The organism is Streptomyces sp. NPDC043996, assembly GCF_056435225.1.
The window spans coordinates 113,106-223,407 of record NZ_JBWKEY010000013.1; the positions used below are offsets into that span (position 1 = coordinate 113,106).

At 72.6% G+C, this 110,302-nt stretch carries 111 protein-coding genes, 1 other RNA gene, 2 pseudogenes and 1 riboswitch (2 of these 115 only partly in view); of the genes and pseudogenes, 57 read left to right on the top strand and 57 right to left on the bottom strand.

What is annotated here, in order from left to right; all coding sequences use genetic code 11:
- Positions 1–227, top strand: partial view of a glycerophosphodiester phosphodiesterase gene (locus tag AC07A4_RS30210; protein WP_478604590.1) — the 3' end only. It extends 646 nt beyond the left edge of the window; only the last 227 of its 873 coding nucleotides appear in the window; its start codon lies beyond the left edge, outside the window; its stop codon occupies positions 225–227.
- Between the two features lie 18 nt (positions 228–245).
- On the opposite strand, the gene AC07A4_RS30215 is transcribed toward AC07A4_RS30210, so the two are convergent.
- The gene (locus tag AC07A4_RS30215) at positions 246–878 is read right to left on the bottom strand and encodes a TetR/AcrR family transcriptional regulator (RefSeq protein ID WP_478604592.1); all 633 of its coding nucleotides are present in this window, start codon (positions 876–878) and stop codon (positions 246–248) included.
- Between the two features lie 178 nt (positions 879–1,056).
- On the opposite strand from AC07A4_RS30215, the gene AC07A4_RS30220 reads away from it, so the two are divergent.
- Positions 1,057–1,236 carry a DUF6243 family protein gene (locus AC07A4_RS30220; RefSeq protein WP_478604594.1) on the top strand — a complete coding sequence of 60 codons (180 nt, stop codon included), beginning with the start codon at positions 1,057–1,059 and terminating at the stop codon, positions 1,234–1,236.
- A gap of 130 nt (positions 1,237–1,366) precedes the next feature.
- Complete coding sequence (gene ddaH, locus AC07A4_RS30225) at positions 1,367–2,194, top strand: dimethylargininase (RefSeq protein ID WP_478604596.1); 828 nt, start codon at positions 1,367–1,369, stop codon at positions 2,192–2,194.
- A gap of 50 nt (positions 2,195–2,244) precedes the next feature.
- On the opposite strand, the gene AC07A4_RS30230 is transcribed toward ddaH, so the two are convergent.
- The 5 genes from AC07A4_RS30230 to AC07A4_RS30250 all read right to left on the bottom strand — a co-directional run bounded on the left by AC07A4_RS30230 (position 2,245) and on the right by AC07A4_RS30250 (position 9,683).
- Entirely contained in the window at positions 2,245–4,233 is a 1,989-nt protein-coding gene (locus tag AC07A4_RS30230) for a glycoside hydrolase (RefSeq protein ID WP_478604599.1), read from the bottom strand.
- Positions 4,234–4,358: 125 nt separating this feature from the next.
- Complete coding sequence (locus tag AC07A4_RS30235) at positions 4,359–5,348, bottom strand: small ribosomal subunit Rsm22 family protein (protein WP_478604602.1); 990 nt, start codon at positions 5,346–5,348, stop codon at positions 4,359–4,361.
- 89 nt (positions 5,349–5,437) lie between these two features.
- Positions 5,438–6,613 (bottom strand): serine hydrolase domain-containing protein, encoded by a 1,176-nt coding sequence (locus AC07A4_RS30240; RefSeq protein ID WP_478604604.1) that lies wholly within the window; start codon positions 6,611–6,613, stop codon positions 5,438–5,440.
- Complete coding sequence (locus AC07A4_RS30245) at positions 6,559–7,860, bottom strand: multidrug effflux MFS transporter (protein WP_478604606.1); 1,302 nt, start codon at positions 7,858–7,860, stop codon at positions 6,559–6,561. The genes AC07A4_RS30240 and AC07A4_RS30245 overlap by 55 nt, the downstream gene beginning before the upstream one ends.
- Positions 7,861–8,051: 191 nt before the next feature.
- Positions 8,052–9,683: an alkaline phosphatase D family protein gene (locus AC07A4_RS30250; RefSeq protein ID WP_478604609.1), complete on the bottom strand. Its 1,632-nt coding sequence runs from the start codon at positions 9,681–9,683 to the stop codon at positions 8,052–8,054.
- Between the two features lie 133 nt (positions 9,684–9,816).
- Here AC07A4_RS30250 and AC07A4_RS30255 point away from each other — a divergent pair, with 133 nt between their 5' ends.
- From AC07A4_RS30255 to AC07A4_RS30265, 3 genes are all read left to right on the top strand, one after another.
- On the top strand, positions 9,817–10,608 hold the full coding sequence (locus tag AC07A4_RS30255; protein WP_478604611.1) for an SDR family oxidoreductase: 792 nt from the start codon (positions 9,817–9,819) through the stop codon (positions 10,606–10,608).
- Positions 10,609–10,852: 244 nt separating this feature from the next.
- Positions 10,853–11,317: a lamin tail domain-containing protein gene (locus tag AC07A4_RS30260; RefSeq protein WP_478605040.1), complete on the top strand. Its 465-nt coding sequence runs from the start codon at positions 10,853–10,855 to the stop codon at positions 11,315–11,317.
- A 79-nt stretch (positions 11,318–11,396) separates the two neighbouring features.
- Positions 11,397–12,272 carry a PhzF family phenazine biosynthesis protein gene (locus AC07A4_RS30265; protein ID WP_478604613.1) on the top strand — a complete coding sequence of 292 codons (876 nt, stop codon included), beginning with the start codon at positions 11,397–11,399 and terminating at the stop codon, positions 12,270–12,272.
- Positions 12,273–12,303: 31 nt separating this feature from the next.
- On the opposite strand, the gene AC07A4_RS30270 is transcribed toward AC07A4_RS30265, so the two are convergent.
- The 3 genes from AC07A4_RS30270 to AC07A4_RS30280 all read right to left on the bottom strand — a co-directional run bounded on the left by AC07A4_RS30270 (position 12,304) and on the right by AC07A4_RS30280 (position 14,454).
- A complete protein-coding gene (locus tag AC07A4_RS30270; protein WP_478604616.1) occupies positions 12,304–12,627 on the bottom strand; it encodes a nuclear transport factor 2-like protein in 324 nt (107 codons plus the stop codon).
- A gap of 268 nt (positions 12,628–12,895) precedes the next feature.
- Positions 12,896–13,882, bottom strand: a complete 987-nt coding sequence (locus AC07A4_RS30275; RefSeq protein WP_478604618.1) for a phosphotransferase family protein — start codon at positions 13,880–13,882, stop codon at positions 12,896–12,898.
- A gap of 104 nt (positions 13,883–13,986) precedes the next feature.
- Positions 13,987–14,454 carry a hypothetical protein gene (locus tag AC07A4_RS30280; RefSeq protein ID WP_478604620.1) on the bottom strand — a complete coding sequence of 156 codons (468 nt, stop codon included), beginning with the start codon at positions 14,452–14,454 and terminating at the stop codon, positions 13,987–13,989.
- Positions 14,455–14,792: 338 nt separating this feature from the next.
- On the opposite strand from AC07A4_RS30280, the gene AC07A4_RS30285 reads away from it, so the two are divergent.
- Positions 14,793–15,677: a glycosyltransferase family 2 protein gene (locus AC07A4_RS30285; RefSeq protein ID WP_478604623.1), complete on the top strand. Its 885-nt coding sequence runs from the start codon at positions 14,793–14,795 to the stop codon at positions 15,675–15,677.
- A 57-nt stretch (positions 15,678–15,734) separates the two neighbouring features.
- Here the strand turns inward: AC07A4_RS30285 and AC07A4_RS30290 are convergent, their stop codons facing one another.
- A complete protein-coding gene (locus tag AC07A4_RS30290) occupies positions 15,735–16,244 on the bottom strand; it encodes a hypothetical protein (protein WP_478604624.1) in 510 nt (169 codons plus the stop codon).
- Positions 16,245–16,627: 383 nt separating this feature from the next.
- Here AC07A4_RS30290 and AC07A4_RS30295 point away from each other — a divergent pair, with 383 nt between their 5' ends.
- The 5 genes from AC07A4_RS30295 to AC07A4_RS30315 all read left to right on the top strand — a co-directional run bounded on the left by AC07A4_RS30295 (position 16,628) and on the right by AC07A4_RS30315 (position 20,405).
- The gene (locus AC07A4_RS30295) at positions 16,628–17,155 is read left to right on the top strand and encodes a hypothetical protein (RefSeq protein WP_478604626.1); all 528 of its coding nucleotides are present in this window, start codon (positions 16,628–16,630) and stop codon (positions 17,153–17,155) included.
- A gap of 169 nt (positions 17,156–17,324) precedes the next feature.
- Positions 17,325–17,639 (top strand): hypothetical protein, encoded by a 315-nt coding sequence (locus AC07A4_RS30300; RefSeq protein ID WP_478604627.1) that lies wholly within the window; start codon positions 17,325–17,327, stop codon positions 17,637–17,639.
- 99 nt (positions 17,640–17,738) lie between these two features.
- Positions 17,739–18,503, top strand: a complete 765-nt coding sequence (locus AC07A4_RS30305; protein WP_478604628.1) for an ATP-binding cassette domain-containing protein — start codon at positions 17,739–17,741, stop codon at positions 18,501–18,503.
- Between the two features lie 4 nt (positions 18,504–18,507).
- Positions 18,508–19,788 carry an ABC transporter permease gene (locus AC07A4_RS30310; RefSeq protein ID WP_478604631.1) on the top strand — a complete coding sequence of 427 codons (1,281 nt, stop codon included), beginning with the start codon at positions 18,508–18,510 and terminating at the stop codon, positions 19,786–19,788.
- The gene (locus AC07A4_RS30315; protein ID WP_478604634.1) at positions 19,776–20,405 is read left to right on the top strand and encodes a hypothetical protein; all 630 of its coding nucleotides are present in this window, start codon (positions 19,776–19,778) and stop codon (positions 20,403–20,405) included. Before AC07A4_RS30310 ends, AC07A4_RS30315 begins: the two co-directional genes overlap by 13 nt.
- Positions 20,406–20,439: 34 nt before the next feature.
- Here AC07A4_RS30315 and AC07A4_RS30320 read toward each other — a convergent pair whose 3' ends face one another.
- Together AC07A4_RS30320 and AC07A4_RS30325 are read right to left on the bottom strand one after the other, a co-directional pair.
- The gene (locus AC07A4_RS30320) at positions 20,440–20,913 is read right to left on the bottom strand and encodes an NUDIX domain-containing protein (protein WP_478604636.1); all 474 of its coding nucleotides are present in this window, start codon (positions 20,911–20,913) and stop codon (positions 20,440–20,442) included.
- A gap of 230 nt (positions 20,914–21,143) precedes the next feature.
- Positions 21,144–21,350, bottom strand: a complete 207-nt coding sequence (locus AC07A4_RS30325; RefSeq protein ID WP_478604638.1) for a hypothetical protein — start codon at positions 21,348–21,350, stop codon at positions 21,144–21,146.
- Positions 21,351–21,648: 298 nt separating this feature from the next.
- On the opposite strand from AC07A4_RS30325, the gene AC07A4_RS30330 reads away from it, so the two are divergent.
- The gene (locus tag AC07A4_RS30330) at positions 21,649–22,704 is read left to right on the top strand and encodes a transcriptional regulator (protein ID WP_478604640.1); all 1,056 of its coding nucleotides are present in this window, start codon (positions 21,649–21,651) and stop codon (positions 22,702–22,704) included.
- Between the two features lie 385 nt (positions 22,705–23,089).
- Here the strand turns inward: AC07A4_RS30330 and AC07A4_RS30335 are convergent, their stop codons facing one another.
- Positions 23,090–24,460, bottom strand: a complete 1,371-nt coding sequence (locus AC07A4_RS30335) for a hypothetical protein (protein ID WP_478604643.1) — start codon at positions 24,458–24,460, stop codon at positions 23,090–23,092.
- An 866-nt stretch (positions 24,461–25,326) separates the two neighbouring features.
- Between AC07A4_RS30335 and AC07A4_RS30340 the strand changes: the two genes are divergently transcribed.
- The 6 genes from AC07A4_RS30340 (at position 25,327) to AC07A4_RS30365 (ending at position 29,452) form a co-directional block, all read left to right on the top strand.
- Positions 25,327–25,557: a hypothetical protein gene (locus AC07A4_RS30340; protein ID WP_478604646.1), complete on the top strand. Its 231-nt coding sequence runs from the start codon at positions 25,327–25,329 to the stop codon at positions 25,555–25,557.
- A gap of 215 nt (positions 25,558–25,772) precedes the next feature.
- Entirely contained in the window at positions 25,773–26,750 is a 978-nt protein-coding gene (locus AC07A4_RS30345) for a hypothetical protein (RefSeq protein ID WP_478604649.1), read from the top strand.
- Between the two features lie 143 nt (positions 26,751–26,893).
- Positions 26,894–27,346: a hypothetical protein gene (locus AC07A4_RS30350; protein ID WP_478604651.1), complete on the top strand. Its 453-nt coding sequence runs from the start codon at positions 26,894–26,896 to the stop codon at positions 27,344–27,346.
- A gap of 65 nt (positions 27,347–27,411) precedes the next feature.
- Positions 27,412–28,149, top strand: a complete 738-nt coding sequence (locus tag AC07A4_RS30355) for a terminase large subunit domain-containing protein (protein ID WP_478604654.1) — start codon at positions 27,412–27,414, stop codon at positions 28,147–28,149.
- On the top strand, positions 28,146–28,796 hold the full coding sequence (locus tag AC07A4_RS30360) for a hypothetical protein (RefSeq protein WP_478604657.1): 651 nt from the start codon (positions 28,146–28,148) through the stop codon (positions 28,794–28,796). Before AC07A4_RS30355 ends, AC07A4_RS30360 begins: the two co-directional genes overlap by 4 nt.
- Positions 28,793–29,452 carry a hypothetical protein gene (locus tag AC07A4_RS30365; RefSeq protein WP_478604659.1) on the top strand — a complete coding sequence of 220 codons (660 nt, stop codon included), beginning with the start codon at positions 28,793–28,795 and terminating at the stop codon, positions 29,450–29,452. Before AC07A4_RS30360 ends, AC07A4_RS30365 begins: the two co-directional genes overlap by 4 nt.
- A gap of 429 nt (positions 29,453–29,881) precedes the next feature.
- Here the strand turns inward: AC07A4_RS30365 and AC07A4_RS30370 are convergent, their stop codons facing one another.
- The 4 genes from AC07A4_RS30370 to AC07A4_RS30385 are packed head-to-tail and all read right to left on the bottom strand — an operon-like array spanning position 29,882 to position 31,624.
- Positions 29,882–30,121: a hypothetical protein gene (locus AC07A4_RS30370; RefSeq protein ID WP_478604661.1), complete on the bottom strand. Its 240-nt coding sequence runs from the start codon at positions 30,119–30,121 to the stop codon at positions 29,882–29,884.
- A gap of 59 nt (positions 30,122–30,180) precedes the next feature.
- Positions 30,181–30,975, bottom strand: coding sequence for a hypothetical protein (locus AC07A4_RS30375; RefSeq protein WP_478604663.1), 795 nt, complete (start codon positions 30,973–30,975; stop codon positions 30,181–30,183).
- On the bottom strand, positions 30,972–31,154 hold the full coding sequence (locus AC07A4_RS30380) for a hypothetical protein (protein WP_478604665.1): 183 nt from the start codon (positions 31,152–31,154) through the stop codon (positions 30,972–30,974). Before AC07A4_RS30380 ends, AC07A4_RS30375 begins: the two co-directional genes overlap by 4 nt.
- Complete coding sequence (locus AC07A4_RS30385; protein WP_478604667.1) at positions 31,151–31,624, bottom strand: hypothetical protein; 474 nt, start codon at positions 31,622–31,624, stop codon at positions 31,151–31,153. The genes AC07A4_RS30380 and AC07A4_RS30385 overlap by 4 nt, the downstream gene beginning before the upstream one ends.
- Before the next feature lie 335 nt (positions 31,625–31,959).
- Between AC07A4_RS30385 and AC07A4_RS30390 the strand changes: the two genes are divergently transcribed.
- Positions 31,960–32,757: an HNH endonuclease gene (locus AC07A4_RS30390; RefSeq protein ID WP_478604669.1), complete on the top strand. Its 798-nt coding sequence runs from the start codon at positions 31,960–31,962 to the stop codon at positions 32,755–32,757.
- Positions 32,758–32,852: 95 nt separating this feature from the next.
- Here the strand turns inward: AC07A4_RS30390 and AC07A4_RS30395 are convergent, their stop codons facing one another.
- Positions 32,853–33,413 carry a hypothetical protein gene (locus tag AC07A4_RS30395; RefSeq protein WP_478604671.1) on the bottom strand — a complete coding sequence of 187 codons (561 nt, stop codon included), beginning with the start codon at positions 33,411–33,413 and terminating at the stop codon, positions 32,853–32,855.
- On the bottom strand, positions 33,410–33,814 hold the full coding sequence (locus tag AC07A4_RS30400) for a hypothetical protein (RefSeq protein ID WP_478604674.1): 405 nt from the start codon (positions 33,812–33,814) through the stop codon (positions 33,410–33,412). Before AC07A4_RS30400 ends, AC07A4_RS30395 begins: the two co-directional genes overlap by 4 nt.
- Before the next feature lie 657 nt (positions 33,815–34,471).
- Here AC07A4_RS30400 and AC07A4_RS30405 point away from each other — a divergent pair.
- The 4 genes from AC07A4_RS30405 to AC07A4_RS30420 all read left to right on the top strand — a co-directional run bounded on the left by AC07A4_RS30405 (position 34,472) and on the right by AC07A4_RS30420 (position 37,341).
- On the top strand, positions 34,472–35,086 hold the full coding sequence (locus AC07A4_RS30405) for a hypothetical protein (protein WP_478604677.1): 615 nt from the start codon (positions 34,472–34,474) through the stop codon (positions 35,084–35,086).
- A 178-nt stretch (positions 35,087–35,264) separates the two neighbouring features.
- On the top strand, positions 35,265–36,173 hold the full coding sequence (locus AC07A4_RS30410) for a recombinase family protein (protein WP_478604679.1): 909 nt from the start codon (positions 35,265–35,267) through the stop codon (positions 36,171–36,173).
- 104 nt (positions 36,174–36,277) lie between these two features.
- The gene (locus AC07A4_RS30415; RefSeq protein WP_478604681.1) at positions 36,278–36,613 is read left to right on the top strand and encodes an ArsR/SmtB family transcription factor; all 336 of its coding nucleotides are present in this window, start codon (positions 36,278–36,280) and stop codon (positions 36,611–36,613) included.
- Between the two features lie 2 nt (positions 36,614–36,615).
- Entirely contained in the window at positions 36,616–37,341 is a 726-nt protein-coding gene (locus AC07A4_RS30420) for a cation efflux transmembrane domain-containing protein (RefSeq protein ID WP_478604684.1), read from the top strand.
- A 1,127-nt stretch (positions 37,342–38,468) separates the two neighbouring features.
- Here the strand turns inward: AC07A4_RS30420 and AC07A4_RS30425 are convergent.
- The 5 genes from AC07A4_RS30425 to AC07A4_RS30445 form a co-directional block, all read right to left on the bottom strand.
- Positions 38,469–38,885, bottom strand: coding sequence for a GNAT family N-acetyltransferase (locus tag AC07A4_RS30425; protein ID WP_478604687.1), 417 nt, complete (start codon positions 38,883–38,885; stop codon positions 38,469–38,471).
- 81 nt (positions 38,886–38,966) lie between these two features.
- Positions 38,967–39,905, bottom strand: coding sequence for a phosphotransferase enzyme family protein (locus tag AC07A4_RS30430; RefSeq protein WP_478604688.1), 939 nt, complete (start codon positions 39,903–39,905; stop codon positions 38,967–38,969).
- Positions 39,902–41,179 (bottom strand): XRE family transcriptional regulator, encoded by a 1,278-nt coding sequence (locus tag AC07A4_RS30435; protein ID WP_478604691.1) that lies wholly within the window; start codon positions 41,177–41,179, stop codon positions 39,902–39,904. Before AC07A4_RS30435 ends, AC07A4_RS30430 begins: the two co-directional genes overlap by 4 nt.
- Positions 41,180–41,462: 283 nt before the next feature.
- Positions 41,463–42,626, bottom strand: a complete 1,164-nt coding sequence (locus tag AC07A4_RS30440; protein WP_478604694.1) for a helix-turn-helix domain-containing protein — start codon at positions 42,624–42,626, stop codon at positions 41,463–41,465.
- Positions 42,627–42,632: 6 nt separating this feature from the next.
- Entirely contained in the window at positions 42,633–43,055 is a 423-nt protein-coding gene (locus AC07A4_RS30445; RefSeq protein ID WP_478604696.1) for an NUDIX hydrolase, read from the bottom strand.
- Positions 43,056–43,224: 169 nt separating this feature from the next.
- Between AC07A4_RS30445 and AC07A4_RS30450 the strand changes: the two genes are divergently transcribed.
- The 10 genes from AC07A4_RS30450 to AC07A4_RS30495 all read left to right on the top strand — a co-directional run bounded on the left by AC07A4_RS30450 (position 43,225) and on the right by AC07A4_RS30495 (position 53,219).
- Positions 43,225–44,022 carry a TauD/TfdA family dioxygenase gene (locus AC07A4_RS30450; protein ID WP_478604699.1) on the top strand — a complete coding sequence of 266 codons (798 nt, stop codon included), beginning with the start codon at positions 43,225–43,227 and terminating at the stop codon, positions 44,020–44,022.
- Positions 44,023–44,024: 2 nt separating this feature from the next.
- Positions 44,025–44,432 (top strand): hypothetical protein, encoded by a 408-nt coding sequence (locus AC07A4_RS30455; protein WP_478604702.1) that lies wholly within the window; start codon positions 44,025–44,027, stop codon positions 44,430–44,432.
- Between the two features lie 65 nt (positions 44,433–44,497).
- Positions 44,498–44,638: a hypothetical protein gene (locus tag AC07A4_RS30460; protein ID WP_478604704.1), complete on the top strand. Its 141-nt coding sequence runs from the start codon at positions 44,498–44,500 to the stop codon at positions 44,636–44,638.
- Positions 44,639–44,796: 158 nt separating this feature from the next.
- A complete protein-coding gene (fxlM, locus tag AC07A4_RS30465; RefSeq protein WP_478604706.1) occupies positions 44,797–46,080 on the top strand; it encodes a methyltransferase, FxLD system in 1,284 nt (427 codons plus the stop codon).
- Between the two features lie 7 nt (positions 46,081–46,087).
- The gene (locus AC07A4_RS30470) at positions 46,088–46,291 is read left to right on the top strand and encodes an FxLD family lanthipeptide (protein WP_478604709.1); all 204 of its coding nucleotides are present in this window, start codon (positions 46,088–46,090) and stop codon (positions 46,289–46,291) included.
- Positions 46,292–46,384: 93 nt separating this feature from the next.
- Positions 46,385–49,423: a lantibiotic dehydratase gene (locus tag AC07A4_RS30475; protein ID WP_478604711.1), complete on the top strand. Its 3,039-nt coding sequence runs from the start codon at positions 46,385–46,387 to the stop codon at positions 49,421–49,423.
- Entirely contained in the window at positions 49,420–50,658 is a 1,239-nt protein-coding gene (locus AC07A4_RS30480; protein ID WP_478604714.1) for a lanthionine synthetase C family protein, read from the top strand. Before AC07A4_RS30475 ends, AC07A4_RS30480 begins: the two co-directional genes overlap by 4 nt.
- A gap of 83 nt (positions 50,659–50,741) precedes the next feature.
- On the top strand, positions 50,742–51,707 hold the full coding sequence (locus AC07A4_RS30485) for a thiopeptide-type bacteriocin biosynthesis protein (protein ID WP_478604717.1): 966 nt from the start codon (positions 50,742–50,744) through the stop codon (positions 51,705–51,707).
- A 4-nt stretch (positions 51,708–51,711) separates the two neighbouring features.
- Positions 51,712–52,212 (top strand): hypothetical protein, encoded by a 501-nt coding sequence (locus tag AC07A4_RS30490; RefSeq protein ID WP_478604720.1) that lies wholly within the window; start codon positions 51,712–51,714, stop codon positions 52,210–52,212.
- 113 nt (positions 52,213–52,325) lie between these two features.
- Entirely contained in the window at positions 52,326–53,219 is an 894-nt protein-coding gene (locus AC07A4_RS30495) for an NUDIX domain-containing protein (protein WP_478604722.1), read from the top strand.
- Positions 53,220–53,293: 74 nt separating this feature from the next.
- Here the strand turns inward: AC07A4_RS30495 and AC07A4_RS30500 are convergent, their stop codons facing one another.
- From AC07A4_RS30500 to AC07A4_RS30555, 12 genes and pseudogenes are all read right to left on the bottom strand, one after another.
- Complete coding sequence (locus AC07A4_RS30500) at positions 53,294–53,689, bottom strand: hypothetical protein (RefSeq protein ID WP_478604724.1); 396 nt, start codon at positions 53,687–53,689, stop codon at positions 53,294–53,296.
- Between the two features lie 68 nt (positions 53,690–53,757).
- Positions 53,758–54,111 (bottom strand): hypothetical protein, encoded by a 354-nt coding sequence (locus AC07A4_RS30505; RefSeq protein WP_478604727.1) that lies wholly within the window; start codon positions 54,109–54,111, stop codon positions 53,758–53,760.
- Positions 54,112–54,337: 226 nt separating this feature from the next.
- On the bottom strand, positions 54,338–54,700 hold the full coding sequence (locus tag AC07A4_RS30510; protein WP_478604730.1) for a hypothetical protein: 363 nt from the start codon (positions 54,698–54,700) through the stop codon (positions 54,338–54,340).
- Positions 54,693–55,058: a hypothetical protein gene (locus tag AC07A4_RS30515; protein WP_478604732.1), complete on the bottom strand. Its 366-nt coding sequence runs from the start codon at positions 55,056–55,058 to the stop codon at positions 54,693–54,695. The genes AC07A4_RS30510 and AC07A4_RS30515 overlap by 8 nt, the downstream gene beginning before the upstream one ends.
- Positions 55,055–55,405, bottom strand: coding sequence for a zinc finger domain-containing protein (locus AC07A4_RS30520; protein ID WP_478604734.1), 351 nt, complete (start codon positions 55,403–55,405; stop codon positions 55,055–55,057). The genes AC07A4_RS30515 and AC07A4_RS30520 overlap by 4 nt, the downstream gene beginning before the upstream one ends.
- On the bottom strand, positions 55,402–56,712 hold the full coding sequence (locus AC07A4_RS30525; protein ID WP_478604736.1) for a DUF2637 domain-containing protein: 1,311 nt from the start codon (positions 56,710–56,712) through the stop codon (positions 55,402–55,404). The genes AC07A4_RS30520 and AC07A4_RS30525 overlap by 4 nt, the downstream gene beginning before the upstream one ends.
- An 89-nt stretch (positions 56,713–56,801) precedes the next feature.
- A complete protein-coding gene (locus AC07A4_RS30530) occupies positions 56,802–57,644 on the bottom strand; it encodes a hypothetical protein (protein ID WP_478604738.1) in 843 nt (280 codons plus the stop codon).
- Positions 57,641–57,997, bottom strand: coding sequence for a WhiB family transcriptional regulator (locus AC07A4_RS30535; RefSeq protein WP_478604740.1), 357 nt, complete (start codon positions 57,995–57,997; stop codon positions 57,641–57,643). Before AC07A4_RS30535 ends, AC07A4_RS30530 begins: the two co-directional genes overlap by 4 nt.
- Positions 57,994–59,634, bottom strand: a complete 1,641-nt coding sequence (locus AC07A4_RS30540) for a hypothetical protein (RefSeq protein ID WP_478604742.1) — start codon at positions 59,632–59,634, stop codon at positions 57,994–57,996. The genes AC07A4_RS30535 and AC07A4_RS30540 overlap by 4 nt, the downstream gene beginning before the upstream one ends.
- A 376-nt stretch (positions 59,635–60,010) precedes the next feature.
- An RNA gene (rnpB, locus tag AC07A4_RS30545) (RNase P RNA component class A) lies at positions 60,011–60,413 on the bottom strand.
- 118 nt (positions 60,414–60,531) lie between these two features.
- Positions 60,532–61,314, bottom strand: a pseudogene (locus tag AC07A4_RS30550) (DMT family transporter); the annotation flags it as partial.
- Between the two features lie 73 nt (positions 61,315–61,387).
- Positions 61,388–62,263: a helix-turn-helix domain-containing protein gene (locus tag AC07A4_RS30555; RefSeq protein ID WP_478604744.1), complete on the bottom strand. Its 876-nt coding sequence runs from the start codon at positions 62,261–62,263 to the stop codon at positions 61,388–61,390.
- A 317-nt stretch (positions 62,264–62,580) separates the two neighbouring features.
- On the opposite strand from AC07A4_RS30555, the gene AC07A4_RS30560 reads away from it, so the two are divergent.
- Together AC07A4_RS30560 and AC07A4_RS30565 are read left to right on the top strand one after the other, a co-directional pair.
- Positions 62,581–63,366: a MerR family transcriptional regulator gene (locus tag AC07A4_RS30560; RefSeq protein WP_478604746.1), complete on the top strand. Its 786-nt coding sequence runs from the start codon at positions 62,581–62,583 to the stop codon at positions 63,364–63,366.
- Positions 63,363–64,022: a hypothetical protein gene (locus AC07A4_RS30565; RefSeq protein ID WP_478604748.1), complete on the top strand. Its 660-nt coding sequence runs from the start codon at positions 63,363–63,365 to the stop codon at positions 64,020–64,022. Before AC07A4_RS30560 ends, AC07A4_RS30565 begins: the two co-directional genes overlap by 4 nt.
- On the opposite strand, the gene AC07A4_RS30570 is transcribed toward AC07A4_RS30565, so the two are convergent.
- On the bottom strand, positions 64,009–65,466 hold the full coding sequence (locus tag AC07A4_RS30570) for an RNB domain-containing ribonuclease (RefSeq protein WP_478604750.1): 1,458 nt from the start codon (positions 65,464–65,466) through the stop codon (positions 64,009–64,011). The genes AC07A4_RS30565 and AC07A4_RS30570 overlap by 14 nt on opposite strands.
- 269 nt (positions 65,467–65,735) lie before the next feature.
- On the opposite strand from AC07A4_RS30570, the gene yaaA reads away from it, so the two are divergent.
- Both yaaA and eda read left to right on the top strand, forming a co-directional pair.
- Positions 65,736–66,536 carry a peroxide stress protein YaaA gene (gene yaaA / locus AC07A4_RS30575; RefSeq protein ID WP_478604751.1) on the top strand — a complete coding sequence of 267 codons (801 nt, stop codon included), beginning with the start codon at positions 65,736–65,738 and terminating at the stop codon, positions 66,534–66,536.
- A 75-nt stretch (positions 66,537–66,611) separates the two neighbouring features.
- Entirely contained in the window at positions 66,612–67,244 is a 633-nt protein-coding gene (eda, locus tag AC07A4_RS30580) for a bifunctional 4-hydroxy-2-oxoglutarate aldolase/2-dehydro-3-deoxy-phosphogluconate aldolase (protein ID WP_478604753.1), read from the top strand.
- Positions 67,245–67,265: 21 nt separating this feature from the next.
- On the opposite strand, the gene AC07A4_RS30585 is transcribed toward eda, so the two are convergent.
- The 4 genes from AC07A4_RS30585 to AC07A4_RS30600 form a co-directional block, all read right to left on the bottom strand.
- Positions 67,266–68,819, bottom strand: coding sequence for a bifunctional RNase H/acid phosphatase (locus tag AC07A4_RS30585; protein ID WP_478604756.1), 1,554 nt, complete (start codon positions 68,817–68,819; stop codon positions 67,266–67,268).
- An 11-nt stretch (positions 68,820–68,830) separates the two neighbouring features.
- Positions 68,831–69,574, bottom strand: coding sequence for a zinc ribbon domain-containing protein (locus AC07A4_RS30590; RefSeq protein WP_478605043.1), 744 nt, complete (start codon positions 69,572–69,574; stop codon positions 68,831–68,833).
- Complete coding sequence (locus AC07A4_RS30595; protein ID WP_478604758.1) at positions 69,571–70,431, bottom strand: Nif3-like dinuclear metal center hexameric protein; 861 nt, start codon at positions 70,429–70,431, stop codon at positions 69,571–69,573. The genes AC07A4_RS30590 and AC07A4_RS30595 overlap by 4 nt, the downstream gene beginning before the upstream one ends.
- A gap of 109 nt (positions 70,432–70,540) precedes the next feature.
- Positions 70,541–71,620: an ABC transporter substrate-binding protein gene (locus tag AC07A4_RS30600; RefSeq protein ID WP_478604760.1), complete on the bottom strand. Its 1,080-nt coding sequence runs from the start codon at positions 71,618–71,620 to the stop codon at positions 70,541–70,543.
- Between the two features lie 228 nt (positions 71,621–71,848).
- Here AC07A4_RS30600 and AC07A4_RS30605 point away from each other — a divergent pair, with 228 nt between their 5' ends.
- Together AC07A4_RS30605 and AC07A4_RS30610 are read left to right on the top strand one after the other, a co-directional pair.
- Entirely contained in the window at positions 71,849–73,396 is a 1,548-nt protein-coding gene (locus AC07A4_RS30605) for a hypothetical protein (protein WP_478604762.1), read from the top strand.
- A gap of 44 nt (positions 73,397–73,440) precedes the next feature.
- Positions 73,441–73,650: a hypothetical protein gene (locus AC07A4_RS30610; protein WP_478604764.1), complete on the top strand. Its 210-nt coding sequence runs from the start codon at positions 73,441–73,443 to the stop codon at positions 73,648–73,650.
- A 53-nt stretch (positions 73,651–73,703) separates the two neighbouring features.
- On the opposite strand, the gene AC07A4_RS30615 is transcribed toward AC07A4_RS30610, so the two are convergent.
- The 3 genes from AC07A4_RS30615 to AC07A4_RS30625 form a co-directional block, all read right to left on the bottom strand.
- A complete protein-coding gene (locus tag AC07A4_RS30615; protein WP_478604767.1) occupies positions 73,704–74,651 on the bottom strand; it encodes a 3-oxoacyl-ACP reductase in 948 nt (315 codons plus the stop codon).
- A 35-nt stretch (positions 74,652–74,686) separates the two neighbouring features.
- On the bottom strand, positions 74,687–75,763 hold the full coding sequence (locus AC07A4_RS30620) for a Zn-dependent alcohol dehydrogenase (protein ID WP_478604769.1): 1,077 nt from the start codon (positions 75,761–75,763) through the stop codon (positions 74,687–74,689).
- Positions 75,764–75,827: 64 nt separating this feature from the next.
- Positions 75,828–76,682, bottom strand: coding sequence for a MaoC/PaaZ C-terminal domain-containing protein (locus tag AC07A4_RS30625; RefSeq protein WP_478604772.1), 855 nt, complete (start codon positions 76,680–76,682; stop codon positions 75,828–75,830).
- Between the two features lie 370 nt (positions 76,683–77,052).
- On the opposite strand from AC07A4_RS30625, the gene AC07A4_RS30630 reads away from it, so the two are divergent.
- A complete protein-coding gene (locus tag AC07A4_RS30630) occupies positions 77,053–78,270 on the top strand; it encodes a sensor histidine kinase (protein WP_478604773.1) in 1,218 nt (405 codons plus the stop codon).
- Complete coding sequence (locus AC07A4_RS30635; RefSeq protein ID WP_478604775.1) at positions 78,267–78,872, top strand: response regulator transcription factor; 606 nt, start codon at positions 78,267–78,269, stop codon at positions 78,870–78,872. Before AC07A4_RS30630 ends, AC07A4_RS30635 begins: the two co-directional genes overlap by 4 nt.
- Positions 78,873–79,153: 281 nt before the next feature.
- Here AC07A4_RS30635 and AC07A4_RS30640 read toward each other — a convergent pair whose 3' ends face one another.
- Together AC07A4_RS30640 and AC07A4_RS30645 are read right to left on the bottom strand one after the other, a co-directional pair.
- Positions 79,154–80,596: an MFS transporter gene (locus AC07A4_RS30640; RefSeq protein ID WP_478604777.1), complete on the bottom strand. Its 1,443-nt coding sequence runs from the start codon at positions 80,594–80,596 to the stop codon at positions 79,154–79,156.
- A 120-nt stretch (positions 80,597–80,716) separates the two neighbouring features.
- Entirely contained in the window at positions 80,717–81,904 is a 1,188-nt protein-coding gene (locus AC07A4_RS30645; protein ID WP_478604779.1) for a lipid-transfer protein, read from the bottom strand.
- Between the two features lie 269 nt (positions 81,905–82,173).
- On the opposite strand from AC07A4_RS30645, the gene AC07A4_RS30650 reads away from it, so the two are divergent.
- The 5 genes from AC07A4_RS30650 to AC07A4_RS30670 all read left to right on the top strand — a co-directional run bounded on the left by AC07A4_RS30650 (position 82,174) and on the right by AC07A4_RS30670 (position 87,945).
- Positions 82,174–83,928, top strand: coding sequence for an MFS transporter (locus AC07A4_RS30650; protein ID WP_478604781.1), 1,755 nt, complete (start codon positions 82,174–82,176; stop codon positions 83,926–83,928).
- Between the two features lie 70 nt (positions 83,929–83,998).
- On the top strand, positions 83,999–84,676 hold the full coding sequence (locus AC07A4_RS30655; protein ID WP_478604783.1) for a class I SAM-dependent methyltransferase: 678 nt from the start codon (positions 83,999–84,001) through the stop codon (positions 84,674–84,676).
- Positions 84,677–84,685: 9 nt separating this feature from the next.
- Positions 84,686–85,711, top strand: a complete 1,026-nt coding sequence (locus AC07A4_RS30660) for an N-acetylmuramoyl-L-alanine amidase (RefSeq protein ID WP_478604785.1) — start codon at positions 84,686–84,688, stop codon at positions 85,709–85,711.
- A 239-nt stretch (positions 85,712–85,950) separates the two neighbouring features.
- Positions 85,951–86,826: a hypothetical protein gene (locus AC07A4_RS30665; RefSeq protein WP_478604787.1), complete on the top strand. Its 876-nt coding sequence runs from the start codon at positions 85,951–85,953 to the stop codon at positions 86,824–86,826.
- 108 nt (positions 86,827–86,934) lie between these two features.
- Positions 86,935–87,945, top strand: a complete 1,011-nt coding sequence (locus tag AC07A4_RS30670) for an LLM class F420-dependent oxidoreductase (protein WP_478604790.1) — start codon at positions 86,935–86,937, stop codon at positions 87,943–87,945.
- A gap of 34 nt (positions 87,946–87,979) precedes the next feature.
- Here AC07A4_RS30670 and AC07A4_RS30675 read toward each other — a convergent pair whose 3' ends face one another.
- The 4 genes and pseudogenes from AC07A4_RS30675 to AC07A4_RS30690 all read right to left on the bottom strand — a co-directional run.
- On the bottom strand, positions 87,980–88,759 hold the full coding sequence (locus tag AC07A4_RS30675; RefSeq protein ID WP_478604793.1) for a hypothetical protein: 780 nt from the start codon (positions 88,757–88,759) through the stop codon (positions 87,980–87,982).
- Positions 88,746–90,296, bottom strand: coding sequence for a vWA domain-containing protein (locus AC07A4_RS30680; protein WP_478604796.1), 1,551 nt, complete (start codon positions 90,294–90,296; stop codon positions 88,746–88,748). Before AC07A4_RS30680 ends, AC07A4_RS30675 begins: the two co-directional genes overlap by 14 nt.
- On the bottom strand, positions 90,293–91,558 hold the full coding sequence (locus AC07A4_RS30685) for a hypothetical protein (RefSeq protein ID WP_478604798.1): 1,266 nt from the start codon (positions 91,556–91,558) through the stop codon (positions 90,293–90,295). The genes AC07A4_RS30680 and AC07A4_RS30685 overlap by 4 nt, the downstream gene beginning before the upstream one ends.
- A 407-nt stretch (positions 91,559–91,965) precedes the next feature.
- Positions 91,966–92,154, bottom strand: a pseudogene (locus AC07A4_RS30690) (hypothetical protein); the annotation flags it as partial.
- Positions 92,155–92,276: 122 nt separating this feature from the next.
- Between AC07A4_RS30690 and AC07A4_RS30695 the strand changes: the two are divergent.
- Positions 92,277–92,570, top strand: a complete 294-nt coding sequence (locus AC07A4_RS30695; RefSeq protein ID WP_478604800.1) for a hypothetical protein — start codon at positions 92,277–92,279, stop codon at positions 92,568–92,570.
- A gap of 19 nt (positions 92,571–92,589) precedes the next feature.
- Here AC07A4_RS30695 and AC07A4_RS30700 read toward each other — a convergent pair whose 3' ends face one another.
- Genes AC07A4_RS30700 through AC07A4_RS30710 form a run of 3 tightly spaced genes read right to left on the bottom strand, consistent with a single transcriptional unit; the run spans position 92,590 to position 95,908 of the window.
- Complete coding sequence (locus AC07A4_RS30700; protein WP_478604801.1) at positions 92,590–93,663, bottom strand: prenyltransferase/squalene oxidase repeat-containing protein; 1,074 nt, start codon at positions 93,661–93,663, stop codon at positions 92,590–92,592.
- Positions 93,660–94,409 (bottom strand): class I SAM-dependent methyltransferase, encoded by a 750-nt coding sequence (locus AC07A4_RS30705; protein ID WP_478604804.1) that lies wholly within the window; start codon positions 94,407–94,409, stop codon positions 93,660–93,662. Before AC07A4_RS30705 ends, AC07A4_RS30700 begins: the two co-directional genes overlap by 4 nt.
- On the bottom strand, positions 94,403–95,908 hold the full coding sequence (locus AC07A4_RS30710; RefSeq protein ID WP_478604807.1) for a glycosyltransferase family 4 protein: 1,506 nt from the start codon (positions 95,906–95,908) through the stop codon (positions 94,403–94,405). Before AC07A4_RS30710 ends, AC07A4_RS30705 begins: the two co-directional genes overlap by 7 nt.
- Before the next feature lie 292 nt (positions 95,909–96,200).
- On the opposite strand from AC07A4_RS30710, the gene AC07A4_RS30715 reads away from it, so the two are divergent.
- Complete coding sequence (locus tag AC07A4_RS30715; RefSeq protein ID WP_478604810.1) at positions 96,201–96,836, top strand: TetR family transcriptional regulator; 636 nt, start codon at positions 96,201–96,203, stop codon at positions 96,834–96,836.
- 149 nt (positions 96,837–96,985) lie between these two features.
- Here AC07A4_RS30715 and AC07A4_RS30720 read toward each other — a convergent pair whose 3' ends face one another.
- Positions 96,986–97,219 (bottom strand): ferredoxin, encoded by a 234-nt coding sequence (locus tag AC07A4_RS30720; protein WP_478604812.1) that lies wholly within the window; start codon positions 97,217–97,219, stop codon positions 96,986–96,988.
- Positions 97,212–98,705 carry an aldehyde dehydrogenase gene (locus tag AC07A4_RS30725; RefSeq protein WP_478604815.1) on the bottom strand — a complete coding sequence of 498 codons (1,494 nt, stop codon included), beginning with the start codon at positions 98,703–98,705 and terminating at the stop codon, positions 97,212–97,214. Before AC07A4_RS30725 ends, AC07A4_RS30720 begins: the two co-directional genes overlap by 8 nt.
- A 105-nt stretch (positions 98,706–98,810) precedes the next feature.
- Here AC07A4_RS30725 and AC07A4_RS30730 point away from each other — a divergent pair, with 105 nt between their 5' ends.
- On the top strand, positions 98,811–99,851 hold the full coding sequence (locus AC07A4_RS30730; RefSeq protein ID WP_478605046.1) for an MBL fold metallo-hydrolase: 1,041 nt from the start codon (positions 98,811–98,813) through the stop codon (positions 99,849–99,851).
- A gap of 44 nt (positions 99,852–99,895) precedes the next feature.
- Here the strand turns inward: AC07A4_RS30730 and AC07A4_RS30735 are convergent, their stop codons facing one another.
- Positions 99,896–100,705, bottom strand: a complete 810-nt coding sequence (locus AC07A4_RS30735; RefSeq protein WP_478604817.1) for an SDR family oxidoreductase — start codon at positions 100,703–100,705, stop codon at positions 99,896–99,898.
- 153 nt (positions 100,706–100,858) lie between these two features.
- Positions 100,859–100,938: riboswitch (cobalamin riboswitch) on the top strand.
- A 139-nt stretch (positions 100,939–101,077) separates the two neighbouring features.
- On the opposite strand from AC07A4_RS30735, the gene AC07A4_RS30740 reads away from it, so the two are divergent.
- The 6 genes from AC07A4_RS30740 (at position 101,078) to AC07A4_RS30765 (ending at position 107,552) form a co-directional block, all read left to right on the top strand.
- Positions 101,078–102,331: a prenyltransferase/squalene oxidase repeat-containing protein gene (locus AC07A4_RS30740; protein WP_478604820.1), complete on the top strand. Its 1,254-nt coding sequence runs from the start codon at positions 101,078–101,080 to the stop codon at positions 102,329–102,331.
- A complete protein-coding gene (locus tag AC07A4_RS30745; protein WP_478604822.1) occupies positions 102,328–103,014 on the top strand; it encodes an SCO2322 family protein in 687 nt (228 codons plus the stop codon). Before AC07A4_RS30740 ends, AC07A4_RS30745 begins: the two co-directional genes overlap by 4 nt.
- Before the next feature lie 17 nt (positions 103,015–103,031).
- Positions 103,032–104,222, top strand: a complete 1,191-nt coding sequence (locus AC07A4_RS30750) for an energy-coupling factor transporter transmembrane component T (protein WP_478604825.1) — start codon at positions 103,032–103,034, stop codon at positions 104,220–104,222.
- Between the two features lie 2 nt (positions 104,223–104,224).
- A complete protein-coding gene (locus AC07A4_RS30755; RefSeq protein ID WP_478605048.1) occupies positions 104,225–105,901 on the top strand; it encodes an ABC transporter ATP-binding protein in 1,677 nt (558 codons plus the stop codon).
- Positions 105,894–106,769 carry an ECF transporter S component gene (locus AC07A4_RS30760; RefSeq protein ID WP_478604827.1) on the top strand — a complete coding sequence of 292 codons (876 nt, stop codon included), beginning with the start codon at positions 105,894–105,896 and terminating at the stop codon, positions 106,767–106,769. Before AC07A4_RS30755 ends, AC07A4_RS30760 begins: the two co-directional genes overlap by 8 nt.
- A gap of 372 nt (positions 106,770–107,141) precedes the next feature.
- Positions 107,142–107,552 carry an aggregation-promoting factor C-terminal-like domain-containing protein gene (locus AC07A4_RS30765; RefSeq protein ID WP_478604829.1) on the top strand — a complete coding sequence of 137 codons (411 nt, stop codon included), beginning with the start codon at positions 107,142–107,144 and terminating at the stop codon, positions 107,550–107,552.
- 422 nt (positions 107,553–107,974) lie between these two features.
- On the opposite strand, the gene AC07A4_RS30770 is transcribed toward AC07A4_RS30765, so the two are convergent.
- Complete coding sequence (locus AC07A4_RS30770) at positions 107,975–109,144, bottom strand: steroid 3-ketoacyl-CoA thiolase (protein WP_478604831.1); 1,170 nt, start codon at positions 109,142–109,144, stop codon at positions 107,975–107,977.
- 266 nt (positions 109,145–109,410) lie between these two features.
- Here AC07A4_RS30770 and AC07A4_RS30775 point away from each other — a divergent pair, with 266 nt between their 5' ends.
- Positions 109,411–110,302 carry the 5' portion of a cytochrome P450 gene (locus AC07A4_RS30775; protein WP_478604833.1) on the top strand. 353 nt of this gene lie beyond the right edge of the window, so the window shows 892 of its 1,245 coding nt (coding positions 1–892); the start codon lies at positions 109,411–109,413; its stop codon lies off the right edge, out of view.

The window sequence follows — 110,302 nt, forward strand, 5'->3', positions numbered from 1 at the left end:
TGGACGTGGACTACAAGGCCCGGGACGAGGACCTGCGGCGGGCGGTCAACTCGGGCATCCCGCGCGTGTGGGCGCACACCGTGACCACGCCCGCGCAGCGCGACCGGGTGCTCAGGATCGGCTGCAACGGGGTCATCACGGACGCTCCCGGGCTGCTGTCGCGCACACCGGTCAAGGGCGCGGGGAAGGCGGCGCGGCGCCTGTCGAGCCCGCTGAACGGGCGGTGAGCCGCGCCGCCCGGCGGCTCAGCGGGGCTTGATGCCGTAGAGGGAGTACTCGACAAGCCGGTCGGCGTAGGCGTGGCTGAGCGGGCCCGTGCGCTGCAGCCAGCGCTGGGCGAGCGGGCCCGTCCACAGTTCGAGGGCGATGCGCGGGTCGACGTCGGGCGCGACCTCGCCGCGTTCCTGGCTCAGGCGCAGGCGGTTCACGTACAGCTGGAGCTGCGGTTCGAGGAGCTTGCGGGTGAACTCGGTGCCGAGTTCCTCGTTGACGACGCCCTCGGCGGCGAGCGCGCGGGCCGGGGCGTCGAACTTGGGGTCCGTCATCTCGTCGACGGTGGCGCGCAGGACGTACTTGAGGTCGGCCTCCAGGTCACCGGTGTCCGGGAGCTCGGTGGCGACCTCGTCGAGCCCGGCCTGCTCGCTGAGCTGGGCGCTGGCCTGTTCGGCCAGGTCGAGGAAGGCGTCGAGCAGGACCGCGCTCTTGGAGGGCCACCAGCGGTAGATGGTCTGCTTGCCGACGCCCGCGCGGGCGGCGATCGCCTCGATGGTCATCTTGCCGTAGCCGACCTCGCCGACCAGGGCGAGGGCGGCGTCGTAGATCGCGCGGCGCGAGCGCTCGCTGCGGCGCGTGGAGTCAGGTGCGGTTTTCTGGGCCATACCGTCGAATGTAGCAGCGCGGCGAGACGCAACGTCTCACCACGGCCGCCGCCTCCGTAAATCCACTCGACAAGACGATACGTCTCGCCTACTATCGAAGCACAACGAGACGCACCGTCTCGTTGATGCGGGTCCGGTGCGACACGGACCCGGCGGCGACGACCACGGAGGTGGAACCATGGCGCGAGGCGGATCCGGAATGCTCGGCGTCGGCGGGACGCGCAGCAACCTGTCCCGCAAGGCCCTGCGCGGAGGGCGCGGCGCGGGCCGCGTCGGCGGCGGGCTCAGCCCCCAGGAGCAGAAGCGCGAGCTGCTGCGCAAACTCCAGGAGGGCCGGGCGGAGAACGGCGGTTCATGAGCCCCAAAACACAAGGTTCATGAACAAATTCGCGCCCGGGCGCCAGCACGAGGACACAGATCACTGCGCGAAGGCTCCTCAGACCGCACCATGGGCAGCAATAGCCCCTGCGGTTCGTGAGGAGCCTTCGTTGCGTCATGTTGCCCGGCGCGCCACACCCCGGCGCTACCTGATGTGTCCACCCGCGCACTTCAAGGTCACGTACTCCATCAATCCGTGGATGGACCCCGCCAAGCCCGTGGACGTCCCGCTGGCCGTCGCGCAGTGGGAGGACCTGCGCGACCGCTACCGCTCGCTCGGCCACACCGTCGAGGAGCTCACCCCCCGCCCCGACCTGCCCGACATGGTCTACGCGGCCAACGGCGCCACCGTCGTCGAAGGACGGGTCCTCGGCGCCAGCTTCGCCCACCCCGAACGCCAGGCCGAGGCGGCGGCGCACCTGGAGTGGTTCCGCGCCCACGGCTTCGAGCACGTCCACGAGCCGACCCACATCAACGAGGGCGAGGGCGACTTCGCCGTCACCTCCTCGTACGTGCTCGCGGGCCGCGGCTTCCGGGCGAGCCCGCTGTCGCACGGCGAGGCCCAGGAGGTCTTCGGCCGCCCGGTGATCGGCCTCGACCTCGTCAACCCGCGCTACTACCACCTGGACACCGCCCTCGCCGTCCTCGACGACGCGACGGACGACGTCATGTACTACCCGGGCGCGTTCTCGCCGGGCAGCCAGGCCGTGCTGCGGCGGATGTTCCCCGACGCGCTGATCGCCGAGGAGGCGGACGCCGAGGCCCTCGGTCTGAACGCGGTCTCCGACGGCCTGCACGTGCTGCTCCCGCAGGCCGCCACCGGCCTCTTCGAGCCGCTGCGCGAGCGCGGCTACGAGCCGGTCGGCATGGACCTGAGCGAGCTGCTCAAGGGCGGCGGCAGTGTGAAGTGCTGCACGCAGGAGCTGCGGACGCACTGACGCCCGCGTACGCGAGTGCGGGCGGCCGAAAGCCGCCCGCGCTCTTGTGGTCAGGAGCCCAGGTCCGCCGGGCACAGGCGGCGCGGCCTCGCGTCGCCCCGCAGCTCGGCGTCGACGCAGCCGCCCGGCAGCCCCGCGCGCTCCTTGGTCCCGAAGTTGGCGGTGACGGTCAGGGTGCCGTCGCCGAAGACCGTGCGCTGCACGGCCCGGTCGGCGCTCAGCCACCTAAAGGACGTGAGCCGCTCGGCGCCCGCCGCCCGGTGCAGGGGCGCGAAGTAGCGCTGGAGCGCGGCGAGTTCCCGCCCCTTGGCGGCGCTCTCCGTCCCGTTCAGAACGAAGTTGAGCGGCCGGTTGTACAGCATCGCGAGCAGCGCGCGCGTGGTCTTCTGCGCGGGCAGCTTCTCGTACGAGAGCTCCCAGCGCTCGACGCTGACCGTGGCGCCGTGCAGGGCTGTCCCGTACAACGGGACGCGGTAGCGCGGGTCGTACATCGCCTTGGCAAGCGCGGCCGGGAGCCGCACCGGCTTGAAGAAGGCCTTCGGGGCGTTCTCCGGGAAGTACCCGCCCCAGGTCTCGCGGTCCTTCTCCAGGGCCCACAGGCCGTCGGCGGCGGGCGTCGCGCTGCCGTGGTCGAAGGCGACGGCCTGGTTCGCCCACCCCTGCGCCGTCTCGGAGCCGAGGACGAGGCCGGAGTCCGCGACGCGGCGCATCCGCGCGAGGCGGTGGCCGCGGTCCTCGGCCCTGGTCATGGGGTGGCTCGCGGAGTGGTCGCGGAACAGCTCCCCGGTGGCGTCGACGTCCAGGAAGTAGCTGTCGGTGCCGTTCTGGACCATCGCGCGGGTGCGGTCGGCCAGGTAGTGGCGGGCGGGCTCGGCGCGCTCGAAGGCGGCGGAGCTCAGATAACAGCCGCGGCCGCCGAACCCGGTGTGCGGGGAGCCGTCGGCGTCGCGGACGCAGAAGTCCGGGTAGACGGTGCCCGGCCAGACGGAGGTGGGGCTGTCGGCGGTCTTGGGGTCCTGCCCGTTGGCGAAGGTGTCGTACGGGCCGACGAGGTACCCGGCGGCCTTCGCCGCGGCCACCGCCTCCTTGTCCATGGGCCCGGGCCCCGCGTCGTACCCGAGCCACATCTGGTCGACGCCGAGCGCGCGCAGGCGCCGCACCCCGGCGGCGGTGCGCGCCTCGCCCCACAGGTAGGCGTGGAAGGCGCCGAGGAGCTTGCGCGTCGCCGGGTTCTCGCGGAACTTCTCCTTCAGGCTGCCGAGGCGGCCGCGTTCGGCGAGGTAGGAGCGGTAGTCGGCGGCGGGCGCGACGGGGTCGCCGCCGGTCAGGGCGAGGGTGACGGTGTAGGCGCGGGTGCCATCGGCGCGGCGGAAGTCGTGCCGGGCGGTGGCGCGGAGCCTGCCGCGGGGCCCGGCGGCGAAGGAGAGCCGGGTCCCGAGGTCCGTGGGGACGAGATAGCTGACGCCGTGCCGTCCGGCGGAGTACCCCCACAGCGGCAGCGTCAGCTCGGCGCCCACGTCGACGCTGGTGCCCGCGAGGCGCTGACCGCCGGTGGTCCAGAACGGGTCGGCGACCGGGATGTCGAGGCCTTCCCCGCGCGGCAGTTGCAGGCTGGCCGAGGCCGGGAGGCCGGTGCCGGTGACGGGCCAGCGCAGGGTGGTGTCGCGGCGCGCGCCGAAGCTCAGCGCGAGGCGGCCGTGGTCGGCCCGCGCGGTGACGTCGAGGCCGCGCTCGGGGTAGCTCCAGCGGGCCAGCGACGCGCTGACGCGGCGCACCGGGCCCGGCGCGCCGAGCCGCGTGTCCGACGCGGCGGACAGGGTCCGCTCGTGCCCGTCGCGGGTACGGGTGCGGACGGCGAGGGTGGCGGTGTCGACGACGGCGGTGCCGCCGCGCACGGCGAGCTCCACGCGGGCGCCGTGGCGCTCCGCGGGGGCGGCGTGGGCGGTGGCGCCCCCGGCAGCGAGGGCGAGGGCGAGACCGCAGGCGGTGATCTTCCAGGCGGTGATCTTCATGGGCATGGGGACGTGGATAGTCGCCATGTCTAAGACGGTTCTAAGAGCCCCGGGCGAAGTTCCGGCCCGTCCGGGGGGCGAAGTTCAAGCCCGTCCGGCGTTTGAGGACGAGGCGCGAAGCGCCGATCAAGCGGGGCGCGCTCTCCCCGGTCTCAGGCCCCCGGCCAGGCGTCACCCCAGTCGGCGTCCCGCGCCTCGCGGTACAGCGCGCCGTGCCGCTTCGTCACGGTCTCCCGGCGCAGCGCGCCGTCCGCGTCGCACAGGTCGAGAAGGACCTGGCCCTTGCGGATCTGCGGCTTGCGGACGACGCGGCGGGGGGCGGGCTCGGCCGGGAAGCGCACGGCGGCCACATAGGCGAACTTCTCGTCCTCGTACGCCAGGGAGCCGCCCTTGATCCTGCGGTGCAGGGAGGAGCGGCTGACGCGGGCGGAGAAGTGGCACCAGTCCGTGCCGGGCACGATCGGGCAGGCGTCGCCGTGCGGGCAGGGCGCGGCCACCGTGAACCCGGCGGCGAGCAGGCGCTCGCGGGCCGCGATGACCCGGGCGTAGCCGTCCGGCGTGCCGGGCTCGACGACGACCACGGCGTCGGCCGCGGCACCGGCGGCGGCGTCCACGACCGACGCCCGGTCGTCCTCAGTGAGCTCCCCCAGGACGTACGAGATCGTGACGAGGGCGGCGGGCGGCACGGTCAGGGACGCGCCGATGCGGGCCCGCTGCCAGGCGGCACGGGTCAGGTCCGGGTGGTGCGCGGCCAGCTCACGGCCGAGTTCGAGGGCCGGTTCGGCCCAGTCGAGGACGGTGACGGGCCGCTCGCCCGGCCAGGTGGCGTTCACCGCCCAGGTGGCGGCGCCGGTGCCGCCGCCGATGTCGGTGTGGTCCGCCGGGCTCCAGCCCTCCGGGGCCGCGGCGGCGAGGGCGCGCAGGGCGGCGTGGACGGCCTCGAAGGTGGCGGGCATGCGGTACGCCGCGTAGGCGGTGACGTCGGCGCGGTCCCGTAGGACGGGGGCCTCGGTGGGGGTGGTGCCGCGGTAGTTCGCGATCAGGCGGTCGACGGCGGTGGCGGCGGCGCGGGGCGGCAGGTCCTCCAGGAGCGTGGTGAGGGCGGTGCGGAGGGTGTCTGCGGGGGAAGGGTGGTCGTGCACCTGGCGATTTTAGTCCCCCACCCCGCCCCTTCCCGAAACCATGGGGCTTGGCCCCCTGGACCCCCGTATCGCCGCTTCGCGGCTCGTCCTCAAACGCCGGACGGGCTGGAACCCGCCAGGGCGGCAGCGGCCCGGCGGCGGGGGCCGTTGTCGGGGGGACGGCGCCGGGGGTGGACCGTGTTGGCCAGGAGGATCAGGTAGGAGTCCGTGGCCCGGTCGAGGACGAGGGAGGTGCCGGTGAACCCGGTGTGCCCTGCGGCCCCGCGCCCCGCCAGGTCCCCCATGAACCACTCCTGGTCCACGGCGAAGCCGAGCCCGGGCGCGGCCAGCATCAGCTCGACGGAGTCGGAGCCGAGCACCCGCGCCGAGCCGTACGCGCCGCCGCCGAGCAGCGCCCGGCAGAACACCGCGAGGTCCCGCGCCGTGGCGAAGAGACCGGCGTGCCCGGCCACTCCCCCGAGCGCCCACGCGTTCTCGTCGTGGACCTCCCCGCGCAGCATCCCCCGGTCGGCCTTGGCCCACGGACGGCGCTGGTCCTCGGTGGCGGCCGCCCCTGGCCGGGGCCCGAAGCCGGTGGCGGTCATGCCGAGCGGCCCGGTGATGCCGTCGCGGATCAGGACGTCGAGGGGGCGGCGGGTGACGCGCTGAAGGACGTGCTGGAGCAGCAGCAGGTTCAGGTCGGAGTAGACGTAGGCGCCCACTTCGCCGGACGGCGCCTCGGCCCGCAGGGCGCGCAGCCGGGCGGGCGGGTCCGGCTCGTCGTACAGCGGGAGTTCGGGGCGGAGCCCGGAGGTATGGGTGAGGAGCTGGCGCACGGTGATGCCGTGCTCGGCGGCGGCCGTGAAGTCGGGCAGGTAGGCGGCGACGGGCCGGTCGAGCCCGATCGTGCCCCGCTCCAGCTCCCGCACGGCCGCGACGGTCGTGAACAGCTTGGTGAGCGAGGCCAGGTCGAAGGGCGTGTCCACGGTCATGGGCACGCGCCGCTCGGGCGGCAGCTCCACGCCGGTGTCGGTGTGTTCGTCGTACGCGGCGTACCGCACCGCCCAGCCGGTCGCCTCCTCGACGGCGACGGCGGGCCCGCGCCCGGCGAGCACCACGGCGCCCGCGCACCACGGCCGGGGGCCGCGCGGCAGCCGCCGTACGTCGCGCACGAGGAGGTCGACGGCGTCGGGGTCGAGTCCGGCGCGCGCGGCGGCGGCCCGGCGCGGGGTCAGCGGTCCGCCCCCTCCGGCTCCGTCGCCCTGGCCGGTTCGCTGTGCTGCCACGGGCGGCACAGTCCCATGAAGCAGCCGACCGCCGCCAGCGCGCACGCCAGCTGGACGACCGCCATCGGCACGGCCGTCTTCTCGCCCGCGATGCCGACGAGCGGCGAGGCGATGGCGCCGATCAGGAAGGAGGAGGTGCCGAGCAGCGCGGACGCGGAGCCCGCGGCGTGCTTGGTGCGCATCAGGGCCAGGGCGTTGGTGTTGGGCATGGCCAGGCCCATCGCCGACATCAGGACGAAGAGTCCGGCGGCGACCGGGACGAGGCCGACGTCGCCGAAGACGCCGCTGGTCATCAGCAGCAGCGCGGTCGCGGCGGCCGTGATGACCGCGAGCCCGAAGCCGAGCGCCTTGTCGAGGCTGACCCGGCCGACGAGCAGCTTGCCGTTGATCTGGCCGACGATGATCAGGCCGACCGAGTTCACGCCGAAGAGCAGGCTGAAGGTCTGCGGCGAGGCGTCGTAGATCTCCTGGATGACGAACGGGGACGCGGAGATGTAGGCGAACAGCGCGGCGAAGGCGAAGCCGCCCGCGACCATGTACCCGGTGAACACGCGGTCGGCGAGCAGTCCGCGCATCGTGCGCAGCGCCTCCGCGGTGCCGCCGCCGTGCCGGTGCTCGGGCGCCAGCGTCTCCGGCAGCCACCGCCACACGAGCAGCGTCAGCGCGATGCCGACGACGGTGAGGACGACGAAGATGCCGCGCCAGTCCGTCAGGCGCAGCACCTGGCCGCCGATGAGCGGCGCGACGATCGGGGCGACGCCGGAGATCAGCATCAGCGTGGAGAAGAAGCGGGCCATCTCCACGCCGTCGTACAGGTCGCGCACCACCGCCCGCGCGATCACGATGGCGGCCGCGCCCGCGAGGCCCTGGAGCAGGCGGAAGGCGATGAGCAGCTCCGCGGTGGGGGCGAGGGCGCAGGTCGCGGTCGCGAGGACGTAGACGAGCAGGCCGATCAGGAGCGGGCGGCGTCTGCCCCACTTGTCGCTCATCGGCCCCACGACCAACTGGCCGAGCGCCATGCCGAGGAGGCAGGCCGTCAGGGTGAGCTGGATGGTGGCGGCCGGGGTGTGCAGGGCGTCGGTGACCTCCGGCAGGGCCGGGAGGTACATGTCCATGGAGAGCGGGGGCATGGCGGTGAGGCCGCCGAGGATGAGCGTGACGAGGGCTCCCGTCGCGACGTGACGGGCGGCGGGGTCCGGGGGCCCCGCCGCCGTCCGTATGTGTCCCTCGGCCTGTGTGTCCGCCATCGCGCCCCTCCCGGTAGTCGTCACGTCCCCTTCATCGTCTCAGGCCGTGGCGGGGGCCTCCCCCACCCATGCCGGTTTCAGCCCGTCCGGCGTTTGAGGACGAGGCGCGAAGCGCCAACATCTGTGAGCGGGGGAACGGGGGCAGCCGCACCCGGATCGGGAAGGGGCGGGCCTGGGGCGCCCCGCGAGGGCTACACCGGACGCAGGCCCGGGTTGCCCGCCTCCGTCACGAAAGAGGCCGCCGTCTTGATGGGGGCACCCGGCGTGGTGACCGCGGACACCGTCTTGAAGTCCGCCCGGGCCTCGTCACGGCCAAGCGCGACGGTCACATAGCCCCGCCGCCCGTTGTAGAACTTCAGGTGCGGATTGGCCCGCGTGTACGTGTCCCAGTTGGCGGGCTTGTCCGCCCCGTCCTTGCCGCTGGCGATGGACGTGGCGACGATCTCCGTACCGACGACCTTCGAGGCCGGCTTGTCGAAGTCGTCGAGGATGTCGAAGGCGTACCCGACGTGCACGTCGCCGGTGAGGACCATGAGGTTCTCGACACCGGCGGCGCGCGCCCCCGCGAGCACCCGCTGCCGCGAGGCCACGTATCCGTCCCAGGCGTCCATGCTGACCTTGGCGACCGGGTTCAGGTCGAGCTTGCGCTGGGAGAACGTGACCTGCTGGGGGACGACGTTCCAGACGGCGCGCGAGCGGTGCCAGCCGTCGAGGAGCCAGCGCTCCTGGCTGGCGCCGGTGAGGGTGCGCTTGGGGTCGAGGGATTCGGGCCCCGGCACGTGCGCCCCGTCGCCGTAGGCCTGGTCGGACCGGTACTGGCGGGTGTCGAGGATGTCGAACTGGGCCAGGCGGCCCCAGCCGAGGCGGCGGTAGAGCTGCATGTCGGCGCCGCTGGGCCGCTGCGGTCGGCGCAGCGGCTGGTTCTCCCAGTACGCGCGGTACGCGGAGGCGCGGCGCAGCAGGAACTCCTCCGGCGGGTTGCCGTTCTCGTCGATGTCGTCGGCGTAGTTGTTCTCGACCTCGTGGTCGTCCCAGGTGACAACGAAGGGGTGCGCGGCGTGCGCGGCGCGCAGGTCGGGGTCGGACTTGTACAGCGCGTACCGGCGGCGGTAGTCGTCGAGGGTCTGCGTCTCGCGGTTGAAGATGTCGGGCAGCACGCGGTCGGTGTACTTGCGGGCGCCGCCGACGGAGTTCACGGCGTACTCGTAGAGGTAGTCGCCGAGGTGGAAGACGACGTCGACGTCGTCATCGGCGAGGTGCTTGTACGCGGTGAAGTAGCCGTCGTGGTACGCCTGGCAGGACACGGCGGCGAGCGTGAGGGCGCCGGTGCGGCCGTAGGCGGCGGGCGCGGTGCGGGCGCGGCCGGTGTCACTGACCCACTTGCCGGTGCGGAAGCGGTAGTAGTAGTCGCGGTCGGCGTCGAGGTCGTCCACCTCGACGTGCACGGAGTGGTGGAACTCGGGGTGTGCGACGGCTCGGCCGCGTCTGACGCCGCGGCGGAAGCGGGGGTCGCGGGCGAGCTCCCAGTGGACGGTGACGCGCTCGGCGGGCAGTCCGCTGTCCTGCTCGAAGGGCTTGGGCGCGAGGCGGGTCCACAGCAGGACGGAGTGCGGCTGCGGGTCGCCGGAGGCGACGCCGAGCGTGAAGGGGTCCTCGGAGATGCGCGCGGCGTCGAGTTCGGCGGCGCCCGCGACGCCCGCCGTGGGCAGGTTGGTGGCGAAGGCGAGCGCGGCGGCGGCGCCGGTCCCGGTCAGGAACCGGCGGCGGCCCAAGTGGCGTGCGGCGGCGCGGAGTTCGGGTGCGTGCTGGCCTGCGGTAGTCATGTGCCCCTCCCCGGACGATGGCTGTAATGTGCATTGGAGTATTGGGGGACGACGGCCGCCTGTCGCGTACACAACAGCCATATGGCGAGAAGATGATGTCCGTCTTGCGGACCCTCCCGTACGCTGCGGGGCCATGAACGCTGAGCGAACACCGCCCTCGAAGGCGGCGAAAACGGCCGTGATCACCGGCGCGGGCTCCGGCATCGGCCGGGCCGTGGCCGTCGAACTGCTGCGCGCGGGCTGGTCGGTGGCGCTCGCGGGCCGCCGCGAGGAGACCCTGCGGGAGACGGCGGAGCTGGCGGCGGACGGCACCCTTCGCGAGGCGGCGGCGCTGTGCGTGCGCACCGACGTCTCCGCACCCGACGACGTCGCCGCGCTCTTCGCCGCGGCGCGCGAGCGTTTCGGGCCGCTCGGCCTGCTCTTCAACAACGCCGGTACGTTCGGCCCGAGCGGCGTGCCGGTCGAGGAACTGCCCTACGACGCCTGGCGCCACGTCGTCGACACGAACCTCAATGGCGCGTTCCTGTGCGCGCAGGCGGCGTTCCGGCAGATGAAGGAGCAGGACCCGCAAGGCGGCCGCATCATCAACAACGGCTCCGTCTCCGCCCACACCCCGCGCCCGCGCTCAGTGGCGTACACGGCGACGAAGCACGCCCTGACCGGCCTGACCAAGTCCCTGTCCCTGGACGGCCGCCCCTACGGCATCGCCGTCGGCCAGATCGACATCGGCAACGCGGCCACCGAGATGACCGAGCGCATGCGATCCGGAATCCCGCAGGCCAACGGGGAGTTGGCCGTCGAACCCGTGATGGATGTGGCGGACGTGGCCCGCACCGTGCGGCACATGGCGGAGCTCCCGCTGGAGGCGAACGTGCAGTTCGCGACGGTCATGGCGACGACGATGCCGTACATCGGGCGCGGCTGAACCGACGCAGGCGACCCGGCGCGGCTGACGCGACGCGGCTGACGCGACGCGGCTGACCCGACGCGGGCGACCCGGCACGGCCGACCCGGCGCTCCCGGGCGGGGAGTGACCACGGGGAGCGGTACGGATGACGTACGAGACACGGGGACGAGTTCCGGTCATGGGCCGGAAGCGGCTCACAGGGCGGACGGCGCCCCGCTAGGCTCGACCCCTCTCCACGGAAACTTCACACACGGAGCACATGTTGCGCATTCGTTCGGCGGCCACGGCCGTCCTCGCCGCCACCGCACTCACGGCCCCGCTGCTCGCCGCCGCACCGGCGTCCGCGGCCCCGCGCCACCAGGGGGGTCTGCACCTCGGCTTCATCCAGTACGACAGCCCGGGGCGCGACACCAGCGCCCGCGCCTCGGTCAACGGCGAGTGGGTGAACATCCACAACAACAGCGGCCGCCCGATCCAGCTCAAGGGCTACAAGCTGAAGGACTACAACTACACGTACACCTTCGGCAGCTACAAGATAGGCGCGGGCAAGACCGTGAAGGTCCGCAGCGGTAAGGGCACCAACAAGCCGGGCACCGTCTACTGGGGCCGCGGCTGGCACGTGTGGAACAACACCAGCGACAAGGCCCGGCTCATCAAGCCGAGCGGCGCGCGGCTCGACTCCTGCGCCTGGACCACGCGCGACAACGGCACCAAGAACTGCCACTGAGCCACCACGGACTCGGCCTGGGCGACACGCCGGCGTGTGAACGGGAATGCTCCCGGCCACACGCCGGTTGCCGTACGACATGAACAACCATGATCAAGCCATCGACGTGCTGCGCTACACCGCCTTCGCCCTCGACCCCGAGGGCGGCAACCCGGCCGGAGTCGTCCTCGACGCCACCGGGCTCGACGCGACGCGCATGCTCGCGATCGCGGCCGACGTCGGCTACAGCGAGTCGGCCTTCCTGACCCCCGGGCCCGCCGGGCCCGACGCCGAGGGCCGCGCCTTCACCGTGCGCTACTTCAGCCCTCAGACCGAGGTCCCCTTCTGCGGCCACGCCACCGTGGCGACGGCCGTGGCGCTCGCCGAGCGCGACGGCCCCGGCGACTTCGTGTTCGCGACCCAGGCCGGGACGGTGCCGGTGACGGTCGCCGAGGCCGACGGGGCCCTGCGGGCGACGCTGACCAGCGTGGAGCCGCACGTCGCCGGCATCGACGCGGCCGACGTCGACGAGGCCCTGGCCGCGCTCGGCTGGGCCGCCGGTGAACTCGACTCCGCCCTTCCGCCCCGCATCGCCTTCGCGGGCGCCCGCCATCTGGTCCTGGCGGCCGCCACCCGTGAGCGCCTCGCCGACCTCTCCTACGACTTCGAGCGCCTGAAGGCCCTCATGGTCCGGCTCGACCTGGTGACCGTCCAGCTGGTGTGGCGCGCCTCCGCGTCCGTCTTCCACGTCCGCGACCCGTTCCCGGTGGGCGGCGTCGTGGAGGACCCGGCCACGGGCGCGGCGGCCGCGGCGTTCGGCGCGTACGCGCGCGAGCTCGGCCTGGTCCCCGGCGCGGCGGAGCTGACCCTGCACCAGGGCGAGGACATGGGGCGGCCCGGGGTGCTCACGGTGACGCTGCGCGAGGGCGACGCGCGGGTGCGGGTCTCGGGCACGGCGGTGCGCATCCCGTCCTGAGCGGCGGCCGGGCCTGACCTCGGCGCCGGGGTCAGGCCTGGCCGGTCTCGAACCGGGACACCTTGCCGCCGTCCACCGTGAACCGCCACTTGGTGCGCATCGCGCCCCAGGTGTCGTTGCGGTAGTCGGCCACGAGGGCGAGTCCGTCGTCCGCCTCCGACTCGACGTCCATGTGGCCGTTCGAGGAGAAGGCCTCGCGGTCCAGCCACTCGTGGAGGTTACGGTCGGAGCCGTCGTCGGACATCGTGGCGTCCGGGGTGAGGAGGGCGGTGACGGCGGCCTTGTCGCCCGCGTTCAGGGCGGCGACGAAGCCCCTGACCGTCGGGTCGCTGAGCTGTTCCACGGGAATGGTCATGGCTCCACGGTCACACCGACCCCGCCACCGCGCCACCGCTCCCCTCGCGGGACGCCCCAGGCCCGCCCCTTCCCGCTCCGGGTGCTGGCCGCCCCCGTTCCCCCGCTCAAAGCAATTGGCGCTCCGCGCCTCGTCCTCAAACGCCGGACGGGCTAGAACCTGCCGGTTTCAGCCCGTCCGGCGTTTGAGGACGAGGCCGCAGGCCGATGCTTTTGGGGGTCCAGGGGGCGGAGCCCCATGGTTTCGGGAAAGGGGCGGGCCTGGGGCGCTACGCGAGGGTGAACCAGCGGTCAGCCAGTGCCTCCAGCGTCGCCTCCCCCGGCGCGGGCAGCTCCCGCAGATACCAGGGCAGGTTGCTGTAGACGTGCAGCAGCGTGTAGGCGACAAGCTCCCGCGCCCCAAACCCCCGCCCCCCATACGCCGCGGCGAACCGCCCGAGCACCCCCGGCTCCCCCCGAGCCACGAAGAGCCCCACACCCACGAAGTCGTACGCCGGATCCCCGATCATCGCGGGCTCGAAGTCAAACAGCCCACTCAGCCCCCAGCCACCCCCACCAGCACCCGCACCGGCACCCGCACCGGCACCCGCGGGCCCCACGAGCAGATGCTCCCGCATGAACTCCGTGTGCAGCAGAACCCGCCGCCCCCCGGCCCCGGCCCCGGCCCCGGCCCCCGCAAGCGGCACCGAGTCAAGGAAGTCCGGAATCTGCTCGAGCCACCCCTCGGAGAGCCCCCGCGCCCGCTGCCGCGCCACGGCCCCCGCCCGCTGCCGGGCGAGGAACTCCCGCCAGTCGCCGGGCCCGAGGACGTCCCCGAGGGGCGCGTGGTCGAGGCCGTGCAGGGCGGCGAGCGCCGCACCGGCCTGCTCCACGATCCGGTCCCGGTCGGCGGCGGGCAGCCGGGGCCAGGCGTGGTGCAGGCCCTCGCCGGGGAGCCGGGACATCAGGACGTAGCGCCAGTCGTTCTCGTAGACGCCCGCGGCCCGCACCTCGGGCGTGGCGACGGGGAGGCGGCCCTGGACGTGGGCGAGGACCCGGGCCTCCGTCTCGGCGTCCTCGGCCGAGGCGCCGGGGAACAGCTTGAGGACGAGGTCGTCGCCGACGGCGTACACCGGCTGGGAGCCCTCGCCGAAGCGCGTCAGCGGCGCCCCGCCGACACCGAGGCGGGCGCACAGGTCTTCGGCGCCGGGCCGCATGACGGCCTCGTCGGGGACGACGGCATCCCACTCCTCGTCGGTGTGTACGGGCGGCAGCATGATCGGCACGGTAGGCGGGCCCGGAAGCGGGCCGCAACGGGATTGCGCGGCGCGCGGGACGCCGCCGCCCGCCGTCCGGGCGGCGACGTCGCTCGCGGGGGCCGTCAGAAGACGAACGGCCCCGGCTTCTGCGCCGACGTGGCGGTGCAGTTCACGGTGATGCCGAAGACCACGATCTTCAGGGAGGTGGCCGCGAGGCTGTCGCCCGCGGCGACGGTCCCGTTCATCGGGCCGGTGGAGACGGGGCTGCCCGCGGGGATGGCCGGGTTGGCGTTGCCGGTGAACGTGGTGGTGCCGGAGCCGTTCTTGGTGAGGGTGAGGGTGGAGTTGACGGCGCCCGCGCCGACGTTGATCGGGGCGGTGATCGCCGAGGTGGAGACCTCTATGGTCGCGCTCGTACCGTTCTGGGTGGCCTTCAGGGCCGCCGAACCCGAGCCGAACGAACCGCACTCGAAGTCGATGGTCGCCGACTGCGGGTCCACGGCGCCCGCGGCGGGCGCGAGGACGAGCGCGCCCACGGCGAGCGTGCCGGTCCCGAGTGCCGACCACAGGGCGAATCTGCCATGCCTCATGAGGGGCCTGCCTTCAATGGGGGGAGTGTGGGGTGCCGCCTCGCTGACACGCCCCCGCGCCCACGGCGCCTGACGGTGCGTCAGCGATTTGGGTTGGGGGCATTGAGACACGGCCCTGTCGAGGTAGCAAGGCACACCCTCATGATCATTGTCATGTCACGACCAAAACCGGCCGAGCCCCGCACCCCCGACCGGCGCGCACGCCGGAGCGAGCGCCATGAACGAGCCCCGTCGTGCGATGAACACATCGGTGAACGGCTACCATCGCCAGGGCCGTCAAGGCGGCACACCGCTCCCCGGCCCCCGCCGGACCACGACTTCGACCTGGAGGGCTCCGCGTGTCCGAACCGCGCCTGGGTGTGGCCATCGTGACCATGGGCAACCGTCCGAAGGACGTCGACGCCCTCCTTGAGTCCGTCGCCAAACAGGACGTCCCGCCCACCCGCGTGGTCATCGTGGGCAACGGCACCGAGCTGCCGGACTTCCCCGCCTACCCCGGCGAGGTCACCGCGATCGAGCTCGACGAGAACCTGGGCTGCCCCGGCGGCCGCAACGTCGCCCTCGCCCGGCTGCGCGCGTTCGGCGACGTCGACGTGGCGATCGAGCTGGACGACGACGGCCTGCTCGTCGACCCCGACGTGTTCCGCACCGTCCAGCGCCTGTTCGCCGAGGACCCGCGCCTCGGCGTAGTCGGCTTCCGCATCGCCGACGAGCACGGCGAGACCCAGCGCCGCCACGTGCCGCGCCTGCGCGCCAAGGACCCGATGCGCCGGGGCCTGGTCACGTCCTTCCTCGGCGGCGGCCACGCCTTCTCCATGGAGATGCTGGAGCGGACCGGCGACTGGCCCGCCGACTTCTTCTTCACGCACGAGGAGACCGACCTCGCCTGGCGCGCCCTCGACGACGGCTGGAAAGTCCTGTACGAACCGGCGCTGCTGCTCCAGCACCCCAAGACGTCGCCCGCCCGGCACGCCGTCTACTACCGGATGACGGCCCGCAACCGCGTCTGGCTCGCCCGCCGCCGCCTGCCGCTCCTCCTGATCCCCCTCTACCTGGCGGTGTGGACGCTGCTCACGCTGCTGCGCACCCGCTCCCTCGGCGGTCTGCGCGCCTGGGCGGGCGGATTCGTGGAGGGCGTCCGCACGCCGTGCGGCGAGCGCCGCCCGATGAGCTGGCGCACGGTGTGGCTGATGACGAGGCTGGGCCGCCCGCCCCTCATCTGACGGCCCCGGTCCCGGTCCCGGTCCCTGCCCCGGCTACGGCTACGGCTACGGCTACGGCTACGGCAGGAACGCCCATACGAACGCGGCGAGGACCGGCAACACCAGGACGTCGGTCCACTCCACCCGCAGGCGGCGCCGCGCGGGAACCGCCGCCGTGCCCTCGGCGCGCCGCACCGCGTGCCGCAGCTCCCGCCGGGCGGCCTCCGCCCGGCGCCCGTCGAACACCGAGCGCGTCATCGCCCACAGCAGCACCGTGCCGACGCCCTCCACGCGCAGCGCCCCGCCCCGGCCCGCCCGCCCGAGCAGCCGCACATCGGCCAGGCACGCCTCGTACACGAAGACCGGGTTGCGGACCACGACCCGCGCCTCGTCCCACTCCACGGACGGCGTGAGACCGGCCCGCAGAAGCACCCAGCTCACACCACCCGGCAGGGCGAGCGCCAGTACGACGTCCCAGGCGCCGCGCGCCCCCTCACCACCCCCGAAGAGGAACTGGACGGCGACCACCGCCATCATCGCGACGATCCCCCACGAGGCCCGCCGCACGGGCCTGTTGGTGTAGCGCATGCGCTCGCCGCACCTCACCTTCTCGATCGCACCCTTCAAGCGTGCCGCGCGACGCGGGACCGCACCCCACCTCGGAATCCAAAAAGCAAAGCAGACCCGCAGCAACGCGCAAAATCAGCCATCCCCACATGAAGCGGACGTGACCATTCATCACGCCACTTCAAGAATCATCCACTCACCTCACGCACGCCCAGGCCCCACCACCCCCACATCAAGGCCATTCCACTTAAGACCTCCTTCAAGCCAACACCCCCACGACGTTCACTCTTAGCGAGCGCGAAAGGCAAAGACGACACCTACAGTCCGCAAGGGCTCGCAGCGAGAGCCCCCATGGGGCTCCATCTACTGGAAGGCAGTGATTCGGCATGTCTAGGACTGTGCGCGTGAGACAACTGGTCGTCCTGGCGGCGGCTTTGGCCTCGGCCGGAGCGGCCGTCCCCACGGCCGTCGCGTCGCAAGCGCCCCAGGCTCCGCAAGCGCGAGTCTCACAGAGCGCCGACCAGACGACGCAGGCCGTCGCGCGGGCCTACCCGCAGGCCGTCAAGGCGGGCGCGGATGACTGTGGACCTGGCTACACCCTGCGCAACATCGTCGCCCTCCCCGAGGGAATCAACCCCCTGGAACGCCTGGGCGCTCTGTTCGCCTACACGAACGGCACCAAGGGCTGCGTGTCCCTCCTCAACAAGATGGGAAGCCCGCAGTACGTACACCTGGAGGTGTGCAAGGCCGGGGGCGGCAGCTGCGACAGCCTCTCGGGCGAGGTCCCTGGCAGCGGCACCAACTACACCAAACCGGTACGGGTCTCGGACTACAACTGCGCTCCGGTGACAGCCAAGATGGCGGAAACGTCCACCAGTAAGCCCTACGTCGACTTCAAGGCCAAGGACGTCTTCCCCTGCAGAGAGTCCTAGAGGGCGCGACACTCGCCGCCGGGCCAGTCTCGACGACGCCAACCGAGGGCATCCCTCTCTGCTCATCGACCCCACACCAATACATGCATACGCAAACCGAGTTCCTGTACGATCATGCTGGATACGCACAAGCAACGTCGAGCAGGGGGGCTTCATGAAGACTCGAGCCATGCGCATCAACACGGGGAAGGCCATTAAAGGCGGCGTGATCGCAGCCCTTGCCGTCGCGGCCATTGGGGTCTCCACTCAGTCGGCCTTTGCTTCCGCAGAGGGACACTGGTCGGGCGGTTGCCGCGGGTACTGGTACAACACGTCCGGCCACGCGTACTGCAAGTCCGCCGCAGGTGGCTACTACGACGTCAAGTACGACTGCTCCTCAGAGATCGACGGGTTCGGCTCCAAGTACCTGTCGAGCCGCTACAAGGGCAAGTGGCACACGCACGAGTGCACGTTCAACATCCGCAAGACGAGGGTCATTTACTGACGGGCGGCAGGTACTGCAGCACCCAGCTGCGCTCTGACGTCATGTAGGAGTGGGGTGGAGCCGACGAGATCGGCTCCACCTCACGCTTTCAGGAGAAACATGCCCTCCACCACAGTCGCGCGCCTGTCCTCCCTGGCCCAGGGATACGGGGCCCAGCGGATCATTGACGGCCTGGACTTGACGATCTCCACGGGGGTCACCGGGCTCCTCGGCCCCAACGGAGCCGGGAAGACCACGTTGCTGCGCACCCTCAGCACCGTCGCCGCCCCCCAGTCGGGTACGTTCGAACTCTTCGGGAAGACACTCCGCAGCGAGCGCGACGCACGTCGGGCACGTCGTCAGATCGGCTACCTGCCGCAGGACTTCGGCTACTACCCGAACTTCTCCGTCCGCGACTTCGTCCAGTACTGCGCGTGGTTGCGCGAGGTTCCGGCGCGCAGGTCACGAGCCGCGACCCGGGAGTCGATAGCCGCGGTGGGGCTGGCGGACCGCGCAGACCACAAGATGAAGTCCCTGTCCGGCGGCATGCTGCGCCGCGCCGGTATCGCCGCCGCCATCGTCGGGAAGCCCTCGCTCGTGCTGCTCGACGAGCCCACCGTGGGCCTGGACCCGGCGCAGCGGCTCGACTTCCGCGAACTGATCCGGTCCCTGGCCCGTGACGGCTCCGCCGTGCTCCTCAGCACCCATCTCGTGGAGGACATCGGGGCCGCCTGTGACAGCGTGCTGGTCCTCCGGGAAGGCCAGATCGTCCATGTCGGCACACCGCGACACCTGGCCCTCTCCGCGTCCGCGGACGCTCCGGGCGACAGCGCGCTCGAACGCGGATACATGACGGTCCTCAACGGCCTGTCGGCAGGCTGGTGACCTCATGCTGAAGATCTATGCCGTAGAACTCCGCCGTTCTCCCCTGCTCTTGGCGCTCCCCCTCCTCGTCGTCATCGACCTCCTGGTGCTGTTCGGCCGGTCCCGGTACTGGATCGGTGTGTGGCCCGAGGCGAGTGCGGCCGCGCAAGTGGTGACCCTGTTCCTGGGGCCCGCGCTCGCGGCTGTCTCCGCGTGGCAGGCGGGGCGTGGCTCCCGAGCCGGCATGTCAGAGCTCGTCCTGGCAGCTGCCCGGCCGTCCTGGCACGCGGAGGCCGCTCGCTTCGCGGCAACCCTCACCCTGGGGTGCGCCGCGTACCTGATCGGCTGCCTCACCGCCGCGGCCGTCTCGTTCAAGGACGCCGGGCCTGGGTTCCTGTGGCCTTCGTACGTGCTCCTGGGTCTCGCCTCCCTCACCACTTTCGCGGCCATCGGCCATCTCGCCGGGCGCATGTGGCCCTCAGCCGCCTTCACACCAGTTGTATGCGCCCTCGGCGGTTTCATCGCCTACGTAGGTGTCGGACAGAGCTACGGCCTCTACGTCCTCAGTGGCGGGCCCACTTACTCGATAGATGGCGCGGCTCTCACTCAGCGGCTCCTCCTCGCTCTCGCTCTGTCGTCTGCCGCGATCTTCTTCAACCGGGTCCCCAAGGCCCACCGGGACATCTCCTCGTTCACTCCGGTCCGTACCCGCGCGCTCATGGCCGGATCGATGCTCCTGGCCTTCGTCCTCGTGCCCCTCATCGCCATATCCGGACCCGTACGCGTCTCACGCCCACCAGCCGCGGTGGAACCCCTGTGTGACCGTACGAGCCAGAAGAGTGCCCTGGTCTGCGTGTGGCCCGAGCACCGCAAGTACCTGCCCGAGCTGACCGCCATGGCCGATCGCCTCTCGCGGGTACCGCAAGGCTGGATCAAACAGCCCTCGGTGTTCTACGAGTTTGGTCTGCGGCCCACTTCCCTGGGGGACCCCGGCTTCGACATCGCCGAGGGACACGTACGTCCGGCCGCCATCTCCATGGCCGCTCAGGTGTCCACGACGTCGCTGGGCTGCACACCCCCGGAGAACGCTCAGCGCGCGTGGGAGGCTTCCAACCGCCTCGACCTGTGGCTGGAGTACCGCGCCATGGGCACGGACCCCAAGACCGCCGACGAAGGCCTGAGCATGGTGGGGGTCTCCCGTGAGCAGAAGGCCGCCAGCGAAGCCGTTACCCTCGCGGAAGCCGAGCAAGAGGCGTGGGCTGCCAAGCAGCGCGCACTGATCAAGAAGGGAGGATGCGAAAGCTGATGCTGAGCCCCCAAGTGCTGGGCCTTGTGCGGGTTCACCGGGTCCTCCCCGTGATGGGGGGAGTCGCCGCCGTCACCGCGCTCTCCACCGTCCTCGGCGGCATCAACGTCCCCGTGCCGTCCCTCGAGGACGGCGCCGGTACCGTCGGCGTACCGTTCAGAAGGGATCTGCCTCTCCTGTCGGCCGTCTTCCTGGCCGCCCTGTGGTCAGGCCCCATGGCCACGCACGAGCGGCTCGGCTCGTTCGCGTTCCACCGGACGCGCGCCCAGATCCTCACCGCGACAGCCCTGACCGCCGTCTGTGTCTCCCTCGTGGCCGAGACCCTGGCCGTCGACGCAGCGGCCGGCCTGGTCTTCGTACGTTCGCTGCTCATCTGGCTGGGTCTGGCCCTGCTGTCCACCGCCCTCTTCGGTTCCCGCCTCACCTGGCTGCTGCCCCTGGCGTCAGCCTTCCCCGTCATTTGGTTCACCGGCAGCAGCTGGGACTGGACCGCCGCCGCGGCGTCCCACATCGGCTTCTGGGCACTGGCGGCGGGGACTCTCACGTTGGGCAGCGCGAGCCTCGCCTGGACCCCGTGGCGGCGGTACGCGTGGCAGCATCGGGGCTATCGGGGGTGAGGCGGGGACAGCGCTTGGGCGCTTACTCGGGCGCTTACAGCGCGGGCTTTCCATGGATCAGGTACGAGACCCCGTCCGGCTTCGCCTCACGAACACGCAGGGCCTCGCGGATACGCCGCTCCTGATGGGGCTCCGTGTGCTCCGCGACGTCTCGCGCGGCGGCCCACGCGTAGCCGTTGCACGTACGCTTGTCGACCAGGATGTCCTTCGCCTCTCCGAAGGCCCCGCAGCCGAAGACGAACACGTACTCCTCCGGCGCGTCCGCCTCCGGCATCACATCCACCAGCAGCAACCTCTCCGCCCGCACGTCCAGCCCCGTGGCCTCGCGCACTCCGCGCCGTAGAGCCGCTTCGGGAAGCTCCCTGGCACGCACGCGGCACCCGGGCAGGGCCTTGCCGCGCAGACCGGCCGGGGCGATCAGCAGCACGCGATCCGCTTCGTCGACAACGACCGCGCAGACGCGGACCGTTCGCCGGAGCGGCGCCGAGAGCGCATCGCCCTCACACATGGGTGAATCTCCTTGATTGCCTTGAGGCGGCTACGGGGTTGCTGCCCCACCCCTGCCGGGATCCCGTCACGCACGTGGTTCCATCCGGCAGGGGCGAGCCTTCTCCGCTCGCCGACTAGAGCGGTCGTTCTACGCCTGGGCTTTCATAGCCAGGGCGACAGGGAAGACGATCACCAGCACCAGAAACAGAAGAGCGGCCACACCGCCCGCGGCCCCGCTCTTGGGAGTCATCACACGCCCCACTGGCTGAGAGGTGTGGAGGCATCAGAGCTGGGGGCCTTCAAGGTGGCGGCCAGGCGGAGGTCCTTCGGATCGGCGTCCCACTCCATCCCGCCCTTGAGCGGACGGAGTTGAACGTACGGGCCCTCGAAACCCATCACCTCGCCGACGCACTTCCTCTTCGAGTCGAAGACGATCTCGCGCAACTCGGGCTTCACAGCAGCCTCCCGAGCGCGGCCTCGGCTGCCCGTAAGGCGGGCGGGGCGGGTTGGGCGCAGGGCCCCGGGGGACCCAGGGCGGAGCCAGCCCCCAGACGCCCACCGCCTCGACGAACGCCGTCAGCTCATCCACATCGTCAGCCCCCGTCCACGCTCGGGCACTGGCCCCATCAGCCATGGTCACGGCTCCATCCGCTGGTCGGTAGAGGCCTTCTCCCGTCGCCTCAACCGCCCTGTCACCTTCACCGAAGCGGGATTCGAACCTTCGAGCGACACATGCGCGAAGGGCGCGGATACTGTGGATGAGCTGATCGAGATAGGGAGGGACGACATGGACCCGTCGCGGCGCGGAGTCCTTGGCGCCGGTCTCTTCTCAGTCGCCCTGACCGTCCCCCATTGGCAAGACGTCGTCGGCCGCGCCGTGGCTCTGGAAAGCGGAGCGACGCAGAGCATCGGGACAGCCGACGTAGACATGATGGTCGCGATGACAGAGCGCATCTCCGAACTGGACGACGAGTTCGGTGGCCGCTACGCACGCCCCATGGGCTCGACCTTCCTGGTCAACGTCGTCGCCCCGGCGCTTCGCGCCGGTGGCGCCGAGCCCGCGAAGAACGCCATGCGCTCCGCCGCCGCCGACCTCTGCTACCTGATCGGCTACATGGCCGTGGACGAAGGGCTCCACGGAACCGCCCAGCGGTACTACGTCAAGGCACTGGAACTCGCGGGCGACGCGAACGATCACCTGACGTACTGCACCACGCTGCGAGGAATGAGCGTCCAAGCCGTCGGCTTGCGCCACAGCGGAGAGGCCGTCCGCCTGGCCGATGCCGCTGCGGCCGCCTCCCCTCAGGCAGGGCCCCGCATGCGCGCCTTTCTGGCCGGGCAGCAGGCTCATGCGGCAGCGCAGGCCGGTGACAGCTACCACGCCAAGAGCTTCATCAGGGAAGCCGAAGTCGCGATGGAACGAGCGGAATCACGCGGGAAGACACTCGGCTCGTACGACCCCGCGTCTCTCCACTACCACGTGAGCCAGGTCCGCTGGGAGCTGGGCGACACCGCGGGCGCCGTCGACGCGATGCTGGAGTCCGACCGAACCCGCCACAGCGTGTACCAGCGCTCCCGCGTCCACCAGCGCGGACTGTTGGCTGAACGCCAATTGCAGCTAGGCCACCTGGAAGCCGCGTGCGGCACCTGGGCGATGGCCCTGGAGGACTACCCCAAGGTCAAGTCAGGCCGGGCCGATGAGCGCATGCAGCGCATGTTCCGCCTTTTGCGCCCTTACGTGAAGAACTCCACCGCCCGGGACCTCTACGACCGCGCTCACGCTGTTGTCCCGCGACGGCTTCACGCGTAGGCCCGCGCGTCACAGCATGAGAGGAGCCCCTGACCAGGCATTACGCCAGTTCAGAGGCTCCCTCGAAAGTGGCCGACAGACGAGCCTGGCTATACGCCGGGGACAGTCACAACACGCACCGAAACCGCCTGTGACCAGGCAGAACACGAACCGGACGAGCGCCGCGTACACATTCCGTACACAGCGCCCGCCGACCGGCGCACGGTGCGTGCGCCGGTACGGCTGGGGCTCGTGAGCTGCGGATTCATGAAGGCCCACATTACGCGGAGTGCGCGTCCCGGCACTCCTCCGGTCGCGCCGAGGGACTGGAACCGGCTAGATCGGCAGGTGACGCTGAGCACCTGGCCGGCGCAGGTGCTCACCATCACCTCGGCGTCGTGCACGGTCAGCTCACCAGGCTCGCCGCGCGGCGAGCCCGCCACTCCGGGTCGGTAGCGGCTTCCGGAAGGCCGGGCGGTGCTTGGAACCCGAACAGTTCCTCGAACGTCCCCGGCGCGTTCTCCCAATCGACTTCGAGGGCGAACCCATACGTTTCCAGGGTCTCCCCGAGGGTGCCGTGCCGCATGCGCCTCTGCACGGTCCGGGGCGGCACGTTGCATGCGATCAGCACAGCGTCCATGAAGTCCCTCAGGTCCCTGAAGGTCGCCGACTCCGGCACCATGACGCCCTTGGCCCGTGCCGCCTGCTTGGCCTCATTAAACGCCCTGCTCAGGCCGTTCTCGTCTACCGGGGTCCAGTACCGGGAGAGGGTGACGAGACCGGAGTACTCCGGGTTGATGGGGGTCAGCCCGCGCCGTTCCCGCTTGCGCAACGCTGCCGCCGACAACGGAGCCCGCCAACGGGCCATGTGAGCCACGAACTTGTCCACCAAGAAGCGGCCCATGTCGAGGGTGGCGTAGCTGTGCTTGGTCTTGAGGGGGGCGGCCTTACCTCTTTGACGTTGCTCCTCCACGACGTGCTTGCCGATCCGGCATCTCATATCGGTGATGCGCACGCCTGTTGCCTCCATGCTCCGCAAACCCTGGAGCGCGCCGTACCAGACCATCAGCTCGTACCGTGGATTGATCTCCTGGGCGAGCGCCACAACGTGTTCCCACCGCAGTTCAGCCTTCTGCCGCCGCCCCTGTGAGTTCCTGAGGCCAAGGATCTGGTTCCCAGGCATGAGATGGCCGAAGTCGAGATCGTCCATCGCAGACGTCAGCATGATCGACAGTGCCTTCCTCACCGCAGACACGGAACCTTCCTCCATCCCGTCGGCCGCGAGCCCTGAGAGGAACCGTTTGTACTCAGCTCGTCGGACCTCTGTGATCGGACGATGTCCCAGTGCGGGGACAACGTACGGACGCAGCCGATAGCCATAGGTTTCCAACGTGCTGTTGCGTACACCGTGCTCCGCCAGAAACGTCTCCACGTAGTCAGCAATGAGCGGCCCCGCTTGCTTCTTCGTGTGGGGCACTGGTGCACGCCCTTCCACGACGGCCGCTCTCTGGCTGCGCTGATACTCCTTCGCGTAGGTTTTGCCGCCCGGCTCCACGCCGTTGGTCTTGGCCAGGATGTTTTTGTACCGCTGCTTGCCGTCCGCATCCCGCCACTCGGCGCGCCATCGTCTCGTGCAGCCATGCGCAGGTAGCGGCACCAGCAGCCCTTTCCCGCTGCACCCACACGGCTCCGGTGCCTCCTTCCCTTTTGCCGCGAGGTCCTTGAGGTACTTCTCCGGATCGGCGGCATGCCACCGGTCGTTGACGTCCTCACCCATGCGTGCGCTCCCCACCTCGATACTTGCGGTCGAGCGGCAGCTTCCCGGCGATCGCGTCATGGATGATCTGGACAACCTCGGTCTCGCGATAGCGCGTCCCACCCCTGCCCGACCACAGACGGATCGGCTCAGGGCCCCACCGCGTGATCTCCCAGACTGGAACACTGTTTTGTAGGGTCTTCGGCTTTACGCCAATCAACCCGCTCGTCTCAGCAGTGGTGAGAAGGCGTTCACGGTGACAGCCGCAGGAGCAGCAGACATGATCGGGCGCGCCGGATGACTGCGGGGTAGGCGTCGGCACGGATAGAGTGGCCACAGGCCCTCGTTCCTCATCTGAAGGGCCCAACCCGGGCCCGTTTTCGTAGTGGTAGACGGGCTCAGCCCGGACCCCGACAGCGCAGCCTGCAGGCCAGAGATTGCAGCTCTGGCCGTCGATGCTGGCTCGCTGTCGGGGTCTCACATCGCCCAATGACTTTCTACCGATCCGGCCCGGACGCAGCCACCGCCACTCCCCGGGGCGCGGTGCCCACACAGCAGCCGGGTCCTGTAGGCCTCCTACAAGACCAGCGAGCAGACATGCCGGCACGTGCCGACAATTTCGTGCGCTGGTCATGTGGGAGGCCCGCTGCCTTCGTGATCGGACAAGCAGCGGCCACGTTCACCCGTTTGGCCTAGCCCTGGGCGCCCCGTCCCCACCACCTCGCCCCGATGCCCGCACGCTGCCGGTGTCTACGATCAGCCGGGGCGGCGTGGCGTCGCGTCCGGACGCGTACGCTCCCCCGTCGACACCGTTCCGTCGACCCCGGAGGTCATCCCCGTTGAAGCCCACGTCTGTCCACTGCCCCCGCTGCGGAAGCGCCGATACCATGCCCGCCGACCTCACGGTGGACGCTGACATCGCGGAGCAGATGAAGTGCTGCCGCTGCGATCACGAGTTCCGCCCGGCCGCCTGCCCGTCCTGCGGCTCCTTCGCGGTCGAGGGCTCGCACGGTGTGTCCGGGGCCGCGTTTACGAGGCCGAGGGTGATGGTGCGCTGCTGGGACTGCGGCGAGGAGTTCGCCCCGCTCGCCGAGAACGAGCAGGGCCCCGCCATGTAAGTTGCTGCTCGCCTCACCGCGGCAGGTGACGCCGAGCACCTGGCCGGCGGGCGTGCTCGGCATCACCTGGCGGGGCGGCCCATGGCCCTGGAAGCCTCTCTCCTCCTCAGGTCCCGGCCGTCGCTGGGTACTGGGCTCAGCCACAGCAGGGGCCTGGCTCGCCCGGGTTCGGGTTAGCCGCTCGGGTTATCCCCGCACCCCGTACGGTGCGCGCCATGACAAGGACCTGTTGCGCTGCGTGGACCCGCGCCGCCGCGCGGCTGGAGAGAGAGCTGCTGCCCCGCCTGACCGACGCGCAGCGGCGTCAGGCCCGGATGGTCATGGGCGAGTGGCACCAGGCGGTCGTCCAGGGCGTCATCCCCCAGACCGCCTGCGCCCGACGCGACGCGTTGTTCAGCCAGGCCAACGTCAACCGCTGTCTGGCCGAGGGCGACGCCGGGGAACTGTCGAAGCGGTCGACGCGGCGGACCCACAACCACACGCCCCGTGTCCGCCGGACCATGACCCGCCGCATCCTGACCACCCTCGGCCTGGAACGCATCGTGCCGTCCGCTCCGCCCGGGGACCCGATGACCGCGCCGACCACGGCCCAGGTCCTCGCGTTCTGGGACTACGTGAAGGACCCGCAGGGCCGCAAGGGCGTCTCACGGCACGCCCGTGTTCGACTCGCTGCCATGGCCGCGATCACCATTGCCGTGCGGTGCCGTACCAGAGCCCTCGTCAGTCTCGACCTGGCCGACCTCGCCGACGACGGCGAAGTGATGCTCGTGCGTGAACCCTCCGGCCGCATGACCGCTCTGGCCGACCCCTTGCGGGGCGCCGTGGTTCGCTGGCTGGACGTCCGCGCCGAGATCGTCGGCCGTCTTAAGGGCACACCGCCCACGGCCCTGTTCGTCACCGTGCAGCACGCCCCGGAGACCGGCCGCCCCGCCGGGATGCCGCTGTCCGTGGACTCCGTGGAGCACTCGGTGCACGCGGCTCTCAAGGAGGTGAACTACCTCCGGCACGGGCGGCCCGGCTGGCAGCCACTCCACCCCACGCTGGACTGGCTGCGGCAATGCGGAACTAACCCGCACACCGTGCTAGCCGCACCATCACGGCGCACCACCGAAGATCCGGCCTGCGACGGCCGGATGGCGACCCCCTTCACGGCCGGTCGGCCGATGGTCACGGCTGGAGAGAACGCGGCGTGACGACCCGGCGGCCGGTGGTCTTGGACCCGCATGGGGATGCGTGGGCGCCGCAGCGCGGCGAGCACCGCTCACACGGGAAGTTCCTGCACTTCCGTGATGCGGGCGAGTCCCGGAGCATCAAGGCCACGGGCGAGCATTTCGGGATGTCGTACGACGCTGTCCGGCAGTTGGCGCACCGGTGGCAGTGGACGCGGCGGGCGGCGGCGTGGGACCGGCATATGGCCCGTGTCCACGACACCGAGCTGAAGATCAAGTTCGCGACGATCCGGGAGAACCTGGCGATTGGGGCCGGGACGGCGGCGCTGCGGGCGGTGGCGGCGCTGAACAGCCGGGCGGACTTGGAGGGTTCGCGGGTCTCGGATCGTGTGCGGGCGCTGGGGACGGCGTCGAAGGTGTTCATGGACACGTCGGGGGCGACGGCCGCGGACCAGGCGGCTGCGAACGAGCAGGCGGTGCCGTTGTCGGAGAGCCCGGAGTGGGCGCGGCTCCTGGAGCGGATCGTGACCGCGCTGGAAGCCCATCCGCAGGCGCTCGGGGCGGTCATGGACGCACTCGCCGAGGAGAGCGAGGCCGGGCCGGATGGGGTGGCGGCGTGAGCTTGTCGCTGACGTTGTCGCTCAGGTTGCGGGGGGATGCGTGCACGCCGATGCGGTGCGCGGGGATGCGCCCCGACGACTGGCAGAAGAGACTGCTGCGGTCACCGGGCGGGCGTCATCTGGTGACGTGTTCGCGGCAGTCGGGCAAGACCACCAGCGTGGGCTCCCTCGCGCTGTCGCGGTGCATGACCCGCCCGCGTCACGTCGCGTGCGTGGTGGCGCCGACGCTGAACCAGGCATCGGAGATGATCACCCGGGCCCGTGCCCTGTACGAGATGATCCCCGGGGCGCCGAAGCTGGTCGGCAACGCCGCGACGAAGCTCCAGTTCCACAACGGGTCACGGTTGTTGTCGCGGCCCAGCAAGCCGGACTCGATCCGGTCGCTGTCGGTCAACACCCTGATCCTGGACGAGGCCGCGTTCATCCCCGACGACGTCCACGACGCGGCCATGCCGATGGTCGCGGCGACCGGCGGCGACGTCTTCCTGTTGTCCACCCCCAACGGCACCACCGGCCGCTTCCACCAGCTGTGGGAGCACGGCGGCGGGCGGTGGGAGCGGACCCGGGTGACCTGGCAGGAGTGCGCGCGGATCAGCCGGGAGTTCATCGAGGAGGAGCGGGCGGGCAAGAGCGCGGCCCGGTTCGCCGCCGAGTACGAGTGTGAGTTCAACTCCGCGCACCAGAACCTGTTCGCCCCGGAGTGGATCAGGAAGGCCACCGAAGCCCACGACGACCAGACCGAGGCGTTCCACCGCGAGCTCGCCGCCGAGATGGCCGCCGCCGTGGAAGGGGCGGGCGTATGACGTGCGTGCTGGGCCTGGACCCCGGCCAGACCGGGGATGCCGCCGCCCTGGTCGCCCTCGCGCCCACCGGCCCGCGCCCGCACACGCGGTGGTGGCGCTGGCGCGTCATGTCCGTCTCCACCGTGCGCCACCTGCCCTACCAGGAGCTCGCGGCCCTGACGTGCCGCGTGGGCGAGGCGCTGGCCCGTACCGGCAACGGCGCCCCGCTCCTGGTCGTGGACGCCACCGGTGTCGGCCGCCCCGTGGTGGAGCTGATCCGCTCCCACACCGACCCCCCACCGGCCGGACCCGTCCTCGGGGTGACGTTCCACGGCGGGAAGCGGGTCACGGGGCAGTGGCCGGACCTGCGGGTGCCGAAGCGGGCCATGGTCGAGCACCTGGCCACAGCGCTGGAACACCGGGCCCTGACCGTGCCTCCCGGGACGCCGGGCGCGGGCCTCCTGGCCGCCGAGCTGGCCGCGTTCGTCGAACTCGGCCAGGGCCGCACCGGAGCGGCGTCCGGGCACCATGACGACACCGTGACCGCGACCGCGCATGCGCTGTGGGCCGCCGACCACATCCTGACCCCGCCCGCGGAAGGTGACGCCCAGCACCTCGCCGGCCCGGGTGCTCAACCTCACCTCACCCCCGCGAAGGCCGCCCCATGACCCCTTCAGATTCCCGGCGCCGTGGACCGTTGCGCATCGTGTGCGTCCTCCTGCTCGGCGGCGCCCGCCAACCCACCCTCGCCGCCTGGTTCGCCGACTACGGCCTCACCGGCGACCTCGTCCTCCTGGCCGACGCCCACGAATGGAAACCCGGCCCCCGCCCCAAGAAGCTCGCCGCCGACCTCACCGCCGCCGCAGCGAGCGCGACCCGCCACGGCGCCCGCCTGGACATCGTCGCCGACACCACCGGCACCTCCACCACCATGGCCCGCGCCGTCCACCAGCGTCTCCACACCACCGCCGCCGCCACCGGCGGCGCCTACCTCCAGCACCACGTCCACCGCGCCGGACACCCGGGAGGAACCCCCCGTGACGCCCTCCAGGACGCCGCCGTCCTCCGCCTCCAGGACGGCCGCCTCAAACTCGCCCAAGCCCCCCGCATGAGCCGCGCCCTGAGCAACCTGAAGATCGTCCCGCCCCGCGCCGACCGCGACGACCCCTGGCGCACCACCACCGACGAGGAACAGGCGCTCATGCCGTCCTGGGCCTGCTGGCACACCCACCGCGTCCCCGTCCACGCCCCACACCCCGGCACCCTTCCCCTGTGGGACATCCGAATCCACGCCCACGCAGACCCCCTCATCCGCAACGTGTAACCCCGCCGTACAGGAGGAGGCCCTGTGCCCCGCCCGCCGAAGCCCTCACGCGGACGTCACGCCGCACCCGCCTACTGCGGGTGCTCGCGGCGCTTCTGCGGCCTCGCCCACTGGGGCCTGGGCTGCGACGCCCCCGCCACACACCACATCCCCCACGCCCCTGCCACCCCGGCCGGGCCGACGGTGAGCCTGTGTACTCGGTGCGCGGCCCGCGTCGCCTGGTGGCGCCTCCTGCCCGACCAACGCCCGTCCGTGGAGGTGGGCGGCATCATCCTGCTGCGCAGCCAGGACGGCCAGGTGATGCCCGTCGGACAGCGCCCCACCTGCATCCCCCCGGACCACAGCCCAGCCGTCCGCCGCCCAACCCCGGCCCGCGGCAGGTGAGGTGGAGCACCCGCGCCGGCCAGGTGCTCACCATCACCTCGGGTTCTAGAACAGGGCGGGCTGCTCGGCCTCCACGACCGCCACGACGTCGGCGACGTCCGGCAGCTGCTCCTGCCAGCCGACCGCCCCCGCCAACGGCACCCGCACCATGCTGCCTTCGCACAGCACGAGGGCGCGCGGGGTCCGCTTGTGGTCGAACAGTGCGACCATGCCAAGGCCCTGGGTCGGGTGGGCGGCGTAGACGCCGTCACACACGGGGCAGATCACTCGGGGCAGAGAGGCCATGGCCTCTACGATGCCCGACCATCACCCGTTCAGCCCACCCCATCCCGGGAGGCAGCGGTTCAGCGGCGGCCGGTCAGGGGCGGGAAGAACGCGCTCATGCAGTGCCCGCAGATCACTGGCGCCCGCCGTAGCTCGCCCGGGTCGAGGTGGAAGCGGCGCGGCGGCACACACCCGCACATGGCCTCCACCAGGCCGTCCGCGCGAGCAGCATCAAGAGCGGGCGCCTCGTGGTGGGCGAGTCGGTGGCCCGCGCTGACGCCGTCACGGATCGAACGGGCCGCCGAACGCCTCGCGGACGTCTTGCGACGCTTCTCCGCGTCCCGCCGAGCGTTAGCGTCTACGACTGCGAGAAACGGCCGCACATCCGCACGGGGCAGCTCGGCGTCGTCGAGCATCGCGATGACCGGCGTGTAGCGGACGGCCGTGGCCGTCGTGATCCGGCAGTGCGTCCACCCGTCACGCACGTCCGGCGCCCCGGGACCGGCGAGGCCGAGCTCCTCGGCCAGGTCGACGAACACGCGCGTGTGGAAGCGGCAGTGCCCAGTGGTGTCGACCACGTCCCGCACCCGGGCCAGCGAGTGCGCCGCCTCGTGCAGCAGCGTTTCGACCACAGCCCGGCCGCCCTCGGCGATCCTCTCGCCCGCCACGAACACCTCGCCCAGCACCCGGCCGGAATCAGCGTCGACCTGCCACGCACCGTGCCCGAAGTGGCCGGTCTGGTGCAGTCGTTGCAGCAGGCCCCGGCCGGTGACGATCAGTGCGTCGGGGACGTCTGGGTGTTGGGCACGGATCTCGGCCCAGGCGTGTTCAAGGGCGGTGATCAGACGCGACCCCGCGCCCATGGCGACGGTCACCGGTCGGCCTCGGTCCGGTCCCGTCGGTCCCGATGGGGTCGTTCGTTGTCGCAGCGGTCGCCGGGCCGCAGCCAGTCGTTGTCGGCCCATGACAACCCGGACTCCTTCAGCCAGGCGTCCACACCCGACCAACTACGCCGCCGCTTCTTCTTCGCCGGTTTACGGGGCTCGGGGATCACTGTCCGCCACCGCCCCAGGCTGCGACGAGGTCGCGCTGACGGCGGAGGGTGCCCAGGTACTCCTCGGTCAGCTCCAGCCGCGACGTGGGGCGGGCCGCCGCCCACCACGGCTGGGTGGCAGGCGCCGTAGACGCTGTGGCGGCCCGCTGGGCGACTTCGGCCCGCAGACGGGCCCGCACGGCCTCATAGCCCGCCGCGTCCTCACGCTGCCGCACCGCTTCCCGGCTGGGTGCCGTCTGCGGCTGGCGGGCGAGCACAGCACGGGCCCGCAATGCGTCCGTACGGATCTGACGCCGTAGCTCGGCAGCCTGGCCCTGGCGGTGAAGCTGGTAGAGGGCGCAGACGGCGCGAGCATGGTCGGCCTGCCGGTGGATGCGCGCGGCAACCCGGATCGCGTGGGCGCGCCGCTGGTCCCCGTCGATGTCGCACGTGAACTCCCCCTGGACGGGCAGGGGCGGGAGTCTGTTCATGATGAACACGTTCGCACCACAGCATCCTGATATCGGTCACCCACACGCCCGGTCGACGAACTGCGCACGGAGGCGCGCGAGGTGAAGTGGAGCACCCGGGCCGGCGAGGTGCTCCACGTCACCGGCCGCGGCGCGGTCCCCGCCCGTTGCGTGCCGCGCGAGGAGGCTCATCCTTCGGACTCACCGCTCATGAACAATGTGAGGGGCACACGCAAGGCGACATCGAGAGGAGCTGCCCTATGGGTACGTCGGCGGGCCGAGAAATGTGGTTGATGAGCCCGGGACGGCCGGAGGATGGCCGATTCCCTCACTGGCGACGTGGTGATTACGTCGCCATGGGCTACAGAGAGGCTGCGGGAGAACTCCGGCCGGGCATGAGCGACGAGGAGATAGACACTCTGGTTCGCACGGGATATCCCCACAAGACGGGAGGAAAGCGCAGGGACGTCGTCAGGAAGATGCGCTGGTTCGCCGACGAGATGGCCAAGGGCGATGTGATCGTGGTCGTGGATAACGACATGATCCACTTCGCCGTCGTCACAGGGGAGTTGCGGACATGTGCAACCGAGGAACAAGCGGGAGACGACTACCGGCGTCGCCGGGACGTGCAGTGGATCGCCTCGACCGCCCCACCTGCCGACCTGGCCACACTCATGAAGCGTCGCAAGCCTACGATCGCGCGGGTCAAGACCGAGCGGGACCGCTTGGAAAGGCTTCTGGTGGGCCCGACGGCCCCACAGACGGACTACGCTCGCCGCTGCCGCGAACTGGAGACCAGACGGGGAACTGGCTTCGTTCCCAAGCGCGTCGAGCGTACCGTCCTGGAATACGACCGCGACCCCGAAGCGCGCGCCCTCGTCATCGAGCGCTCCGGCGGCCGGTGTGAGAACCCTGAATGCGAGCACCCCGAGTTCAGCCACAAGACAGACACAGGTGACCCCGTCCTTGAAGTCGACCACGTCCATGACTTGGCCCTCGGCGGGCCCGACCACCCCATGAACATGATCGCGGTCTGCCCGAACTGCCACGCCATCAAGACCGTTGGCGCGGACCGCGACAGGCTGCGCGAGGTCTTCCGCCTGACTGCCACTGAACTCCACGCGGCCGCGAAGACCAGCGTCCGGCCACATTGACAGGTCGGCCCTGAAGTCAGGCTCCCTCAGCAGCTCCCAACGAAGAGGCCGGGGCCCGGATGGTCCGGGCCCCGGCAGTATCGGGACAGGGGCGGCTAGTGGTTGCCGTCGATCAGCTCACGCTGAGCGGCGGCAACCTCCATGCGGGCCGCGTCGACCGCGTACACCGTGAACCCGTACCGCTGCGTCGCGGCAGTCCGATCCGTGACGAACTGCCAGGTCAGCGACTCCAACTGCAAGGCCAGCCAGTCAAGCGCTTCGAGATCGGCGAGCATGGTCGACTCGTACGAGCGGCGGTCCCAGCCGGTGTCGACGCGGCGGGCGGACATGAACGCGCCGTGCGGTGCGCGGGCGTCGGTCGTCGCGTATGCCGCCAGGTGATCGGCCACGCTAGCGGGCAGTGTGACCACGGTGGTGGCCCGTTCGCGCAGCCACGAGGCGGCCGCCGGGAGCGCGGTGATCGTGGTGGTGCCGCCATCGGCCGGGGGCGCGTCCCACAGGGCCCGCAACACCGGCGTGGGCAGCGGCTCGGACTCCAGGAGCCGCACGGCCAGCGCGGACGGCAACCGCACCTCCACCGGCCCGGCGTCGTCCAGAACCGGGGCAGGGGCCCCCGCCCCCGCCGACATGGCGGGGGCGGGGGTCATCAGGGTCATGCCGCGACCGCCAGACGCGCGGCAGCCGCCCGGTAGTCGGCCCGGCGGGGCTTGTACGCCTCGGCCATGAGCGCCACCTCGTCGCGGCTGTAGCGGTAGACGGTCACCGCCCGGCGCACGCGCCCCGAGGTGGAGCGGCGTATGCGGGCGGCCGTTCCCTGGATACCGAGACGGCGGGCGGCGGTCCGCAGACCCGAGGCACAGCCCGAGGCCGCCGAGCGCTCCAGACCGGCGGCGATGGCGTGGGTGGCCAGGGAACGCGGGCCGGTGGCGACGCGGCGGGCGGCGCGGGGGATGTCGCGGCGGGCGCGGGCGGCGGCCTGGTGGGCGCGGACACGGTCGCGCAGGGCCGTGGTCAGGGCACGGCGGCGGGCTCGGCGCTGGGCGCGGGTGAGTGCCATACTGGGCAGCTCCAACTTTCGTGGTTGGTGTTGAGGCGGGCCCGATAGCTGTCCAGGCGGAGGGCCCGCCTCGTCGTTGTTCGACACCCCCAACGATGCCGAGCTGGGCACCCACAAAGCACTCCAGAGGCAGGTGCTCCGCACCACCTCACCTTCACCCTGACCAGCGGAACCAACGGCTGATGCCTGGCTTCGAGGGCACCGGGGCTCGCCAAGCTCCGTCTACGGCGAGAAGGGCAACGCGTCACCGGCCGGGGTCAGTCCGTCGGCCACCCACTTGTCGACCCAGAGATTCCGGCGCGGTGACGTTGAGCACGGCCGCCGGCCAGGTGCTCAACGTCACCTACCGCGGAGCGGGGGCCGCTTCGATATGCCCAACAATCCGCGACCGTCGCGGAAACGAAGCGGCCCCCACCGCGCACCGAGTGCGCGCCTCGCCAGTATGGAGCGGGGCGTGCCCAGCCCAGAGCCGACGCAGTCAACCAACCGTGCCCTTGGGAGCTGCCGATACCGCAGTTCAGCCTCCAAGTGGTCCTGCTTGCACGGTACGGTCCACCCTCCACGCGGGAAACGGCTCCCCGGTTGCCGCTCGCACGAAGGCAGGCTGCAATGCTCGTCGCTCAGAGCTGGGTTAGTACCGTCACCACTACCGTGCCCGTGGCCGCCTTGACCACGGTCCTCCTCGGCTTCGCCCTGGCCCACTGGCTCGCCCGCCGCCAGGAGTTCGGCAAATCACGCGCAGCGGCCGAGATCGCTCTGCGAGCGCGATTCCTCACGTTCCGGGCTGACTTCGAATACGCCCACGCACGCCTCCAGGCAACAAGCACCTACACACCAATCAGAGATGAAGCGATCTTCGACTTCCTCACCACGGCCATCGAGCACGGATACGCCCTTTCCGGGAGGCAGCAGCGTCAGCTCCGCTCAGCATTGGTAGATCTCTGCGGTGAGGACCGCGTATCCCTCGCCGAGGACGTCGGCCTTGCCGTCCGTGCGGAGGCCCCCGACGGCGCCACTCCCAACGCGATCTTCGCGTCCTTCATCCAGCTGCACTGGATCACCGCCCATCGCAAGCGGGCCCAGTCCGAAGGCGCTACCGATGGACTGCTGGACGAACTCGGCAGGGCGCAGGTACCTCACGAGGTGCACCCCAGGGCGGTCGCGGCCTTGGACCGGCTTCTCGCCACCGTCGGCGGCCGCATGGGACTCAGTGGTCGCGAGACTGAGCGACGCGGTCGGGCCCGGCTGCTCAAGGGTCGTCGGGCCCTCTAGCCTCGGGCTGCCCAAGAAGCGATCAGCTCGGGTGACGGCGACCGCGTTCTCAGAATTGACCAAATGAGAAGTCGTCGCGGTGGGCATGCACGATGTCCGAGTTGACCACCTCTCATGTTCTCGATTGCATTCTCTTAATGCTTTCTTGAAACATCGTCATGCGTGTAGCTTTTGATGCATGATCGACGAGTTCGACGCCCCGGCCGCCATCGAGCGCCACCCCTGCCCGATGTGCGACGTCCCAGCCGGGTCGGCCTGCCGTACGGGCGGTGGGAAGACCGCGAAGAAGTACCACACCCGCCGCCTCCAGCTCGTTCCCCGCGTCGCCGAGGAGCTGGAGGTACTGACCCCCGAGGACCGCAACCCGGGCAAGCGGTGGGCCCTCGGCCCGGATCCGGCCGAGCCCGGCCCGGCAGAACCGGACGGCCTGGACGAGGGGATCAAGACGATCCGGATCGGATACGCCCGCTGCTCCACCGCCACCCAGGAACTCCAGTCGCAGCTGGACGCCCTGGAGCCGGTGTGCTTCGAGGTGTTCCGCGAGAAGGTGTCCACCCGCGTCAAGGTGTGGCCCGAGTTCGAGAAGGCCGCCGCGATGGCCCGCCGCTTCAAGGAGCTGCACCCCAGCGTCCAGGTGGTCCTGGTCGTCCACGAGTTCCGGCGCCTGGGGCGCGGTGCCGAACTGCTGGCCACAGTGGAGGAGCTACGCAAGGCGGACATCGCCCTGGAGTTCCTGACCGGCCCCATCACCGGCCTTTACGACCCGGGCGACCGCCACGGCCAAGGCGCGATCCTCTTCGGCGTCCTCGCAGCCCTCTCCGGCGCGGAGCGCACCTACATCCGCGAGAAGACCCTCGAAGGCCAGGAGTCGGCCCGCAAGCGCGGCCGGACCGGCGGCCGCCCGCCATCGCTGGACGCCGACCAGATTGAATACGCCCTCGCGCTGCGCGCGAAGGGCACCCCGATGAAGGAGATCCGGCAGAAGATCGTCATCACCAAGGGCAAGCGCAAGGGGCGCAATCCGAGCTTGCCGACCCTCTACAGGGTCCTTGCCGAAGTCGAGGAGCCCGCAACCACGACTGCCTGACCCGGACTGGGCTCGCGCCGAAGTGTTCGCGAGTTTCGACAGCATCGCCTGATGCGCAACAGTCCACGATTCCATGAATTCAGGATATGCTGTATCCTTGTGGGGTGCTGACTGTTGCCTCCGACGTTGAGGTGCTGGCCCGGTTCGGCCGCGCGCTCGCCGACCCGATCCGCTGCCGCATCCTGCTCGCCCTGCGTGATGCCCCCGCCTACCCGGCCGACCTCGCCGACGCCCTCGCTGTCTCGCGGACCCGGCTGTCGAACCACCTTGCGTGCCTGCGTGACTGCGGGCTGGTCGTCACCGTCCCTGACGGCCGCCGCACCCGCTACGAGCTTGCCGACGAGCGCCTCGGCCACGCCCTGGACGACCTGCGCACCGCCGTGGTGGCCGTCGAGACCGATCGCACCTGCCCGGACGCCGAGACGAAGGGCTGCTGCTGACCATGACCGCCGAGATACCGATATCCCTGGGGCCCTCCCCGGCACGCCGTGACGCCCTCACCCGCCGCATACGCTTCCTCGTCGCAGCCACGATCACCTACAACGTCATCGAGGCGATCGTGGCCCTCACCGTCGGCACGCTGGCCTCCTCCACTGCCCTGATCGGCTTCGGCCTCGACTCGATCATCGAGGTCTCCTCCGCCGCCGCGGTCGCCTGGCAGTTCTCCGCGTCCGACCACGCCGTCCGCGAAGCCCGCGAGCAGCGCACCCTGCGGATCATCGCGGTCTCCTTCTTCGCCCTGGCCGCCTACGTCACTGTCGACGCCGTCCGCGCACTGGCCGGAACCGGTGAGGCCGAGAGCTCCGTTCCCGGCATCGTGCTGGCCGCGCTGTCGCTGGCGGTCATGCCGTTCCTGTCCGCCGCCCAGCGCAAGGCCGGGCGCGCACTCGGCTCCGCCTCAGCGGTCGCCGACTCCAAGCAGACTCTTCTGTGCACGTACCTGTCCGCCGTGCTGCTGGTGGGCCTCACCCTCAACGCCACCCTCGGCTGGTCCTGGGCCGACCCCATCGCCGCCCTCGCCATCGCCGCCATCGCCGTCAAGGAAGGCCGCGACGCCTGGCAAGGCAAGGGCTGCTGCACGCCTTCCACCCCCGGCGCGGTCCCCTCTACCAGTGCCAAGCCAGACGCGTGCGGCAACTGCCCGCCAGGATGCGACTGCTGCAAGTAGACCAACCGCTGGAGTCGAGGCCCCGGTACCCACCGGGGCCCTCTCCCGCGTTCAGCACCAAGCGGAGGAACGACCTTCGCGCCTGCGAGCGGGCGGGCCTCAGGTGCCTCCCATTCTCGTGAACATCGACCCCGGGCGAATCAAGCCACCTCCCAAGCTGCTGAACAAGTGCTGACCGAAGTCGTGAACAAAGCCACTCATCAGGACTCCGACTGTGAGTAGTTGAGGTACAGAAAGTGTCGGCGAGATTGATCTTGCTCGGCTAGCACACTGCCCGATGATGCTGCTGGGGTTCGGTGATACCTGCCGCTGGGGTGTCCAGGGCGACTACGGTTTCGGCCGTGCCGGTGGAGTTTCTGACTGATCACATCCTCCGTCGCTGCCGAAGCCCGCCAGCAGCAGGTCTGTGGCGGGCATCCCGGGCCACTGCACGGAGAGACTGTGGAAGGCTCATGAGGAGGTGATATCGAGATGCGGTCTCGCCGCATCTGCGAACGCACCCTGCGCCTGCCTCACTGCGCTGAGATCTGTGTTCCAGTCGAATTGGGGAAGGCCAGCGTTCCTTACCCATCCTTCAGCGCACATGGACAGATTCACACACGCACGCTCCACTGTGTGCGCTGCGTTGGCCACTTCTGGCGGACCGTATAGCTCGATCACTGCCAACGTGTCTCGCATACGTCTCAAGGTCTCGTTGATCTCGGCTTCCATGCGAGACCTATTCCGCCGGTAGCGGCGGCGTCGCCGAACGCCGCCATACTCGGCAGCCCACTCCCTCTCGAAGTTGAGATGGGAGGTCTGGTCCCTCAACTCCAGCGTCAGGGCTAGGAACGCGGAGCAGGCCGCCCCTCTCCCTCCACGCACCCACTGCATGTGAGCGGTGTCCGCCTGATGCTTGGCCGCCGCCCGGGAGGCATCAGCTTGGGCTCGGGCGCTGCGAGCTTGTGCAAGTGCTCCAGCGAAGCCGAAGGCACCGCCGATCGCTGCGCCAGCCAACGCGGATAGGACTTCATTCATGTTGAACGATGTTGCCGCACGGCAAAGGCATCGGGGCAAGGTTCGCCAAGGAGAAACCACGGCAGGTGATGGTGAGCACCTGGCCGGCGTGCGTGCTCGGCGTCACCTCGTCAGCACTCGGGCAGGACGGCGGACATCCGCATGCACGCCGGGTCGGCCTCGAAGCCGAGGGCCCGGTAGAGACCGGCGGAGTCGCCCTTGGCGTACACCTCGAACAGAGTGCAGCCCCGGTCGCGGAACCAGTCGACCAGGGCTGACGTGACAGCCGTGCCGTACCCGCGCCGCCGGTAGGCGGGCTCGGTGGCCACCACGTGGACCCGCCCGGCCAGCCCCTTCGGGTAGCGGGGGCCGGGCAAGACCCGGTAGGCCATACCGAGAGCCGAGGAGACCAGGCCTCGGCCGTCGGGGTCGTCGAGGACGAACGCGGCGAACAGCGGGTCGTTGACCAGCCGCTCGCGCAGGTCCTTGACCAGGGTCGCTGTCCAACGAGCATCCACCGGACTCGACAGGAGGAGGGTGCTGGGCATGCGGACCAATTCCGCTGCGTCGTCGGCGGTGGCCCGGCGAGGCACGGATGTCAGCACAGAGTCTCCCGGTTGTAGGCGGCGTCAGACGATGGGGCCGGGGCTTCCCGGTGGGTGGGGGACGGCCATCCATGTCCACGGGCGAGGGCCGTTCCGCCCGCGCAGGCACGCGACGCGGTGGCGGGCCTCGTCGGCGGTGTGGGGGTGGTCGATGGCGGTCTGGATGGCGAAGGTGGTCATGCGGAGTTCGCGGATGCCGCGCATCACCCCGAAGCCCTCGTACTCCGTCACGTCGTATCCGCCGTACGCGGTCACGAACCCGTCGTATTCGGCTCGGCTGACGGTGGCGGTGGTGGTGACCTTCACGGCCGTAGACGTCAGATCCCACTCCGGAGGTCCGATTGCGCCCGAGTCGAGGTCGAGGAGGAATGCCTGCCCGTCGAGAGTGAGGGCGACGTTCCCGGCCCAGGCATCCCCGTGCAGTGGGGCGTGGGCGAGACCGTCGTCCAGGGCGTGCCAGGCGTCGGCGAGCTCGTCGGCGTACGTGAGCAGCCATGTCATGTCGGCGTCGGTGGTGACGCCGGAGTCCCGCACGGCTTCGAGGCGGGCTCGGGCCTTGGCGGCGGGGTCAGACAGGGGAGGCAGATGGGCGGGGGCAGGCAGGCGGTGGAGCTGGCGCAGAAGGCGGGCGACGTCCTCGTGGCGGCCGTGGGTGTGGTCGGGGAGCTGGTGCCAGAACGTTGCGGCACGGTTTCCGGGTAGGTCCACAGCTGCGGACCGGGCGGGCCGGACGGCGGGGACGTCGTGGTCGGCGAGCCATTGGGCGGTGAGGAGTTCGCGATGGGCAGCGGCACGGCGTCCGGGGCGGGTGACACGGACGATGATGCGGCCGGGTATGGACCAGATGGCGTTGTCGGCAATCCGAACCGGCTGGGCTCCTGCCGGGTCCAGACCGGCGCTGCGGCAGGCGTCCATGACGAGCGGCCGTGTGTCCTGCGCCGCCGCATTGCTGGTGACTGTCACGGAGTGGTCCCCCTGCAGATGGTGCGGGTGATGCGGTCGCGTAACTGCTTTGCCTCGGCCACCACGCCGTGACCTTGGACGGTGCTGCGGGCGAGTTCTATCAGGCCCTGATCGGCACGGCCAGAGCGGATGCGGGTGGACTCCTCCAAGGCGATAGTCCCGATCTGCGCGGCTTCGTAGGGGTCACCGGTGGCCATGGTGAGCGTCGCCAGCTTCGTGCGGGAGAACACCCGGGAGCGGACGTAGGCGTCCGAGTGCTGGACGGTGGCTGCGGTGAGCCGATCCGTGGCGGCCTGGACGTGGTGCCGGTTGCGGGTGGTCATGGCGAGGTCGAACAGGGCATGGCCAATGTCGCCTTGGTGCTGGGCGTAGTCGTAGTACGCCATCCACGGCGGGTCGTCGGCCGGGCGGGTCCGGCTGAACGCGTCGTCGGCTTCCCCCACGGCGGTGAGGGTGGCTTTGACGTTCCCGGCCTTGGCGTGGGCACGGGCGCGGGCGATGGTCAGCATGGCGTGCTCGGTGGGGGTGAGCCGTTCAGAGCGGACCATGCCGAGTTCGGTGTGGGTCAGGGCGGCATTGGGGTCGTTCAGCCACGCGGCGTGGCGGGCGCGCCAGCTGTAGATCTTCCCGCGTAGATGCCATTCGCCGACCTCCTCAGCGCATGCGGCGGCGAAGGCGAACGCGTGGCGGGCGTCGTCGTGGGCGAAGGCATCGAAGCAGGTGGCGCCGGTGACCATGCCTAAGTGCGCGACGGCCGCGAAAAGTTGAGGGCGCAGGGCCCCAGGGCAGGGCAGGGCGAGCAGCTGGGCGGCCCAGGCGAGCTGTGCGGTGCCGGTCTGGCGGACCAGCCCACCGCCGCCGTGCTGGTTGTGCCACGACGACAGGCTCAGCGCCGCCTGCTGGACCTCGTCCACGTCCCCGGGCCTTACCTCGCCGGGCAGTTGGGGAACGGAAAGGCTGGCCAGGTGGGCGAGCGGAGACGGCACGGTGACGCCGCAGTCCACGACAGGGACCGGGGACGGGACTACGGGAGCGGACGGCGCCTGTGGTTCCTGGGCGGCGGTCGGGTCGAGGTCCAGGACGCTGGCGATGTACGGCCACCAGTACTCGGGGCCACGGGCACCGGTGAGCCAGCGGCGGGCGTTGGCGCGGTGGACGCGTCCAGGGTTTCCGCACTCGGCGACGCCGACGGCTCGGGCGAGGTCGCTGGGACCCCACCCCTTCGCTTCGCACGCCCGGCGGATCAGCTCCGCTACGGGCTGGTTCCTGGCCACCTCATCACCCCCTGGTCCTGGACTACGCGGGACTCCACGGGACTCCATCCTGGCCCCTCCCCACGGGCCGTACCCGGTCGTTCACTGAACATCCCCCGCCCGATCTTCGGAACCGTGAAGGGAGCCGACCATGGCCCGCACGAAGCACTCCCCGCGGACTGTGCTCCCGAGCACACGCGCCGGCCAGGTGCTCAGGATCACCTCAGACGTCGCCCTGCCCGTGAGGGGCGGCGCGGTCGGCCCGCTGGCACCAGCGGGCCGACCTGATCGCCGGGCCCGCCGGTCAGGCCGCCATCTCCATGCGCATCTGGTCCAGGGCATGGGCGGCGGCGTCACGGACGTCGGGCAGGCGGTGGGCGGCGGTGCGGATGATGCGCTGCAACTGGTGCGGGAGGCGTTGGCGTACGGCCTCGTTGAGCGCGGCGGTGAGGGTGTCGGCGGCGCCCGCCTGGTCGTCGCCGACGAGCCGTACGTGGGCGCTGGTGATCTGGGCGATCACGGCCCACTGGGCGCCAACTCCGATAGCGCCTGGGGCGTGGTCCACGAGTTCTATGGCGGCGCGAAGGCGGCCGGTGTCCACCAGGCCGCGCAGGCGGATCTCGTGCAGGGAGAACTCGTTGAACAGCGTGGTGTGTTCGGCGTGGTCCAAGAGCTGGTCGGCTTCGCGCATGACGGTGTCGAAGAGCGGCCCGTGGTGGAGTGCTCCGGCCGCTCGGGCGAGCAGGGGCAGCACGGCGGCCCGCGCCTCGGCGTTGGGGGCGAGGGCGGCGGCGTGCTGGAGGCGGTGGACGGCGGCGCCGGTCAGGCGGGCCTTGCGCAACTCGTTGCCGTGCATGCGCAGCACATTGGAGGTGAAGACGGGGTCGTCGAAGAACGTGGCGATCTGGAGGCTCTTGGCGGTCCAGCGGGCGGCGGTGGGCAGGCGTTCTTCGGGCAGGACGTTGCCCAGGGCGACGCCGAGACCGACGCGGGCGCGGGCCAGCAGGCGCAGGACCTCGCGTTCGCTGTGGCCGTCCTCGAGGCGGGCCTCCAGGCGGGCGACGAGCGGCCACAGTTCAGCGACGGCTTCGGAGGCATGGCCGGACTGGCGGGCGATCTCGGCAAGGCGGACAGTGGAGGCGCCGAACTGGACCATGGCGCGGTGGTCGGTGTCGGCCGGGTCGGTGACGCCGAGGACGTGCGGGGGCAGGCTGAGGCGTTCGGCGACGTGGCGGCGCGCGTCGGCGTCGTTCAGGGGGCGTTTGCCCAGTTCGATCGCCGAGATGGTCGTCTTGTCGTAGCCGAGGTGGGCGCCCAGTTCGGTCTGGTTGATGCCGTGCACGCTGCGGTGGAAGCGCAGGACGGCGCCCAGGTCGCGGCTGTTGAGGACGGCCTTGGCCTGGGGGGTGGCCCAGTGCCACAGGGCATGCTGAGCCGAGGGGCGCCGTACCAGCTCGCCGCCGGTCATGTCCGCTTACCCCTGGCGCCGGTACCAGGCGGCGATGGACTGCTTGTAGCCGTCGGGCATCGTCAGGCCGGGGACCTCGTCGGCGGTGAACAGGCCGATTTCCTTGTGCTCGTGGCTCAGGGCCGGTTCGGCGTCGGGGGTCAGGACGGTGCAGCCGTAGGTGATGATCACGACGCGGCGTTCGGGCAGGGTCTCGGGGAGCGGCTGGTAGATCCACACGTCCAGCAGCGGCCCGGCCTTCACGCTCCAGCCGGACTCTTCGCTGATCTCCCGCGCCACCGTCACCTCAGGCGTCGGGTCGTCCGGTTCCAGGCGGCCGCCGGGCAGCTCCCACTCCTCGCGCTCGTTCTTCAGCAGCAGCACCCGGCCGCGTGCGTCCAGGGCGACGCCCTTGACGGAGACGGGCCAGGTGGGGGGCGTGTACGCCATCGCAATCCTTCACGGTCGCGGCCGGTCGCGGGTGTTCGGAACGTAGCACGCCGCTTTCAACTCGCCGCCGGTATGAGCGAATTGCCCGAGTCGACAATCTGTCGCTTTACCGCCCGGCCGATCACTCCGAAGAGTTGTCACACCACCTCTGACGCGAAGGAGCTTTGCGATGGGCTCTGCACCCCCGCCGCCCGGTGACGTGTTCGCCCGCCACCGCGTCGACCCCCACCAGGGCGGCGCCGTTGCGCGCATCGCCCAGCGCCTGCGTACCAGCGGCCTGGTCACCTTCACCGGCATCACCTCGCGCACCGACGTCCTGAAGCTCGCCCACCGTGTCATGACCATCACCGAGCACCGTGACTCCGACTCCGACGGGCTGACCACGCTGCGCGACACCCGCCACCACGCCCACCGGGCCGGGTTCGCCGGGTTCGGCAACGGCTCCCTGGACCCGCACACCGAACGCTCCGGCGTCCCGTGCCCACCGAGGCTGATGATGCTGGTGTGCGGGCAGGCGGCCACCACGGGCGGCCAGTGCGTGCTGGTGGACGGCCGGGCCGTGCACGCCGACCTCACCACTGCCTCGCATGAAGCCGTCACCGCGTTCACCCAGCCGCGCAGCGCCTACTTCGGCGCCGGAGACGGTCACCCCACCCAGGTGTTCACCGCTCACCGCGACCACTGTGTCTCGGTGCGGCTGCGTCTGGACGGCCTCGCCCGGTTCAGCCCGATCGTGCAGCCCTACCTACCGCAGCTGCGGGCCGCTCTCGCCCGCCATCAGGTCCTGCTGCCGCTCGCTGCGGGCGAGGGCTATCTCCTGGACAACCGGCGCTGGCTCCACGCCCGGACCGCGTTCACCGGCGACCGTGCGTGCTGGCGCGCGCTGGGCCAGCCCCGTTTCCCCTTGGCCGACGGGTTCGCCCCTGATCCGGTCGCGGCGTCGGTGCCGGTGTTGGTGGGACCGTGATCATGACCACCCACGACAGAACTCCCGACGAGGTGACCGCGAGCACAGGCGCCGGCGAGGTGCTCCACGACACCTCCGCGGCCGAGCTGCCCGACCGGGCAGCCGTGACGCGGGACGTGGAACTCGCCCTCGCCATGGCCGAGCACCGTACGAGCGTGTGGGACCAGCGAGCGGTTCGCGACCGGCTGCGCCGCTACGTCACCGCGCTGGCCGACCCGGCCGACGCCTACGCCCACTCGCTGTCCGACGGCCGGGCGCGGGACATCGCGGTCGACACCGTGCGCCACGCCCGCGCGGTCGCCTGCGACCAGGGCTATGACCCGGTGGCCCACCTGCGGCTGCTCGCCAAGGCGGCGGACTACACCGCCCGGTACGCGGCAGCCGCCCGACGGACGGAGACGGGCCAGTGAGCGCCGCCCACGCGCGTCCTCGCACGCGCCGTTCGCGAACGCGGGGCCCTCGCGTCACCGATCCGGTGAACAGCGTCCTCGGCGTCCTCGGGGTGGCGTGCGGCATCACCGCCTCGGGCCTGCTGGCCTCGCTCATGGACGCGGAGATCAACGACCGAGCGCCGACGATCCCGTGGGTGATGCCCGACAGACCCGATGCCCCCTAAAGGAGAGATCTGGCCATGCCCGACGCCGCTCGGCGCGCATGGTCAAGCAGGGGGTCCCCGGTGGCTAGCCTCCGGGGACTCAAGCCGAGAACAAGGCCCAACCCGCCACATCTGCCGAGAAGTTGTGCAAGACGATGCACCATAGGAAGGACCCGCTCATGACCGATGCGACCGCCGACTCCGAGCAGGCCAGGAAGCTGCGCGACAAGGTCGTAGATCAGCTCGTCGAGGACGGCACGATCGTCTCGAAGGAAGTCGAGACCGTCATGCGCAAGGTCCCCCGGCACCTGTTCGCCCCGGAAGCGCCCCTGGAAGAGGCGTACAGCGCCTACAACGCTGTGGTCACCAAGCGGGATGAAGACGGGATCGCTGTGAGCTCGGTGTCGGCGCCGCAGGTCCAGGCGTTCATGCTGGAGCAGGCCGACGTCCGCTCGGGGATGCGGGTGCTGGAGGTCGGCTCCGGTGGTCTCAACGCCGCCTATCTGACCGAGATCGTCGGCGGTTCCGGCGAGGTCACCACGGTGGACATCGACCCGTTCGTGACCGAGCGGGCCAGCCGCCTGACCGCCGAGACCGGATACTCGAACGTCCGTGTCGTGCTCGCCGATGCCGTGGAGGGCGTGCCCGCGCACGCCCCCTACGACCGGATCATGATCACGGTCGGGGCGTGGGACATCCCGCCCGCGTGGATCGAGCAGCTGACCGAGGGCGGCAGCCTCGTGGTGCCCCTGCGGATCAATGGCCTGACCCGCTCCGTCAGCTTCGTGCGGGAGGGGGACCACTTGGTCAGCACCTCGACGCGGATCTGCGGGTTCGTGTCGATGCGGGGCGCCGCCGAGCACGACGACGAACTCCTGTTGGTCAACGGCACCGATGAGATTGCCCTGCGGTTCGATGACGGGCTGCCCGCAGAGCCGAGCCTGCTGGACAACGCGGTGCGCTATCCCAGGGCCGAGGTGTGGACGGGGGTGACCGTCGGCCGGGGGGTGCCGGTGGACACGTTCCAGCTGTACCTGGCCACCGTGCTGCCGGGCTTTTGCACCATGGCCGTGGACCCGGACTTGGACACCGGCCTGGTGGCCCCGCGTAACAAGCGGTTTTCGATGGCCAGTGTGGACGGGCCGAACTTCGGCTACGTCACCACGCGCCCCACCGCTGACGACCAGCGGTTGGAGTTCGGCGTGCACGCGCTGGGGCCCGACGGCCCGGACGTCGCCGAGAAGATCGCGGAGCACGTACGCACCTGGGACCGGGAACACCGAGGCGGCCCCGGCCCCCGCATCGCGGTCTACCCGGCCGGAACTCCCGACGAACTCCTTCCCGAACTTCCCGGTGGACGGGTGATCGACAAGATCCACTGCCGGGTCACGCTCTCCTGGCCCACGGCACATGCCGTTCAGGGACAGGAGTCCTCGCACGACACGACCAACCAGGGAGAGTGATCGCCCCATGCAGGACCTCCTCATAGCCCCGGACACGACGACATCCCCCGAAGCCGAGGACGACCTCGACGACTTCAGCCTCGACGTGCGCGTTGTCGTGGCGACCCGCCCGAACGCCAAGCTGAAGAACTGCCCCACGGATGACGGGTGCGGCAACACCTGCCAGAACGGCGCCAGCGCCTGCGACTCGTTCATCGGCGACCCGGCCTGACCGATCTCCAGGGGCGTGCCGGGCACCGGCCCGGCACGCCCCGGCACCCCCGTGATCTTGCTGTGGAGGCACCCTGTGGCATCGAGTTCACCCGTGAGCCACCGATACCGGGCCGGAGTACTGCTACGCGCTACCACCGACCCGGGGGCCCTGGACATCCCCGCGGACCTTGATCTGTTCGGTGACCTGGCGGGGGCGCGGGCGTGGCTGGCGGCCATGTGGCAGCGCGAGGAGGTCCGGGACACGCTGAGCGCGGCCAGCCCCGCCCTGTGCCGCCAGATCACCGCACTGGCCGGTCAGCGGGCCGAGCCGCGCCAGGTGCGCCGGACCGTTGTATCGCTTGCCTCGTATCTGCTGCGCTGGCAGGAACGCCCCACGCCGTTCGGCCTGTTCGCCGGGATAGCCCCGGCACGAATAGGCGACGCGCCGAAGGTGGTGTGGGGGCGCGAGCACCGCACCACGGTGCGGGCCGACGCGCAATGGCTCGGCGCCATCGTCGCCCGCCTTCACCAGTGCCCCCAGCTCCTGGAACGCCTGACCGTGATGGCGAGCGACGCCGGGCACGTCCGGGGCGAGCGCTATGCGGCGCCGGGCGCCCCAGAAGACGGCGGGAAGGAACTGGCGCCGGTAGAGGTGTCCGTGCGCCACACCCGCCCCGTCGCCGCCGCCCTCGACGCCGCCCGTTCCCCCATCCGGTACGGCACGCTGCGCGAACGGCTCGGGGAGCAGTTCCCGACCGCGCGGCCGGACCGGATCGACGCCATGCTCGGCGGCCTGATCGGACAGAGCATTCTGATCACCAGCCTGCGGGCTCCCATGACCTGCCTTGATGCCCTCGGGCATGTGTGCGCCACGCTCGATGCGGCCGACGCGCACACCATCCCCGCCATCGCGGACCTCGTCCGTGAACTCCACGCGGTCCACGACGAGATGACGAGCCCTGGCCGGTGGTCGGCCCGGCCCGGCCTGACGGCACGGATGACGGCGCTCAGCGACGTGGCGCCGGTGCCGCTGGTCACCGACACCGCTGTGGACTGTGACGTCCAGATCCCCGAGAAGGTCGCCGAGGAGGTGCAGGAAGCCGTCAGCGTCCTGCACCGGCTCTCGCCCCACCCCGTCGGCCATCCGGCCTGGCGGGACTATCACGGCCGGTTCAGGGCGAGGTTCGGGCCCGGCGCCGTCGTACCGCTCCTGGACCTAGTGGCCGACAGCGGACTCGGCTTCCCCAGCGGGTTCCTGGGGTCCGCGTACAAGAGCCCCGCCCGACCGCTGGGCGAGCGCGACGAGAAGGTTCTCCGTCTCGTTCAGGACGCCACGCTGGGCGGGGACGGGGAGATCGTCCTCACTGAGCAGGTGATCGCCGAGCTGGAGGAGGACGGCGTGGACGTGGTGCTCGCGCCCCGGGTGGAGGCGTCCTTCGAGATCCACGCCGAATCGGTGGAGGCCCTGGCCCATGGATCGTTCCGTCTCCTGCTCACCGGGACGCCACGGCCGGGCAGCAGCATGGCCGGACGCTTCGCCCACCTGCTCCCCGCCGAGGACCAAGCCCTGCTGTCCGACACTTACCAGGCCGCCGACCTCGACGCGGTGGCGGCGCAGATCTCGTTCACGCCGCGTCGGCGGCGCAACGAGAACATCGCCCGCACCCCCCAACTACTCCCGCACCTGATCCCCGTGGCCGAACACCGGGACCCGTCTCCGGACGTGATCGCGCTGGCAGATCTCGCCGTGACCGCCGACGCGCGGACCTTCCACCTCGTCCAGCTCTCCACCGGCAGGCGCGTCGAGCCGCGCATGGTGCACGCGCTGGAAGCGGGGGTGCAGACGCCGCCGCTCGCGCGGTTCCTCGCAGAGATCGCCACTGCCCGGTGCGTGGTGTACCAGTCCTTCGACTTCGGCGCCGCCGCCGGTCTGCCGTACCTGCCCCGGGTCCGCTACAAGCGCACCGTCCTGGCCCCGGCCCGCTGGCTGCTGAACGCGGCCGAGCTGCCCGGCCCGACCGCCACGGCGACCGCGTGGGAGGACGGCCTCGCTGCGTGGCGGGCCCGGTGGCGTGTGCCCGATCGCGTCACGGTGGCCGAGCACGAACAGCGCCTACGGCTGGACCTGGCCCACCCGGTCCACCGCCTCGTCCTGCGCACCCGCCTTACCGCCGCCCGCCACCTCGAACTACGCGAAGCGCCCACCCGGCGCGAGCTCGCGTGGATCGGACGCGCCCATGAGGTGCTGCTGCCGATGGCCCGGACCGCCCGCCAGGTGACGACCAGCACCTCGCCGGCCGCGGTGCTCCACCTCACCTCCGGCGGTCACCTTCCCGGCCGATCCACCGTCCTCGCCGTGAGGCTGAACGCCCATCCGGAGCGCTACGACGAGATCCTGACCGAGCACCTGCCCTGCTGGGCAGACGACTTCGAGGATCCGCCGCAGTGGTGGTTCAGCCGTCACCGCTCCCTGCCCCGCCCAGACGCCGACCAGCACCTTGCCCTGTACCTCCGGCTGCCCGACCCTGGCGCCTACGCCCACGCGGCCGAAGCGGTCCACGACTGGGCGGATCGGCTGCGGCGCGGGCGCCTGGTGGCCCAGATGTCTCTGGACACCTACGAGCCCCCCGCCGGGCAGTACGGCCACGGACCGGCCTTGGAGGCCGCGTACGCGGTCTTCGCCGCCGACTCGGCCGCAGCGCTCGCCCAGATCCGCATGACGGCCCAGGCCGCCGGGCTCCATGCGCCGTCCCTGACCGCATCGAGCCTGGTCGATCTGGCCGCCCGCTTCGCCCCCGCCGTCGAGGACGGCCTCGCCTGGCTGGTCGAGCACCTTCCCCGCGAGCACGGCCCGCTGGAGCGGGCCCTGCGCGACCAGGCCCTGGACCTCACCGCCCCGCACGATCCCGGGACCGCCCTGGGGGTCTTGCCCGGCGGCGGTGACGTGGCGGCAGCCTGGCAGACACGGGCCACCGCGCTGAGCGTCTACCGCGAGGCCGTGGGCGCTGAACGCGAACCGCTCGCGGTCCTGCGGCCCTTGCTCCGCCTGCACCAGGTGCGTGCCCTGGGGCTCGCGCCGGACTTGTGGCGGATCACTGAGCGTCTGGCACGGGCCTGCGCCCTGCGCCACTGCGTCAGGAGGCCAGCGTGACCGTCTCGGCACCGGCCACCGACCTTTCCGCCACGGCCGACGTCTTCGCCCGCCGCCTCGCCGTGCCCGAGCCCCCGCCGCCGGAGGAACCCTGGCGGGCCCAGTCCCTCGCCCGTGGCACGGCCGGGGGCGCCCTGCTCCACATCGAACGCGCCCACACCGGACAGGGAACGTGGCGGCAAGCGCACGCCTGGATCGCGAGCGCCGTGACCGGCGAGGTCAGCGCCGCTGACAACACCGGCCTGTTCCTCGGTGCCCCCGCCGTCGCGTTCATGCTCCATGCGGCCAGCGTCGGCGACCGGCCCCGCTACAGCGATGCCCTGGCGTCCGTGGACGGCCACGTCGGCGACCTCGCGCACCGGCGGGCCACGGCCGCGATGGACCGCATCAGGCGGGGCGAGCTGACCGTCTTCGGCGAGTACGACCTCTTCTTCGGCCTGACCGGAATCGGCGCCTACCTCCTGGGCCGCGATCCCGGCTCCAGCGCGCTGGAACGAGTCCTTGCCTACCTCGTCGCGCTCACCCGGCCCGTGACGAGCGACGGCCGGACAGTGCCCGGCTGGTGGGTTGCCCACGACCAGCACACCCGCACCTCCGCCCGGTTCCCCGGCGGGCACAGCAACCACGGCGCCGCGCACGGCATCACCGGACCGCTCCTCCTCCTGGCACAGGCCATGCGGCGCGGGATCACCGTGGACGGCCACAGCGAGGCCATCGCCACCATCGGCGCCTGGCTCGACGCCTGGCGGCAAGACAGCGAGCGGGGACCGTGGTGGCCCGAGTGCGTCACCGCGTCCGACCTGCGCACCGGACGGACCAGCCAGCCCGGCCCCGCCCGGCCGTCCTGGTGCTACGGCACCCCCGGCATCGCCCGCGCCGGGCAACTCGCCGCCATCGCCACCGGCGACCCGGCCAGGCAGCGGGCCTACGAGCACGCCCTCACCGCGTGCCTGAGCGACCAGACGCAACTGGACCGGCTCACCGATGCGGGCCTGTGCCACGGCTGGGCGGGCGTCTACCAGAGCGCATGGCATGCCGCCCGCGACGCCACCACCTCGGCCCTGCGCGAGCAACTGCCGCTTGTGGCCGCTGCGCTGGCCCGCCAGGCCCGGACCGGCATCGAGGCCCGGCCGGGCTTCCTCGAAGGCGACGCGGGCACCGCCCTGGCCATGATGACCGCCGCGCAGAACACCGCGCCGACTTCCGGATGGGACGCCTGCCTGCTGATCACCTGACCACCCCCGTCCCGCCCAGGTGCTCCACATCACCGTCCGCGGAGAGGAGATCCCCCGTGCAAGCCCCCGCCCTACCCGTTCAGATGGAGCAAGCCGTTCTCGAGGTGCTGGCCGGTCGGCCCGTGCCCGAGGCCGCCGGTCATGTCGGTGCCGAACCGGCCGAACTCGCCGAAGCCGTCGAGGTCTACCGCACCGCCGGACGTTCCGCCCTCGCTACCCAGGCCGCCCGCCAGGACTGGCACCAAGTCCACGTCCAGTTCACCGACTGGCACGCAGCCGAGCACGCCGCAGCCCAGGCGCTCCGCCCTGTCCTGCGGGAGCTGGAGAGGGCCGGGGTCATCGGGGCGTGGTGGTTCATCCGAAAAGCGCCCTGCTGGCGGCTGCGCTTCATGCCCGCCGCTGACACCGGCCACGTCCGCCAGGCCGTCGGCGACGCCCTCGACAACCTCGTGGCACAGCAAGCGATCGGCCGGTGGTGGCCGACCGTCTACGAACCCGAAGCCCTCGCGTTCGGCGGCCCGGCCGCCATGGAGTGCGCGCACCGCCTCTTCCACGCCGACAGCCGCCACGTCCTCGACTACGCCCACACGGCTCCCCCCAACGTGGGGCGTCGGGAGCTGTCGGTGCTGCTGTGCACCATCCTGTTCCGCGCCGCCGGGCAGGAGTGGTTCGAGCAGGGCGACATCTGGAACCAGGTCGCACGGATGCGCCCGCTGCCGCCGGAAGTGGCCCCCGACCGGCTCGTGGACATGAGCGAGGGACTGCGGCGGCTGATGACCGTGGACGCCGCCCCGACCGGTTCTCTCCTGACCAACGGAGGCCCGCTGACCTTCGCCGCCCCCTGGGCAGCCGCCTGCGACCAGGCGGGCCGCGAGCTGGGCGACGCCGCCCGCAGCGGCACCCTGGAACGCGGCATCCGCGACGTCCTCGCGCACCATGTGATCTTCCACTGGAACCGCTTCGGCCTCCCGGCCCGCACGCAAGCGATCCTTGCCAGAGCCGCATGCGACACCGTCCTGAACCTGCCCGCCCGCACCGGCCAGGGATAGGCGCATGGACCGGTGGGAGCTGCGGATGGAGGTCTTCGAGACCGTACGGGCCGTGCCGTACGCCACCGACGGCGCCCACACCGCGTGGGACCTGATGACCGTGGGCCGGGGTGACTGCCTGGCCAAGGGCGCCCGCCTGCGGTCGGAGCTGACCGCGCTGGGGTACCGGGCCCGGCCGGTGCGGTGGCTGTACGAGCTGCCCGAGTGGCCGGAGGAAGTCGAGCTGCTGCCGACCCGGTTCGATATCCACACGGCCACCGAAGTCCTCCTCGGCGACCGCTGGTCGCTGGTCGACGCCACCCACGACCCCGGCCTGAAGGCCGCAGGGCTCACCGTGGCGACCTGGGACGGCTTCGGCGACACCGAACCCGCCTACCCGCCTGCCGGGCCCCTGTGGCGGCCCGGCTACGGCCCCGAACCCGCTCTCCCCGCCGTGCCGACACCAGAGACCGGGCGGCGCTACCGCGAAGCGTTCAACCGCTGGCTCCGCGAGGCCAGGCAGTAAACCGCGGCAGGTGCTCTACAGCACCTCGCCGGCCCGCGTGCTCCCCGTCACCTTCGGGTGGCCGCCGCCCGAACCACCCTGTCCGCAACCGTGAGTTGGTGAAGCTAGGACCTATGGACGAGCTACCGAACGACGGACCGAAAGGCACGGCGGCCCTGATCTTCAACGATCAGGGCGAGTACCTGCTGAACCTGCGCGACAACATCCCCGGCATCTGCCACCCCGGAACATGGTCGATGATCGGCGGCAACCGCGAAGGCGACGAGACCCCAGAACAGGCCGTGGCCCGCGAACTGAAGGAGGAGACCGGCCTCGAGATCCCCTTGACCCGGCTCGGCGTCGTCCGTTGCTTCGAGCCGGACTTGCGCACCGGGCGGATCACGGTCTTCACCGGCCGCTGGAACGGCGACGCCGACGCCCTGCCAGTCAGCGAGGGCATCATGTTCCGCTGGTTCCCGGAGTCGATGATCGACCGCCTCTCCATCGCCCCGTGGGCGGCCGATGCCATCCTGCGGCACCAGGACCAGCATCGCTCACGACCGGCGAGGGCGCTGGTGAACGTGGCAGCCGGAGTTCTCATCCAGCACGAAGGCCGGGTGCTGCTCGTCCACCACGCCAAGTCCGGGTACTGGGTCATGCCCGGAGGGAAGACCGAGCCCGGTGAGACGGCGCGTCAGTGCGCCATCCGCGAAGGGGCGGAAGAGATCGGCGTGCCGGTCACCGTCGGCCGCCTGTTGGCCTTCCAACACCTGCACGGCGGCACGTACAGCACGCGCAAGATCCCCGACGACTGTCACCTGCTCGTGTTCGCCGCCACCATCGACCCCGCCGACCACGGCCGCATCCACATTCCCGAGGGGGAGTTGCTGGCCTTCGACTGGCTGGAGCCGGGCAAGGCCGCCGAACTCACCGACCACACGAACACACCGCTGCTGGCTGCCGCGCTCGCCGCCGCGAACCGTGGGGAGACGGCCTACCTCGAAGGCACCGAGATCCTGACCCCGTAGGAACCGCCCTGAACCTCAACGTCACCCCTGAGCGCAGCGACATGCCCCCCGGGCCCCACGGAGGGGACGGCCGGTTAGTCGGCACGAGCGGCGGCGTCGGGGGTGGCGGTGACGGCCATTTCGGCGCAGATCATGCTGCTGTATCGGTCGGCCTGGCCGGGGGCGAGGCGGGCGTGGAGGTATTCGCCCATGCCCACGGGGCCCAGGCCGAAATAGCGGTCAACGGCTTCGCCGAGCAGCCTGAGCGCGGTGGAAGTCTTGATGGCCCGGACGTAGGACTCGTTCTGGTCGGCGTCGAGGCGCGCGGCCAGGCGGGCGGCCCATTCGCGGTGGGGTGCGCCGGTGATGGCCTCGACGACGGCGGCCCGCATCTGCTCGGCCTGGGCGGTGGTGAGTTCGGGGTAGCGGGTGAGGTGGTGGTCCGCGAGGGCTTCGGCCTCGGCGGGGGTGACGTGGCTGTTCGGCTTCATGGCGGGTCCAACCGGCGAGGTGGGCCGGGGACTCCCGACCGTCACCCATTCAGCCGCCCACGGTGTGCTTAGGCGGCGTTCTTGGTCTTGAACGCGGGGTCGCGGGGGATGGTGCGGCCGGTTGCTGCGATGTGCGCGAGGACCGCGCCCCCGGCCGACAGGTACCAGTACTGGTCGGGATCGCCAGCGGGATCACTGTCCTTGGCCCAGACGATCATGGCGCCGGTCAGGTCAGCCTCGGGGAAGGCCCGCCATTCGTAGACGGCGAGGCCGTCGGCGTCGGCGACGCGCGTGCGGGAGGTTCCCTGCCGGGCGCCGGTGCGGAACTGGAGCTGCTGGGCGGCCAGGCGCATCGTCGGCCACGCCTCTACCGGGCCGAACTGGGCGTCGTAGCGGGGGCGGAAGCGGACGTGCACGGTCATGGCGGGTGTCCTTCGGTGCGGTTGAGGGGCGGGGCGCGGTCGGCGCGTTCCTCAACGTAGGCGGCGACGGCCCGCGTCGGCACTCGGCGGCCAAGAGCGGCCGGGCGGGCACGCATCTGGGGTGTGACCTGCGGTGTTACCGGTCATCGGAAGGGCGGCCCGGTGGGTGAGGTGACGCGGAGCACCTGGCCGGCCGCGGTGCTCCGCGTCACCTTCCGCGGTGCGGCTAGCCGGTGGCTTCCTCGACCAGGGCACACAGCCGCTCGCGCTGCTCGCTGGTCATGGGGACGGCGCCTTCGCCGTCGAAGCTGTAGATCGCGACTTTTCCGCGCCATGGCTGTACCGGGCCGCCGAGGCTGGCGATGACCTGCCGGGCGACCGGGTTTAGCGGGTACTTGTCAGGTATGACCAGGGCGACGTCGGCGCCGTACCCGCGCAGGCCGGGAGCGTCCAGGGTCGGGTACTGGATCGAGAACCCGGAGATCGCGCCGAACTCGGGGTCGATGGTGGTGTCGGCGAAACCGGGTTCTCCCTGGAGCCATTCCAGTTGGCCGCTCTCGTGCAGCAGGGCGTAGATGGGTTCAGTCAAGATCGTTGTCCTGTTCCTGTTGGTGGGCGTGGGCGCGCTGCATGTAGTCCAGGGCGGTGGCCAGGCGGAGCTTCCCTTCGTCGGTGCCGGGGTCGATCCACCAGGCGGCCTCGAGGTTCGCTTTGGCGTAGCCGAGGAGGAGGCGGTGGTGGCCGTGTGCGAGGGCTTCGGCGCCGCGCAGGATGTCGGCGATCTGCCGGAGCGCGTACGGCTCGTCGAGGGCGACGTTCAGGTGTTCGCGGACCAGGTCGCCAAGGGCCTTGGTCGTGTCGTGGACGAAGCCGTCTGTGAGCGCGTGTCGTTCGTGGTTGTGGAGGGCGGGCCGTGGCTCGGCGGGGGCTGGGGGTGTGGTGGTCATGGCGTGGTGTCCTCCTCGCCGACGGCGGTGGCTGGTCTGGCGCGGGCCCAGCGCAGGGGGTGGGGGTCGGCGCGTCCGGTGCACCGCGTCTGGGCGGGTGCTCGGCACGTGGGGCAGGCGTGGGTGCGGGCGGTGTCCCAGCGGGCTTCGGCTGCGGCGTCGATGCGTTCGCGGTGAGGGCTGTCGGTGGCCAGACGTGGTTGTCCGGGCAGATGACAGCCGGTCCCGGCGGGGGCCTGGCAGCGTGGGCACGCCACGTCGTCGGCGAAGGTCTCGGTGGCGGAGCGGCGGCGCTGGGCGCGCGCTGCCGCCCGGCGTATCTGCTCCCAGCTTGGTCCGGTGGTCACGGGGTGGGGTCCTCCTCGCGAGGGGTCGGGGTGGGGTTCTCGGTGATCGCGCGGGCCAGGGTTCGGCGGGAGATGCCGAGTCGGCGGGCGGCTTCGGCCTGGCTGATGTCCGGGTCCTGGGTACGCAGGGCATGCCAGCGGTCGGCGTGCTCGCGGCGCCGTTGACGGGCCTCGTCGGCGGTGCGCGCGTTGCGTTCGGCGAGGGCGTCGTACGGGGGGTGGGCAGGCGGGTGGGCACCCGGCGTGACCTGTGGTTTCTCGGCATGGCCACCTAGCGTTTTGTCGGCTTGTCCGGCCGGTGCGCCCACCCCGTCCGGTGACCGGCCGGGCCGAGCTGGGGCGGGGGCGGGTAGGCGGGCGGTGACGCGCGTCGGCGCCGGGCTCGCGGACGCGTACGCGGGCGCGGGCGCCTTCGAGGTCCTGCGGGTCGCGGCGGCGAGGCTCGGCACCGCTGGTTCCTCGACGAGTGGGAAGACGTCGGGGCGGGCCGGGACGCTGGCGCGTTCGATGACGTCGCCCGCTCCCGTGCCGCTCCGCGACGGGAGGGTGGTCGGCGCCAGGGCGGCGGCCGGGACGGTGGACGGTGAGCGGGCGGGCAGGGCGACGCCGTAGCGCGCGAGGGCCAGCGGGAGGCGGGCCTCGACCGGTGCCCGGCGCACGCTGCCGTGGCGGGCCTTGAGGCGTGTGACGTAGACGAGACGGTCCTGCTCGTCGGAGAGGGCCTGGCGGTAGTTGGTGCCCTCCCACAGGCGCATCCGCCGCCACAACCGAAATGTGCGGGCGGGGTCGAGGAGCCAGCGGATGGGGCGGACGCGTTCCATCGCGCGGCCGGTGGTGAGCTGAGCGAGGCGGGCCACGGCGTGGCGGGCGGCCTCGACGACGATCACGAACAGGCAGGGCAGGACGGCGTGCATGGCCACGGCCACGGGGTCGTCCCACACGCTCGGCGCCGGGTTCGCCGGGCTCGGCTCGGGCACACCGGCCGCCGCGTTGAACCACACGGTGGCCGCCGTCAGCGCCCACGCCATCTGCCGCAGCAGGGGGAAGCCGATGCGCAGCCACACCAGGAGCAAGTCCAGGGCGATCAGGACCGTGATGCCGAGGTCCACGCCGATGGGCAGCCACGCGGCGAACGCCCCGAAGCCCTTGGACTCCGCGAGCTCGCGTACGGCCGTGTAGGACCCGGCGAAGCCGACCGCACCGACCACGACGGCCCCCGTGACCGTGGCGGCCGCCAGGACGCGCAGGAAGACCACGGCCGCCCGCGTGGGCGGCGCGTCGGGTGTAGCGGGTGGGGTGTTGTGCATGGGGTGGTGCTCCCGGGAATCGCTGGCGGGGTCGTACGGATGCGGTGCCGAGGTGATATGGAGCACCGCGGCCGGCGAGGTGCTGGACCTCACCTGCCGCGGTTGGGGGTCGTGGGGTGCGGTTGTTGGTGGCCGGGCGGCCGGATCTGTGTTCCTGCTTGGAGGAGCAGGGTCCGTGCGTGGCCGGTGCCGCATCCGAGTTCGTCGGCGACCTCGGTGATCGTGTACCGGTCGTCCTCGTACAGGCGGCGGGCGCGGGCGGCGTCGTCGGCTTGGGCTCTGCGGCGTTGTTGTGCTCGCACGGCTTGGACCTGTTCGGGGGTCCGCATGACGGTGTGGGCGGCTATGAGGAGGCTGTGGGCCTTCGTCGCGCCGCAGCCGAGTTCGGCGGCGACTCGGGCGATAGAGGCGCCGTCTTCGTACAGGCGGCGGGCGCGGGCGGCATCGTCGGCTAGGGCCGCGCGGTACTTGGCCACGCGTCCGTCGTGGGCTTCCTGGTGGGTTCGCAGGGGGGTGCGGGCGGCCACGAGGAGCTTGTGGGCCTTCGTCGCGGAGCATCCGAGTTCGGCGGCGACTCGGGCGATAGAGGCGCCGTCTTCGTACAGGCGGCGGGCGCGGGCGGCGTCGCGTGCTTCGGCTTGTTCGTCGTGGCGGCGGCTGCGCCAGGTGTGCGCGCTGTGCGCGTTGGTGCGCAGGGCGGTTCCGGCTTCGATGAGGAGCGTGCGGGTCGTGGTCTTCGCGTAGCCGATCGCATTGCCGACGTCGGCGATGGACGCTCCGGCCTCGTAGAGCTGGCGGGCGCGGGCGGCGACTTCGTCGCGGTCGGGGATCGGCGACGGCGGCACGGCGTTGTCTCCTGGTCGATGGTCGGCGGGGGCGTGGCTGTAGCCCTGGGGGACCGTTGCTGTGGTGTTGGTGTGGGAGTGGTTCATCGGCGTCGTCTTCCTCCGGCGCGGGCCCAGGCCACGGACGTCGTCAGCAGGCCGCCCCACACGCCGTAGGGCTGGCGGGTGTCCATCCCGTACCGCAGGCACTGGTCGCTGACCGGGCAGCGGGCGCAGACCTCCTGGGCCTCGGCCAGTGCGATCGGGTCGGTGTCCGGGAAAAAGATCTCGGGGTCCACGGATGGGTCGTTGCAGGCGCCTTGGTGACGCCAGGCCATGCCCGGCGGGCTGCACTGGTCGGCGTCGTGGATCTCGCCAACTGGCGCGATCGAGTTGATGGTGAGCACCTCGGCGGCGCGGGCGCTCTGGCTCACCTGGGCCGGGCGCTGCTGCCGAGTCATGCGACACCGCCAGTGGAGTCCGCCCACGACGTGGTGGTCAGGCCGATCAGAAGCTCCGCGTCGGTGGCGGGGCCCGTGGCCCACGGCTGATGGCCGTGGGCCGCCGCTGCGGGCCTCGGCTCGGTGGTGTCGACATCGACGCCACCGGGGACATCGCGACGGTCGTGCGCGGCCCTGCAGGCGGCACCGGCGGCCCACCGGGCCTGACGGTCGGACAGGCGCCGGGGAGCGGGCTGACACTGACGGCGCGTCTCCTCGCGGGCAGCCCGAAACGCGGCGGTGGGGGTGCCCGGCGTGCTGGCGAGGCCGAGCTGCTGCTCGGTCTCCCACGCCTCGCGGTCATCGACCTCCCAACCCCGGGGCGGTCTTGCGGCGGTACGCCGCTGGTAGCGGGACGGCAGGGGGCATCCGGCCTCGTCGGTCCAGTGGCCCAGCCGCCATGCCGCCCAGCTCCACGGGTGCCGGACCCGCTGGGTCTGGATGTGCTGGGTCCCGTCGGGCCGGTGCTGCAGAGCGTGCTCGACATCAGCGGCCGACCATCCGGCCCCGGCGAAGCGGCGCACGAGGCGCGTGAGGCGCTCGCGGCTCATCCGGCCGAGCACCATGTGATCGGCGACGGCGAGCGCGAGCTGCGCGGCCGGGCTGCTGCCCGTCTTCGTGGTCGAGCTGGTCTCCCCACGCCGCGCCAGCGGCGCCCGACCGGCAGGCCGGTCAGACGACTGCGCACGCCGTGGACGTGGGAATACAAACCTCTCCCTACGGGAGGGGTTTGGGTCGGAACCTTCGTCCACAGGCCCTCGCTGGGAGCGGTCCCCCAGCGCCGGGTCCTCGACAACGTCATTGGAGCGCGGATCGGGCAAAATTGCAGGTCGCGCGAGGCCGGAAAGTTCGTCCACACCCTTGAGACCGAGTGCAGCGTGGACGCGGCGGGATCGGGCGGCGGCTCGCGCGGCGGCATCCCGGCCCTTGGCCAACGGCGTCCGGTCAGGCAGCTCATCGTCGAGGGCGACGGGGACAACGAGCGCGTACAGCGGCACGCGGACGCCCTCGCCGCCGATCCTGGCGTGGGCCTCACGGGACAGGCCGATCTCCAGGGTCACGAGCAGGCTCTGGCGCCGGAAGTCGCGCAGGTACTTTTCGACGGAGGCCGCCGAGATCGTCCGCCCGGCGGTCATCGTCGCCCGCTCAGCGATCTGCGCGTGCGTGGCCCGCAGTACGCACGCGTCGATGTGGGCCAGGCCGTAGAGCGCCATGAAGATCGCGCGGCGGGTGCTGAGGCCATCGGCCCGCGCCGAGGCGTAGACCAGCTCGACGGCGGCGCGGTGCTCGCCGGTGTCGGCCGCGAGGCGGAAGCGGCCCTCCCCCTCGGCGATCTTGGGCCGCAGGAGGACCCGGCCACGCTTGGCCAGGTGCCGGGCCCGGAAGTCCTCGCGCTGGTCGGCCAGGCGGGTCCCGGCGGCCGCCGTATCGGTGGGTCCGTGATCATTCGGGCTGCTCTGCGAAGACGTCGTCTGATGCGGAATGAAGATCGGCCGGAAGTCATCGCCGCCGTGAGGCTGCTTGTAGATCGGCCTAGAGGGCTGTGCCAGGCTCTGCACCGCTTGAACCGCCAAGTTGGTGAACGTGGCGGTGCTCATCCCAAGGACCTGAGAAATCGTTGGGGATGGACACCGATTGCACCTGACGGCGGGTCACTGGGCCCCTGAGGACGCCATATGCCCGGCGTCCTGAGGGGCCCGTCGCATGTCTGGGGACACGCCAGTGGACCCGCCGGGGCCGATCACGGCGGGCGGGCGCAGCGGGCAATACGCCGCGTGACGGATTCCCTCGTCCGGGTGGCTTTGGGCAGCCCCGGCGTCCGCCCCGGGGCGTGCGCGTGTACGGGCTGTCCCGTACACATCGCCATACACATCCGTGCGGGAAGCCCCGGGAAATCCCGGGAATACCGGGCGCTTCCGGGCATGAAAAAACCCGCCCGGATCAGGGAGTTTTCCCTGCTCAGAGCGGGTGCGGCAGACGAGCCGGGCTGTACGCCGGGTTCTGTACCCCGGGACCTCGCGGTCGTCGGGGTGACGGCCATCCATCTAGGGCCAGCGTTGCCGCTGGCCTCGTGCGGTCTACCCGCGGACTCGGGCGGGCAGCCCTCGAACGTCCGCGCAGAGCGCGTGTGACCGCGCTCCTCTTGACCTTGCTCCAGGTGGGGTTTACCTAGCCGCCTGAGTCACCTCAGGCGCTGGTGGTCTCTTACACCACCGTTTCACCCTTACCCGGTGCCGAAGCACCGGGCGGTTTGCTTTCTGTGGCACTGTCCCGCGGGTCACCCCGGGTGGCCGTTAGCCACCACCTTGCCCTGTGGAGCCCGGACGTTCCTCGGGGAGGTCCACAAGAACCTCCACGCGGCCGTCCGCCCGGCTCGTCTGCCGTGTCGACCATGGTACCCGCCGTGACCGGCCCCGCGGCGTCGAGGCCGCCGTGGCCAGGAAGGAGCCCGCGAGGATCAGGGTGAAGGCGGCCCAGAAGGACGGTGTGAGGTGTTCGGAGAGGAAGGCGACGCCCGCGACGGCGGCGACCGCCGGGTTGATGTACGTGAAGACGACGGCCCGGGTGGGGCCCGCCTCGTGGATGAGTTCGAGGAAGACGACGAAGGCCAGCGCCGTGCAGATCACGCCGAGGCCCGCCAGGGCCGCCAGCGTCTTGGTGTCCGGGACCTCGGCCGGCCAGGTCACCGCCGCGGCGGGGGCGTAGACCACCGCGGCGAGCGCCAGGCAGGGTGCGATCAGCTGGAGCGTGGGGACCTGCTTGAGGTGGCGGGCCACGATCAGGGGGGCCGTGGCGTAGCCGAGGGCGGTGATCATGACCTCGGTGAGCGACCAGGCGTCGCCACCCGTCAGATGCGGGACGGTGAGAACCGCGACCCCCGCGAAGCCGAGGCTCAGGCCCGTGACGCGGCGGGCGCCGAGGCGCTCGGTGTCCCCGAAGAAGCGGGCCAGGACCGCGCCGATGATCGGTACGGCGGCGATCAGCAGGCCCGCCGTGGAGCTGGACAGGTGCCGTTCGGCGTCGGTCAGGGTCCACCAGGGGCCGAGGATCTCGATGCAGGCGAAGGCGAGCATGGGGCGCCAGTGGGTCCGCAGGACGGCGGGCAGTCCGCCTTGCCGTATCGCGAAGGGCAGCAGCAGGAGCGCTCCAAGCGCGCACCGCGTGAACACGACCATCGACGGCGTCAGCTCGCTGTCGACCGCCACTTTGATCATCAAGTACGGGATGCCCCACAGGACACCCATGAGAGAGAAGAGAAACCAGCCTCGTGCCGTCATGGCCGCAGTGTGGGTGGCGGCGGGCCACGGTGTCTTGAACGTCGTTGCGCGTGACCGTGACGACGCCGGGCGCTCACGCGTACACGCTGGTGCGGTACGCCGCCGGGGTCACCCCGAGCACCCGGCGGAACCAGCGCGTCAGGTGCGCCTGGTCGGCGAAGCCCACCAGGGACGCGACCTCCGCGGGGCGCAGACCCGACTCCAGGAGCCCGCGGGCGCGCGCGACCCGGTGCTGGGCCAGCCAGGCGTACGGGGGCATGCCCATCGTCGTACGGAACGCGCGCAGCAGCTGGTAGCGGGACAGGCCCGCGTCGGCGGCCAGTTGGGCGAGGGTGGGCGGGGTGCTGAGGTCGTCGGCCAGGCGGTCGCGTACGGCCAGGGCGGTGGCGGTAGCGGCGGCGGTGGTCGCGCCGGGGGCCGGGGCGCGCTCCGGGCGCGGGCTGCCGTGGCGGCGGGCCAGGGTGCCGAACAGCCAGCTGAGGCGGGACTCGGCGGCGAGCGGCGCCAGGGGGTCGGTGGGCGCATCGCCGCTCAGTTCGGTGTGCGCCGCGCGCAGGGCCGCCGCCAGTTCCGGGTCGTCCACCACCGCGTCCTTGAAGTGCGGCGGGCCGCCGGTGGCGTCGGCCAGCAGGTGGGCGGCGGGGTACATCGCCCGGTAGGCGTAGCCGCCGCCGAGGCCTGGGCGGCCGGTGTGCGTTTCGCCGGGGGCGAGGACGACGACGGCGCCGGGGCCGATGTCCAGGCGGCCGCCCCGGTAGTCGATGATCTCGGTGCCCGCGAGGCAGACGCCGACGGTGAACTCCTCGTGGGCGTGGGGGGCGTAGCGGTGTCGGTCGAAGCGGGCCGTGAGGAGGTCCAGGGTTTCGTCGCCCAGGGGGGCGCGGGTCCAGGTCGCGCGCTCGGCGGGGCCGCGTTCGCCGCCGCTGGGTGTCTGTTCTGTGCCGCCCATCCCCCGTTGCCCCCTCCGCGGTCGCGCGCGTCTTGGCTGAAGTGTGCCTTGCCGTCTGCGGGTGCGTCTGGCCCTCGCGGGGCGCCCCAGGCCCGCCCCTTCCCGATCCGGGTGCTGCCGCCCCCGTTCCCCCGCTCACAGCAATTGGCGCTTCGCGCCTCGTCCTCAAACGCCGGACGGGCTGAATCTTCGCGCTGGCGCGCTTGTCCTCAAACGCCGGACGGGCTGAATCTTCGCGCTGGCGCGCTTGTCCTCAAGCGCCGGACGGGCTAGAACCGGCTTGACCTTGTCGTAGCGGCAACGTTTCTACTGGTGGCATGCGGATCGGAGAGATTGCCGACGCCGTCGGTCTGACCACGCGGGCCATTCGGCACTATCACCACCTCGGCCTGCTGCCGGAGCCCGTGCGGCTGCCCAACGGCTACCGTTCCTACGGCCTTCGTGAGGCCATCGCGCTGGCGCGGATCAAGCGGCTCACCGAGCTCGGGCTCGGGCTCGACGAGGTGCGGGACGTGCTCGCGGACGACGCCGGGCGCGAGCTGACCGACGTGCTCGCCGAGCTCGACGACGACCTGGCGCGGCAGGAGGCCGCCATCGGGGAGCGCCGGGCGCGCCTCGCCGAGCTGCTGCGGATGTCCCAGGAGGGGCTGCTGCCCGGTGACGGGCCGGTCTCGCCGGGGCTCGCCGAGCTGTTCGCGCGGCTGCGGCCGACCGCTTCGGCCAGCGCCGCCAAGGATCTCGAACACCTGGCCCTGTTCGACGCGGTCGCCGGGCCGGGGTCGCGCGACCGCGTCTACCGGGTGCTGCGGCGGCTCGCCGACGACCCCGAACTCACCGCCCGGCTGCGGGAGGCGTACGTACGCCTCGACGAGCTCGCCGACGCGCCCGTGGACGATCCCCGGGTCGAGCCGCTCGGCCGGGAGCTCGCCGCCCTCGTGCCGGGGGACGTGCTCGCGGCCCTCGCGGAGGCCGGGGAGGACGGCGGTTCGTCACCAGGGCGTGCCTTCGGTGAGGCCTTCCTCGACGATTTCGCGCCCGCCCAGGCGGCGGCCGTACGGCACATGCTGAAGCGGCTCGGCGAAGGGACGGGGTGGTCCCCGTGACGCGCGACGCGGTACGGGTGGTGGTACGGGTGGTGCGGCGGCTCGTCGCCCATGAGGTGCGAGGGCTGAAGAGTCTCGTATTGTGGGTCGCTCGGCGGCGTCACGGCGTCGGCGTCGGCGCGCACGCGGCCGCGTACACCGGGCCGCAGACCTCGACCCTGTTCGCCTTCGCCTTCCTCGCGGTCGTCGAGACCGTCGCGCTCGCGCTCGTCGTGCCCTGGCCCTTCGTGCACGCCGCGCTGCTGTTCGTGGACGTGTACACCGTGGTCCAGATCCTCGCCCTGCACGCCTCGTGCGTCACGCGGCCCCATGTGGCGGGCCCGGACGGCTCGTTGAGGGTGCGCTACGGGCAGCTCCTTGACCTGCGGATTCCGGCGGAGCTCGTGCTGCACGCGCGCGTGGAGCGGCGCTTCCCCGAGGGGCGCGCGGTCCAGGTCCACGAGGAGGACGGCGACGGCGGCGTGCTCGACGTCGGCGTCGGGAGTCAGACGACCGTCACCGTCGAGCTCGTCCGGCCCGTCGCGTTCGTACGGCCACTGGGGCGCCGCGCGTCCGCTCGCGTCGTACGGCTGCACGCGGACGATCCGAAGGGGCTGCTCGACGCCCTCCGGCGGACGCCCGAGGCGCGGGGCGCGCGGGCGCTCACGCCGGAGTGAAGACCACCTTCGCCTCCCCCGGATCCGCCCTGGTGAGACGCACCCGCACCCGCTCCCCCAAGGGCAGCGGACGCGCGTCGGCCTCGACCCGGGCGACGACGGCGGGGTCCGCAAGCTGGACGGTGCCGACCGCCGGTTCGCCCTCCTTCACGTCCACGACCACCGCGTCGAAGACCTCGCCCACCCGGTCCTTCAGCAGGGCCGCCTCGACGATGTCCACGCACGCCCGCTCCACGGCGTTGCCGCGCCGGGTGCCCTCCGCCATCTCCTTGGGCAGCGCGGGCAGCGCCGCGAGCACCCACTCGGGCGGCCCGGCGTCCGCGCACGCGGCCACGCACAGCTCGGCCGCGTACCGGTCGACGAGGCGGCGCAGCGGCGCCGTGCAGTGCGCGTACGGGGCGGCCACGGCGGCGTGCGTGGTGAGCTCCGGAACCTCGCCGCCGCTGAACGCCGTGTACCCGGCGCCGCGCAGCAGCGTCGTGCACTCCTGGAGGAACGCGGCGTGGCGCGGCAGGCGCGGGTCAAGGGAGCGGACCAGTTCGGCGTACGGGACGTGGTGGGGCCAGTCGATGCCGAGGGCCTTCGCGGTGCGGCGCAGGCGGCCGACGGCGCCGTCCGGGGCCGTGGGCAGCGTCCGCAGGACGCCCGTACCGGATTCGATCATGATGGTCGCGGCGGCCATGCCCGTGAGCAGGGAGATCTGGGCGTTCCAGCCGTCGGCTGGCAGCGGCACTCGGTAGGCGAGCCGGTAGGTGTCCGTGGCGCCTTCCTGAACGTCCTGGACCACCTCCTGCTCGGGGACGTTCAGGGAGATGCCGCCGCGCGCGACCTCGCGCGCCTCGCGCAGCCGTCCGACGTCCGCGAGCAGCGCGAGCGGCTCCTCCGCGGTGCCCGCGTCGATGGCGCGCTGCACGCCCGCGTAGTCGAGCTTGGCGCGGCTGCGGACGAGCGCGCGGCGCACGTCGGCGGACTCGGTGGCGCCGTCCGCGTCCAGGTCGATCGTCCACAGCAGCGCCGGGCAGGTCTGGTCCGGCAGGAGGCTCGCGGCGCCCTCGCTGAGCGCGGTGGGGTGCAGCGGCACCTTCTCGTCGGGGAAGTAGAGCGTGGTGACGCGGCGGTGGGCCTCGGCGTCGAGCGGGCCCTTCGGGGTGACGTACGCCGCGACGTCCGCGATCGCGTACCGCACCCGGTAGCCGCCGCCCGCGCGCCGCGACAGGTGCATCGCCTGGTCCAGGTCGACGGACGTCGGCGGGTCGATCGTGAAGAAGGGGATGCCCGTGGCGTCATCGCGCGACGGGTGCGGGGCCGCCACGGCCCGCTCCGCCTCGGCGAGCGCGTCGGCCGGGAAGGCCTCCGGCACGTCGAGCCGGACGCGCAGATCACGCAGCGCGGCCCGCAACGGAGCCTCGGCTGCACCGGTCACACGAACCTGACGGCGGGGCATGCCCCGAGCGTAGGCCCGCCCCCACCCCACGGCATCCGCGCAGAGCATGAAGCCCGTCCGGCGTTTGAGGACGAGGCGCGAAGCGCCGATATCCAGCCCGTCCGGCGCTTGAGGACAAGCGCGCAAGCGCGGTGATTTAGCCCGTCCGGCGTTTGAGGACGAGGCGCGGAGCGCCGATAACGACGGCCACCGAAGCCACCGCCGCAGAGGCCCCCGCAGCACCCCGTACGCTGGCCACACCCACCCCACCTCCCTCCGAAGGAGACCCCGTGCTGGTCCTGCTCCCCCCGTCCGAGGGAAAGGCCCCCTCCGGCCGCGGCGCGCCGCTCAAGGCGGAGTCGCTGTCCCTGCCGGGGCTCGCCGAGGCGCGCGCCACCGTCCTGGACGAGCTGGTCGAGCTGTGCGCCGGTGACGAGGAGAAGGCGCGCGATGTCCTCGGGCTCAGCGAGGGCCTGCGCGCCGAGGTCGCGAAGAACGCGGGGCTGCGGACGGCGGGGGCGCGGCCCGCCGGTGAGATCTACACGGGCGTGCTGTACGACGCGCTCGACCTGGCCTCGCTCGACGCCGCCGCCAAGCGGCGCGCCGCGCGGTCGCTGCTGGTGTTCTCCGGGCTGTGGGGCGCGGTCTCCGTCGCCGACCGGATTCCGTCGTACCGCTGCTCGATGGGCGTCAAGCTGCCCGGCGTCGGCGCGCTCGCCGCGCACTGGCGGGCGCCGATGGCGTCGGTCCTGCCGGAGGCCGCCGGGGACGGGCTCGTACTGGACCTGCGGTCTGCGGCGTACGCGGCCGCGTGGAAGCCCAAGGGCGAGCTCGCGGGGCGGACGGCGACGGTGCGGGTGCTGCACGCGCGGACGGTCGACGGCGTGGAGCGGCGCTCCGTCGTCTCCCACTTCAACAAGGCCACCAAGGGGCGCGTGGTGCGGTCGCTCCTGCAGGCGGGGACCGCGCCCGCCTCGCCCGCCGATCTCGTGGAGGCGCTGCGCGGGCTCGGGTACGTGGTGGAGGCGGACGCCCCCGCGAAGTCGGGCCGCGCGTGGGCGCTGGACGTGGTGGTCCGCGACATCCACTGACCCCACCCCCCGGCGGTGTTGCGGAGGGTGCAATGGGCTTTGCGGAGGGTGCGGCGGGCCGGGCACGATGCCCGTATGGAAACCCCCGCCGCCAAGGCCTCCGTCCTTGACCTCGCCCCCGTCGTCCCCGTAGTGGTCGTGGACACCGTCCAGCAGGCCGTCCCGCTCGCGCGTGCGCTCGTAGCGGGGGGCCTGCCCGCGATCGAGGTCACGCTGCGGACGCCCGTCGCGCTCGACGCGATCCGGGCGATCGCCGCCGACGTCCCGGACGCCGTGGTCGGCGCGGGCACGGTCATCTCGGCGGAGCACGTCAAGGACGCGGTGGACGCGGGCGCCCGCTTCCTGGTCAGCCCGGGCTGGACGGACTCGCTCCTGGACGCGATGAAGGGCTCGGGGGTGCCGTTCCTGCCGGGCGTCTCGACGGCGTCGGAGGTCGTGGCGCTCCTGGAGCGCGGCGTACGCGAGATGAAGTTCTTCCCGGCGGAGGCCGCCGGGGGCACCGCGTATCTGAAGTCGCTCGCGGGCCCGCTCCCGCAGGCCCGGTTCTGCCCGACGGGCGGCGTCAGCGCGGCGTCCGCGCCCTCGTACCTGAACCTCGCGAACGTCGGCTGTGTGGGCGGCAGTTGGATGCTGCCCGCCGACGCGGTCGCGGCCGGGGACTGGGCGCGGGTGGAGTCCCTGGCGCGCGAGGCGGCGGCGCTGCGCTAGGGCCCTGGGGCGGGGGCCCGGTCAGCGCAGGTGCGCGGTGTCGTTCAGGAGCCGCACGCTGGCGTTGCCGTCCGCGTAGTACGCCACGGCCGACACCGAAGCCGCCGACAGCTCCATGCGGAACAGCGCCTCGGGCGGCGCGCCGAGCGCGAGCCGTACGAGGGTCTTGATGGGCGTGACGTGCGTGACGAGCAGGACCGTACGGCCCGCGTACGCGGCCAGGAGCTTGTCGCGCGCCGCCGACACGCGGGCCGTCACCTCCGCGAAGGACTCCCCGCCGGGCGGGGCGACGTTCGGCGAGGCGAGCCACGCGGTGAGCTCTTCGGGGTAGCGCTCGCGGGCCTCGGCGAAGGTGAGGCCCTCCCAGGCGCCGAAGTCCGTCTCGCGCAGGCCCGCTTCGATGTGGACGTCGAGGCCGATCCTGGCGGCGACGGTGCGGGCGGTCTCCTGGCAGCGCAGCAGCGGCGAGGAGACCACGGCCTGCACGGTGCCGCGCGCGGCGAGCGCGGCGGCGACGCGGACGGCCTGCTCGCGGCCCGCGTCCGACAGGGACGGGTCGCTGCCGCCGCTGCCGGAGAACCGCTTCTGGGGGGTCAGCGGGGTCTCGCCGTGGCGCAGGAGCACGAAGGTCGCGGGGGCGCCCAGGTCGGCGGGCGCGGCCCAGCCGACGGGCGGCGCCGCGGGGGCCGCGCCCCCGGCCGCCCCGGCCGCCACGGACAGCGCGGCCCGCGCGTCGGCCGCGTCGGCCTCCGCCGGGCGGGGCCCGCCCGCGCCCACGCCGATGGCGGCACCGGCCTCCGCGCCGTCGTCGACGCCGCCCCCGGCCTCGCCGTCGGCGGCCCGGGACCCAGCGCCCTCCGCTCCGGCCGCCACGTCCGAACCGGCGACGGCCGCACCGGAACCAGCCCTGGCGGCCGCACCGGAACCAAGCCCGGCGGCGCCCGTCCCCGCCGCCGAGGCGGCAGCCGTGCCAGCGCGCCCGGAGGGGGCGGCACCCGCGCCGTACGCCGCGGCCGTGCCGGATGTCGCGGCCGTGCCTCCGGCCAGCGCCGCCCGGGCCTTCGCCGCGCCCGCGGCCGCGTCGCCGGGAGGCCCGGCGGGTGCGGTGTCCGCGGCGGCGCGGGAGCGCAGGTCCGCCGTCGACTCCGACGGCGACCAGGCCTCACCGCGCTTGCCCGCGTCCATCGCCTCGTTCGCCAGGCGGTCCGCGTGCTTGTTCTTCTCGCGCGGGATCCACTCGTAGGTGATCTGCGCGGGGGGCAGGACCTTGGCCGCCTCGGCGGCCAGCGGCCTCATGTCGGGGTGCTTGATCTTCCAGCGGCCCGACATCTGCTCGACGACGAGCTTGGAGTCCATGCGGACGCGGACGACCGCCGCGGGGTCGAGGTCACGGGCCGCCCTGAGGCCCGCGATCAGGCCCTTGTACTCGGCGACGTTGTTCGTGGCGACGCCCACGTACTCCGCGGTCTCCGCCAGCGTCTCGCCGGAGGCCGCGTCGATGACGACCGCGCCGTAGCCCGCGGGTCCCGGGTTGCCCCGGGAGCCGCCGTCGGCCTCGACGATGAACTCCCGCACCGCCGCCGCCCTTACAGGCCGGACTCGGAGGTACGCACCAGGATGCGGCTGCAGTTCTCGCAGCGGACGACCGTGTCGGGCGACGCCGCCTTGATCTCGTTCACCTCGGTGATGTCGAGCTCCAGGCGGCAGCCCTCGCAGCGGCGCTGGTTGAGCTTGGCCGCGCCGATGCCGCCCTGCTTCAGGCGCAGCTTGTCGTACAGCTTGAGCAGGTCGGCGGGGACGGCGCCCGCGACGACCTCGCGGTCCTTGGTGACCGTGGCGGCCTCGCGGTCGAGCTCGTCCTGCGCGGCGTCCCTGCGGCCCGTCGCGTCGTCGACCTTGGACTGGACGGAGGCGACCCGCTCGGTCAGCTCCGCGACCCGCTCCTGCGCGGACTCGCGGCGCTCCATGACCTCGAGGACGACGTCCTCCAGGTCGCCCTGGCGCTTGGCGAGGGAGGTGATCTCCTTCTGGAGGTTCTCCAGGTCCTTGGGCGAGGTGACGGCGCCGGAGTCCAGGCGCTGCTGGTCGCGGGCGGCGCGCTGGCGCACCTGGTCCACGTCCTGCTCGGCCTTGGTCTGCTCGCGGGCGCAGTCGCTGTCCTCGGTCTGCGCGGCGACGAGCAGGTCGCGCAGCTGCGTGAGGTCCTTCGTCAGGGAGTCGATCTCGGCGTGCTCGGGCAGCGACTTGCGCTTGTGCGCGAGCTGCGCGAGACGCACGTCCAGGGCCTGGACGTCGAGAAGGCGGATCTGGTCGGCGGGCGCGGCGTTCAGTTGGGGGCTCCAAGGTTGTTGGCGGTTGCTGGGGACGACGCCGCGTGGGCGGTCCAGGGGTCGGTGACCGTCTTCGAGACGTGGACGCGAAGGCCCCATCCGTGCCGGTCGGAGATCTCGTCGAGCTGGGCGGCGGCCAGCTCGCACCAGGGCCACTCGGTGGCCCAGTGCGCGGCGTCGAGCAGCGCGAGGGGCGCCTGGGCGCGGGCCTCCGACACCGGGTGGTGGCGCAGGTCGGCGGTGAGGAAGGCGTCGACGCCCGCGGCGCGCACGGCGTCGAAGAGGCTGTCGCCGGAGCCGCCGCTGACGGCGACGGTGCGGACCGGCCGCTCCGGGTCGCCCGCGACGCGGATGCCCTGCGCGGTGGCGGGCAGCCGCCGCGCGGCGAGCTCGGCGAACTCGGCGACGGTCAGGGGGTGTTCGAGCTCGCAGATCCGGCCGAGGCCGCGCCGCCCGTGCTCGTCCGTCGCGTCCGGTACGAGGGGGCGCACGACGCGCAGGCCGAGGGCGCCCGCGAGGGCGTCGGAGACGCCCGGGTCGGCGGTGTCGGCGTTGGTGTGCGCGACGTGCAGCGCGATGTCGTGCTTGATCAGGTCGTGGACGACCCGGCCCTTGAAGGTCGAGGCCGCGACGGTCGTCGTCCCGCGCAGATAGAGCGGGTGGTGAGTGACGAGCAGGCCCGCCCCGAGCCGCACGGCCTCGTCGACGACGTCCTGGACGGGGTCGACCGCGAACAGGACGCGGGAGACCTCCAGGTCCGGGTCGCCGCAGACCGTGCCGACCGCGTCCCACTGCTCGGCCCGCTCCGCGGGCCACAGGGCGTCGAGGGCGGCGATGACTTCAGACAGACGGGGCACGGAGAAAGGCTACCTTCCCGCCCCGCCCCTTTGACCATGGGCTACGGACAGCTACTGGCCGGTTACGGGCGCGACCCCGGGCCGCCCGCGCACCGGCCACCGGCCGCCGCTACTTGACGAGGTGCTTCCTGAGGTCGTCCAGGACCGAGTCCGCCGCCGTCACGCCGAGGCCCAGGTACCAGGTCTCGTCCGGGACGTTCTTGGCCTGACCCTTGCGGACCGCGTCGAGCTTCTTCCACAGCGGGTTCCCCTCGGCCTGCGCGCGGCCGGTCTTCTTGGGGTCGCCGTAGACGCCCGTGAAGATCCAGTCGGCGTCGGCGTCGTCGATCCGCTCCGGGCTGACCTCCGTGGCGAGGTCGTTGACCTGCTGGTTCTTCGGGCGCGGCAGGCCCGCGTCCGCGAGGATGGTGCCGATGAACGAGGCCTTCGCGTACAGCCGGATCCGGTCCGGCATGTAGCGCAGCATGGTGACGGTCGGCTTCTTGGCACCCTTGCCGTCCTTGCCGTCCTCGCCCGCCTTGGCGCCGATGTCCTCGCCGAGGGCCTTCGCCTTCTTCTCGTACGCGCCGAGCTTGGCCTTGGCCTCGGCCGTCCGGTCCAGGGCGGCGGCGTTGAGGAGGTAGTTCTCCTTCCAGGTGAAGCCGGGGCGCACGGAGAACACGGTCGGGGCGATCTTGGAGAGCTGCGGGTAGAGCTTGGCGGCGCGCAGCTCGCTGCCGAGGATCAGGTCGGGCTTGAGGCCCGCGATCGCCTCCAGGTTGAGGGCGTTGATGGTGCCGATGTCCTTGGGGTCGCCCGCGGCCTTCCTCAGGTAGCCGGGGACGCCGTCGTCGCCCTCGGTGGGGGCGTAGCCGACGGGCTTGACGCCGAGGGAGACGACGTTGTCCAGCTCGCCGACGTCCAGGACGACGACGCGCTTCGGCCGCTGCTTCAGCTCGGTCTCGCCCCTGGCGTGCTCGATGGTGCGCGGGAACTGGCCCGGCTTGGCCGTGGTGCCCATCTTCGCGGTCATCTCGGCGGCCTTGGTGAAGTCCTCGCCGCCCTGCGCGACGGCCTTGCTGCCGCTGCCGGAGCCGTCCTTCTTCTCACCGTCGCCGCCGGAGCCGCAGGCCGACAGGGCGAGCGCCCCGGCCACGGCGAGGGCGACGGCGGCGGTACCGCGGGCGGGGCGTCGGCGGCGTACGGACATGGGGTGCTCCAGGGGGCGTGCGGGGGGGTGCCGGGCGCACCGGGCACACCAGGCACACCAGACCGTGAAAGTTAGGTATGCCTCACCTTAGCCGCTCCCCATCGAGCACACTCACCCCCGCCTTCTCAGGCGAATCGGGACATCGCCACACGTACGCGTGAAGCGTCGTGCCTCGGATGCCACGCCAGTACGTGCGAAAACTAGCGTCGCGAGCGGAGGTGACCCCAGATGACAGCCCCTGTGGCCGAACCCTCACCGGTGCCCCCGCCCCCGCCGCCGCCCGGCCCCGCGAAGGCCCCCGGCTCCGGACGGACGACCCGGCGTGTCGCGGTGCCGGGCGGCGGGACGGTGCTGGTGCCCGCCCCCGCGGAACCCGTGGAGCCCGCAGAGCCCGTGGCGCCCGCAGAGCCAGCGGCACCCGCGGCTCCGGCGGAACCCGCGGCCCCGACCGCCCCCGCGGCCGCCCCGCCCCGCGCCGCGCGCCCCGCCCCGGCCCCCGTCGCCCCGCCGCTCGTCCTCACCGCCGACGGCTCCTACGCCGCCCGGCTCACCCACACCCACGGCTCCTGGTACCCCGAGCGCTGGACGCTCGGCTCCCCCGAGCCGTACGCCGTGCCGCTGCCCGGCCACCAGCCCGAGGAGCCCGGCACCGGCGTGCACCCCATGGCCGACGGCCGCGTCCTGGTGCACCGCCGGGCGGCCGGGCGCCATGTCTTCGCGCTCGTCTACCCCACCGGGCCCGGCACCGGCGAGGTGCAGCTCGGCGGAGTGGAGTGCGGCGAGGCGCAGTTCACGCTCCTGCCGCCCGCGCCGCGCGGCTCCCACGCGTACGCCCTCGCGGCCACCGACCGCTCCACGGCGGTGTGGCTGGTGGCGGGCGGCTCCTTCGGCCCCGAGCACCTCGCGGAGATCCCCGGCCGCTGCACGGGCGGCGTCTGGCTCGACCGCACGAACCGCATGCTGGCCCTCGACCGCGAACTCGAAGGACTGACCAAGACGGTGGCGGTGGACCTGGAGCGCGGCGGCGAGGTGACGCCCCTGCTCCAGATCGCGGCCGCCAGCGACGACCGGCTGCTGCTCGCCGACGCCGACAGCGGGCTGCTCCTCATCCGCTCCGACGCTCCCGGCGAACCCCGCGTCGGCTGGGGCGTGTTGGGCGGTTCGCTCCCGGTCCGCTTCCCCGAGTGCCTGCGCCTGCCGGGGCGCCCGGTCACGCCGTTCGCGATCCAGCCGGGCCAGGTCCTCACCCCGGAGGCGTGCGCGGTCGCCCTGCTCGTCGACGGCGACGGCGACAGCGACGCCGACAGCGACGGGGGTCGCCCCGGGCTGTGCGCCTGGCGCCCCGCCGACCGGCGGGTCCACCATCTCGCCCCGCCGCAGGGGTGGTTGGCCGGGGTCGGCCGCTGGACGCCCGAGGGCGTGCTGAGGCTGCCGTACGCCGACGCGGTGGTGCCGTGCGGCGTCGCACGGGTCGCGATGCCCGCGGCCGCGCCCCGCCCCGCCGCCGGAACACCGCCGAAGCCCCGGGCGAGCGAGCAGACCGTACCGACCGAGCACGCCGTACGGACCGAGCGGACCGAGCAGGCCGTACAGACCGAGCCGAGCGCCGAGAAGGGCGCCGGGGAGACCGGAGCGCACAGGGCACCCGAGACCGCCGCGCCGGGTGGGGCGCCGCGCGGCGCCGAACGGCCCGGGGGGCGGGGCGGCGCCCCCCGGGTCACCCGTCCGGTACCCCTGCAACAGGCACCACTCGGGGGGCGCCCGGCAGGCCGCTAGACTCGCCCGCCTGTACGAACGATCTTTATTACGGGGTGAGTTTCATGAGGACCGACACCAGCACGGACGCGGTACCGGAGCAGCACGAGACGACCGTGTACGCCGACACCTACGCCTACGCCGACTCCTACGCCGACGGCTACACCGGCGGCGGCCAGGACACCGGACACGGGCGGCACCGGGGGCCCGTGGCCGCGCACGACGAGGAGGGGGCTCCCCGGGGCAGGCACCGCAAGCAGGCCTCCGGCAGCTAGCCGGGGCGTCCGGGGCGGAGCGTCTCACGGGGACGGCTGGGGCGGGCGTGGCCTCACGCCCGCTTCAGCGCGAGGACCTCCGCCGCCGCGAACGTCTCCCCGCGCGGCCGCCCGGCGAAGTACGGCGACAGCGCCTCGTCCAGCTCCGCCGCGCTGAACGCGGCCTTGGCGGCCGTGAACGTGGCGGCCACCCGGGGCCGCTCCACCACCGCCACGATGCCCCCGTGCACGACGAGCAGCTGCCCGTTGACGTGGCCCGCCGCCGGTGTGGCCAGATAGCCCACCAGCGGGGCCACGTGCTCGGGGGCCAGCGGGTCGAGGCCGCCCTCGGCGGGCTCGGCGAAGCCCGCGAACACGTCGGCCGTCATCCGCGTCCGCGCCCGGGGGCAGATCACGTTGGCGGTCACGCCGTACTTGGCGAGCGCGAGCGCCGTGGACGTGGTCAGGCCGACGACACCGCCCTTGGCCGCGGCGTAGTTGGGCTGCCCGGCCGAACCGGCGAGGAACGCCTCGGACGAGGTGTTGACGATCCGGCCGTACACGGGGCCGCCCGCCGCCTTGGAGCGCTCGCGCCAGTGCGCGGACGCGAACCGGGTGGTGTTGAAGTGCCCCTTGAGGTGGACGCGGACCACCGCGTCCCACTCGTCCTCGGACATCGAGAAGATCATCCGGTCCCGCAGGATGCCCGCGTTGTTGACCAGGATGTCGAGCTTGCCGTACACGTCGACGGCCAACTGGACCAGGTCACGGGCCTGTTCGTGGTCCGCGACGTCCCCGGTGTGGGCGACGGCCCTGCCGCCCGCCGCCCGGATCTCGGCGGCGACCTCCTCGGCGGGCCCGGCGGACGCCGCGCCGGAGCCGTCGCGGCCCGGCTGCCCGAAGTCGTTGACGACGACGCTCGCCCCGAGGCGGGCGAGTTCGAGGGCCTCGGCCCGGCCGAGCCCCCGGCCCGCGCCGGTGACGACGGCGGAAAGCCCCTCAAGCGGCACCTGCACGGCCATCCCTCACAACCCCTCACGGTCCGTCACGGTTCGCGTCAGATCTCTATGCAGGTGCGCAGCGCCGCGCCGGTGCGCATCTGTTCCAGGGCCTCGTTGATGTCGCCGAGGCGCACCCGGTGCGTGATCATGCCCGCGAGGTCGACGCGTCCGGCCCGCCACAGCCGGATCGCCCGCTCGTAGGACCGCCGCACGTCCCCGCCGCCGTACAGCGAGGGCAGGATGCGCTTCTCGTCGAAGAACAGCTCGAACATGTTGAACTGGACCTGGTCGTCCATGGCGCCCGCGCCGACCACGCACAGCGTGCCGCCGCGCCGTGTCGCCTCGTACGCGGCGCGGGCCGTCGCGGACTTGCCGACGACCTCGAAGACGTAGTCGAAGCCCTCGCCCGCCGTCGCGCGCTGGCTCGCGTCGGCGAGGCCTTCGGGGGCGACCGCCTCGCTGGCGCCGAAGCGCAGCGCCGCCTCGCGGCGCGCCTCGACCGGGTCGACGGCCACGATGTGGGCCGCGCCCCGCAGCCGCGCGCCCTGGATCACCGAGACGCCGACGCCGCCGCAGCCGATCACCGCGACGGACGACCCTGCGCTCACGTCGGCGGTGTTGAGGGCCGCGCCGAGGCCGGTGGTGACGCCGCAGCCGATGAGCGCCGCGATGTCGAAGGGCACGTCGTCGGGGATGGGCACGGCGCAGGGCGCGTCGACGACGATCTCCTCGGCGAACGTGCCGGTGCCCGCGAAGCCGAAGACGTCTCCTTGCGGGCGCTTGAAGTTGGGCGTGCCCGCGTTCATGAACCCGGCCAGGCACAGCTCGGTCTGCCCGCGCCCGCAGGCCGGGCACTGCCCGCACGCCGGGAGCCAGCACACCAGGACCCGGTCGCCCCGCTGGACGTGGGTGACGCCGTCGCCGACGTCGATGACCTCGCCCGCGCCCTCGTGCCCGGGGACGAACGGGGCGGGCTGCGGCAGCACCCCGTTCATCGCGGACACGTCGGAGTGGCACAGGCCCGTGGCCCGGACGCGGATGCGCACCTTTCCGGGGCCGAAGCCCACGGCCTCGACGTCGTCGAGCACGTCGAGCTTGTCCTGTCCTGTCTCGTGCAGTACGGCTGCGCGCATGGCGGCAGGGCTCCTCTCACACCGGCGGTACGGGGGTGTCAGTCGTGCACCAGTGGTACGTACATCAGTCGTGCTCCACGACGGTGTCGGCGAGCACCGGCGCGCCCTCGCGCTCCACCGCCGTCACCACCGCCTGGACGCGGCCCGGGGACTCCCAGGTGCCGATGCGCAGGGTCTCGCCGGGGAAGACGATCCCGGCGAAGCGGGCGCGGTAGCCGCGCACCCGGGACACATCGCCGCCGAGGACCGTGTCGACGATCGCCTTGAGGGTCATCCCGTACGTGCACAGGCCGTGCAGGATGGGCCGGTCGAAGCCGGCGTGCTTGGCGAACTCGGGGTCGGCGTGCAGGGGGTTCCAGTCGCCAGAGAGGCGGTAGAGGAGCGCCTGGTCCTCGCGGACGGGGCGCTCGACGGTGCGGTCGAAGGGGCGCTCCGGCGGGTCGAGCCGTGCGGAGGGGCCGCGCTCGCCGCCGAAGCCGCCCTCGCCGCGCACGAAGATCTGCGCGTCGCTCGTCCACAGCGGCCCGTCGCCGTCGGCGGCCTCGGCGCGCAGCACGATCACGGCGGCCTTGCCCTTGTCGTGGACGGCGACGACCCGCGAGGTCAGCGTGGCCGTGCCGGTCACCGGGATCGGGCGGTGCGGGGTGAGGCTCTGGGCGCCGTGCAGGACGGCGGCGAGGTCCACGTCGATGCCGGGGGCGGCGAGACCGCCCATGGCGCCCATGCCCGCGCCCGCGACGGTGGCGAAGCTGGGCAGCACGTGCAGCCGGGATTCGAGGGTGTAGCGCAGCTCGTCCGGGTCGGTGGCGGGCCGGCCCGCGCCGAGTCCGAGGTGGTAGAGCTGGACGTCCTTGCGGTCCCAGGCGATCTCCGCGCTGCGGGGCTCGGCGGCCAGGGCCTTGGCTGCGTCGATGGGCATGGGGTCGCGGCTCCTCACGGCGTACGGCACGAGACCCCGGTACGACCGTCCGCACCGTCAGCCGCACCGGGGTCGTCCTGGGCGGCCCGGAGGCGCGTTCCCACCTGCGTACTAGAACGCGTTCTACGGGCTGCGGATCCCTGTATAGCCCAGCGCGCGGAAGTTGGGAAGAGTCCTGACGGTACGTCAGATTGACAGCGCGGCCCGCCCCCACGCCCGCCACCCATGACATTTGTCCTGGTCGATCGGGTACGGATGCGGCTGCCGCCGCCGGGCCCGGCTCCGTACCGTCGAAGGCGGCCCATGAGACCGTCGAAGGACGGCTCGCGAGGGCCACGAGGTCACGGTCCCGCCGAACGGAGAGCACCCCATGTCCTGGAAGCGCGGCGTCAGCCGCCGGTCGCACGCGGTGCGCGAGGCCCGCGCCAGGTGGCGCGAGCAGCGGTGCGAGCACCGGCGGGACGGGCTCGCCTACCCCGGCCCGCCGAACGGCTTCACGCTGCTGCCCTGGCTGCTCATGGGCCTGGGCGCGGTCTCCCATCTGGTCCAGGGCAAGACGCCCGACCCGTGGATCGGCGCCGTCGGCCTGTTCGTCTTCAACTCGCTCTACGTCGCGGTGGCGTTCCGGGCCTTCGACAAGGACAAGCGCGAGGCGCGGGCCACGCTCGCCGCGCTTGCCGCGATGGGGGCGCTCACCCTCGGGCTCGCGGCGGGGTACGGCGGCGGCTGGCTCATGCTCTTCCCGCTGTTCGGCCTCGCCGTCGGCGCCGTCGTGCGGGGCCGCCGCCTCGGCCCGACGGGCCTGGTCCTGAGCGCCGTCGCGGGCGCGGTCGCCGGCCGGTGGGACGGCTGGGGCGGGCTCACCATCGCGTACGGGACGTTCCTGTCGACGATGGTGACGGCGGCGATCCTGTCCCTTGCCGAGGCCGTGCGCGAACTGCGGGCCGCGCGCGAGGAGCTGGCGCGGCGCGCGGTGGCGGAGGAGCGCCTTCGCTTCTCCCGGGACCTGCACGACCTGCTCGGGCACACCCTGTCGGTGATCGTGGTGAAGTCGGAGGCCGCGCGCCGCCTCGCGCCCCGCGATCTGGACGCGGCCCTGGGCCAGGTCGCGGACATCGAGACGGTCGGCAGGCAGGCGCTCACGGAGATCCGCGAGGCCGTCACGGGCTACCGCGAGGCCTCGCTGGCCACCGAGCTCGACCGGGTGCGGGACCTCCTTGACGCCGCCGGGGTGGAGACGGCGGTGCGCCAGTCGGGCCCGTCACCGGCCCCGCAGCCCGCGGCGCTGCTCGGCTGGGTGGTGCGCGAGGCCGTCACGAACGTCGTCCGGCACGCGCGGGCGAGCCGCTGCGTGATCGAGGTGACCGGCACCGCCGAACAGACCCGTCTGGTGATCACCGACGACGGCCGCGGCGTAGGCTCGACCCCGCCCGGCAGCGGGCTGAAGGGCCTGGCCGAACGGATCGCGGCGGCGGGCGGCTCCCTGGACAGCGGGCCGACGCCACGCGGCGGCTTCCGGGTCACCGCGGTGCTGCCGACGACGGAGACCGAGCCCGCGCCCGCGGGGGCGAAGGAGCACACCGCATGATCAGAGTCCTCCTCGCCGAGGACCAGGGCATGATGCGCGGCGCGCTCGCGCTGCTGCTCGGCATGGAGCGGGACATCGAGGTCGTCGCGCAGGTCGCGGCGGGCGACCGGATCGTGGACACCGCGCTGACCGCCCGCCCGGACGTGGCCCTGCTCGACATCGAGCTGCCGGGCCGCAGCGGTCTGGAGGCGGCCGCAGAGCTGCGCGCGGAGTGCCCCGACTGCCGGGTCCTGATCCTCACCACCTTCGGGCGGCCCGGGTATCTGCGGCGCGCGATGGAGGCGGGCGCGGCGGGGTTCCTCGTCAAGGACGGGCCCGTGGAGGAGCTCGCGGAGGCGATCCGGCAGGTGCTGCGGGGTGAGACCGTCATCGATCCCGCGCTCGCCGCGGCGGCCCTGAGCGCCGGGCCGAACCCGCTGACTCCCCGGGAGGCGGAGGCACTGCGGGCCGCGGCGGACGGGGCGACGGTCGCGGATGTGGCGGCGGCGCTGTTCCTGTCGGAGTCCACCGTGCGGAACTATCTGTCGGCGGCCATTGGGAAGACGGGGGCGCGGAATCGGATGGAGGCCGTGCGCGAGGCGCGCCGCCAGGGCTGGCTTTAGCCTTCACCAGGGGTGAGGTGGGCCCGCCGGGGGCTGCGCCCCCAGACCCCCGCTATCGGCCTTCGGCCTCGTCCTCAAACGCCGGACGGGCTGAATCTTCGCGCTGCGCGCTCGTCCTCAAGCGCCGGACGGGCTGGATCGTCGCTGAGCGCCCGTTCTCGAGAGCCGGACAGGCTGGATCGTCGCCGAGCATCCGTTCTCAAACGCCCGACAGGCTAGATCGTCGCTGAACACCCGTTCTCAAGAGCCGGACAGGCTAGATCGTCGCCGAGCACCCGTTCTCAAGAGCCGGACGGGCTGGAATTCGGGTTGCGGGGCATCCACAGGAGTACCACCAGGACCGCCGTCACGAGGAAGGCCGCTCCCCAGAGGAACGCCGTCGCGTAGCCCTCGGCCAGGGCGGTGGGGCCGGGGCGGTGGTCGGTGCGGGCGGCGGCGATGGTGGAGAGGACGGCCAGGCCCAGGGAGCCGCCCATGGTGCGGGACGTGTTGATGAGTCCGGCAACCAGGCCCGCGTCGCCGGGGTCGGCGCCGCTGGTGGCCAGGGAGGCGAGGGGGGTGCCCGCGAGTCCGGCGCCGAGCATCATGAGGATGCCCGGCAGCATGATCGAGGTGACGTACGCGCCGTGGGCGCCGTCGTCGGCGAGCATCCGCCACTGCCAGGCGAAGCCGACGGCGGCGGTCAGGACGCCGATGACGGTGACCGTGCGCGCCCCGGCGACCCGCATCAGGCGCGGCGCCGCCTTGGAGCCCACGACGACGCTCACCGAGCTGGGGATGAGGGCGAGCCCGGCCTCCAGCGGGGTGTAGCCGAGGACGTTCTGCGCGTACAGGGTCATGAAGAACCACATCGCGAACAGGCCCATGCCGCAGACGAACATGGTGGCGTTGGCCGCCGAGACCGACCGCACCCGGAACAGCTTCAGGGGCATGAGGGGCGCCTTGGCGCGGGCCTCGACGGCGAGGAACGCCCCGATCAGGGCGAGCCCGGCGGCGAGGGGCACGAGGGTGGCCGCGGCGCCCCAGCCCTCCACCTCGGTCTGGACGATGCCGTAGGCGAGGGTGGCGATGCCGCCGGTGACGAGGACCGCGCCCGGCACGTCGAGACGGCGGGCGCCGTCCGCGCGGCTCTCGCTGATCCAGCGCAGGGCCGCGCCGAGGACGAGGACGCCGACGGGCACGTTCACCAGGAGCACCCAGCGCCAGGACAGGCCGTCGGTGAGCACGCCGCCGACCAGACCGCCCGCCGCGCCGCCCCCGGCGCCGACGGCCGACCAGGTGGCGATGGCCCGTACCCGCGCGGGCCCCTCGGGCACCGCCGAGGTGAGGATGGTCAGCGTGGACGGCGCGAGGACGGCGGCGCCGAGCCCCTGCACGGCGCGGGCCGCGAGCAGCTGCCAGCCCTCCTGCGCGAGTCCCCCGGCGAGGGAGGCCAGCGTGAACAGGCCGAGCCCCACCAGGAACATCCGCTTGCGCCCGAAGATGTCGCCCGCGCGCCCGCCGAGCAGCATGAACCCGGCGAAGGCGATGGAGTAGGCGTTGACGACCCACTGGAGCCCCGTCGTGCTCAGGCCGAGGTCGCTCCGCATGGACGGCAGCGCCACGTTCACGACGGACACGTCGAGGACGACGAGGAACTGACCGGCGCAGGCGGCGGCCACGACCAGCCAGGTGGGCGCGGCGGCGCGACGGGATATCGGGGCGTCGACGGGGGTTCGCAGCATGGCCTCCATGCTGGCAGCGGGCTGGTGGCCCGTACATCGGAATAAAGGGGGCGGGGTGTAGGGCGTTGGTCCTAGGCCGAAGGTCATGGGGCGAGGTGCGGGACCTGGCGCCCGGGAGTCTCAGGCGCCGAGGAGCGTCACCACCGCCGCGCCGCCGAGCCCGATGTTGTGGGCGAGCCCGATGCGGGCGCCGGGGACCTGGCGGTCCCTGGCCTCGCCCCGCAACTGCCAGGTCAGCTCGGCGACTTGGGCGATGCCGGTGGCGCCGAGCGGGTGGCCCTTGGAGATCAGGCCGCCGGAGGGGTTCACCACCCAGCGGCCGCCGTACGTCGTCGCGCCGGACTCGGCGAGCTTGCCGGACTCGCCCTCGGCGCACAGGCCGAGCGCCTCGTAGGTGATCAGCTCGTTGATGGAGAAGCAGTCGTGCAGCTCGATGACGTCGACGTCGGTGATGGGCACGCCGGACGCCTCGTACACCTGGCGCGCGGCGGCGCGGGACATCGGCAGGCCCACGGCGTCCACGCAGGACCCGGCGGCGAAGGAGGCCTCGGTGTCCGTCGTCATGGCCTGGGCGAGGATCTCCACCGCCCGGCCCGCCAGGCCGTGCCGGGCTACGAAGCGCTCGCTGGCCACGACCGCGGCCGCCGCGCCGTCGGATGTCGGGGAGCACTGGAGCCGGGTGAGCGGGGCGTGGACGGTCTTGGCGGCGAGGACCTCCGCCACCGTGTACGCGTCGCGGAACTGGGCGCGGGGGTTGCGCGTTGAGTGGCGGTGGTTCTTCACGGCCACGGCCGCGAGCTGCTCGGGGGTCGTGCCGTGGCGCTCCATGTGCTCGCGGGCCGCGTTGCCGAAGATCTGGGCGGTGGGCGGGGCGGCCACGAAGCCGTGGCGGGCGGCCATGACGCCGTAGTGGCGGGCCACCGGGGACGCGCTGAAGTCGCCGCCGTCGCCGCCCGTGCCCAGGGAGCCGCGCTTCATCTTCTCGAAGCCGAGGGCGAGGACGCAGTCGCTGGCGCCGCCCTCGACGAGCTGGCGGGCCAGCATCAGCGCCGTCGAGCCCGTGGCGCAGTTGTTGTTGACGTTGTAGACCGGCACTCCGGTCAGGCCGAGTTCGTACGCCGCGCGCTGGCCCGCCGTGGAGGCCTGGAAGCAGTAGCCCGCCGCCACCTGCTCGACGTCGGCGTAGGCGATCCCGGCGTCGGCGAGCGCGCCGGTGCCCGCCTCCCTCGCCATGTCCCAGTACTGCCAGTCCCTGGTCTCTGGCTTCTCGAAGTTCGTCATGCCGACGCCGACGACGTACGCCTTCATCCACGCCTCCCCAGGCGGTGGCCGGTAAGAGGGCGGAAGAATAGAACACGTTTCAGTGGGGCGGAAGGGCGGCCCCGGCCACCCGGGCGGCGGGAGCCGCTGGCGCGTACGCCGATAGCCAACACCGCCTACAGGGGCGGTCAATGGACGGTCAAGAGTTCCCCTAGTTCGACGAGTGTCGGAATAGTCGCCCGGGGTAACAGGTTCATCCTGCATGTACCTGCGGGTGCTCCCGCGCGCCCACCCCTCGTCCCGGAGGCCGCACACCTATGTCCCACGCGACGACCCACCCCAGCGGTGACCGCGCAGCCCGCGGCGTCGTCCCCGTTCTCGCCTTCGCCGGCATCGTCGTCGCCGTCATGCAGACGCTGCTCGTGCCCGTCATCAAGGACCTGCCCGCCCTGCTCGGCACGGCGCCGTCCAACGCCACCTGGGTCATGACCTCGACCCTCCTCGCGGGCGCCGTCTCCACACCCATCATGGGCCGGCTCGGCGACCTCTTCGGCAAGCGCCGGATGCTGCTCACCAGCCTCGCCGTCATGGTGGTCGGCTCCCTGGTCTGCGCCCTCACCGACGACCTCGTCGTCATGATCGCCGGACGCGCCCTGCAGGGCTTCGCGATGGGCGCCATCCCGCTCGGCATCGGCCTGATGCGCGACGAGCTGCCCCGCGAGAAGCTCGGCTCCGCCATGGCCCTGATGAGCTCCTCCATAGGCGTCGGCGGCGGCCTCGCCATGCCCGCCGCCGCGCTCGTCGCCCAGCACGCCGACTGGCACGCCCTGTTCTACGGCGCGGCGGGCCTCGGCGCCCTGGCGATGCTGCTCATCGTCCTGTTCGTGCCGGAGAGCCCGCTGCGGGCCCCGGGCACCTTCGACGTCCTCGGCGCGCTCGGCCTCTCGGCGGGCCTCGTCCTCTTCCTCCTGCCCATCACCAAGGGCAGCGACTGGGGCTGGAGTTCGGGGCTCACCCTCGGGCTCTTCGCGGCCTCAGCCGTCGTCCTCGTCCTGTGGGGCGTGATGGAGCTGCGCCTGAAGGCCCCGCTGGTCGACCTGCGCACCACGGCCCGGCGCGAGGTCCTGCTCACCAACCTCGCCTCCATCATGGTCGGCGTCGCCTTCTACGCCATCTCCCTGGTGCTCCCCCAGCTCCTCCAGCTGCCCACCGCCACCGGGTACGGCCTCGGCCAGTCGATGGTCGTCGCGGGCCTGTGCGTGGCGCCGCTCGGCCTGACGATGATGTTCACGGCGCCCCTCTACGCCCGGCTCTCGGCCGCGTACGGACCGAAGGTCACGCTGATCCTCGGCATGCTCGTCATCGCCATCGGCTACGGCGCGGGCCTCGGCCTGATGAGCGCCGCCTGGCAGACCATCGTCATCTCGGTCGTCGTCGGCGCGGGCATCGGCCTCGCCTACTCCTCGCTGCCCGCGCTCATCATCGGCGCCGTCGACCCCTCCGAGACGGGCGCGGCCAACGGCCTCAACACGCTGATGCGCTCCATCGGCACCTCGGTGTCCAGCGCCGTCATCGGCATGGTGCTCGCCAACACCGCCCACACCGCGGGCCCCGTCGACGTGCCCACCATGGAGGGCTTCCGGGCCTCCTTCCTCATCGCCACCGGCGCGGTCGCCATCGGCCTGCTGCTCGCCCTGTTCCTGCCCGGCCGCCCGCGCCCCGAGGCCACGGGCCGCACCCAGCTGCGGGCCTCCAGCGAGGAGGACGCCGCCCTCGCCCGGGCCACCGAGGCGCTCGGCGGCGGCTTCCAGGGGCGGGTCCTGTCCCCCACCGGCGCGCCGGTGGCCCGCGCGAAGGTCACGCTGACCGACCCGCAGGGCCGCCAGGCGGGCGCCGCGCTCACCGACGGCGAGGGGCGCTACGCCCTCGCGGTCCCGGCCGACGGCGCCTATGTGCTCGCGGCCACCGCCGCCGGGCACACCCCGCGCACCACGTCGGCCGTGCACTCCGGCGCGGGGCGCCCGGTGGAGGTCGACCTGGCGCTGCCGCCCGGCAGCGAGATCCTGGCCTGAGGCGCGGCGCGGGGCCCGTGTACGTTCCGTACGACACCGCGTCCCGCACCCGCTCACCAGGAGGAACCCCATGGCCGCCGCGCGCACCCCGCAGGGCCCGAAGCCGGAGGTACTCGACGCGTTCGAGGCGGCCAAGGGGTTCATGCCGACGCGGGAGGGGCTCGCCCTGCACGCGGCCGCGGTCGAGGCGGCCGCGCTCGGCCTGCCCCTCCTCGAAGTCGGCACGTACTGCGGCCGCTCCACCCTGCTCCTCGCCGACGCGGCCCGCGCGGCGGGTGTGAGTGTGATCACGGTCGACCACCACCGCGGCAGCGAGGAGCAGCAGCCCGGCTGGGACTACCACGACCCGGAGACCGTGGACCCGGAGGTCGGCCGCATGGACACGCTGCCGACGTTCCGGCGCACGCTGCACAAGGCGGGCCTTGAGGACCACGTGATCGCGGTCGTGGGCCGGTCGCCGCGGGTGGCGCGGGTGTGGAACGGGCCGCTCGGCCTGGTCTTCATCGACGGCGGCCACACCGACGAGCACGCGAACGCGGACTACGAGGGCTGGGCGCCGCACGTCGCCGAGGGCGGTCTTCTCGTCATCCACGACGTGTTCCCCGACCCGGTGGACGAGTGGACCGGGCAGGCCCCGTACCGGATCTACCTGCGCGCCCTGGAGTCCGGGACGTTCCAGGAGGTCTCGGTCACGGACTCCCTCCGCGTCCTGCGCCGAACCGGCGCGGGCGACGGCGGCCGGGGCTAGGCTCCTCACGTGTCGTACGTAGGTCCGGACAGTCATCCACCGCGCCCGCCCCGCCGTTTCCGCGGCGGCCGCGCGCTCGCGGTCACCCTCGCCGTGCTGGCGCCCGCGGCGCTCGCGGGCTATCTCGTCCACGACGCGGCGAACGACTCGGGGGAGGACAAGGCGGCGAGAACGCCGCCATCGCCGAGCCGCTCGGACCAGAACGCGCCGTCCAAACCGACCGCGAAGGACCCGTCGAAGTCCCCTGCCCCGGGCCGTTCGAAGGCGTCGGACAAGCCCGGCGACGGCCCCGGCTCCGGCGGCCGTTCCGACGGCAAGCCCTCCGGAAAGGGCCCCTCGGGCGGCTCCCCCGCGCCGTCGGGCCCTCTCAAGGGCAAGGTCGTGGTGATCGACCCGGGCCACAACTCCGGCAACTTCCGCCACGCCACCGAGATCAACCGCCAGGTGAACATCGGCACCCACGCCAAGGAGTGCGACACCACCGGCACCTCCACCAACAACGGGTACACCGAGGCCCGGTTCACCCTGGACCTCGCCCACCGCGTGCGCGCCCTGCTGCACCGGCAGGGCGCCACGGTCCGCCTCACCCACGACGGCGACCGCCCCTGGGGGCCCTGCGTCGACGAGCGCGCCCGCATCGGCAACGCGGCGCGCGCCGACGCGGTCGTCTCCCTGCACGCCGACGGCTCGGGCGCCGGGAACCGCGGCTTCCATGTGATCCTGCCCGCGAAGGTCACCGCGGGCGCCGCCGACACCACGGCCATCGTCGGCCCCTCGCGCGACCTCGGCGAGCGCATCGCGGGCAAGTTCCTCTCGGCCACCAAGAGCGCCCCCTCCAACTACGTCGGCGGCGGCACCGGCCTGGACGTCCGCCGCGACCTCGGCGGCCTCAACCTGTCCAAGGTGCCCAAGGTGTTCATCGAATGCGGCAATATGCGCGACCCGAAAGACGAGGCACTCCTCACCAGCGGCACGTGGCGGCAGAAGGCGGCCCGGGGAATCTCCGACGGAATCGGGAGCTTCCTTAGCGGATGAACTCCCTTAGCGGATGAAAAGGGGCAGTCTTTATCAGTCCGATGCCATCTCGTCACGGGACGGCAACCAGCAGATCTTCACTGGGTGACGATCTTTATCTGAAGCAGACACCCCGGCCGGACGGACGATAGGGTCCTCCGTACGATGAGGGGCCACCCCCGCGCTTCGCGCCCGCGATCCCAACGTGACCAGGCGACAGCGACGCCTCTAATGACGAGACGACTGACGAAGGACCTGAAGTGAATTTCCGCTCCCTCACTCGAGGCGACGGCGTGGTGATCGGAGCAGCGGTGTTGCTGTTCATCGCCTCGTTCCTCGACACCTTTGACGGCGATGGCGACGAGATCCCCACCGCCTGGGACAACGGCAACCTTCTGATGAGCGTGTATCTGGCCGGCATCATCGGTGCCGCGCTCATCGCCGTGGGCCGCGCCATGGGCCCGCAGCGCAAGGTCGCCGGTCTGGACCTCGGCACGTTCGGCATCGGCCTCACCTTCGCCTCCGCCTGGAGCTCGCTCGGCGCGATCTTCGACACCGGGCAGTCCTACGACAAGTTCATCGAGGCGCTCAACAGGTTCGGCGGCGGCAGCGGCGGCGGGGCTGAGACCCCCGACGCCGGCGTCGGTCTCATCCTCGGCCTGATCGCCGCCCTGGTCCTCGTCGCCGCCGCGGTCGCCACGAACATCGTGCCCGCCCTCAAGGCCCCCCTCATGGGCGCCCCGGCGCCGGTCGCCCCCCAGCCCTACGGCGGCCAGCCCGCCGGTGGCTACGGCTACCCGGGTGCCCAGTCGCAGCCGTACGGCGCGCAGCCGGGTCAGCCCGGGCAGCCGCAGCAGCCGTCGTTCGGCGGGCAGCCGCAGGGCGGCGGGGCCACTCCGCCGCCGGCCGCCGCGCAGCCGGCGCAGCCCGCGTCGGCGGACTTCTCGCCGTTCTGGTTCGCCGTGCCGGTGCCGCGCCCGCTGTACCCGGAGGACGGCTCGCCGACGCCGATCGCCGAGCTGGCGCCGGGCACCTGGTACCTGGCCGTCGAGCAGCGCGGCCAGAGCCTCGTGGCGCAGACGCAGGACGGCCGTCGTGGTGTGCTCCAGGACACCACGGGCATCCAGCGCGGCTGATCCCCTCGGTTCGCACAGCGGCCCCTCGCCCCTTCCGGGCGGGGGGCCGCTGGCGTACAGTCCCAGGATCCACGGCTCCTGACGACCCATCAGATTCCTGGAGGGACCATGCGGCTCGGTCTCGCGCTCGGCTACTGGGGGCGCGGGCCCGCGCCCGGGCACCTCGCGCTCGCCCAGGAGGCCGAGCGGCTCGGGTACGACTCGGTGTGGACCGCCGAGGCCTGGGGGTCGGACGCGTTCACGCCGCTGACCTGGATCGCCGCGCACACCACCCGCATCCGGCTCGGCACCGCCGTGGCCCAGATGGCCGCCCGCTCCCCCACCGCCACCGCCATGCACGCCCTGACCCTCGACCACCTCTCCGGCGGCCGGACGCTGCTCGGCCTCGGCCTGTCGGGGCCGCAGGTCGTGGAGGGCTGGTACGGGCGCCCGTTCCCCGCGTCGCCGCTGACCGCGACCCGCGAGTACGTGGACGTCGTACGCCAAGTGCTGCGGCGCGAGGGCCCGGTGGCGCTGGCCGGGCGGTTCCACAGCCACCCCTATCGGGGCGAGGGCGCAACCGGGCTCGGCAAGCCCCTCAAGTCCATCACGCACCCGCTGCGGGCGTCCCTGCCCGTCCTGCTCGGCGCCGAGGGGCCCAAGAACGTCGCCCAGACGACCCGGATCGCGGACGGCTGGCTGCCGCTGTACTGGTCACCGTCGCGCGCTGACGTCTACGAGGCGTCGCTGGCCGACCTGCCCGAGGGGTTCCTGATCGCGCCCCTCGTCCAGGCCTCCGTCTGCGACGACGTGGCCGAGGGGCTGCTGCCCGTGAAGGCCATGCTCGGCTTCTACATCGGCGGCATGGGCCCCGCCAAGCGGAACTTCCACGCCGACCTGATGGCCCGCATGGGATACGCGGACGCGGCCCGGCGCGTCCAGGAGCTGTTCCTCGCCGGGCGGCGCGAGGAGGCGGTGCGGGCCGTGCCGGACGCCTTCGCCGACGAGATCTCGCTGGTCGGCCCGCGCGAACGGATCGCCGAACGGCTCGAACTGTGGCGCGAGGGACCGGTCACCGACCTCCTCGTCCTCACCCGCGAACCACGCACGCTGCGCGTCCTCGCCGAGCTGACCGCCTAACGAGTGAGGCGCATCAGATAGCGAGTGAGGCGCATCAGCGGAAGATGGCCACCGGGTCCACCGTGAGTTCGCCCGCCTCGCGGTTCCAGGTGCGGACCTTGCCCAGGCAGCGGGCCTGGAACTCGCCGCTGAAGTAGTCCTCCTCGTGGAACTCCTCGCGGATGCCGTCCTCGGCGCAGGTGATCTTCACCTGCGCCCCTCGCCGCCCGCTCCCGTAGCGGGCCCGAAGGACCACGTCGCCGCCGCTCAGGCTGCGGGCCGTGAAGCGCCCGGTGACCGAGACGAACTCCGCCATCACGGCGCTCAGCGGCACCCGGTCGTCGCCGCTGTCGCGCAGGGCGTCGGCGAGGGCCCGGTTGGGCACCAGCTGGCCGGTGGTGAGGTCGGCGTGCACGATGGCGTCCTCGCGGCGCATCGTGTCCAGGAGCATCCCGATGACGGTGATCGGGGTGTTCTGCTGGACGTAGGAGGTGAAGCGCTCCTTGGTGACGTCCCGCCCGGCCTTGCCGCCCGCGCCGCCGGTGAACTTCGCCCACAGGCTGATGCCGGAGGTCACGTTCGTGCGGTCGGCGACCTCCTGCTCCAGGGCGGCCGAGAACCCGCCGGTCTGGTACAGGTCCATGACCCGCTGCTCGTGCAGGTAGAAGCACATGCCGTGGAACGTGCGGCGGCGCCGCGTCGGGCGGCGGCGCCGGGGCAGCACGAACCGCATGAGCGCGTACCGCGCCAGGACGCCGCAGCAGGCCGCCGTGGCCAGCCACACGACCATCCACGGCCACCAGAGTTCCCACCACTTGCCGTCAACGACACCCACGGATCTCCTTGAACGCCTGGGAGAGGGAGGAGGAGTTGGCGTCCACGACGCGGCCGCCGGTCGCGGTGGCCGCGCGCCGCAGCTCCCCCGCGTCTGCCTCGCCGAAGTGCACCGGGAACGTCGGCGCGTCCCGCGCCGCGCCCCCGAGCCGCCCGTGGCGGCGTGCGAACTCCCCGTACTCCATGCCTGTGTTGTTCTCGCCGTCCGTCATCAGGACCACGGACACCGGGCGGTCGGGATCCGCGCGTACGGAGTCGGCGACGACGCGGTAGCCGTGGTCGAGGGCCGACCAGACGGCGGTGTCCGCCGCGAGGCCGCCGGTGGCCACGAACGCGTTGAGCCGCTCCAGGTCGCCGTCCCCGCGCACGGACACGGTCCGCTGGCGAAGGACGCGGCCCGCGAACGTGACGACGGTCAGCCGCTCCCCCCGGTAGAAGCGCGCGAACTTGCCCGTCGCCGACGGATCGGCGCCGCTCAGCCCCTTGAACGCCGCCCGCAGGTCCGCCATCCGCTGCCCCCGCATCGAGGTGGAGAAGTCGAGCAGGAACACGACGTGGTCCCCGCCCCGGCGGCGGCCGGGATCGCCGTAGGAGTCCATGAGCCGCCGTACGACGGCGAGTTGGTCGGGGTACGAGAGGGCGTTGCCGATGGGGGCGCGCAGCTCCCGGGGGCGGGGCACGTCGCTGCCGACGGGCCTGCGCCACGTCGTCCGCGTCAGCCGCTCCTGCGCCTCGTCGCCGCGCAGCCAGTCGACGACCTTCCGGTACGCCTTGTGCCGCGCGGGGTCGAGCAGCAGCAGCGGGAAGTCGGAGAGGACCATGCCGTCCGCCGGGTGGACGATCTTCAGGGGTTCCTTCAGCTTCCGGCTCGCGTTGAGCGTCAGGAGCTCCGACTCGTGCGCGATGAGCGCGTTGGCGGCGCCCTGGCGGCGTACGTACGTCTCGATGAGCTCCCGCGAGCTCGCGCCGGTCAGCGTCTGCCCCGCCCGGAAGCCGCGCAGCCGGTCGCAGGACACGTCCTTGCGGCGCAGCACGCCCCCCGTCCCGGCGGCGGCCGTGGCCACGCCGACCAGGGCCGCGCGCCCGGTGTCGCTGCGCCGCGGGTCGGCCATGCCGAACCTGACGGTGCCATCGGCGGCGGCGTCGGCGACGTCCGCCCACGTCAGGGGCTTGCCCGTGTCGACGTCGCGGGCGACGGCGGGGGTGAGCCCGACCACCACCGGCGACCGCATGATGGCCGTGGACTCCGGGACCGCGGCCCGCGACCGCTCCTCGCGCAGCCGCAGCAGGTACGAGCGGTCGGAGGCGGGCCAGGCCAAGTCGTAGGAACCAAGGGGTCCTTCGAGGTCGGCGGTGGCGGAAAAGTCGATGTCCAGCTCGATTCCGGTGTCGTCCTCCAGGTCCTTCAGCAGGGGCTTGATGTCGGCGAGTTCCGGGCTCGCGAGCACCCGCAGGGTCTGGTGGTCATCGCCGCCGGAGCAGGCGGCGAGGGTGGCGGCGAGGACGACCAGGCAGGCGCCGAGGACGCGGCGCCTCATGAGGCGTCGTCGCTACGGACGGACGGGCAGCTGCCGACGTGGTTGATGATCCGCTCCAGGGCGTCGAGGTCGGGCGCGTCGGCCTTGGTCTGGTCGGGGTTCGGCGTGGGCACCTGGACGCGGTGCTCGCGCAGATACGCGTTCAGCTGCTCGCTGGTGCCGTCCTCGCCGGAGAACCGCACGCGGAAGCCGAGTTCGATGGCGCGCCGCCGCAGCGCGCCGTCGGTCTCCATCAGGTCGGTGAGCCGGTCGCCGTCGCCGCCAAGGGAGATCAGCTGCGGCTCGGTGAGGGCCTGCGGCGAGGGGTAGAGGAGCACCCGCCTGGCGTCCTGGCGGCGGTGCTTCTTCTGGTAGCCGACCTGGTGGGCGAGGAACTGGTGCTCGTAGATGAGCGAGACCGGCGCGATGGACTCGCCCTCGTCGGAGAAGTAGCTGTCGGCCTGCTCGTCGGCGGCCATGCCCTGGAGGTTGATGAGCGGCTTGACCTTGGCGGCCACGTCGAGCACGGAGTCGCCGGAGCCCGTCGCGTCGCCCTTGCCGCGCTTGGGGTCCGTGCCCGGGGGCTGGTTGTCGTTCTTCACGAAGGCGAGGATGCTGAGGTAGGTCCCGGCGGCGTTGGACTCGCACACGCTGGAGGTCCGCACCAGGACCCGGCCGCTGTTGCTGCGCTTGGACCGGGACTCGTAGCCGATCCCGTTCCAGGTCTCGCGCTGCTCGATGAGGCGCAGGAAGCCCTTCATGTCGAGGTCGTAGTAGAGGGTGTCGCCGCCGCCCGCCGGGCGCTGCGGGCGCGCCACGCCCGCCGCGACCAGCGTCTCGGCGTACTCCCTGAACGTGCCGAGCGCCAGCGGCGTCACGAAGGGGCGCGCGGACTTCACGGACCGCTGCTCCCGCTGCATGATCAGCTTCGCGGCGGGCTGTCCCGAGGGGAACGCCACGTCCATGCCCTCCAGGGACTGCGTGGCGATGCCGCGCGAGCCCAGGCGGTGTATCTCCACCCGGATCCCGTGCTTCAGGAGCAGCCGCCGCACCTCGGGGTCCTTGAAGTAGTCCGACTTCGACGCCATCTTGCCGTCGACGGTCGTGATCCTCTCGAAGGGCCGCAGGGCGTTGCCCGAGACGAGCAGCGCGAGCAGGCCCGCGAGGGCGAGCGGCATGGCGACGACCACGTGCCGGGGGAACCGGCGCCGACGGGCCGCGGGGCGGCGGGTGGTCAGGCGGGGTTCCTCTCCGGCGGCGGACGGGCTTGCGTCTTCTGGCACCGGGATGTCTCCTGCGTCTGGTGGGGGCAGGAGCATGCGCCTCGGGGGCGAACGGGGGTGCGAGGAGGCGGTAACTCCGCCTGAACCCACGATGAATGACGGGTCATCAGCAGCTGGGAGTCTCCCCCACCCCGCCCCTTCCCGAAACCATGGGACTCCGCCCCCTGGACCCCCAAAAGCATCGGCCTCCGGCCTCGTCCTCAAACGCCGGACGGGCTGGAACTCTCGCCGCAAGCGGCAGGTTTCAGCCCGTCCGGCGCTTGAGGACGAGGCGCGGAGCGCCGAAAAGCTTTGAGCGGGGGAACGGGGGCAGCCGCACCCGGATCGGGAAGGGGCGGGTCTGGGGCGCCCCGCGAGGGCTAGCCCTTGGTGAGGGCGCCGGTCGACGGAACCTTGTCCGTCACCTCGGCCCCCGCGGAGCGCCCCGCGTTGGCGACGAACCGCGTCTTCGCGAGCCGCTGCCGCTCGGCCGTGCTCGTGCCCGTCGGGGCGGCGCCGGAGTCCTTGTCGTCGCCGCCGCACGCCGTCGCCGTCCCCGCGAGGAGGGCGCAGCACAGCAGGAGCGAGGCGAGGGCGCGGAACGGGGAGCGGGGCACGGTGACCTCCGGGCGGCGTGGGGGCGGGGCCGCCGTCAGCCTCGCCCCGGGCCGTCGGGGCCGCCACCGGGGCGGGCCCATCGGGGTGGTTTCGGCCACGGCACGCCAGGTACTCGCCCCCCATGTCCCCCGTACAAGCCCGACGCACCACGCAAGCCGCCACGGTCGTCGTCGTCATCGCGGACGTGATGGCCCTCATTCTCGCCCTGTGGATCCTGATGGACCTGCTGGACGCCAACCGCGCCAACGACCTCGTCCAGGTGGTGCACGACGTGGCCCGCTGGCTGGCGGGCTGGTCGCACGACTTGTTCACCTTCGACGAGCGGTGGGCCCGCGTGCTCGCCGGGTACGGGCTCGCGGCGGTCGTCTACCTCGCCGCGGGGCACTTCCTCGCCGGGCGGCTGCGGCGGCGCTGAGCCCCGGGCCGCGCGGCCCTCAGCGGCAGCAGTCCGGGTCCAGGCCCACCGGCAGGTCCGTGCCCGAGAAGACCCGGCACGTCGCCTCGTCGCCGCCGAGCGCCGCCACCGCGAGCAGCAGGGAGCCCGCCGTCCACGTGGTCCGCTCGACCGGCCAGATCGCGGCGTCGTCGTACACATAGCCCGTCCAGTACAGGCCCGACTCCTCGTCGCGCAGGTGCTGGATGGACTTGAGGACCTCCACGGCGCGGTCGGACTCGCCGACCGCCCACAGGGTGAGGGCGAGTTCGGCGCTCTCGCCGCCGGTGACCCAGGGGTTGGGGACCACGCAGCGCACGCCGAGGCCGGGGACGACGAAGCGGTCCCAGCCCTCCTCGATGCGGGCCTTGGCCTCGGGTCCGGTGAGCGCGCCGCCGAGGACCGGGTAGTACCAGTCCATCGAGTAGCGGTCCTTGTCGAGGAAGCGCTCGGGGTGGCGGCGTATCGCGTGGGCGAGGGCGCCGGTCGCCAGCTCCCAGTCGGGCTGCGGGTCCTCGCGGTGCTCGGCGATCGCGAGGGCGCAGCGCAGGGCCTGGTGGATGGAGGAGGAGCCGGTGAGGAGCGCGTCGGTGACGGGGGTGCCGTCGGCCTCGCGCTTCCAGCCGATCTGGCCGCCGGGGAGCTGGAGGGCGAGGACGAACTCGACGGCCGCCACGACCACCGGCCACATGCGGTCGAGGAAGGCCTCGTCGCCGGTCGTCAGGTAGTGGTGCCAGACGCCCACGGCGACGTACGCGCAGAAGTTGCTCTCGCGGCCGCGGTCGGTGACGGCGTCCGCGGCGCCGTCGGCGTACGCCGCGTACCAGGAGCCGTCCGGGTTCTGGTGCCGGGCCAGCCACTCGTAGGCGCGGGCGGCGGCCGCGTGCTCGCCCGCCGCATCCAGGGCCATGGCGGCCTCGGTGTGGTCCCACGGGTCCAGGTGGTGGCCGCGGAACCACGGGATCGCCCCGTCCGGGCGCTGCACTTCGAGGATGCCGCGGACCGTGCCGGTCGCCTGACGGGCCGTCAGCACGCCGGGCAGGACGAGGTGTTCGGTGCGCTCGGGGATCGTCACGCCCCGGCCTTCGGCTCAGCGGCGGTGCGCGGCAGGTGCGGCTTGGTCGCGTACGCCACGAAGCTCTTGCCGATCAGCGGGTTCAGGGCCTGCTCGGCGAGCTTCGTCGCGAGCGGCTTCTTCATGATGTCCCAGACCAGGAGCTTGTGATACGCGCGGACGGGCAGCGCCTTGTCGTTGTCCACGCCGAACGCGCACTTCAGCCACCAGTACGGGGAGTGCAGCGCGTGCGCGTGGTGCGTGCCGTACGGCTTGAGGCCCGACTCGCGCATCCTGGCGAGGAGTTCGTCCGCCTTGTAGATGCGGATGTGGCCGCCCTCGACCTCGTGGTACGCGTCGCTGAGCGTCCAGCAGACCTTCTCGGGGCCGTAGCGCGGCACGGTCACGGCGATGCGGCCGCCCGGCTTGAGCACGCGCACCATCTCGGCGAGGACGCCCTTGTCGTCGGGGATGTGCTCCATGACCTCGGAGATGATCACGACGTCGAAGGACTCGTCGGGGAAGGGCAGGTTGAGCGCGTCGCCCTCCATCGCGGTGGCGCTCGCGCCCGCCGGGGCCTCCCCGGCCTCCTTCATCGCCGCGAACCACTTGGCGACCTCGCGGATCTCCTCGCCGTTCTGGTCGAGGGCCACCACCCGCGCGCCGCGCCGGTAGCACTCGAAGGCGTGCCGGCCCGCACCGCAGCCCAGGTCGAGGACGCGGTCCCCGGGGGCGAGGGGGAAGCGGGTGAAGTCGACGGTCAGCACGGGGTCCTGCTTTCGTGATCGCGGGCGGGGCCGACGTCGGCCGGGGCCGCGGAGCGGCCGGGGGCCGGGGGCGCGGAGCGGCTGATGCCGGGGGTGGCGACGCTCTGGCCTGGCGTCTTCGGGGCCGCGGAGCGGCCGGGAGCCGGGGCCGCGGAGCGGCTGGGGCGGGCCGGTGCCCGGCCGCCGCGTCCCGCCTCGCGGGCGATGGCCTCGCGGTAGCGCTCCACCGTGCCCTGGGCGGCCTTGGCCCAGGTGAACTTGGCGAGCACCCGGGCGCGCCCGGCCGCGCCGAGGCGGGCCCGCAGCTCCGGGTCGCCGAGGAGCCGCACCAGGCCGGAGGCCAGCGCGTCCGCGTCGCCGGGCGGCACGGCGAGGCAGGTCTCCCCGTCAGCGCCCGCCACCTCGGGGATGGCCCCGCCGGTCGTGGCCAGGAGCGGCGTCCGGGTGGCCATGGCCTCGGCCGCGGGCAGGGAGAAGCCCTCGTACAGGGAGGGGACGCAGGCGACCTGCGCCGAGCGCACCAGGTCGACGAGTTCGGCGTCCGTGATGCCCTTGACGAACTCGACGGCGCCTTCGAGGCCGTAGCGCTCCACGGCGGCCGCGACCGGGCCGCCCTCCGGGCGCTTGCCGACGACGACGAGGTGCGCGGCGGGGTGTTCGGTGCGCACCTTCGCGAGCGCCTCGACGAGGTGGACCAGGCCCTTGAGCGGGACGTCGGCGCTGGACGTCGTCACGATCCGCCCGGCCACCTCCGGCACGGCGGGGTCGGGCGAGAAGAGGTCGGTGTCGGCGCCGATGTGGACGACGTTGATCCGCTGCGGGCGCACGCCGAGGTGGTCGACGATCTCCTGGCGCGAGGTGCCGGACACGGTGACGATCGACGGCAGGCGGCGCGCGACGCGCTTCTGCATCCGGGTGAACGCGTACCACCGGCGCACGGACGCGCGGCGCTTCCAGTCCTCGGCCGCGGCCAGCTCCAGGCGCCGGTCGACGGTGATCGGGTGGTGGATCGTGGTGACCAGCGGGGCGCCGAGGTCGCCGAGGAGGCCGTAGCCGAGGGTCTGGTTGTCGTGCACGACGTCGAAGTCGCCGCGCCGGGCGCGCAGATGGCGGCGGGCGCGCAGGCTGAAGGTGACCGGCTCCGGGAAGCCGCCGGTCCACATGGTGGCCACTTCCAGGGCGTCGATCCAGTCGCGGTACTCCTCGCGCCGGGGCGTGCGGAAGGGGTCGGGCTGGCGGTAGAGGTCCAGGCTCGGCAGTTCGGTGAGGCCGAGTCCGTCAAGGCCCTCCCCCTCGTCGAGCACGGGGTAGGGCTGGGCGCCGATGACCTCGACGCGGTGGCCGAGGCGGGCGAGTTCGCGCGAGAGGTGCCGTACGTACACGCCCTGGCCGCCGCAGAAGGGGTTTCCCTTGTACGTCAGGAGCGCGATGCGCAGCGGGTCCGCGCCGTCGGCGGCCGACCCCGGCGGGAGGACCGCCTCCCTGGCCTCAGCGGTCACTCTGGGCCCCCTTCTGCCTGCGGATCGCGAGCCTACGCCGGGACGGTAATCTAGAACAAGTTTCAGACTTGATCGCTCAAGGAGCTTCGAATCTACCGGCAGGTAGTCGCGCTGTAAGGCCCGGATCAGGTGATTCGCGCCACGGCCGGTGCCCTGCCATGCTGGGCGATCCCGGAGCGCCTCGCGCCTTCCGGGACGGCGGGACGGGACACTTCCGCGAGCCCCGCCCCCGGCCCGCGCGGCCGGACGGCGCCGGGGCGGACGGAACCGGACACGGGGACTGACGGGGCACATGACAGCTGACGCGAAGACGGCCGGGGCGCGGGCGGCGGGCCCGGCGCCCTCGCCCCTCACCGAGCGCCAGGAGGCGCGCCGCCGCCGCATCCTGCACGCCAGCGCCCAACTGGCCAGCCGCGGCGGCTTCGACGCGGTCCAGATGCGGGAGGTCGCGGAGGCCGCGGGCGTCGCGCTCGGCACGCTCTACCGCTACTTCCCCTCCAAGGTGCACCTGCTGGTCGCGACCATGCAGGACCAGCTCCAGCAGATGCACACCACCCTGCGCAAGCGCCCGCCCGCCGGGGACACCCCCGCCGAGCGGGTCGCCCAGACGCTGATGCGGGCCTTTCGCGCGCTGCAGCGCGAGCCGCACCTCGCGGACGCGATGGTGCGCGCCCTGACCTTCGCCGACCGCTCGGTGAGCCCCGAGGTGGACACGGTCTCGCGGCTCACCACGGCGATCATCCTGGACGCGATGGGCCTGGACGGGCAGCCGAGCCCCGCGCAGCTGTCCGCGGTGCGGGTGATCGAACACACCTGGCACTCGGCCCTGACGACCTGGCTCTCGGGCCGGGCCTCCATCGCCCAGGTGAAGATCGACATCGAGACGGTGTGCCGCCTGATCGACCTGACGGCGCCCGAGACGCCCTGATCCCCGCCTCAGCGCTCCGCTGGTCTGCGGCGCCCTGGCCGTCAGCCGACCGCGGGTTCGTCGTGGCTGGTCGCGCCCACGCGGCGGAGCCGCACATGTGCACAGCCCCGCGCCCCTTCGGGGCGCGGCCCCCGAGCCCCTTAGTCCCCTTAGTCCTCGGGCGGGAACACCACTTCCCCGCTGCCGGCCATCGTGATCGCGATGGCCTCGACCGGGCAGCCCTCGGCGGCCCCCAGGACGTCCTCCGACGCGTCGATCTCGGCCTCCTTGGGGCGCGCCTGACGGGCGGAGTCAAGGACGAAGCCCTCCGGCACGGTGCCCACACACATCCCCGAGCCAATGCACAAGTCCCGGTCGACCTCTATGCGCCAGCGGTCACCCATCAGTCCCAGCCCCCTCGGTCTCCCGCCCGTCGGGCTCGTACCCCGCGGGCAAGTGGATCATCTTGTGCTCGAAGTACTCACCGTACCCCTCGGGCCCGAACTCCCGTCCAAGGCCCGAGTTCTTGTAGCCGCCGAAGGGGCCGAGCATGTCCAGGCTGAAGGTGTTCACGGAGTACGTGCCGGTGCGCACCCGGCGGGCCACGTCGAGGCCGCGCTCGACGTCGGCGGTCCACACGCTGCCGCTGAGTCCGTAGTCGGAGTCGTTGGCGATCCGCACGGCCTCGTCCTCGTCGCCGTACTCGATCAGGCAGACGACGGGCCCGAAGATCTCCTCGCGGGCGACGCGCATGGCGTTGTCGACGCCGCCGAGCAGCGTCGGCTCGACGTACCAGCCGCGGTCGGCTCCGGCCGGGCGGCCGCCGCCCGCGAGCACCTTGGCGCCCTCCTCCTGGCCGATGCGGATGTAGTCGAACGAACGGCGCTGCTGCCGCTCGGCGACCAGCGGGCCGACCTCGGTCTCCGGGTCCATGGGGTCGCCGACCCTGAGCGCGCCAGCGACGGCGGCGAAGGCCTCGGCGAACTCCCCGGCGCGGGAGCGCGGCACCAGGACGCGCGTCTGCGCCACGCACGCCTGGCCGTTGATCATCCACGCGAAGGGCGCGATCCCCGCCACCGCGCCCGCCGCGTCGGCGTCAGGCAGGACGACCGCGGCCGACTTGCCGCCCAACTCCAGGGTGACCCGGGTGAGATGGCGGGAGCACACCTCCATCACGCGCTTGCCCGCGGCGACGGAGCCGGTGAACGACACCTTGTCGACGCCCGGGTGCCCGACCAGGTACTCGCTCACCTCGCGGTCCGCCGACAGGATCGAGAGGACGCCCGGGGGCAGGCCCGCCTCGGCGGCGATCTCGGCGAGGACGTACGCGTCGAGCGGGGCCTCCGGCGAGGTCTTGAGGATCACCGGGCAGCCCGCGAGCAGCGCGGGCGCGAGCTTGGCGGCGGCGGTGAACTGCGGGACGTTCCAGGGCACGACGGCCGCGACCACGCCGACGGGCTCGCGCCGCACCAGGATCTTCCCGAGTACGCCGTCGCGCGCCTCCTCGTAGCGGAAGCCGCGCGCGGTGGTGATCGCCGCGTCCCACACCATCATCGCGGACAGCGCCTGCACCAGGACGGACGCGGTGACCGGGGTGCCGTTCTCGGAGCTGATGATCCGCGCGATCTCCTCGTGCCGCGCCGCGAAGCCGTCCTTGATCCTGGTGACGACGTCGATCCGCTCCTGGAGCGGCAGGCGCGGCCAGGGGCCCTCGTCGAAGGCCTCGCGGGCGAGCGCCACGGCCCGGTCGACGTCGGCGGGCGCGGCGGCGGGCACCCGCGCGAAGACCTCGCCGGTGTGCGGCGATACGACCTCGATCACATCCGCGCCGAGCGGCTCCGCCCACTCCCCGCCGATGAAAAGACGTCCGTGCTCCACGAGCTCCGTCATGGCCAACCGCCTCCTGCTGAACGCTTTCTGACGTTGTTTCAGAACTGATACCAGTTCTAGTTATAGTGGGCAACGGCCGTGCGGCCGACAGAGCGGGGGCTGCGGATGAAGCGGGCGACCGACCACGGCGGCGGAGTGTGGAGCATCGCCGTCCCGATCCCGGACAACCCCCTCGGGCACACGCTCGTGTACGTGCTCGACACCGACCGCGGCCCCGTCCTGATCGACACCGGCTGGGACGACCCGGAGGCGTGGGAGGCCCTTGCCGCCGGGCTCGCCGGGTGCGGCGTCGACGTCACCGAGGTGCACGGGGTCCTGCTCACCCACCACCATCCGGACCACCACGGCCTGTCGGGGAAGGTGCGGGCCGCCTCCGGGGCGTGGATCGCGATGCACGAGGCCGACGCGCACGTGGTGCGGCGCACCCGCGCGTATCCCCTGGAGCAGTGGGTCGCGTACCTGGCGGACAAGCTCGCGGCGGCGGGCGCGCCCGCCGCGCATCTGGCGCCGCTGCTCGCCGCCCGCGAGGCGGGCGGCACCCCCCGGCCGCCCGCGCTCACCCCGGCGCTGCCCGACCGCGCCATCGAGCCCGGCGAACTCCTCGACCTGCCGGGCCGCCGTCTGCGCGCCCTGTGGACCCCGGGCCACACGCCCGGCCACGTCTGTCTGCACCTGGAGGAGGAGCACCCGGCGCGCCTGCCGGGCCGCGGGCGGCTGTTCAGCGGGGACCACCTGCTGCCCGGGATCACCCCGCACATCGGCCTGTACGAGGAACCGGGGGACGGCGCGGGGGTGGAAGACCCCCTCGGTGACTATCTGGACTCCCTGGAGCGGGTCGGGCGGCTCGGCGTCGCGGAGGTGCTGCCCGCGCACCAGCACGCCTTCGCCCGCGCGGCGTCCCGGGTGCGGGAGCTGCTCGACCACCACGAGGAGCGGCTCAGCGGCCTGCGCGCGCTCCTCGCCGAGCCCCGCACTCCCTGGCAGCTCGCCGAGCGCATGGAGTGGAACAGGCCCTGGGCCGAGATCCCCTTCGGCTCCCGGAACATCGCGGTGTCCGAGGCGGAGGCGCACCTGCGCCGCCTGGTGAAGCTGGGCCGTGCGGAGGCGGTGGCGGGCAGCGATCCGGTGGCGTACGTGGCGGTGTGAGAAGCCGCCGCCCGGCTCTCAGCGACCGCGCCCCGAGGCCGCCGTCACCAGCCCTCCTCGCCGCGCAGCACCGCGTCCGCGCCGCCGTCGATGAAGATCACCTGGCCCGTCACATGCGTGTTGTCCGGGCAGGTGAGGAAGTCGAGCAGCGCGGCGACCTGCTCGGGCTCGCCGTAGCCGTTCAGCGGCATGGGCACGGCGGCGTCGGCGACCGCCCGGATCTCCGGGTCCTCGATCATGAAGCGGGCCATCGGGGTGCGGATGATGCCGGGCGCGACGGCGTTCAGCGGGATGCCCGCGCCCGCCCACGCGTCGCTCACGGCGGCCCGGCGCAGCCAGCGCACCAGCGCGTGCTTGGACGACGCGTAGGGGACCATGTCCGCGCCCCGGTCGAGCGCGGCCCGCGCGGCGGCGACCGCCGCGTCCTCGTCCTCGGCGAGCACCGCGTCGACGATGGCCTGGTCGATGGGGTGCAGCGCGGCGATCGACGCCACCGCCACCGCCCTCGGGTCCCGGCCCGCGGCGAGCAGCGGGCGCAGCCCCGTGAGCGTGGCGATCGCGCCGAAGGCGTTCACGCGCACGGTCACCGGGTCGAACAGGGCGGTGCCCGCGCAGGCGATCACCGCGTCCAGGCGCCCTAGGTCGGCCGCCGCCTCGGCCAGCAGCGTCCGGCCCTCCGGCGTCCCCAGGTCGGCGCTGATGTCGGTGTCCTTCAGGTCCGCGCCGAGCACGCGGTGGCCCCGCTCGGCCAGGCGCCGCGCGGTGGCCTTGCCGATGCCGGACGCGGCCCCGGTGATCAGATAGGTGCGGGCGGTGTGGCCGCCGGTGCGTTCCGGCCGTGCCGTAGCTGCCATGCCTGGCTCCCCTTAACTGCCGCACCCCGAGGCTTTCGTCACGTTACGCCCGCCGTCCGGGCCGCACCAGGGCGCGATCACCCGCCGCGCCTGGCCGGGAGCGGCGGCGCGGGGGCCGGTAGAGTGTGCGGGTCGTCATCACGTACGTACGAGGGGAAGCCGGTGGAAGTCCGGCGCTGACCCGCAGCCGTGACCACCTGCGCGTGACCCCGTGCCAGGCAAGCCGGAACACCTCGTGCGGCGCGTGACCGGCTCGCGCCATCGGGACCGTACCGATGGCGGGCACCGTCGAGGTTCACGGAGCCGGAGCCGCCCGGTGCCCCGTCGTGCCGTGCCGCCCGGTTCCCCACAGGGAGAGGCACCCGCCGCATCATGAACGTCCGCCGCAGCGCAGCTGCCCTGGCCGCCGTCGCCGCCCTCGGCACGGCCGTGGCTCCGGCCGCCCTCGCCGACGACGCCTCGCCGTCGCCCTCGACCGCGCTCCCGTCCGGTCTGTACGGCAAGAAGGACCCGAAGTTCGACGGCGTGTTCCGGCAGTCGTACGCGCTGCTCGCCCAGGACGTGACCGGGGTGAAGCCCGCGGCCAAGGCCGTGGACTGGCTGACCGGGCAGCAGTGCGAGAGCGGCGGCTTCGCCGCGTACCGCGCCGACGCGAGCGAGCCCTGCGACTCCAAGACGCAGGTCGACAGCAACTCGACGGCCGCGGCCGTGCAGGCCCTCGCCGCGCTCGGCGGCGACAAGAAGACGGTCGACAAGGGCATCGCCTGGCTGAAGTCGGTGCAGAACCAGGACGGCGGCTGGGGCTACAACCCGGGCCTGCCGAGCGACGCCAACTCCACCGGCATCGTGATCGGCGCGCTCGCCGCCGCGGGCGAGAAGCCTGCCGCGGCGACGTCGCAGCAGGGCAAGTCGCCGCTGGACGCGCTGACGCGGCTCGCCATGGACTGCGCCGCGAACGGCGGCGCCTTCGGCCTCGCGGACGCCACGTCCGGCCAGCTGGCGCCGAACGCCGACGCCACGGCCGCCGGTGTCCTCGGCGCCCTCGGCAAGGGCCTGGTGGTGGCCGCGCCCAAGAAGGCGGCCGACGCCCCGAAGTGCGCCGCCGCCGGCTCGGCCGGGCAGGCCGCGGCCAACGGCACCGGCTACCTCCTGAAGACCCTGGGCGGCTCCGGGCACCTGATGTCGTCGATGCCCGGCTCCACCGACAAGCCGGACGTCGGCAACACCGCCGACGCGGTCGTCGCGCTCGCCGCCGCGGGCCAGGGCGAGCAGGCGAAGAAGTCCGCCGAGTGGCTCGCGGAGAACTCCGCCGCCTGGGCCAAGCAGAGCGGCCCCGCCGCCTACGCCCAGCTGGTCTTCGCCGCCCACGCCGCGGGCCTCGACCCGCGCGACTTCGGCGGCGCCGACCTCGTCAAGCAGCTCAACGCCACCGGACCGACGCCCGCCAAGACGGCCGACGCCGCCAAGGGCGACGCCAAGGACAAGGACAAGGCCGAGGAGAAGTCCGACGAGAAGAAGGACGACGACGGCGGCGGCATCAGCGTCTGGTGGATCGTCGGCGTCGGTCTGGCCGCGGGCGCGGGCATCGGCTTCCTGCTGAGCGGGCGCAAGAAGAACCAGCCGTGACGCGACCGGCCTCCGGGGCCACCGCGGGGGCGGCCGTCCGCCCCCGCGGCCTGTCGCGGGCGCTCGCTCCGCTCGGCGCCCTCCTCCTCACGTGCGCCACCGCGTTCGCCGCGACCCCGGCGCAGGCCGCCGAGTACCGCTACTGGTCGTTCTGGCAGCGGAGCGCCGACGGCTGGGTGTACGCCACGCAGGGCCCTTCGATCGCGCGCCCCGACGACGGGGACGTGGACGGCTTCCGCTTCGCGGTGTCCGCGGACGCCGCGACCGCGAAGAAGCCGCGCGGCACCGCCGACTTCGACACGATCTGCGCGGACACCCCGGCCAAGGGCGGGCAGAAGCGGATCGCGGTCGTCATCGACTTCGGCACCGCGGCCGACGCGCCGGGGAAGCAGGCCCCGCCGAAGCCGCGCGCCGCGTGCGCCCGCATCGCCGAGAACGGCTCCAGCGCCGAGGCGCTGGCCGCCGTCGCCAAGCCGCTGCGCTACGACAACAACGCGCTGCTATGCGCCATCTCCGACTACCCGAAGTCCGGCTGCGGCGAGCAGGTCTCCGGCGACGGCGAGGAGAGCGGCGCGGGCGACTCCGGCGACGGCGGGCCCTCCGTCGGCCTGCTCGCCGGGGCCGCCGCCGTGGTCGTGCTCGGCGCCGCCGCCTTCTGGCAGGCCCGCCGCCGGCGCGGCTGAGTCCGGGCGCACCCACGATGACCAGCCCGTCTAGCCCGTCAAGGCCGTCTAGCCCGCCAGGACCGCGCCGCCGCCTGGCCCCCGAGGCGCACCGCTCCAACGCCCTGCACCCGGGCGCCTGGTGGCTGTGGGCGCTCGGGCTCGCGACGGCCGCGTCCCGCACCACCAATCCGCTCCTGATCGGGCTGCTCATCGGGGTCGCCGGGTACGTCGTCGCGGCCCGCAGGACCTCCGCCCCCTGGGCGCGCTCGTACGGCGCGTTCGTGAAGATCGCCCTCCTGGTGATCGGCATCCGGCTCGTGTTCGCCGTGTTCCTCGGCTCGCCGATCCCGGGCACCCACGTCATCGTCACGCTGCCGGAGGTGCCGCTGCCCGAGTGGGCCCAGGGCGTGCGGATCGGCGGCCGCGTCACCGCGGAGGGCGTGGTGTTCGCGCTGTACGACGGGGTGCGCCTGGCGGGCCTGCTGATCTGCGTCGGCGCGGCGAACGCGCTTGCCAGCCCGGCGAGGCTGCTGAAGTCGCTGCCGGGCGCCCTGTACGAGGCGGGGGTCGCCGTCGTCGTCGCCATGACGTTCGCGCCGAACCTGATCGGCGACGTCCAGCGGCTGCGGGCCGCGCGCCGTCTGCGCGGGCGGCCCGACAGCGGGATCAGGGGGCTGCTCCAGGTGGGACTTCCCGTCCTGGAGGGCGCCCTGGAGCGGTCGGTGGCCCTGGCCGCGGCGATGGACGCGCGCGGCTTCGGGCGCACCGCCGCCGTGCCCGCGCGGGTGCGCAGGGCCACCGCGGTCCTCACCCTCGGCGGTCTGATGGGGGTGTGCGCGGGAACGTACGGGCTGCTCACCGCGGACGGCGGAACCTACGGCCTTCCGGTGCTCGCCCTCGGGCTCGCCGCCGCGCTCGGCGGCCTGTGGCTCGGCGGGCGCCGCTCGGTGCGCACCCGCTACCGGCCCGACCTGTGGGGCGCCCGCGCCTGGCTCGTCGCCGGGTCGGGGGCCGCCGTCGCGGGCCTGATGATCGCGGCGAGCACGTACGAGGCCGGGGCCCTGCACCCCGGGGTGGTCCCGCTGGTCGCGCCCGAGCTGCCGCTGTGGCCCGCGGCCGCCGTCCTGATCGGGCTGCTCCCGGCGTTCGTGGCGCCGGTGCCGCCGCCCGCCGAGGCCCCCGCCCCCCGCCCGTCCCGGAGCGCCGCCAAGGAGCAGACGCCATGACCATGATCCGCTTCGAGGACGTCTCCGTGCGGTACGAGGACGCTCCGGAGCCCACCCTGAACGGTGTCGGGCTCGATATCCCCGAGGGCGAGCTGGTGCTGGTCGTCGGCCCGTCGGGGGTCGGCAAGTCGACGCTGCTCGGCGCGGTCAGCGGGCTCGTGCCGCACTTCACCGGCGGCACCCTGCGCGGCCGGGTGACCGTGGCGGGCCGTGACACCCGTACCCACAAGCCCCGCGAGCTCGCCGACGTCGTTGGCACGGTGGGCCAGGACCCGCTCGCCCACTTCGTGACGGACACGGTGGAGGACGAGCTGGCGTACGGCATGGAGTCCCTCGGTCTCGCGCCGGACGTGATGCGCCGCCGCGTCGAGGAGACCCTGGACCTGCTCGGCCTCGCCGACCTGCGGGACCGCCCGCTCGCCACCCTCTCCGGCGGCCAGCGGCAGCGCGTCGCCATCGGCTCCGTCCTCACCCCGCACCCGAGGGTCCTGGTCCTGGACGAGCCGACGTCCGCGCTCGACCCGGCGGCGGCCGAGGAGGTCCTCGCGGTGCTCCAGCGCCTGGTGCACGACCTCGGCACCACGGTCCTGATGGCGGAGCACCGCCTGGAGCGCGTCGTGCAGTACGCCGACCAGGTCCTGCTCCTCCCCGGCCCCGGCCAGACCCCCGTGCTCGGCGACCCCGCCGAGCTGATGGCCGTCTCGCCGGTGTACCCGCCGGTCGTGGCCCTGGGCAGGCTCGCGGGCCTGAGCCCGCTGCCGCTGACCGTGCGCGACGCGCGCCGCCGGGCCGCGGGCCTGCGGGAGCGGCTCGCGGGGGTGGCGCCGGTGGCGCGGGCCGAGGCGCCCGCCGCCGGGGCCGAGCCCGCCCGGCGCTGGTGGCGGCCGGGCGGCAAGGGCGGCGCCACGGGCGTGGAGGCCGCGGCGCGGGTCGAGGGGCTCGCGGTCCTCCGGGGGCGCGTGGAGGCGCTGCGCCACGTCGACCTGACCGTGTCGCCCGGCGAGACCATCGCGTTGATGGGCCGCAACGGCGCGGGCAAGTCCACGCTCCTGTCCACCCTTGTGGGCCTGCTCGCGCCGACCTCGGGGACGGTCCGCGTGGGCGGGGCGGCCCCGCACCGCACGGCCCCGCGCGAGCTGATCCGGCGCGTCGGCCTCGTCCCGCAGGAGCCGCGCGATCTGCTGTACGCGGACACGGTGGCCGCCGAGTGCGCCGCCGCCGACCGGGACGCGCGGGCGGCCGCGGGCAGCTGCCGCGCCCTGGTCGCCGAGTTGCTGCCCGGCATCGCGGACGACACGCACCCCCGTGACCTGTCCGAGGGCCAGCGCCTGGCGCTCGCCCTCGCGATCGTGCTCACGGCCCGCCCGCCGCTGCTCCTGCTCGACGAGCCGACCCGGGGCCTGGACTACGCGGCCAAGGCCCGTCTGGTCGCGATCCTGCGCGGCCTCGCCGCCGAGGGCCACGCGATCGTGCTCGCGACGCACGACGTGGAGCTGGCGGCCGAGCTCGCCCACCGGGTGGTGATCCTCGCCGAGGGCGAGATCGTCGCCGACGGGCCCACGGCCGAGGTCGTGGTCTCCTCGCCCGCCTTCGCCCCCCAGGTCACGAAGATCCTCGCGCCGCAGGAGTGGCTCACGGTGACGCAGGTACGCCAGGCGCTTGAGGCCGCCGATGAGTAGCGCGGCCAAGGGGCGCGCGGAGGGGCACGCCGGGGCGGCCGCGACCGGCGGGGACCGGCAGGTGCGCCCCGTCCGGCTCGGGCGGCGGTCCATCGCCGCGCTCGCCCTGGTCAGCGCCGTGGGCGTGATCGCCTTCGGGTGGCCGCTGCTCGCCGGGCCCGACTCGGGCCTCGGCGCACACGCGCAGGACGCCCCCTGGCTGTTCGCGGCGCTGCTCCCGCTGCTGCTCGGGGTGGTCGTGGCGACCATCTCCGACGCCGGTCTGGACGCGAAGGCCATCGCGATGCTCGGGGTGCTGGCCGCGGCGGGGGCGGCGCTGCGGCCGCTGGGCGCGGGCACCGCGGGCATCGAGCCGATGTTCTTCCTGATGGTCCTGAGCGGGCGCGTGCTCGGTCCTGGCTTCGGCTTCGTGCTCGGCGCCGTGTCGATGTTCGCCTCCGCGCTGCTCACCGGCGGGGTGGGGCCGTGGATGCCGTTCCAGATGCTCGCCATGGGGTGGGTGTGCATGGGGGCGGGGCTGCTTCCGGGGCCGCACACCGTGCGCGGCCGCCGCGAGCTGTGGCTGCTCGGCGGGTACGGGGCGGTGTCCTCCGTCGTCTACGGCACCGTGATGAACCTCCAGGGCTGGCCCTATATCTCCGGCCTCTCCTCCGGCGTTTCGTTCGTGCCGGGCGACGCGGTGGGCGACAACCTGGCCCGCTTCGTCGCGTACTGCCTGGCCACCTCGCTGGGCTGGGACCTGCCGCGGGCCGTGCTCACGGTGGTGCTCAGCGTGGCGCTCGGGCCCGCCGTCCTGAAGGCGCTGCGCCGGGCCACGCGGCGGGCCGCCTTCGAGGCGCCGGTCACATTCGAGGCGTCGGAACGGTAACGCGCCTTGCGCGTTCTGTGAGGAAACCGGGGGCTCGCGGGTGAGGCGGCCCACAGGACTTTGGTCCTCTACTACTAGTGCTCGTAGCCGCGATCGCATGTCACGTACACGCCAATCTACGCTCTGACCTGCGGATTGAGAGCCAGATCACAGCGGGGCCCTTCGGCCCGGGTGCGAGTGCCACTAGTAAGAGGGGTCATTGCGGCGGCGTAACAGCCCTGCTTCTCTGGATGAGTCGCACGGCGCCGACCGGCCTGATCCGCCCTCCCGGGCAACCACTCAAGGCCTCGGCGCCGACGCATTGCCCCCGCTCCCTTGAGCCGGATGCGGCAAGCGCCCGCGACCGTCCTGTTCCCGACCGGAAGGTCCTCTGTGTCCGTCACGCTCCTCCGCCGCATCGCCGCCCCCAAGAAGGCCCTCGTCGGCGGCGCCCTCGCTGCCGCCGCCACCGGCATGGTCTTCGCAGCGGCCCCCGCCCAGGCCGCCCCGGCGTCCGACTCGGCCAAGGCCGTGGCGCAGCGGATGATCGCCGACACCGCCCAGTTCCAGTGCTTCGACCGCATCGTCGCGCACGAGAGCGGCTGGGACGTCACCGCCACCAACTCCTCCTCCGGCGCGTACGGCCTGGTCCAGGCGCTGCCCGGCTCGAAGATGGCCGCGGCGGGCGCCGACTGGAAGACCAACGCGGAGACCCAGATCAAGTGGGGTCACGACTACATGAACGAGCGCTACGGCAGCCCGTGCGCGGCCTGGAACCACTGGCAGGCCAACGGCTGGTACTGACCCTGGCCCCTGGGCCTTGACCAGCCCCCGGCGGTCACCCCCTGGCGGGGTGGCCGCCTTTTCGGCGCTCCGCGCCGTGTCTCCCACCCACCCGCCCTTACATCCCCGGCTGCCCCGCACCCCCCGACCTAGCGGCTCGCGGCTGGGTGGGTGGGAAAACAGCCCAAGCAGGCGACGATCCAGCCCGTCCGGCGCTTGAGGACCAGCGCGCAGCGCGACGATCCAGCCGGTCCGGCGCTTGAGGACAAGCGCGCCAGCGCGAGATTCAGCCCGTCCGGCGCTTGAGGACAAGCGCGCAGCGCGAGATCCAGCCCGTCCGGCGCTTGAGGACGAGGCGCGGAGCGCCAATGGCTTTGAGCGGGGGGACGGGGGCGGCAGCACCCGGAGCGGGGAGGGGCGGGCCTGGGGCGCCCCGCGAGGGCTCAGAGGCGTTGGAGGATCGTGGCCGTCGCCACCGCACCCCCCGCACACATCGTCACCAACGCGAACTCCTTCTCCCGCCGCTCCAGCTCATGCAGCGCCGTCGTAAGCAGCCGCACCCCCGTCGCCCCCACCGGATGCCCGAGCGCGATCGCACCCCCGTTCACATTCACCTTCTCCAGGTCCTGCTCGAAGACCCGCGTCCAGCTGAGCACCACGGCCGCGAACGCCTCGTTGATCTCCACCAGGTCGATGTCCTTCAGGGACATCCCCGCCTTGCCGAGCACGGCCCGCGTCGCGTCGACGGGCCCGTCGAGGTGGAAGTGCGGATCGGCCCCGACGAGCGCCTGCGCCACGATCCGCGCCCGCGGCCTGAGCCGCAGCGCGCGGGCCATCCGCTTGGACGACCACATCAGGGCGGCCGCGCCGTCGGAGATCTGGGAGGAGTTGCCCGCGGTGTGGACGGCGGTCGGCATGACGGCCTTGAGTCCCGCGAGCGCCTCCATGGAGGTGTCGCGCAGCCCTTCGTCGCGGTGGACGAGCCGCCACATGCCCTGCCCGGCGGCCTGCTCCTCCTCCGTCGTCGGCACCTGCACGGCGAAGGTCTCGCGCTTGAAGCGCTCCTCGGCCCAGGCGGTGGCGGCCCGCTCCTGGGAGATGAGCCCGAGGGCGTCGACGTTCTCGCGGGTGAGCCCGCGGTGGCGCGCGATGCGCTCGGCGGCCTCGAACTGGTTGGGCAGGTCCACGTTCCACTCGTCCGGGAACGGCTTGCCGGGCCCGTGCTTGGACCCGGACCCGAGCGGCACCCGGGACATCGACTCGACGCCGCAGCTGATGCCGACGTCGATGACGCCCGCGGCGACCATGTTGGCGACCATGTGGCTGGCCTGCTGCGAGGACCCGCACTGGCAGTCGACGGTCGTCGCCGCGGTCTCGTACGGCAGGCCCATGGCGAGCCAGGCGGTGCGCGCGGGGTTCATGGACTGCTCGCCCGCGTGGGTGACGGTGCCGCCGACGATCTGCTCGACGCAGTCGGCGTGGATGCCGGTCCTGCCGAGGAGTTCGCGGTAGGTCTCGCCGAGCAGATAGGCCGGGTGGAGGTTGGCGAGCGCGCCCCCGCGCTTGCCGATCGGGGTGCGTACGGCTTCGACGATGACAGGTTCGGCGGCCACGATAGTGCGGTCCTCTCCCTCCGGTCGCGCGGAGCGTCCCGGCGCCCGCGCGCGAGAACTAGTACGCGTTCTAGTTATGTCCAGCAGTCTGCTGAGCCCCACCCCCGCGCCGCAAGGGTCGTGCACACACCGGAAGGCCGCCGCGCGCGCAACGAACTGCCCCGCGGGCCTTGCCTCTTATAGAACCCGTTACTACCTTTCGAGCCATCTCCTGATGGACCGTCAGACACCAGTTCGCGCGCAGACCCGAACGACTGGAGTTGCCGATGCCGTGTCCAGCGCTGCCCGACGGGTTCGACTTCACCGACCCCGACGTGCTCCAAGCCCGCGTGCCCTTCCCGGAGTTCGCGCGCCTTCGGCAGTCGGAGCCGGTGCGCTGGGTGGCCCAGCCGCCCGGGATCTCCGGCTTCGACGACGCGGGCTACTGGGCGGTGACGCGCCACGCGGACGTCAAGCACGTCTCCACGCACCCGGAGCTGTACTCCTCGAACCTCAACACCGCGATCATCCGCTTCAACGAGTCGATCAGCCGCGACCAGATCGACGCCCAGAAGCTGATCATGCTCAACATGGACCCGCCCGAGCACACCCGGGTCCGCCAGATCGTCCAGCGCGGCTTCACACCGCGCGCCATCCGCTCCCTGGAGGACGCCCTGCGCGAGCGCGCGGGTGGCATCGTCCGCCGCGCCCTCGCGAACGCCTCGCCGGACGGCGGCTTCGACTTCGTCACGAACGTCGCCGTCGAGCTGCCCCTGCAGGCCATCGCCGAGCTCATCGGCGTACCCCAGGAGGACCGGTCCAAGATCTTCGACTGGTCCAACAAGATGGCGGCGTACGACGATCCGGAGTACGCGATCACCGAGGAGGCCGGCGTCGAGGCGGCCATGGAGATCGTGTCGTACGCGATGAACCTGGCCGCCGCCCGCAAGCAGTGCCCGGCCAAGGACATCGTCAGCCAGCTGGTGGCGGCGGAGGACGAGGGCAATCTGAACTCCGACGAGTTCGGGTTCTTCGTGATCCTGCTCGCCGTCGCGGGCAACGAGACCACCCGCAACGCCATCACCCACGGCATGCACGCCTTCCTCACCCACCCCGATCAGTGGGATCTCTTCAAGCGGGAGCGGCCGGTGACCGCCGCCGAGGAGATCGTGCGCTGGG

What these genes read in the sequence shown, in the direction of transcription:
- AC07A4_RS30340 (WP_478604646.1), top strand. Translation starts at nt 25,327, where the DNA reads ATGCCCGCCGACCTCACGGTGGACGCTGACATCGCGGAGCAGATGAAG.
- AC07A4_RS30610 (WP_478604764.1), top strand. Translation starts at nt 73,441, where the DNA reads ATGAGGACCGACACCAGCACGGACGCGGTACCGGAGCAGCACGAGACG.
- AC07A4_RS30315 (WP_478604634.1), top strand. Translation starts at nt 19,776, where the DNA reads ATGCGAAAGCTGATGCTGAGCCCCCAAGTGCTGGGCCTTGTGCGGGTT.
- AC07A4_RS30395 (WP_478604671.1), bottom strand. Translation starts at nt 33,413, where the DNA reads ATGACCCTGATGACCCCCGCCCCCGCCATGTCGGCGGGGGCGGGGGCC.
- AC07A4_RS30470 (WP_478604709.1), top strand. Translation starts at nt 46,088, where the DNA reads ATGCAGGACCTCCTCATAGCCCCGGACACGACGACATCCCCCGAAGCC.
- AC07A4_RS30420 (WP_478604684.1), top strand. Translation starts at nt 36,616, where the DNA reads ATGACCGCCGAGATACCGATATCCCTGGGGCCCTCCCCGGCACGCCGT.
- AC07A4_RS30730 (WP_478605046.1), top strand. Translation starts at nt 98,811, where the DNA reads ATGAAGCGGGCGACCGACCACGGCGGCGGAGTGTGGAGCATCGCCGTC.
- AC07A4_RS30625 (WP_478604772.1), bottom strand. Translation starts at nt 76,682, where the DNA reads ATGCCCATCGACGCAGCCAAGGCCCTGGCCGCCGAGCCCCGCAGCGCG.
- AC07A4_RS30245 (WP_478604606.1), bottom strand. Translation starts at nt 7,860, where the DNA reads ATGGCGGACACACAGGCCGAGGGACACATACGGACGGCGGCGGGGCCC.
- AC07A4_RS30215 (WP_478604592.1), bottom strand. Translation starts at nt 878, where the DNA reads ATGGCCCAGAAAACCGCACCTGACTCCACGCGCCGCAGCGAGCGCTCG.
- AC07A4_RS30620 (WP_478604769.1), bottom strand. Translation starts at nt 75,763, where the DNA reads ATGCGCGCAGCCGTACTGCACGAGACAGGACAGGACAAGCTCGACGTG.
- AC07A4_RS30540 (WP_478604742.1), bottom strand. Translation starts at nt 59,634, where the DNA reads ATGAGCACCGCCACGTTCACCAACTTGGCGGTTCAAGCGGTGCAGAGC.
- AC07A4_RS30255 (WP_478604611.1), top strand. Translation starts at nt 9,817, where the DNA reads ATGAACGCTGAGCGAACACCGCCCTCGAAGGCGGCGAAAACGGCCGTG.
- AC07A4_RS30305 (WP_478604628.1), top strand. Translation starts at nt 17,739, where the DNA reads ATGCCCTCCACCACAGTCGCGCGCCTGTCCTCCCTGGCCCAGGGATAC.
- AC07A4_RS30655 (WP_478604783.1), top strand. Translation starts at nt 83,999, where the DNA reads ATGGCCGCCGCGCGCACCCCGCAGGGCCCGAAGCCGGAGGTACTCGAC.
- AC07A4_RS30600 (WP_478604760.1), bottom strand. Translation starts at nt 71,620, where the DNA reads ATGTCCGTACGCCGCCGACGCCCCGCCCGCGGTACCGCCGCCGTCGCC.
- AC07A4_RS30220 (WP_478604594.1), top strand. Translation starts at nt 1,057, where the DNA reads ATGGCGCGAGGCGGATCCGGAATGCTCGGCGTCGGCGGGACGCGCAGC.
- AC07A4_RS30645 (WP_478604779.1), bottom strand. Translation starts at nt 81,904, where the DNA reads ATGAAGGCGTACGTCGTCGGCGTCGGCATGACGAACTTCGAGAAGCCA.
- AC07A4_RS30755 (WP_478605048.1), top strand. Translation starts at nt 104,225, where the DNA reads ATGATCCGCTTCGAGGACGTCTCCGTGCGGTACGAGGACGCTCCGGAG.
- AC07A4_RS30500 (WP_478604724.1), bottom strand. Translation starts at nt 53,689, where the DNA reads ATGAAGCCGAACAGCCACGTCACCCCCGCCGAGGCCGAAGCCCTCGCG.
- AC07A4_RS30695 (WP_478604800.1), top strand. Translation starts at nt 92,277, where the DNA reads ATGTCCCCCGTACAAGCCCGACGCACCACGCAAGCCGCCACGGTCGTC.
- AC07A4_RS30535 (WP_478604740.1), bottom strand. Translation starts at nt 57,997, where the DNA reads ATGACTCGGCAGCAGCGCCCGGCCCAGGTGAGCCAGAGCGCCCGCGCC.
- AC07A4_RS30425 (WP_478604687.1), bottom strand. Translation starts at nt 38,885, where the DNA reads ATGCCCAGCACCCTCCTCCTGTCGAGTCCGGTGGATGCTCGTTGGACA.
- AC07A4_RS30440 (WP_478604694.1), bottom strand. Translation starts at nt 42,626, where the DNA reads ATGACCGGCGGCGAGCTGGTACGGCGCCCCTCGGCTCAGCATGCCCTG.
- AC07A4_RS30670 (WP_478604790.1), top strand. Translation starts at nt 86,935, where the DNA reads ATGCGGCTCGGTCTCGCGCTCGGCTACTGGGGGCGCGGGCCCGCGCCC.
- AC07A4_RS30635 (WP_478604775.1), top strand. Translation starts at nt 78,267, where the DNA reads ATGATCAGAGTCCTCCTCGCCGAGGACCAGGGCATGATGCGCGGCGCG.
- AC07A4_RS30455 (WP_478604702.1), top strand. Translation starts at nt 44,025, where the DNA reads ATGACCACCCACGACAGAACTCCCGACGAGGTGACCGCGAGCACAGGC.
- AC07A4_RS30370 (WP_478604661.1), bottom strand. Translation starts at nt 30,121, where the DNA reads ATGGCCTCTCTGCCCCGAGTGATCTGCCCCGTGTGTGACGGCGTCTAC.
- AC07A4_RS30640 (WP_478604777.1), bottom strand. Translation starts at nt 80,596, where the DNA reads ATGCTGCGAACCCCCGTCGACGCCCCGATATCCCGTCGCGCCGCCGCG.
- AC07A4_RS30265 (WP_478604613.1), top strand. Translation starts at nt 11,397, where the DNA reads ATGAACAACCATGATCAAGCCATCGACGTGCTGCGCTACACCGCCTTC.
- AC07A4_RS30615 (WP_478604767.1), bottom strand. Translation starts at nt 74,651, where the DNA reads ATGGCCGTGCAGGTGCCGCTTGAGGGGCTTTCCGCCGTCGTCACCGGC.
- AC07A4_RS30560 (WP_478604746.1), top strand. Translation starts at nt 62,581, where the DNA reads ATGCGGATCGGAGAGATTGCCGACGCCGTCGGTCTGACCACGCGGGCC.
- AC07A4_RS30760 (WP_478604827.1), top strand. Translation starts at nt 105,894, where the DNA reads ATGAGTAGCGCGGCCAAGGGGCGCGCGGAGGGGCACGCCGGGGCGGCC.
- AC07A4_RS30360 (WP_478604657.1), top strand. Translation starts at nt 28,146, where the DNA reads ATGACGTGCGTGCTGGGCCTGGACCCCGGCCAGACCGGGGATGCCGCC.
- AC07A4_RS30365 (WP_478604659.1), top strand. Translation starts at nt 28,793, where the DNA reads ATGACCCCTTCAGATTCCCGGCGCCGTGGACCGTTGCGCATCGTGTGC.
- AC07A4_RS30505 (WP_478604727.1), bottom strand. Translation starts at nt 54,111, where the DNA reads ATGACCGTGCACGTCCGCTTCCGCCCCCGCTACGACGCCCAGTTCGGC.
- AC07A4_RS30525 (WP_478604736.1), bottom strand. Translation starts at nt 56,712, where the DNA reads ATGCACAACACCCCACCCGCTACACCCGACGCGCCGCCCACGCGGGCG.
- AC07A4_RS30355 (WP_478604654.1), top strand. Translation starts at nt 27,412, where the DNA reads ATGCGCCCCGACGACTGGCAGAAGAGACTGCTGCGGTCACCGGGCGGG.
- fxlM (WP_478604706.1), top strand. Translation starts at nt 44,797, where the DNA reads ATGACCGATGCGACCGCCGACTCCGAGCAGGCCAGGAAGCTGCGCGAC.
- AC07A4_RS30300 (WP_478604627.1), top strand. Translation starts at nt 17,325, where the DNA reads ATGCGCATCAACACGGGGAAGGCCATTAAAGGCGGCGTGATCGCAGCC.
- AC07A4_RS30385 (WP_478604667.1), bottom strand. Translation starts at nt 31,624, where the DNA reads ATGAACAGACTCCCGCCCCTGCCCGTCCAGGGGGAGTTCACGTGCGAC.
- AC07A4_RS30310 (WP_478604631.1), top strand. Translation starts at nt 18,508, where the DNA reads ATGCTGAAGATCTATGCCGTAGAACTCCGCCGTTCTCCCCTGCTCTTG.
- AC07A4_RS30570 (WP_478604750.1), bottom strand. Translation starts at nt 65,466, where the DNA reads ATGCCCCGCCGTCAGGTTCGTGTGACCGGTGCAGCCGAGGCTCCGTTG.
- AC07A4_RS30290 (WP_478604624.1), bottom strand. Translation starts at nt 16,244, where the DNA reads ATGCGCTACACCAACAGGCCCGTGCGGCGGGCCTCGTGGGGGATCGTC.
- AC07A4_RS30485 (WP_478604717.1), top strand. Translation starts at nt 50,742, where the DNA reads ATGGAGCAAGCCGTTCTCGAGGTGCTGGCCGGTCGGCCCGTGCCCGAG.
- AC07A4_RS30740 (WP_478604820.1), top strand. Translation starts at nt 101,078, where the DNA reads ATGAACGTCCGCCGCAGCGCAGCTGCCCTGGCCGCCGTCGCCGCCCTC.
- AC07A4_RS30400 (WP_478604674.1), bottom strand. Translation starts at nt 33,814, where the DNA reads ATGGCACTCACCCGCGCCCAGCGCCGAGCCCGCCGCCGTGCCCTGACC.
- eda (WP_478604753.1), top strand. Translation starts at nt 66,612, where the DNA reads ATGGAAACCCCCGCCGCCAAGGCCTCCGTCCTTGACCTCGCCCCCGTC.
- AC07A4_RS30735 (WP_478604817.1), bottom strand. Translation starts at nt 100,705, where the DNA reads ATGGCAGCTACGGCACGGCCGGAACGCACCGGCGGCCACACCGCCCGC.
- AC07A4_RS30280 (WP_478604620.1), bottom strand. Translation starts at nt 14,454, where the DNA reads ATGAGGCATGGCAGATTCGCCCTGTGGTCGGCACTCGGGACCGGCACG.
- AC07A4_RS30530 (WP_478604738.1), bottom strand. Translation starts at nt 57,644, where the DNA reads ATGAACCACTCCCACACCAACACCACAGCAACGGTCCCCCAGGGCTAC.
- AC07A4_RS30715 (WP_478604810.1), top strand. Translation starts at nt 96,201, where the DNA reads ATGACAGCTGACGCGAAGACGGCCGGGGCGCGGGCGGCGGGCCCGGCG.
- AC07A4_RS30445 (WP_478604696.1), bottom strand. Translation starts at nt 43,055, where the DNA reads ATGGCGTACACGCCCCCCACCTGGCCCGTCTCCGTCAAGGGCGTCGCC.
- AC07A4_RS30515 (WP_478604732.1), bottom strand. Translation starts at nt 55,058, where the DNA reads ATGACCACCACACCCCCAGCCCCCGCCGAGCCACGGCCCGCCCTCCAC.
- AC07A4_RS30335 (WP_478604643.1), bottom strand. Translation starts at nt 24,460, where the DNA reads ATGGGTGAGGACGTCAACGACCGGTGGCATGCCGCCGATCCGGAGAAG.
- AC07A4_RS30720 (WP_478604812.1), bottom strand. Translation starts at nt 97,219, where the DNA reads ATGGGTGACCGCTGGCGCATAGAGGTCGACCGGGACTTGTGCATTGGC.
- AC07A4_RS30250 (WP_478604609.1), bottom strand. Translation starts at nt 9,683, where the DNA reads ATGACTACCGCAGGCCAGCACGCACCCGAACTCCGCGCCGCCGCACGC.
- AC07A4_RS30320 (WP_478604636.1), bottom strand. Translation starts at nt 20,913, where the DNA reads ATGTGTGAGGGCGATGCGCTCTCGGCGCCGCTCCGGCGAACGGTCCGC.
- AC07A4_RS30450 (WP_478604699.1), top strand. Translation starts at nt 43,225, where the DNA reads ATGGGCTCTGCACCCCCGCCGCCCGGTGACGTGTTCGCCCGCCACCGC.
- AC07A4_RS30270 (WP_478604616.1), bottom strand. Translation starts at nt 12,627, where the DNA reads ATGACCATTCCCGTGGAACAGCTCAGCGACCCGACGGTCAGGGGCTTC.
- AC07A4_RS30410 (WP_478604679.1), top strand. Translation starts at nt 35,265, where the DNA reads ATGATCGACGAGTTCGACGCCCCGGCCGCCATCGAGCGCCACCCCTGC.
- AC07A4_RS30630 (WP_478604773.1), top strand. Translation starts at nt 77,053, where the DNA reads ATGTCCTGGAAGCGCGGCGTCAGCCGCCGGTCGCACGCGGTGCGCGAG.
- AC07A4_RS30555 (WP_478604744.1), bottom strand. Translation starts at nt 62,263, where the DNA reads ATGGGCGGCACAGAACAGACACCCAGCGGCGGCGAACGCGGCCCCGCC.
- AC07A4_RS30350 (WP_478604651.1), top strand. Translation starts at nt 26,894, where the DNA reads ATGTCGTACGACGCTGTCCGGCAGTTGGCGCACCGGTGGCAGTGGACG.
- AC07A4_RS30230 (WP_478604599.1), bottom strand. Translation starts at nt 4,233, where the DNA reads ATGGCGACTATCCACGTCCCCATGCCCATGAAGATCACCGCCTGGAAG.
- AC07A4_RS30650 (WP_478604781.1), top strand. Translation starts at nt 82,174, where the DNA reads ATGTCCCACGCGACGACCCACCCCAGCGGTGACCGCGCAGCCCGCGGC.
- AC07A4_RS30275 (WP_478604618.1), bottom strand. Translation starts at nt 13,882, where the DNA reads ATGCTGCCGCCCGTACACACCGACGAGGAGTGGGATGCCGTCGTCCCC.
- AC07A4_RS30490 (WP_478604720.1), top strand. Translation starts at nt 51,712, where the DNA reads ATGGACCGGTGGGAGCTGCGGATGGAGGTCTTCGAGACCGTACGGGCC.
- AC07A4_RS30750 (WP_478604825.1), top strand. Translation starts at nt 103,032, where the DNA reads ATGACCAGCCCGTCTAGCCCGTCAAGGCCGTCTAGCCCGCCAGGACCG.
- AC07A4_RS30680 (WP_478604796.1), bottom strand. Translation starts at nt 90,296, where the DNA reads ATGAGGCGCCGCGTCCTCGGCGCCTGCCTGGTCGTCCTCGCCGCCACC.
- AC07A4_RS30345 (WP_478604649.1), top strand. Translation starts at nt 25,773, where the DNA reads ATGACAAGGACCTGTTGCGCTGCGTGGACCCGCGCCGCCGCGCGGCTG.
- AC07A4_RS30605 (WP_478604762.1), top strand. Translation starts at nt 71,849, where the DNA reads ATGACAGCCCCTGTGGCCGAACCCTCACCGGTGCCCCCGCCCCCGCCG.
- AC07A4_RS30725 (WP_478604815.1), bottom strand. Translation starts at nt 98,705, where the DNA reads ATGACGGAGCTCGTGGAGCACGGACGTCTTTTCATCGGCGGGGAGTGG.
- AC07A4_RS30390 (WP_478604669.1), top strand. Translation starts at nt 31,960, where the DNA reads ATGGGCTACAGAGAGGCTGCGGGAGAACTCCGGCCGGGCATGAGCGAC.
- AC07A4_RS30495 (WP_478604722.1), top strand. Translation starts at nt 52,326, where the DNA reads ATGGACGAGCTACCGAACGACGGACCGAAAGGCACGGCGGCCCTGATC.